The following is a 115343-nucleotide window of genomic DNA, read 5'->3' on the forward strand; positions in this document are numbered from 1 at the left end:
ATCTGCAACCCCAACAACCCCGACGGCGGCTTCCTCCACAAGCACGCGCTGGTCCAGTTCATGGACGCCATGGCCGACCTGGACCTGGTGATCATCGACGAGTCGTTCCTCGAATTCGCCGACGCCGAACAGGAACCCTCGGTGGTCCAGGAGGCGATGCTCCGCCCGAACGTCATCGTCCTGCGCTCCCTCGGCAAGAACTTCGGCCTGCACGGCATCCGCTTCGGCTACCTCGTCGCCAACCCGGCCCTGGCCGGCATGGTCCGCTCGATGCTGCCGAAGTGGAACCTCAACGCCTTCGCCGAGCATGTGGTGTTCATGCTCAAGAACCACGGCGCGGAGTACGCGCAGAGCCTGCACCAGGTGCGCCGGGACCGCCTCGACATGGCCAGCCACCTCGCCCAGCTGCCCGGCCTGACGGTCTACCCGTCGCAGGGCAACTTCCTCTTCGTGCGCCTCCCCGTGGGCGCCGAGGGCACCGTGGTCCGCGACCGGCTGCTCACCGAGCACCGGATCCTGGTCCGCGAGTGCGGCAACAAGATCGGTTCGTCCAGCCGCTTCCTGCGACTCGTGGTGCGCCCCCAGGTGGACGTGCGTCGCCTGGTGTCCGGCCTGGAACAGGTGCTCTACGGGACCAGGAGGGGAGCCGCCGTACCCGAGCTGGGTACAGGGACCAACTACAGCTCGGGTACGGCGGCCGTGGACCGTCTGGTCAGCTCCACGAACGGCGCGGGTGTGGCGGGGCTCGCCGCGCAGGCCATGGCGGCGCCTCAGCCGCAGGCGGTGCCACAGGCGGTGCCACAAGCGGTGCCGCAGGGGGGTGGCATGCCGATGCCGGCGCCGATGCCGGTGGCACCGATGCCGACTCCTGTCCCGGCCCCGGCCCCCATGCCGGCTCCCGCTCCCGTCGCGCCCGCGCCGATGCCGTTCCCGTCGCCCGTGGCGCCGGCCGCGGCGGTGGTGCCGCCGCCGGCTGCCGGGCCCACGCCGCCGGGGGTGCCGGCCCGTGGGGGGCTTACGGCGGCGCAGGTACGGGGGACGACGGGGCCGGGGTTGACTCCGGCGCCGGCGACCGGGTGGCCGAACGCGCAGAGTTGGCCGAATGCGGCGGGGATGCAGGCGGGGTAGCCCTTCAGGTCGGCTTGGTCACGCCGGGTTGAGGCGCCACTGTTGGCAGTTGTTGCCCAGCCAGCTCCACTGCCGTACGTCCGCCCCGTCCGCGGTCCCGCAGTTCGCCACATCCGCCACCTTGCCCGTGGCCTGATTGACGATCCGGACGAAGCCGCCGTCCGTCGCCACGAACCGGAAGCGCTGGCAGGTGTTGTCGAGCCAGGACCACTGGCGCAGGTCGGCGCCGTCGGCGCTGGAGCAGTTCTCGGTGTCGAGGACCTTGCCGGTGGCGACGTTGACGAGCCGGTGGGTGTCGTCGCCGAGGTCTTCCAGGCGCCACTTCTGGTTGTTGCCGCCGCTGCACGACCACTGCTGCACATTGGCGCCGTCGGCGGTCGAACTCCCGGCCACATCAAGGCACTTGCCGCTGTTGCGGTTGGTGATCGTGTAGTTGCTGGAGGAGGAGGAGGGCTCGCCGGAGGGGCCGGTGAGGGCAGCGCCGAGCCGGACCGGGGTGCCGAAGTTCGGCGTGCCGTCGGAGTTCCAGGTGAACTTCTGCGCCCGGGCCGTACGGCCGTTGTCGCAGCCGTCGCTCGCGCTGTCGTTGGCGTGGTAGACGATCCAGTTCTCGGTGCCGTCGGGCGAGGTGAAGAAGCCGTTGTGGCCGGGCCCGTAGACCCCGTTGGCATCACTGCGCTGGAAGACGGGGGTGGACTTCTTGGTCCAGGAGGCGGCGGACAACGGATCCGATCCCGTCAGAGTCAGCTGGCCGAGCTTGTAGTCGGGTGTCCAGCAGCCGCTGCCGGAGTAGATGAGGAAGGTCCTGCCGCCGCGCTGGAGGATCTCCGGGCCCTCGTTGACGGTGCCGTTGCGCTCCCAGTCGTAGGTCGGGGTGGAGATGGTGGAGAAGCCGGTGGCGAGGGTGTAGGGATTCGACATCCTGGCCGCGACGAGGTTCTGCGTACCGCCACTGGCGCTGCCGAAGAGATACAGCTGCCCGTTGATGGTGGCGACGTTCGGGTCCAGCATCCAGGCGGAGTTGAGCTGGTTCTTGTAGGTGTACGGGCCCATGGGATCGGACCCGGCACTCTCCAGCACATGCGTGCGCTGGGTCGGGTTGTAGTCGGAGACGTTCTGCCCGGCGACGTAGTACAGATACCAGCGGCCGTTGAGGAAATGCAGCTCCGGCGCCCAGATGTTGCAGCACCGGTTGGCGGCGTCGCCCTTCCAGACCTGCACGCTGGGTGCGGAGGCGAGCCCGGCGAGGGTCGGGGCCTTCCGCATGGTGATGACATCGGTCCAACTGGTCGTCACCAGGTAGTAGTTGCCGTCGTGGTACGAGATCCAGGGATCGGCGCCTTTCTGCACCTTGACCGGATTGGTGAAGGACGCCGCACTCGCGGACGGCTGTCCGATCGACAGGGCCAGCAGCAGCGCCGCCAGCAGGGTCAGTAGGCGACGGGCCATCCGCTGCTCCAGTTCAGAAGGTTGATGCCCAGCTTGGGCGTGCCGTTGTCGTTGCCGTCGTAGTAGTGGTAGACGATCAGGTCCCCGTCGGCGTCGTTCATGATCGACTGCCCGCCGGGCCCGATGACGCTGCCGTGCGACTCCAGAACCGGCGTCCCGCCGTTGCTCATCATGGAGACGCCGTTCTTGTCGCGGTACGGTCCGGTGATGCTCGTGGCCCGCCCGACCTTCACCTTGTAGGTGCTGCTGGTGCCGGCGCAGCAGGTGTCGTAGGAGGCGAAGAGGTAGTAGTAGCCGCCCCGTTTGACGATGTAGGGCGCCTCGACGGCCTTGGTTCCGGTGGGGCGGGAGGCGAGCGAGTACCGGGTGGTGTTGGAGGACAGCTGCTTCCCGGTGGACGGATTGATCTGGATCATCTTGATCCCGGTCCACCAACTGCCGAAGGACAGCCACCACTTGCCGTCGTCGTCGACGAAGAGGTTCGGGTCGATGGCGTTGTAGTCGCTGGAGGAACTGGACGTGTAGACGGTGCCGTAGTCGGTCCAGCTGCCCGGCTGGCCGGTGGTGGAGCCGGCGAGACCGATGGCGGACGTGTTCGAGCCGAACTTCGAGACGGAGTAGTACATCAAGTACTTACCGCCACGGAACGAAATGTCCGGCGCCCAGGCCTCCGGCACGGAGGAGTACGTCGACCACCAGCCCGGCCGACCGGAGAACGCGTCGGCGCCGTTCCGGAAGGCGGTGCGATCGGCGGAGACCTTGTTGGCGATGCCGCCGCCGGTGGCGTACAGCAGGTACTGGCCGGAGGAGGTACGGATCATCGTCGGGTCGTGGGTGACGATGTCGCCGGTGACGCGGCCGGGGTTGGGGTAGGCCGAGGCGGAGGTGGGGGTGAGGGCGAGGAGTGTGGCGAGGGGGAGAGCGAGGAGGGTGGTGCGCTTGCGGCTCATGCGGTCCTCCTTGCGGTGGGGGGAGTAACGGAGGCGGGTTTTCAGGCTGCTCGACGTCGTCCGACATGCCGAACAACGCTCGCAAGTTCGAACGGACCGTAGAATCGAACCCCTTGCGCGTCAATGGCCCGCGCAGCAACAGCCGCGTCGCCGATCCGAACGCGCTTGCCCGCAGCGGCCGTTCGAAGTTACGTTCCCTCGGGTTCCGTTCGAACGGGGGTTCTCGCCTCACCACGGCGGGACACCCGGATCCGGCCGTTCAGCAGCCGGAACTACGCCGCATCAATGGACAGGGAATGCCTCAGCTCGTCAATCGCGGAATGATGGAATCGGCCTTTCCACCCAAGAAGGTCGTCAGAGTGAGGGAGGACGGGCTCCCTGCCTGTCTCCATGAGTCGGCCCACGTGATCCTGACCGACGTCGGCCTGCCGGACGACCGGGCTTCCTTTTTCGCGATCGACGGAGCGCTCTTCGAGGGCGAGACGCCCAATAGCTTTCGGCGATGTGCGGAGCTCAGCTACTTCTCCGCCTACAAGAACATGCCGAACGGCTGGGAGAACTGGCTCGTCATTGGAGAGATCTTCTACGACTGTGTGGTCCTGGACCCCGTGTCCGGGATCGTGTACTGCCTGCCGGACGGCGAGTACCGGGCAGACCCGCTGAACCAGAGCCTCGACTCCTTCGTCTACTTCGTCTACCTACTCGAACTCGAGCGCCCCAACTACGACTTCACCGTGTCGGACGAGATCCCCGACTCGGAGGGCGTGGCCGTGTTCCTGCGGGAGAGGATGATCCGGGTCGACCCGCTGCCCTTCGAAGGGGTGGAGCCCTCCTGGTCGGAGGTTTTCGACTGGGAGGCCGAGGACGCGCCTCGGATGCCGGCGTGGGATGTTGTTCTCTCGAACGTGTACGAGTCCATTGGTTAGGCTGAGTCATCCATGGCAGTCCCCTACTTCGTCACCGCCGAGTCCGACCCCGTCCCCCTGGAGGACTTCGCGAAGTCCGTGGGGCGGGCGGTCGTGCGGGAGGAGTGTCGGGAGTGGGCGCGTCTCGGTGGTGACCGGGGGTTCGAGATCTGTGCTGATCACGACGGTGTCGTGCGTGCCGTACTCCTCGACTGGGACGAGGACTTGAGGTTCGTGAGCTCGGCGCCGGAGGCATTCGTCGAGTCGCTCGCCGCGCTCGACCGAGCCCTCGCCGTGATCCTCGGCACCGACTCGCCGCAGGAGGCCGCCGCCGCATACGGGGAGCTGGAGCGGCGATTGCAGGTCATCGACCCCCAGGCCTTCGCGGGGCGCGAGAACTGGTGGCCCCTCGTTCTCGACGACATCAGGGACACGGCGGGCGCGGAGTGGTTCACCGCGTTCGAGATCGTCGACGAGCGGGGCGAGAAGCAGATCGTCACGCAGGCCGGCGGGATCGGTGTCCATCCGGAGGAGCGGCTGTGGGGGCGGCTGCGGGCCGCGGGGGTCGCCGCTGAGCAAGTGCTGCGGATCCACACCGAGTTGGAAGCCTGCTTCATGCCGGGGCACTACTGCTCGCTCTGGCTCGGGCAGGTCTTCCCCGATGCGCAGCTGACGCACAACTTCCCCTACGGTGAGACTGCCGAGTCCCGTGCCGAGGGCATCCGGTTGCTGCGTGAGGCGGCGGAGCAGGCGCCGTCCCAGTAGGGCCGCGGGAGTTGAGGGAAGAGGGAGCGCAGCACGCCATGACCGTCGGTGCCGCCGTACCGGACATCTCCTCCTGGCCGCCGTTGGACGACGACAAGCGGGCCTTCGGGCAGCAGTTGCTCGGCTGGGCGGCCGACGGCAGCGGGGCCGGGCACCGGCTGTGTCTGGTGCGGGGTGCCGAGGGCAGCGGGAAGAGTCATCTGCTCGCCTGGTTCCTGGCCGGAGCGGCCGGCAGCCCCCGCACGACCGTCCACGCCACCATCCTGGCCGAGGGGCTGACGGCCGACACCTTCGCCTGGGAACTGGGGCGCCAACTCGGCTACGGCCCCCTCTCCCCCGCACGGCTGCTGGACCGGGTGAGCCAGGACGAGCGGCCGCTGCTCCTCCTCGTGGTCGATCTGCACCGGTCCGGGGCAGGCCCCGCGGATCTGCCGACGGCGGCACCGGCCACGCTGGTCGCCGCCCTCCTGGAGCCCCTGCTGGCCCTCCCCCACGTGCGCGCCGCCGTCGAGATCGGCGACGACGACCACGGGCTGCTGTCCGCAGACGGTGCCGACATCATCGACCTGGGCGGCGACGGTGGCCGTGGGAGCGCCGGGGAGATGTCGTTCGCGGAGCTTGCCGCCACGGTTCCGCGCACGGCCGACGGGCGGCCGGACTGGTCGCGGGCACCCGCCCCCTCCCTCCGCCACATCCTCGACGCTGCCCTGCGAGCCGATGACGAAGGCGCCGCCGTGCGTGGCCTGTTGGCCGACCCGGGCTTCCTGGTGCACGGCTCGGCGAACGCCCTCACGGCCACCCTCGCCGATGAGCGCATCCCCGTACCCGGTCGGCTCCGCGAGGTGTGGCAGCGCGCCGCACCGGAGCTGACGGCACATCACGACGACAGCGCCGAGCGTGCCGCCCTGCTGCACGCCGCCGCCGTGGGCACGGACGCGGCCCTGTCCGAGTTCCTGCGTCCCCTCGCCCGACGCCACTGGTGGTCCGCGGTGTGGGCCAGGCCGGATCTCCCCGTCGCCGCACTGGCACCGGCGCCGGGCGACGAACCACGCCTGTTGACGGCCGACGTCACCGGACGGATCCGGACGTACGACACGGGCACCGGCGCCGCAGCCGGAGCGACCGGCTCACCGCCGTCCACGCGCCCCGTCGCCGTCGCTCCGCGCGACGCCCACGCGATGCTGTTGCTCGACCAGACCGGCGTGCTGCTGCCGCTCGCACCCGAGGACGATCCCATCGCCGGCTTCATGCTCGACCACATCGCCGAGCACCACGGTGCGGCCGCCCTCGCCGACGACGGTGCCCAGGTCATCGCACTCGGCGGCGGCAGCCCGCAGAGCCCGTACGCGATCGTCGGCGACCGCGGCGGCAACCTCCACGCATGGTCCCTGAGCGACTATCAGGACTCCCCGCTCTCCTGCCGCGTACATGAGCTGCCGGTCACCGCCGCCGTCTGCCTCCGTATCCCCGCCGATGATCTGACAATCACCTTCAGCGCGGCACTCGACGGCTCGGTACGCCTGTGGGAGACCTCGGGTGAACCCATGCCGGTCCCCGTGGAGCAGCGCGCGTCCCAGGTCACGGCACTGGCCGCGGCCGACACCTCCGTCGGACCGGTGCTCGCCGTCGCCTGGAGCGACGCGGAGTTGCACCTGTGGCACGTCCTCTCCGGCCGAATGCGCGCCCTTCCCCTGCTGCACGGGTGCGGCTCACTCGCCCTGACACCCGAGGGGCTGGTCCTCGTCGGAGGCCCCGAGGGGTTGTACGCCGCGCGATTGCGGCTGGACGGGCTCTGGCCCTAGATCCGGTGAAGCGGGAGTCGCACGAAGCCCAGGATGCGTGCGCAGGCTCTCTCCCGAAGACCCCGGCATCATCGTCGTCCGTGACTCCAAGGCCCCGGAGAAGCGTCGGCTCGCGGTGTCGCCGGAGGCGTGGGGAGCCTTCGTGTCACATGCCTCAAGGTGAGGTCCTGGCCGGTACGGCCGTCCAGCAGCGCCCTCCCGAGCGGCGTCACCGTATGCACCTTGCATGAACTGACCAGCCCCGCCTTCCGCAGGACCCCGACGTGGTGGCTGGCCGTGGCCAGGGAGACCCCCGTGCCGTGGGCCAGCTCGGTCGTCGTCACTCCCCGGGCTGCCAGGGACTCCAGGATCACGGCGCGGGTGCGGCCGAGGAGGGCGTTCAGGGAGCGCGCCTCGGGTTCCCGGTCGCCCAGGGCCGTCTCGTGGGTCATCGGGTAGACCACCACGCACGGGAGCGCCGGATCCTTCAGCAGGGTCGGCTTGCGCCAGCAGAAGTAGGAGGGGAGGACGAGGAGTCCGCGGCCGTCCAGGTGGACGTCGCGGTCCGCGCCGAGTCCCGTCACTTCCAGTACCGGGCGGTGCCAGAGCAGGCCGGGGTGCAGGGAGCCGAGCAGGGAGCCTAGGCCGCCGTCGACCAAGTAGCGGCCGTGGACGGAGCGTTCGGCGTCGAAGCGGGAGCGGATGCGGGGCCACCAGGGGGCCAGGGCGGTCGCGAAGTAGCGGCGGAGGGTGCCCGCGAGATAGGTCACCGTCTCCTTGTCGCCGTCGGCGAGCTGTCGCGCCCGGAGTGGGAGGGGGCGGCCCGTCCGGGACAGTTCCGCCAGGTCGCCGCGAAGCCTCCGGCGGGGTGTGGACAGCACCGCGTCGATCCCGGCGTCCAGGCCGTCCGCGCCGGCGGCCGGGGTGAGGAAGTCGGCCGAATAGCCGAGCGGGGGTGCCAGGCGTAGCAACTGGCCTACATCCAGGGAGAGTTGGTGGCATACCGTCCTCCGCCAGGCGCCGAAGACCGCCGATCCCGTGGTCGTCTGCAGCATGTGCATGCTGAGCAGCGCCTCCCACATGGGGTCGGGGGCCTGCGCCAGCCTGATGTTCGCGAGGTCGTCGTCGGTGAGGTGAATGCGTACCGGCATATGAGCCATCCCCGTTCGATGCATGTGCAGTCACATGCTCCGGGGGGTGTCGGCTCCTGCCATCCTCAGAAGTCTCAGCGGTCAGGGGGCGCCCGGTGCGCGATGGTGCCCGAACATGACGAACGCGCCGCCCTTGTCGTCGACCGTGTTGGGTACGACCCGGTGCTCCGTGCCGAGCAGATGGCCCAGGTCCTCCCTGAAGAGCAGCGCTTCGATCAGGCCCCGGTCGCGGGCGCGCGCGGTGTCGGCGAACCATAGCCCGACGATCTCGCCGTCCCGTGTGCGCACCCTCGCGTAGTTGCCGTTGTCGTGCTCCACGGGGGCCGGGCCGGGGCGCTGGCCGGGGACCAGGTCGTCCTCCGTGAGGGATGCCGAGAGGAGTACGCAGCCGTCGTTGCCTGCGCTGGCGACCCGGGTGGTGCCGTCGGGGCAGGTGATGCCGATGACGTCGTTGATCGTCGCGCTGCCGAAGGACGCGTCGCCGAATGCCTGGCCGTGGCGGTTGAAGGGCGGGGTGAGGGCGGTCGGGTGGTGCGGGTCCCAGAGCTGGACTCCGCACTCGTCGTAGACGCGGAACGCCGCGGCGATCACCGTACGGCCGCCCAGCGGGACGGGCGCCAGCACCTCGTAGGGGGTGTCCAGCTCGCCCCGGGCGGTGTGCTCTCCGGTCCGCAGGTCCCATACGTCGATGCCGCGGCCGGCCGGGATCGCGAGGTGGCTGCCGTATGCCGTGAAGTCGCCCGGACCGCGCGCCATGAGGGAGAAACGCCCTTGATGCCAGCCGCGCCGGCCCGGCGCCCATACCTCCAGTCCGCCGCCGTACCGGGCCGCCGCGAAGCCCCCCGTGTCGTCGTCCGGGCGGACGCCGACCAGCCGGCGGACCTGGTCGCCGATGTGACCCTTCGGATGCGGCGGCTGACGGAAGCCGAACACCTCCTGCCCGCCCGCAGGGTCGATCACCCTGACCGCCTTGCCGTCGGCGACCACGAGCAGCTGCGGTTCGCCCGGGACGACCGCCACCGCCGAGGCACCGGTGTCGACCAGCCGACGTGGGGTGTACTCCGGGCTGCTCATATCGCGCGGGTCCCACAGCGTGACGCCGTCGGCGCCGGCGCACACCAACGCCCAGCCGTCGGTGCCGAGGTCGACCGCGGCCAGGCCCCTCACGTTGGCGCTGTCGACGGTGACCGGTCCGGCGACGTGCTCACCGGTGGCGGCGTCCCACAGCAGTACGGCGCCCTGGGTGTCGCCGCTGGCCAGCAGCTCGCCGTCGGCGGTGGGGACGGTGGCCAGGTGCATCACGATCGAGCTGTGCCCGCGCAGTTCGTACTCGCCGTTCGGGCGGGCCGTGCTGCCGGGGTCCGGGCGCTTCGGCGGTGCGGTGGGCCGGCGGCGCCGGAACGGGTTGGGTAGCTTCATACCCGTTTCCTAGCAACTCCCCCTCGGGACCCGTCCCCGGCGGCGAGTTCCATGACTCGCATAGAACTTGACGGATCCTCACTTTGCCCAACTGACAGCCCATCAACAGCAAGCCTCCCTACGGTGCCGTGTCCATGACAGACACCTCACGAGGCACCTCGGAAAACACCGAGAAGGAAACCCCGTTCACGATCGGTCGCCGCACCGTACTGATCGCCACCGGCGCCACCGCCGCGGCCCTGACCGTCGGCGCGGCGGCCCCCGAAACCCCCGCCGCCGCTCAGGCCGCCGCAGCCGTCTGCACCCTCACCAAGGAGATGACCGAAGGCCCCTACTACCTCGACGGACAGCTCGTCCGCGCGGACATCAGCGAGGACAAGACCGGCATCCCGCTGGAGCTCACCCTCACCGTCGTCGACGACGACACCTGCGCGCCACTGGACAACGCCCTGGTGGAGATCTGGCACTGCGACGCCCTCGGCGAGTACTCCGGCTTCGTCGGCAACAACGGCCACGACGAACCCGACAACGGCACTTTCCTACGCGGCGGTGTCCTCACCGGCTCGGACGGCGTCGCGCGCATCACCACCGTGTATCCCGGCTGGTACCGCGGCCGCTGCGTCCACATCCACGTCAAGGTGCACACCGACGTCACGCTCACCGACGACGGCTCGTTCACCGGCGGCCAGGAACTCCACACCGGCCAGCTCTTCTTCGACGAGACGATCACGACCCGGGTCGCCGCACTCGCCACCTACGCGGCCAACACCGTCCCGCGCACCACCCTCGCCCAGGACGGCATCTACGACGACGGAGGCGCCGCGTCCGGACTGCTGACGCTGACCGCGCTGGGCAGCACCCCCTCCGCCGGCTACGCGGGGACGCTCACGCTGGGCGTGGAGAGCTGACGTACACCTGGAGGACGGCCGGGCCGCGACGAGCGTGGCCCGGCCGTCGCCGTATCACTACTTGGCGCCGGGGCACTCCTTCCACGCCAGGTGGTAGACGGTGCTGATGTCACCGTCGGTCGAGTCCATGGTCATGAAGCTGACCTTGCTCGCGGACGACGTGCCGAGGTTCACCCGCAGCTCGGTGTTGATGTTGAAGTTGCGCTGCTTCCCGCAGGGCGCCCAGATCAGCTGGGCCCAGTCGGTCTCGTCGGTGGCCTGCCAGTTGTCGTTGAGCGGGCCGCTGAACGCGTGGTTGCGGGACTGGGTGTCCGGTGAACCCTGGAAGTAGTACGACGCCTTCTGCGTGGCCTTCGCGCCGGGCTGGAGGGCGGCGAAGCCGCGGTAGTCGGCGCTGGCGATGGCGTAGGTGAAGCCACCGGGGACATGCACGACCAGGCTGAGCTGGCAGTTCTTGCGGAACGCCGTCGGGTCGGAGTTGCCGCCGACCTGGGCGAGGTAGTCGCTGTAGGTGACGGTGAACGCGGTGTTGTCCTCGGAGACGGCGACGGCGGTGGTGCCCGCGGGGCAGCCGGAGCCGTTGACCGTGGCGACCTTGATGACGATCTTGTCCGGCGGCGGGTCTTCGAACGCGGGGGACGCCTGTGCCGGCAGGGCGGTGGTGAGGAGGGCGGCCAGCGCGCCGCCGCTCAGCAGCACGCGCACAAGGCCACGTGCCATGGGTCTCTGTGCCATGGATCTCTCCTTGGGATGGGGGGTGGCTTCGCCCTCCTCATGAACCTCTTCGTGACCCCTTTGAGGAAACGGTGAGGTTTCTGTGAGGATCGAGGGCGTTCGCATCGTAGGGAGCGGCCAGAACCGCAGCCAGGGTGAACTCCGGCCATTTACAACGCAGTTGGGCCCGATTGAGCGATGCGTTCCCAGGCCATTCACAGCCGCACATCAAGGCGCTCCTCAACTACCCTTCTAATTTCCTTCACATGACGGGAAACCAAGAGCACGACGGTCGCCGTGGCGGGCGGCCTGGCCTCGGCCGACACGACGACAACAGCCACGAGGAGGAGGACAACGGCACCTCCCTGCGCGGCGGCCGGATGACCGACGAGAGCGGACAGTGCGACATCACCTCGATCTGGCCGGGGCACTACGTGTCGCGCGCGGTGCATGTCCATATGCGAGTGCACACGGACGTGACGCTCACCGGCGACTCGTACACAGGCGGCGAGATCATTCACACCGGGCAGCTCTTCTTCGACCCGGACATCAGCACGGAGGTGCAGACGACCTCGCCGTACGCGAAGAACACCACGCCAGAGACCCGGTTGGAGGACGACGGCATCTACGACGACTCAGGCGCGTCCTCCGGTCTGCTGACCCTGGCGGCACTCGGTCACAGCGTGTCCGACGGCTACAAGGCGACCTTGACAGTGGGCGTCACCTCCGACTGAGCCCGTAGGACGGTCAGGAAGCCGGGCCGAGCAGGCGTTTGGCGCGGTGGGGGGAGGTGTCCAGCTTGGCGAGGACGCCGACGCTGGCGACGTTGGGCAGGATCAACTGGTACAGCCGCGCTATCTCCTCGTCCAGGCCCGGGCCCTGTGGCCGCGCCTCCGTCACCAGTTGCACACCGGTCCAGGCACCCACGGCCAGCCGCGCGATCTCGGCGGGGACCGCGTGCGGCAGCAACTCGCCGCGCTGCTCGGCCTCGACGAGCAGGTCCTCGCCCAGGTTGATCCAGTCCGGCCAGCGGGTGCCGAACATGCTGCGCGCCTTGGGGTCGACGGACAGCTGGACGGCGGCGCGCAGCATCGGCTCCTGGGGCATCCGGTGGGCAAGGAGGAGGCCGAGGTCGACCCATTCCTGGAGCTTGTACGTCTGCGGGAGGATCCCCTCGCGGGTCACGGCCCCGTCGAGCACGCCGCGCGCCATCGCTTCCTTGGTCGGGAAGTGGAAGTACAGGGCGCCCCGGGTCAGCCCGGTCCGCTCGACGAGGGCCGCGATGGTGGCGGCCTCGTAGCCGACCTCGATGAAGAGGCCGGCCATGGCTTCCAGGATGGACTCACGCGTACGGATCGCACGCTCCTGACGTGCCACTCGGCCGCCCTCCAGTCTCTTCCCAGGCCCTGCCGGAACGTTGAACCGTCGACCATGGGCTACCGAAGGTTCGGAATGGTACCAAGCCCTTCCGGCCGTCCCGGCAGGGGAGATCAGTGTCCGGACCCGGTCCCCGCCGCGCTCGCCATCAGGCTCTTCAGATCCCGCGCGTACTTGACGACGAGGTCACGGGTGAGGCTCGGGATGTCCCCGTGTCCGTCCGCGCCGTCGGCGCGGACGGCCGCGCGGAACCGCTCGGAGGGGATGACGGATCCGGGCACCGCTTCCTCGGGCTCCTTGAAGCCGTGCAGGATGGGCAGCGCCGTGTACTGCCGCAGTGCCTCGGGCAGGGCGCGCATCGCCGCCTCGAACCGGACGTACCAGTCCGCGTGGTCCGCCACCCGCTCGATGGGGTGGCCCTCCTGGACCAGCCAGTCGACGAAGGTGTCGAGGGAGACGCCGTCGTCGTTCGGGTTCACGAGGCCGAACGTCCGGTACTCGGACGGGTGCCGGGGCGCGCCACGGCCGCCGAGGGCGACCACGGCCGCGGCGGTGAAGTCGACCGGCAGTCCGTCGTAGTGGGCCTTCTCGCCGTCCGCGCGGTAGAAGGTGCGCGGCGCGATGCCGGTGGCGAGCACGCTGAACAGCAGTCGGCTGAACATGTCGGGGACGTTCAGCTGTCCGCCGTACCGGCTGTGCGCGAGGATCATGTTGGAGCGGAACGTGGTGACCGGCAGTCCGCACAGGTCGTGCGCCTCGCGCAGCAGTACCTCGCCGGCCCATTTGCTGGTCGCGTATCCGCCGGCGTAGCCGCCGTCGACGTCCTGGACCGGCATGGCGAGGCGGGGGTCGGTGTCCTCGTCGAGGGCGGGCTGTCCGGGGCGTGCGGTGGCGACCGCGACGCTGGAGATGTAGGTGACCGGCTTCATCCGGCTGGTGAGGGCCAGCTGGACGAGTTCGGCGGTGCCGACGACGTTGGCCTCGAAGAGGTGCGGGTAGGGCAGGACGTGGTTGACCAGCGCGCCGGCGTGGACGATCAGGTCGACCTCGTCGGCCAGCCGGTCCCAGGACGCCTCGTCCAGGCCGAGCCGCGGCTCGGCCATGTCCCCCGCCACGACGTCCAGATGGTCCGCGGCCAGTTCCTGGTACGTCCGCACCAGTTCCGGGTCGCCGCTGTCGAAGGCGGCGTCCAGCCGGCGCCGGGCCGCGGCGTCGTCCTTCCCGCGCACCAGGGCGATCAGCCGGCCGCCGGCCGGTGCCAGCGTGCGCAGCCACTCCAGGGCGAGGAAACGGCCGAGATAGCCGCTCGCGCCGGTGAGCAGCACGGTGCGCGGTTCGCCCTGCGGGCGGGGCAGTGCCTGGGCGTCGGTGAGGAGGCGGGCGTCGATGAACCTGTCGAGGGTGAGGTCCTTGGCGTGGACCTCGGTCGCGCCCTCGCCGTGCACCGAGGCGAACGTGGGCCGCCGCTCGGTGGTGCCGCGCCGGGCCTCGATGTGCTCGGCCAGGTGCCGCAGGTCGTAGGCGGGGCTGATGACCATGTCCACCGGCACCCGGACGCCGAAGGTGTCCTGGAGCAGGTTCGAGAAGGAGACCGCGGACAGCGAGTCGCCGCCCAGGTCCCTGAAGTGCGCGTCCGGGCCGATGTCGGCCATGGATCCGGCGAGCAGCGCACGTGCGGCGCGCTGCACGGTCTCCAGCACCGGCCGGTCCGCGCCGGAGAGGCGGATCGCCGCGAGTTCCTCGTCCTCGCGGGCGGTCGTGTCGGCGTACAGCGCGTCGAGACGTTCGCCGTAACGTTCCGCCAGGCGGGGCCACAGCAGCTTGCGGTGGTCCGAGAGCAGGCCGTTGGCCTGGCTGAACGGTTCGGTCTCGATCAGGAAGTCACGCGGGATCTCGTACGAGTTGAGACCGGTCTCCTTGGCCAGCTCCTGGAGCGTCCCGCTCAGCCGCTGCTTGAGGGCCCGCTCGTCCCCGTCGGACTCCCGCAGCGCGTCGGGGGTGGGCACGACGACGGCTAGGAGGTAGGACCGCTCGCTGTCGCCGTGGACGAAGATCTGCCGCACCAGCGGGCTCGCGGCGAAGACGGCCTCCAGCCGGGAGGGGGCGACGAACTCGCCCTGGGACAGCTTCAGTACGTTGCCGCGGCGGGCCAGGATGGCGATCCGGTCGGGCTCCAGCTCCGCGACGATGTCACCGGTCCGGTAGTAGCCGTCCTCGTCGAACAGCTCCGCGGACAGCTCGGGCTGCCGGTAGTAGCCGGGGACGACGGCGTCGGAACGCAGCAGGAGTTCGCCGCGCGGGTGCGGCAGATCGGTGCGGAAGTAGCCGAGTTCGGGTACGTCGGCGAGCTTGTAGTCGGTGACCGGCGGGCGCAGCAGCACCCCGTCTACCGAGACTCCGGCGGCCTCGGTGGAGCCGTAGACGATGTGCAGGTCGAGGCCCAGCAGGGACTCGATGAACGCGGTCAGTTCGGTCGAGAGCGGGGCGGAGCCGGAGCTGGCCCAGGTGACCCGGCCGCCGAGGACGTTCTCCCGGATGTCCGCGCGCACCTCGGCCTCGGCCTCCGCGCGGTCGGTGCCGGCCGCGGTGCGCCGCTCCACCTCGCTCCGGAAGCGCTGGTGGAGCATCTCGCACACCCGGGGCACCAGGGACAGTTCCGTGGGCCGGGCGAGGGCGATGTCCTCGAAGAACGTCGACAGATCACTGCCGGCCGTGAAGTAACTGGCGCCGCCGCGCACCATGGTGGCCTTCAGCGAGGAGTGTCCCGCCACATGGCTCATCGGCATGTAGTGGAAGGTGACGGCGTACGACTCGTCGAAGAGCTTCGCCCAGGCGCCGCCCCACATGGCGCCGGCCAGCCGCTCGGTGTACATGGCGCCCTTGGGCGTACCGGTGCTTCCCGAGGTGTAGATGAGCATCGCCAGCGGGTCCTCGCCGTCGGCGGCGGTGAACAGCGGGGCCTCGGGCAGGGCGGCGCCCCGCTCGATCAGGTCCCGCAGGATGTCCACGACCACGGCGGGGCGGGCCTCGGTGAGGCGGTCGAGGGCCGCGGCGAGGGTCTCGCGGTGGTCGTCCGCCTCGGGGTGGAAGTCGAAGACCACCAGTCGCCGCACCGAGTCGCTGTCGCGTATCAGGTCGACCGCGGCGTCGAGGCGCTCAAGGCTCGCGGCCACCACGAACGGCTCGGTCTCCGCCATGATCGCCCGCAGCTGCGCGGGGGCTGCGCTGGTCTGGAGCGGGACGGTGACGGCGCCGAGATGGATGCAGGCGAGGTCGACGGTGGCCCAGTCGCGGCTGGTGAAGCCGAGGACGGCGACCCGCTCACCGGGCCTGAGCGGGTGGTCCGGGCGGTGGTGCCATTCGCCGGCGACCGCTCTGACCCGCGTCCACAGTTCGCGGTAGGTGGTCGTCTCGTAGCGGGGCAGCAGCCGGATCGAGACCCGTCCCGTGGCGGAGTCACGCGCGAACTCCTTCGCGCGTTCTCCGACGGCGGGGCGGTCCGCGTGGCGTTCCATGACGGATGCCACCAGTTGCGCAAGTCGCATTCTGAGTCTCCGCGTCGCGTGTTCCAACTCGTCACCCGAAGGTAGACACAGCGGACGGGATCCCTGAGGAATCGGTCGACGATCTGTCAGGTCACCGACCGGCTCCGGCTGCCTCGACATGCCGGGTGCGACATCGCGCCACTGTCAGTAACTCTTCGTACATGGTGCGTTGTCGACGTGGTAAGAGTGGAGGACTCTCGGGGCGGAAGCCCGCTGGTCCGCGCGCCGTCCCCCCTCTTCCTTCTCCCTCTCCGGAGTGCGCATCGTGATGCAGGACCGTGCCGCAAGGACGCGACGAGATTTGATCCGATCCGCGGCCGAGCTCATCGAACAGGGCGGATTCGCCGGAGCCTCCGTCGGGCAGATATGTGCCCTGGCCGGGGTCAGCCGCGGCGCCCTGCACTTCCATTTCGGCAACAAGCAGGCCCTGGGCGAGGCGGTGGAGTCGACCGCCGCCGAGATCCTGCTGTGTGTGACGGGGCAGGTCCCGGAGCGGCACCCCGCACCGCTGCAGTTCCTCGTCGACACCTCGCACACGCTCGCCCAGCGGGTGGTGTGCGACCCGGTGCTCAGAGCGGGATTCACCCTGGCGCACGACGCGGCCTGGCACAGTGACGTGAGCCTGTGGCAGCACTGGCGGCAGTGGGTGCGCGGGCTGCTCGACCTCGCCCGGCGGCAGGGCAGTCTTGCTCGCGACGTCGATCTCGACGGCGCGGTTTCCGCCATCACCGCGCTGATGGCCGGTCTCGAGGGGCTGGAGCGCGATCCGGCCCGCGACCGGATCGCCCGCTCGGTGACGCCGTTCTGGCGTCTGGTGCTGCCTCAGCTGGCCGCGGAGGCGGTGCGGGGCCGGATCGAGGCGGCGGGCAGCTCCGCCGCCATGGCCGACGAACCGCCGCTGGAGCGCTGGCGGTTGGACGACGGGGCCGCCCCGCACGAATGCGCCGCGATGTCCGACGCGGAGCTGTGCTGCGTCCCCTACAGGGAGATGAGCGGCTCCGCCTCGTAGGCCCGGTGCAGCAGGTCCAGGAAAGCCGGTGCCTCGGGCAGGGACGTCGGGCCGATACGGCGGACCTCGACGCCCGGCGTCCATGAGTTCATGACCGCCCCGCCCGCCAGTGCCGGCAGATCCGCGGGGGTGACCTCCCGTACGCGCTGGGGGACGCCGAGGCGGTCCAGTTGCCTGCGGACGACGCCCATCGTGACCCCGGCCAGCATCCCGGCCGCCGGCCACACCACGGCGGTGCCGTCCCAGAAGGCGAGGTTCCAGATCGAGGCCTCGCTCAGCCGGCCCCGGCGGTCGGTGAACGCGACGTCGTCGCAGCCCTGTTGGACGGCCTGGCGCGGGAAGTAGGTCTTGGCGGGTTCGCCGACGTGCTTCACGGACGGCAGGAAACGCTCGTGCTCCACGACCGCGAGGGTGAGCGGGCCCGCGGGGCCGGTGGCCGGTGGTGCGCCGCGGACCAGGAGTTCGGGGTCCTCGTCGGGTCCGGCCACGGTGAACTCGCCGGACGGGGAGTAGACGGTCGCGGTCAGCGAGAGGTCGGCGGGGGCGTCGTCCAGGGCGGCGCGCAGCCAGGTCCGCACCCGGTCGTCGGGCAGTGCCCGGCCGAACAGTTCGAGCGAGGCGTGTCGCAGTCGGGCGAGATGCAGATCGAGGCCGCGCACCCGGCCGGCACGGATCTGCATCGCGGTGAAGTGGGCGTATCCGGCGAAGGCGAGCGGTGCCAGGTCCGCCACGCCGGCCGTGCGGTCGTTGCGCCTGGTGTTCATCGAATGGGCAGTCGTCACGCCCTGCCAACGACCCGGCTCCCGGGCGGACACCTCGGAAACGTCCGGTGGGAGCCGGGAGTTCGCTCAGCGTGGCGCGGTGACCGGAAAGGTCCTCGTGAAGGGCGTGTCGGCGTCGTCCGACCGGTGCCGCGCGGCGCGCTGCTCCATTCCGTCGAGCAGGGTCTCCAGACCCAGGTCGAAGTCGTCCTCGGTCGCCCGCAGCGGGGACTGCTCGGGCTTGTCGCCTCCGGACAGCAACTGCTGGGCCAGGTGCTGAATGCACACGCCCTGCACATACGACCACACGGCGATGGAGAAGGACCGCGCGAGGTCGGGATCGTCGGTGAGGTCCGCGAGGGCGTCCACCATCCAGTCGAGGCAGGAGGTGTCCGAGAAATGCCGGGCGGAACTCGAGGTCACCAGCGCCCAGGGGTGGGTGCAGTACACCTCCCAGTCGAGCCGGGCGGCGAGCCGCATCGCCTCGCGCCAGTCCGGGGGCGCCGGTTCGGGATAGGGGTGTTCGTCGCAGGCCGCCCGGGTGATCGCGGTGAGCAACGTGTCCTTGTTGGCCACATGCCGATAGAGCGACATGACGCCCGAGTCCAACTCGGTCGCCAGGCGCCGCATCGAGAGCGCGGCAATGCCCTCGGCGTCGGCGATACGGACCGCGGCTGCCACGATCGCGCCCCGCGACAGGCCGCGTGAACTCACTTGCCTGCCTTGTGCTTTGAAGGTCATGGGGTAGTATACCCAGCAGCTTGCGTACGCCGTACGCATGAATTTCGCGTACACCGTACGCATGGAATAGCGCGTACACCGTATGCAGGGTTTCGCGTACACCGTATGCAGCTTTCGGAACTTCTTCGCACCTTCTCCTGAAAGGTTGCCCCCGTGACTTCCCTCGACTTAGTCGCGGAGCGTGCCGACCGACGGGCCTGGCTGGGCCTTGTCATCGTGCTCGGCCCGGTCGCACTCGTCGCGATGGACGGCTCCGTGCTCTATCTCGCGATGCCGAGCATCACGTCCGCGATCACGCCCAGTACCGACCAGGCACTGTGGATCCTGGACATCTACGGCTTCGTGGTCTCGTCCCTGCTCATCGCATTCGGCAACCTCGGTGACCGCTACGGCCGGCTCAAGTTCCTGGTGACCGGCGCGGTCGTCTTCGGGGCCGGCTCGGCCGGTGCCGCGTTCGCGCCGAACCCCGAGATCCTCATCGCCTGCCGTGCGTTGATGGGCCTCGGCGGCGCCACGCTGCTGCCCGCCGGACTCGCCATCATCGGCAACCTCTTCCACAACCCGAAGCAACGCTCTCAGGCCATCGGCATCTTCGCGGCGACCTTCGCCGCCGGGTTCGCGGCCGGTCCGGTGATCGGCGGTCTGCTGCTGAGCCGGTTCGACTGGGGTGCGGTCTTCCTCATCAACATTCCCGTCGTGGTGCTGTTCGTGGTCTTCGCGCCGGTGCTGCTGCGCGAGGTGCGCACCTCCAATCCGGGTCGGGTCGACGCGCTCAGCGTGGTGCTGTCCGCGGTCGGCATCCTGCTGGCCGTCTACTCCATCAAGACGGCGGCGGCGGAGGGCTTCTCCCTCTCCCAGATCGCCATCGGGGTCGTCGGTGTCGCCGTCCTGGTGTGGTTCGCACGCCGGCAGCTCACGCTGGAGTACCCGCTGCTCGACCTGCGGCTGTTCAAGGACCACGTCTTCGCCGTCGCGATCCTCACCGGCCTGCTCTCGCTCGTCGCCTGGGCCGCCGCGGGCTATCTCAGCGGCATGTACCTCCAGTCGGTCCTCGGCTACAGCGTCCTTACGGCGGCCCTGCTGGCGCTGCCGGGTGCGGCGGTCCTCACCGCCGCGTGCATCGGGGCGAGCGGTGTGGTGGACCGGATCGGCAAGCGGTCGGCGCTCATCGCCTCGCACTTCTTCATGGGCTTCGGCCTGCTGCTTCTGCTGCTGACCACGACCGAGCACGGCGTGGCGGCGTTCATCGCGTCCTCCGTGGTCACCGGCGTCGGCTACGGCTTCTCCTTCAGCCTGGTCGCGGACACCGCCGTCGCCGCGGTGCCGGCCGAGCGGGCCGGTTCGGCCGCGTCGATCGCCGAGACCAGCAACGAACTGGGCAACGCCCTCGGCATCTCGCTGCTCGGCTCGCTGGCGGCCCTCCTCTTCCGGCTGACCGGCCCCGATGCGGCAGGCACGCTCGACGAGACACTGGACACCCGCGGCCTGTCCCCGGCCACCGCCGAAGAGGCCAAGGAGGCCTTCCTCACCGGTCTGCATGTAGCGGTCGGCGTGGCAAGCGCCCTCTGCCTGGCCCTGGGCATCCTCGCCCTGCGCTGGGTACCCAAGGAGGAGACACCGCCGTCCGAGCCCACCCCGGACCCGGAGTCGATGACGGCAACACACTGACCCACCCCCCCTTACGGCCCTGCGGCCCGGCCCCTGACGACAGGAGCGGGACCGCGGGGCCGAGGCATTTCGAGCGGACCTCACGCGGGGCCGCCTCGGGTGCCGAGTCGGCGACGACGACACGCTCACCCAACCTTCCGGCCCTGCGGTTCAGCTCCAGGAGAGAGGAGCGGGACCGCAGGGCCGAGCGTTTCCAGCGAACCCCGCGCGGGGCCGCCTCGGATGCCGAGTCAGTAACGGCGACACACCACCCAACCCTCCAGCCCTGCGGCCCGACCCCTGGCGACAGGAGCGGGGCCGCAGGGCCGAGGTGTTTCCAGTGGGCCCAGGTGTCGTTCCGGTGTCAGTCGGTCGTGCCGAAGTCGACGCGGAAGGCCGGTTCGCCCTGCTGGGTTCCGGTGACTCGGACCGCGCCGGGGGTCGGTAGTGGCTCGGTTTCGAGCCAGCAGGGCTGGTCGAATTCGACGTAGCGCCAGTAGGTGGCCTCGATCGTGGTCGAGGTGAAGGGGGTCGGGGAGTGCAGGGTGTGGGCCGCCTGGTCGGCGGCCTCCAGTAGGGCCAGGCCCGGGACATGGTCGACGGGGTGGTCGAAGAGGAGGTGGTTGCCGGGGTCGTTGCGCAGGAGGAGGCGGCCTGGGCGGTCTCCGGCGGACAGCGCCACGTCGGACGGTCCGGCTCGCCCTGCCAGCCGGGCGTCCAGGGGCGCGGGTACCGGCCAGGATCCCCAGTGCACGCTGCGCCGGGTCCCGCGGAGGCGGTCGTAGACCCGCTCGGAGATCCAGGTGAACTCGCTCTCGGCGCGGGCCAGCGGCTCCCCGTCCCGCAGCACCTGGAAGGTCATGTGCAGCGCGGATGTCGTACGCCGCCTGCCCCCGGCCTCCGAAACGGTGACATGGACGTCCAGCGCCGAGGTCCGGCCACGGGGTATGCGAAGGCCCGGGGCGATGCGGAAGGAGAGGGTGCTCAGCATGGTCTGGTGGGTCAGCGGAACGCCGTACTCGGCGTGGGCGACGACCAGTCCGGTCTGCCGGATGGTCTGGGCGAGGATCCGCGGGTCGTAGGGCAGGTCGCCCTGGACGGCCGGCCATCTGACACCGAGGGCGAACTCGCCGGCGGCCAGCCGTCGTGAACCGGTGACCAGCAGGTACTCCTCGCGTCTGAGGTGGGCGTACGAGCTGAGTTGAGCGGATGAGGCCGTGCCGGGTCGTGGTGCGAGAGTGGTGTGCTTCAACGTTCCCCCAGAGTCGAAGGTGGTCGGTCCGCGCTCTGTGCTCTGTTAAAGTACCGGACCTCCGTTCGGTTATGACCAAGGGCAAGCGTGAACCCAAGCACAGCTAAAGGGAGTTGCCCGGAAGGTGCTCGCATGGGAAGGCAGCAACGAGCCGTCCGCACCCGGAGGGTCATCCTCGAAGCCGCCGCCGCGATGTTCAACGACTTCGGGTACGACGCCACCACCATCGGCGGCCTCATCGAGCGCACCCGGCTCACCCGCGGCGGCCTGTACTTCCACTTCGCCTCCAAGGAACAGCTGGCGCGCGCCATCCTCGACGAGACATCGGCCCTGCGACCCGTCCCGCCGCAGCCGCTCAAGCTGCAGGAATGGGTCGACATGGCCCTGCTGCTCGGCTACCGCCTGCCCCGCGACCCGCTGCTCGGCGCCACGGTCCGGCTGTCGGTCGACCTCAGGGCGCGCGCGTTGTTCGGCACCCGCTGGCCCCAATGGACGGACGCGGGCGAGGAGTTGCTGTGCGCGGCCCGGGACCGGGGTGAACTGCTCGGCCATGTGGAGCCGGCCGAGGTGGCGCGGCTGCTCACCGCTTCCTGGGCCGGGATCCGGCTGCTCGACGAGGCCCTGCCCGACGGCGAACTCTGCACGCAGTTCGCCGTGTTCCTGGAGCTGGTCCTGCCGAACATCGCCTGCCCAGGGGTACTGGCGAAGCTGGACACCTCGCCGCACCGGGCCGCCGCCCTCGACCGCGCGACCTGAGGAAAATTCGCCGCCGTCTCGTGCATGCTTCATATAGAAACAGGACGACAGTCCTTTTTCATAGACGGGGGAACGGGGGAACGGGATGCGCGACGGCCTGGACGACGGGGCAGCGGCGGGCGAGGGGCCGATACCGGACGTTCTGGATGCGGAGCTGTGCCGACGGCTGTTCGGTTCGCTGCACCGCAGCGGGCAGCGGGTGAAGGCCGAACAGTACGTCCGCGGGCTGCTGTCGGTGCGCGGCCGCAAGACGCTGCGGAGCATCGCGGCACAGTTCGACGGGGCGTCGGCACAGCAGAACGTGCATCACTTCATCGCCTCCTCGCCCTGGGAGTGGGTCCCCGTACGGCACGCCCTGGCCCGGCAGGCGCAGCGGGCCCTGGCACCGCAGGCCTGGGTGATCGACTCGCTGCTGATCCCCAAGGCCGGTCCGCACTCCGTCGGCGCCGACCCGCAGCCCACCCCGCTGGGCACCGTCAACGGCCAGCAGGCGGTGGGCACCTGGCTCACGTCGGAGCGGGCGGCCGTACCGGTCGACTGGCAGCTGCGGCTGTCCGCGCGCTGGACGGTCGAGCCGCTGCGGCACCGGGCGAGCGTCCCGCCGGACGCCGTGCCGGGCACGGTGGAGGAATGCGTACGGCAGGCCGTGGTCGGGCTGATGGGCGTCGGGGAGATGCCCCGGCTGCCGGTGGTGGTGGACGTCGCGGAGGCGGACGGCATCTCGATCGCCCGCTTCCTGGCGTCGACGGGGCTGCCGTTCGCGGTACGGGTGGACGCGGCCGCGCCCGTGCGGATCGACCGGTCGCTGCTGCCGAAGTACGGCGATCTCCTGCACACCGCAGGCGAGTTGAGCGAGTCCCTGCCGCATCTGCGCCAGCAGGTCAACCCCGGTGACGGGCGTACGACGGCCGCGGCGATCCCGGTGTCGGCGTCACCGTCGGGGCGGGAGGCGATGACGCTGCTGGGCGAGTGCCCTCCCGGCCGGCCGGCCGAACCCCGGCTGTGGCTCACCAACTTCACCGCCGACCGTCTCGCCCCTGCCCTGCGGCTCACCCGGCTGCCGGGCGTGGTCGAGCGGGACTGCGCCGAGATCTCCGACGGGGTCGGGCTGCGGGACTTCGCGGGGCGCTCGTTCCCCGGCTGGCACCGGCACATCACGCTGGCCTGTGTCGCCCATCTGGTCAGCGCGGCGGCACGCCGGGGTGATGTCACCCACATCAACAGGACTACCGTTCGGTAACCTGACACTCTCGGCCGGTTGGTGATGACTCACCTCCCCTGATGCCCCTTACTCTCGGGCCGGGCCTCACTCTGGGCTCCCGTTCGATCACAGCGGATGTGCCACAGCACGGGTTGGATCCTCAGATAGGAGATTCATGCTCAGCCTCGACCTGCGTCCCCCGACCGCAGCACGAGGGACGCTCACCACACCCTTCCCGTCCCGCTCCCACGACGACCGCCTCACCGAGATCTCCTCGATGCTCTTCGCCTCGCTGTCCCGGAGCGACCAATGCAGAAAAGGCATGCAGTACTTACGGGGCCTGTTGGAGACACCGGGTCGCAAGTCCATACGCAACATCGCGGCGCTGCTCGGCGAGCAGGCGTCGGAGCAGAACCTCCACCACTTCATCTCGGGCTCCACCTGGGACTGGACGCCCCTTCGCCGAGCACTCGCCGAGCACTGGATCGGTGAACGCCCACCGCGGGCGTGGGTGGTGCAGCCGGTCATCATCCCCAAGACCGGCCGGCATTCCGTCGGCGTGGACAAGCACTTCTTCCCGACCCTGGGCCAGGTGCTCAACGCCCAGCGCGCCATCGGCGTATGGGCCGCCTCGGACACCATCAGCGCCCCCGTCAACTGGCGTCTCCATCTGCCGCAGACCTGGCTCAAGGACGCGCTGCGGCGCAGCCAGGTGTCGATCCCGGACGGCGTTCCGGTGGAGACGCTGAGCGAGTCCGTGGTCGAGGCGTGTCTGGAGGCGGTGAACCGCTGGCGGCTGCCGGTGCGTCCGTTCGTCCTCGATTCGTGCGAGGTGCACGCCGTACCCATCTTCACCAGGCTGCACACGGCCGGCATGCCGCTGCTCGTCAGCGTGTGCGAGGACCAGCCGCTCACGGTCGCGGATCCCGCCCTGCCCGGCGGCGGGCCGGGGCAGCTGACGGCCGAGCAGATCATGCTCATGGCCAGGGACCTGCGGCGGCCGGTCATGGCCGCCGACCACAGGCGGGGTGCGACGCCGTTCACGCACTGGGCCGCGACCGTACGGGTCACCGGGCCGTCCCTGCCCGCACCGTCCGCGGGACAGGGCGAGGTGCGGCTGCTGGGGGTCGGCGAGGAGGACGGGCGTTGGCCGGCCAAGCTGTGGCTGACGAACCTCACCGAAGTGCCGCCGGCTTCGCTGGTGCGGCTGAGCAAGCTGGCCGACCGGGTCGACCTGGACTTCACGGAGATCACCGACCGGGTGGGCATCCGGGACTTCTCCGGGCGGTCCTTCGACGGCTGGCACCGCCATGTGACGCTGGCCTCGGCCGCCCACGCCGTCGTCGCGCTCGCCAAGGGCGCCCAGTGAACCGCGCCTGAACACCCGCCCGCCAGGACCGGCGGGCGGACGGTCCCGCCGACCGCCCGCCCGCCGGTCCATCGGCATGCCCGGAGGAAATACGGGGGTGCGTGGCGGAACACGGGCTTCGAAAACACTGCGGGAATTCAACCGGCGTACCGCGGAGGAACAACGCCCGTGTGTCCGGTCCGACTTGACATATTCGGGACCACTTGACGGATCCCGCCTCACCTGACGGAGTACCGCGCACCTTGTTGGTGACGCGACGAATCCGTTGGACGATCTAGTGCGTCACGGGGATTTCGGCCGTGCCCTTTTCCCGCCATCCCCATTTCCCCCTTCCCTTCCCCTTCCCCTTCTCTTTCCCCTTCCCCGCGCCCCGCATCGGCGTGCGCATCGTCGCGATCGGAGAAACCAGTGGACGACGCTCTGCTCGATATTCGATATGAACAGGCGTTGCAGCAGCCCCCGTGGGAGGACGAGGCCCAGGTGCTCCGGGTGCGGAAGGAACTCGCCGCCCGGCTCCCGCTCGTCGGCGCCGAGGATGTGCGCACCCTGCGGTCGATGCTGGCCCAGGTGGCCGCGGGCGACGCCCATGTGGTGCAGACGGGCGACTGCGCGGAGGACCCGGCGGAGTCGACCGCAGGCCATGTCGCCCGCAAGGCGGGCCTGTTGAACATGCTCGCCGGCCAGCTGGAGATGGACACGTCCCGGCCCGTGGTGCGCGTCGGCCGGATGGCCGGCCAGTTCGGCAAGCCGCGCTCGCGTCCCACCGAGCGGGTCGACGGCCTCGAACTCCCCGTCTACCGGGGCCACATGGTCAACAGCCCGGAGCCCGACCCCGAGCTGCGCCGCCCCGATCCCGGGCGGCTGCTGTCCGGCTACCTGGCCGCCCGCGACGTGATGGGCCACCTCGGCTGGCTCGACGCTCCCGGCCCTGCCCGCATCGGCGCCCCCGTCTGGACCAGCCACGAGGCCCTGCTGCTGGACTACGAGGTGCCGATGCTGCGTCGGCAGCCGGACGGAGAGCTGTTGCTCACCTCCACGCACTGGCCGTGGATCGGCGAGCGGACCCGGCAGCTCGACGGCGCCCATGTCGCCCTGCTCGCCGATGTCGTCAACCCGGTGGCCTGCAAGGTCGGCCCCACGATGACGCCCGGCGAACTGCTGGCGCTGTGCGAACGGCTCGACCCGCGGCGGCAGGAGGGCAGGCTCACCCTGATCGCCCGGATGGGCGCCGGAACCGCGGCCGAGAGGCTGCCGTCGCTGGTGGCGGCCGTGCGCGCCGCCGGCCACCCGGTGATCTGGCTGACCGACCCCATGCACGGCAACACCGTCAGCACCCCCGACGGCCTCAAGTCCCGCTTCCTTCAGACGGTCACGCGCGAGATCGACGAGTTCCAGCACGCCGTCGCCGCGGCGGGCGGGGTCGCGGGCGGACTGCATCTGGAGACCACCCCGGACGACGTCACCGAGTGCGTCCGCGAGCTCTCCGAGGTCGACCGCGTCGGCACCCGGTACACGAGCTTCTGCGACCCGCGGCTCAACCCCGTACAGGCGCTCTCGGTGGTCTCGTCCTGGTGGATGACCGGCCGGAGCCTCCAGCCGACCGCCGCCTAGGGATCGGCCGCGTCGCCGCACCCCACCCGTATCCCACTCGCACCCCACCCACACCCCAGCCAGCCCTTCGCCCGAGGAGAGGACAGTCATGGCGGGCATACCCCCCATCGAGCCGTACCCGCTGCCGTCGGCGGACGACCTGCCCGGCAACACCGCAGGGTGGTCCGCCGATCCGGACCGCGCGGTGCTGCTCGTCCACGACATGCAGCGCTACTTCCTGCGGCCGTTCCCCGCCTCGCTGCGTGAGCCGCTGGTGCGCAACGCCGCCCTGCTGCGCGAGCGTGCCGTCGCGACGGGCATGCCGGTGGCGTACACCGCGCAGCCCGGCGGGATGACGGACGAACAGCGCGGTCTGCTGAAGGACTTCTGGGGGCCGGGCATGCGCGTCGACCCCGTGGACCGCGAGGTGGTCGAGCCGCTCACGCCTGGGCCGGACGACCGGGTGTTCACCAAGTGGCGGTACAGCGCCTTCTTCCGCTCAGGGCTGCTGGAGTGGATGCGGGAGCAGGGCCGCGACCAGCTGGTGCTGTGCGGTGTGTACGCCCATGTCGGGGTGCTGATGACCGCGGTCGAGGCCTTCACCCAGGACATCCGTACGTTTCTCGTCGCCGACGCGATCGCCGACTTCTCCGCCGAGTACCACCGGCTTGCCGTCGAGTACGCCGCCCAGCGCTGCGCCGTCGTCAGCACCACCGGCACCGTCCTCGGGCAGCTGGGCACCGCCACCACCGCCGGAGCCACCGTATGAACGCGCCCGCCGACCTCCTCGCCCGAGTACTGGCCCCGCACCCGCCGGCCTTCGCCCTGCTGCACCGCCCGCAGACCGGCGGAGCGGACACCGTGGACGTCCTGTCGGGTGGGATCTCCACCCCGGCCACGCTCGCGGACCTGCCCCTGCCCGACGGCGCGGCGCCCGCCGACGGCCCGCGTCATGAGCTGCTGACGCTGATCCCGTACCGGCAGATCGCCGAACGCGGCTTCGCCGGCCCCGACGACGGCGAACCGCTGATCGCGATGACCGTCGCCGACCAGGCCCGGCTCCCGCTGGACGAGGTCCTGCGCCGGCTCCCGGACGTGCCGATCGACATGACCGGCGGCGACTTCGACGTGGACGACGACACCTACGCCGAGACCGTCCGCCGGGTCATCACCGACGAGATCGGCACCGGCGAGGGCGCGAACTTCGTCATCAAGCGCTCGTTCGTCGCCGAGATCAGCGACTACGGCACGCACAGCGCGCTGTCGTTCTTCCGCCGGCTGCTGCGCGGCGAGTCGGGCGCCTACTGGACGTTCGTCGTCCACACCGGCGAGCGGACCTTCGTCGGGGCGACGCCCGAGCGGCACCTGAGCCTCCTGGACGGCACCGCCGTGATGAACCCCATCAGCGGCACCTACCGCTATCCGCCGGGCGGTCCGACGCTGCCCGGGGTGCTGGACTTCCTCGCCGACCGCAAGGAAGCCGACGAGCTGTACATGGTCGTCGACGAAGAGCTGAAGATGATGGCCCGGATCTGCGACACCGGTGGCCGGGTCGTGGGCCCGTATCTCAAGGAGATGGCCCGGCTCGCGCACACCGAGTACTTCATCGAGGGCCGCAGCACCCGCGACCCTCGGGACATCCTGCGCGAGTCGCTGTTCGCCCCCACGGTCACCGGCAGCCCGCTGGAGAGCGCCTGCCGGGTCATCAGCCGGTACGAGCCCGAGGGCCGCGGCTACTACAGCGGTGTGGCGGCGCTCATCGGCCGCGACGCGGGCGGCGGCCGCGCGCTGGACTCGTCCATCCTCATCCGCACCGCCGACATCGGCCCCTCGGGCCGGGTGCGGATCGGCGTGGGCGCCACGCTCGTGCGCCACTCCGATCCGGACTCCGAGGTCGCCGAGACCCGCGCGAAGGCGGCGGGGCTGGTCGCCGCGCTCCAGGCGGACCGGCCAGCCGCCGGGCAGGCGTCGGCGGGTGCCGTGCTCCTCGGCGACCATCCGGACGTGCGTGCCTCGCTGGAGCGGCGCAACACCACGCTCGCGGGCTTCTGGCTCGCGGGGGACGGCGGACGGGAACGCCCGCTGCCGGACCTGGCGGGCAGCCGGGTGCTGGTGGTGGACGCCGAGGACACCTTCACCTCGATGATCGACCACCAACTGCGGTCCATGGGCCTAGATGTGACGGTCCGTCGCTTCGACGACCTGTACGGCTTCGACGGTCATGACCTGGTCGTCATGGGCCCCGGCCCGGGTGATCCGCGTGAGACCGGCCACCCCAAGATCGCCCATCTGCGGTCCGCGATCGACACGCTGCTCACCGAGCGGCGGCCCTTCCTCGCCGTCTGCCTCAGCCATCAGGTGCTCAGCATGCGCCTCGGCCTGCCCCTGACGCGCCGGGAGGTGCCGAACCAGGGCGTGCAGCAGGAGATCGCCTTCTTCGGCGCCCGTGAACGGGTCGGCTTCTATAACACGTTCGCCGCCCGCAGCGCCGAGGACAAGGTCGAGGTCGAGGGCGTGGGCCTGGTGGAGGTCAGCCGCGACGCGGAGACCGGTGAGGTGCACGCGCTGCGCGGTCCGCACTTCGCCTCGATGCAGTTCCACGCCGAGTCGGTGCTCACCGAGGACGGTGTGCGCCTCTTCGGCGCCCTGATGACGGACGTCCTGGGCGTCCGGCTCTGACCACACCCCGGCGGCGGGCGCTCGCCGGGCACGACGGCGTGCTCGCGCCGGGCGGCGGCGCCGTCCTCGACGCGGGCACCCGCGCGCTGCTCGCCGGCCGGCCCGTGGTCTGGCGGTCGATGGGCGCCGACGCGGCCGCCCGACGCGCCGGGCTCGACCTGGCCCGCCCGCTGCTCGCGGCCGAACCGCACCCCCGGTGGTGGGAGTTGGCGGAGGCACGGCGGCACCTCTACGCCGAGGCCGCGTCGGCGAGGGTCGCCACGGACGGCCGTACGCCCGACGAGGTCGCCGAAGCGGTCCTGGACGTACTGGAGTTGACGACGAGGCCCAGGTGACATCGCGATGGCCGGTTCTCAACCCCCTTGGCACTGTGCGGACTTGTCGCGCCCAGAGGCATGTGATTAACCTGATGTCAGTTGTCAGACAACTGAGGGGACCGTCCCATGGCTCTGCGTCCGATCGCCCGGCCCTCCACGGCGCGCGAGGTCATCGCGCTGCTCCACCGGGAGCTCGCCGACGGAGCCTGGCCCATCGGCTCCAGGATCCCCTCCGAGACGGAGCTGGCCGCGCAGCTGGGCGTGAGCAGGCCCACCATCCGTGAGGCCGTCAGCGCGCTGGTGCACACCGGCATGCTGGAGGCGCAGCGCGGCAAGGGGGTCTTCGTGCGGTCGGTGTCCGACCCGGCGCCCATGCTGCAGAGCATCGAACTCGCCGATGTGCGCGATGTGTTCGAGGTACAGCTCTGCTTCGACGTGCAGGCGGCGCACTCCGCGGCCCTGCGCCGGACGCCCGAGGACATGGCGCGGCTGCGGGAGTTGCTCCGGGCGCGGGCCGAGGCGGCCGGCCGGGACGACGCCGAGTTCGGCAAGCGGGACGCCGCGCTGCATCTGGCCGTCGTCGAGGCGGCCCGCAATGTGACGCTCACCGAGTGCTACCGCTTCTTCGTGGGGCGGCTCCAGGAGAGCCTGGACCTGTTCGCCGGCGCGGACACCCACCTGGAGTGCGGCGTCGAAGCCCATGAAGCACTCGTCCGGGCCATCGAGGAGCAGGACCCCGAGGCGGCCGCGGCGGCGGCCCGGCATGTCGTCCGCACCAGTCTCGACGCCCTGGAGGGGCTGCTGGCGGTGCGCGCCGCCGAGCCGAAGGGCGGCTGACCGCTCCTGCCATGACGGCGGGCACAGCTGAGGCGGCGCGACAGGGAGGGAACACCCCATGCCGACACCCGGGGACCGGCGTCTCGTCGGGCGCGAGCGGGAACAGGCGGCGTTACGGGCCGCGCTGGACGCGACGGCGGCGGGCAGGGGCTCCCTGCTGCTGTTCCACGGACCGTCCGGGTCCGGCAAGTCCCTGCTGCTGCGGACGGCCGGTGCGCGGGCGGCGCTGCGGGGCATGGCCGTGTCGACCGCCCGACTGGCCCGGCTCGACCAGCACTCCGCGATGGCCCCGCTGCTCGCGGCGCTCAGCACCGGCCCGCATCCGGTGCTCAGTGCCGTGCAGGCGGGCTCGCTGGCCGAGTTCGCCGACCGGCCCACGCACTGGAGCCGGCTGATCGAGCGGCTGCACCGCCTCATCGAGCGGCGGGCCGCACACTCCCCCCTGGTGATCGTCCTGGACGACCTCCAGTGGGCGGACGAGCTGACCCTGGCCGCCTTGGAGACCCTGCTCCCCCGGCTCGCCGACGTACCGGTCCTGTGGCTGGCCGCCTACACCGACTTCCCCGTCGTACGGCCCACCCGGGACGCCCTCGACCGGCTGCCGGCCGCCCATGCCGAGGTCGTGCCGCTGTCCGCGCTGGACGGGCCGGCCGCCGCCGAGCTGGCGGCCCAACTCCTCGGCACGGTAGGGCCCGAGGACATCCGCCGGGTGGTGACCGCGACGGGCGGCATCCCCGCCCTCATCGAGCGCCTGGTCCAACTGCTGCGTGAGGAGGGGCGGATCCGCACGGAGGACGGCACGGTGCGTGTGCTGGGCGGGCATCCACCCGCCGATCTGGCCCGGGCGGCGGCCCCGGTACTGTCCGGACTCGCCCAGCAGACCCGCGAACTGCTGCAGGTGGGCGCGGTGCTGGGGCCGCGCTTCTCACTGCGGGAGGTGTCCGCGCTCACCGGCCGGTCGACGATGGAGCTGGCCACCGCGGCCCAGGAGGCGGCGGCCGCCGGGCTGCTGGAGGACGACGGCGCCGCGTTCCGTTTCCGGGCCCCGCTCGTCCACCAGGCCCTCCACGACAGCCTCCTCGGCCCCGTGCGCCGCGCGCTGCACGCGGAGGCGGCCCGGCTGTGCGCGGCGGAGGGGCGGCCCTGCCCGGAGACCATCGGGCATCTGATCCTCTCCGGCACCGAGGAGGACCTGGAGCAGGGCGCCGCCCACCTGGAATGGCTGAAGCGCAACGAGGACTCCGTACCGTCCCACGAGCGTGAGGAACTGTCCCGGGCGCTGCTCACCCAATTACGCCGGTACGACCCGCTCGCGACCGGGCCCGTGCGGACGGCGGTACGTCTCTTCCTCGCCACCGGTCAGCCCGGCACCGCCCACCGGATGCTCGACGCGGCCCTGGCCGGCGCGGGCTGGGAGACGGACGCCGAGGCCGAGGCGTTCGCCGAACTCGTGGAAGTGCTGCTGCGGTCGGGGCAGGCCCATGACGCGCTGCGGCATCTGCGGCGGGCGGCCGAGGACACCCGTTCCCCCGCCCGCCGCCAGGCGTGGCTCACCGCGCTGGAGGCACGCTGCCTGGCCGCCGCCGGGAACGACCCCGCGCACGCCGCACGGCTGGCCCGGTCCGCGGTGGTGCTGGCCCGGCAGACCGCGGACCACGCCTCGGCGGCCCTCGGCACGGCCCTGCTCGCCGGGTTCGCGCAGCGCGCGGGCGACATCGGCACGGCATCGCGGCTGGCCGGCGAGGCGGTCGCGGGCGGACCGTACGGCGCGGAGCGGAGCTTCGGCTGGGGACTGGCCGTGCCCGCGCTGGTCCTCAGCTCGGCCGGGCGCCCGCTGGACGCGGGCGAGGTGCTGAAGGCGTGGCGGAACGCGACCGGTGAGCAGGCCTGGGGGTGGGCGGCGCCGCGCTGGCATCTCGCCCGGTCCGTGCAGCTGTGGCACTGCGGCCGGCTCGCCGACGCCGAGCAGGAGGCGCAGGCCGGTCTGGAGGCCTGCGGGCGGCTCGACGACCCCGGCAGCCGCAAGGCACTGCGGGCCATGCTGACGCTGCTGGCGACCGTGCGCGGAGACCTGGAGCGGGCCGCCGCGCGGTCGGCCTCGCCGGAAGGCCCGCCGTCCGGGTCCGTCGGTGCCTTCCCGGCACTGGTCGGCGCGCTCCTTCTCGACGCGTCGGGCGACCCGGAGGCGGCCGTGCGGCAGTTGGCGGGGCTGTGGGCCGATCCGGAGCGGCACACCTGGCTGCTGGCCGCGGATCCGCTGGTCCTGCCGCACCTGGTCCGGATCGCGCTGCGGGCCGGCGCCCACGAGCAGGCCGCCGAGGCGGTCGACCTGGCCCGCCGGCTGGCCCGGCAGAGCCCCGGCATCACCCCGGTGACCGGAGCCGCGCTGCACTCCCAGGGGCTGTACCGCGGTCTCGCGGCTCCCCTGCACCGTGCCGTACGGGTCTTCCGCGGCGGATCGCATCCGCTGGCCCTGGCCTCCGCGCTGGAGGACGCGGCGGACGCCACCCGGGCGCAGGGCGAGCCGCTGCGCGCGACCGAGATGCTGCAGGAGGCCCAGCGCATCTATGTGGCCGCCGGAGCGGGGCTCGGCGCGGAGCGGGTGCGGCGCCGGACCCGGTTCTCACCCGGCCGGACCGTCGGGGAACTGCCGGCCGCCCGGCGGGCCCCGGCCGTGCCCTCGGCGCGAGCGGCGGAGGGCACGGCCGACTGGGACAGCCTCACCCCGTCCGAGGTGCGTGTCGTACGGCTGGTCGCGGAGGGTCTGACGAACCGGGAGACCGCCCAGCGGCTCGCGGTCTCCGCGCACACCGTGGACTCCCATCTGCGCCGCGCCTTCGCCAAGCTGGGCGTGTCGCGACGGGTGGAGCTGGCCCGCCATGTGCTGGCGCACACCTCGAAGTAGCCCCACCCGACCGACAGGGAGACGAGCACCCATGCGCGCTGCTGACGCCGCCTCGGCGACGACCCGGACCGAGACGGAGGTGTCGGGCGGCCCTCTGGTCGGCCGGCTGGAGGGGCCGGGCGGGCTGGTGGCGGCGTACCGCGGTGTGCCGTACGCGGCACCGCCCGTCGGCCCGGACCGGTTCGCGCCGCCCCGGCCACATCCCGGCTGGAGCGAGCCGCTGCGGGCGGACGGCGCGGTGGGCACCGTGCCGTTGCAACTGCCGTCCCCCTTCGCCGCGTTGCTCGGCGACCCTCTCGACCCGCCGCACACGGAGGCCTGTCTGACGGTGAACGTGTGGGCGCCCGTCGGCCCCGGCGACGGTCCCCGCCCGGTGCTGGTGTGGCTGCCGGGCGGCAGCTTCCTGACCGGCGGCGCCGACCTGCCCCGGTACGACGGTGCCGAACTGGCCGCTCGGGAGGGGATCGTCGTCGTCCTGGTCAACTACCGGCTGGGCGCGCTGGGTTTCCTCGCCCCGTCCTGGGCGGAGCCGGCCGCCGTCGAGGGCGTGGGCACCTCGCTGTCGTTCCGGATGCCGCAGGGGGCGACCCATGTCACGAACGCGGGGCTCCTCGACCAGATCGCCGCGCTGCGCTGGGTGGGACGCGAGATCCACGCCTTCGGCGGGGACCCCGACCGGGTCACGGTGGTCGGCCAGTCGGCGGGCGGGCAGTCCCTGGCGGCCCTGCTGGCGCTGGAGCAGGTGCGTCCGCTGTTCCGGCGCGCGGTCCTGCACAGCGCGCCGCTGGGCATGGCGCCGCAGACCCGGCAGGAGGCGGCCCTGGTCGCCGACGACTTCCTCGCGGCGCTCGGGGCGGACGCCGGGCGGTTGCGGACGGTGCCCGGCGAGCGCGTGCTGCTCGCCCAGCGGCAGGTCCTCGCCCGGCCCCGCCGACGCGGGGACGTACGGCCGCCGTTCCAGCTGGTCGCCGACGACGCGGTCGTCGCCGCCGATCTGCCGGGCGCCCTGCGCACGGCACCCCCGCCGGACGGGCTCGACCTCCTCGCGGGCGTCACCCGGCACGAGTGCGCCCTGTGGTTCGGCGAGGACCCGGGCCTGGACGGCCTGACGCGCGAGGAGGTGGCGGCGGAGTTCAGCGCGGTGTTCGGCCCCCGAGCCCAGGAAGCCCTCTCGCACTACACCCCCGGCACCGAGTGGCGCGTCGCCTTCGAGGAGTTGAAGACCGACGCGTTCTTCACCGCGCCCACCCAGGAGTTCGCCGACCTCGCCGACTCGTGGGGCGCGACCGTCCGGCTGTTCCGCTTCGACTGGCGGGTACCCGGCCGACACGCGCGTCTACGGGCCTGCCACTGCGCGGAGATCCCGTTCCTCCTGGGCCGCACCGAGGCCCGACACGCCCCGCTCTTCGCCGACGCCGACCAGGAGGAGATGGCCGCGCTGCGGGGGCGGATGCGGCGTCTGTGGGGCGAGTTCGTACGGACCGGGACGATGACCGACCACTGGCCGCCGCACCGCCGCGAGCAGCCCGCGGTGCGGGTCGTCGGCGGCGAGCGGGACGGTGAGGTCCTGGGGGCGCTGCTGGAGTCGGGACGACGGCGGTTGTGGGAGTGACGTACGAAGGTGCCGCCGGAAGGATCCCAGCGGCACCGCGGTGGGGCGGGTTGGTACGGACCGGCACGACAGCCGACAACTGGCCCCCGCACCACCGCGAGCAGCCCGCGGTGCGGGTCGTCGGCGGCGAGCGGGACGGTGAGGTCCTGGGGGCGCTGCTGGAGCCGGGGCGTGGGCGGATGTGGGAGTGACGTACACGGAGGTACCGCTGGAAGGATCCGGGCGGCACCACGGTGGGGCGAGTGCCGTCAGAGCCGCGGGGGTGGCGTCGGTGGCGTGCGTTCATATGGACCGGGCGCTCCGCCGGCCGCCGCACCGCCGTACACGAAGGTGCCGCCGGAAGGATCCGGCGGCACCTCGGGTGGGTGGTGTCAGATGGTCAGCAGGGTGCGGTCCAGGTCGCTCTGGGCGTTGAAGATGGAGCGCTCGGGGTCGGTGATGGCGCGGCGGCCGTGCATCACCCGGGTGTTGTCGATGAGCGCCACATCGCCGTCGGCCCAGGCGAGTTCCTCGGTCAGGTCCTCGGTGACGCTCTCCACCTCCTTGAGGATGCGCACGGGTATGTCCCGGCCGTCGGCGAAGGTGATGCGCGGCTTCTCGTAGTGGTTGGAGGGGCCGAGGATGCTGTTGGCGAAGGCGAGGCGCTCGTCGAAGAGGGTGCCGTGCGCCGCGGAGACCCGGTAGGCGTAGTGGATCGAGCCGTCGCCGAGCAGGTCGATGACGGTCTCGCCGGGGCCCCCGGCCAGCTCGCGCAACTGGTCGACGGTGACCGAGGCGGCGTCGGAGGTGCCGAGGTGGAAGGCGGCGAAGGCCTTCCACTTGGTCTCCTCGACCCGTCGGCTGTAGACGATCTCGTGGGCCCGGAAGAGACCGCGGGCCTCCTCGCTGAGCGCGTCCCACACCCGGTGGCCGTCGCACACGGTGGTCTGGGAGCCGGACGAGGCGGCCTTCTCGCAGTAGAACCAGGTGAGGGTCGGCGCGAACGGGCTGTTGCCGTTCTCCAGGTGCAGGCCGACCGCTTCATGACCGGCGTCCACCTTCTGCGCGGTGGAGCCGCCGTGGAAGGAGCGGGCCGGGTCGAGGGTGACGCGCTCGGAGTGGGCGCCGACGAACGCCGAGAACTGTTCGAGGTCCGGGCGGAAGCCGCGCAGCAGCAGGAACCCCGCCTCGCGGAGCGTCCGGATCACCTGGCCGGGCGCCAGGGTGCCCAGGGTCGTTCCGGGCTCGGCCGGCGTCAGGAGCAGGCCGGTGCCGGAGCCGTAGGAGGTCACACGCGCATGGTCGATCATGGTTTCTCCTCGGAGTATGGATGCGGTCGATACAGCCGATACGGGGGAGCTGCCAGATGTGCCCGCGAGGTGAGGGCGGTCACCCGAAGCGGCCGGCCGTGACGGCCTCGTGGACCGCGGAGCGCCGGGGGCGTCCGGTGACGGTGAAGAACTCGGCGTGCAGGGACTCGTCCGCCGGGACCAGATGGGTGACCTCGACACGCTCCACGTCCGAGAGCCGTTCCCGGCCCAGCGCGTCGAGTTCGGCGCGTACGGAGTCGAGCGGGGCCAGCGGATCCACGAGGAACAGTCCGTGCAGGCCCGGCAGTCCGTCGCCGACGACCGCGACGGCCAGCACGGCCGGGTGGGACCGGTACTGGGCCTCCACCCACTCGGGCGCCACATTGCGGCCCGCGGCGGTGATGATGACGCTCTTCTTACGGCCCCTGATCCAGATGTAGCCGTCCTCGATCTCGGCGAGGTCGCCGGTGTGCAGCCAACCGTCCTCGTCGACCTCGCACCCGGAGGGATCGTCGCCGCCCTTGTACCCGGCGAACAACGACGAGCTCCTGACCAGCAGTTCACCGTCGGGCGCGGTGCGCACCCGGACATGGGCGAGCGGGGCGCCGACGCTGCCGAGCCGGCGTGCGGCGGGCGTGTTCCAGCTGACCACGGAGCTGTTCTCGCTCAGCCCGTATCCCTCGTACACGGCGATACCGTGGGCGTCGAGCCGGCGCAGGGTGTCGGCGTCCACGGGGGCGCCGCCGCAGCACACCAACGGGGCCGCCGCCCGTCCGAACAGGGCGGTCACCGGGTCGCGCCGCTCGGCGCGGGTGCCGTCCGCGGCGGTCAGCAGGGCCTCGGCGAGGGCGGGGGTGACGACGAGCGCGGTGGGATGCGCGGCACGGATGTGCGGCAGCACCGCCTGCGGGGCGAAGGACGAGGTGCCCACGAGCGGGACGTCGGGCGGCAGCAGGGCGACCGTGCCGCCGTCGCACACCACCAGGTAGACGGCGGTGACCTGTTCGATGAGCAGGCTCATCGGCACCAGCGAGAGATAGCGGCGGTAGGCGTCGGCCGGCATCGCCGCCCGCAGCGAGCCGATCAGCTCCTCCAGCGCGGCCTCGCGGATGCAGACGCCCTTGGGTTTTGAGGTGGTGCCCGAGGTGTGGATGATCTTGCAGAGGCGGTCACCCGCGTCGAGGTCCGGGAACAGCGGGTCGGTGCCGGACGGGTCCTGCTCGATGTCGAGCACCCGCGGTTCGACGCCCGGGGGCAGCACCTTCTCCAGGCCCCACTCGGCCAGCCGCCGTGCCCCCGCCTCGTCGACGAGGCAGACGTCGATGTCCGCGAGCATGGCGGCCGTCTGCTCGGCGGTGAAGGCGAGCGGCACCACCACCTCGGCGGCGCCCGCGCCCAGTACGGCGAAGTCGGCGACGAGGAACTCCGGCGCGTTGGCGGTGACCACGCCCACCTGGAGCTGGGCGGGGTCGGTGGGGTCGCCGTCGGCGCGCGGGCCGCGCGGGCGTACGGGGTGGGTGCGCAGGGCAGCGGCGACGGCGGACGCGGCACCGACGATCCGGCGGTAGGAGTAGGAGCGGGCCACGGAACCGTCGGTGGCGAGCACGTCGACGAGCGGGCGCTCGTCCGCGGCCAGGGCCTGAAGGGTCTTCTTAAGCGTGTGCACCGGACACCTCCTGGGCCGTGCCGACGAGGGTCCGCACGGCGAGTTCGACGAAGTTGTAGCGGCCGGTGAGGCTGTCGATCAGGCCGCCGATGCTGTCCAGCGGCACCACACCGGTGTTCGGCGAGCGGTCGTAGTACGTGCCCCAGGCGGCGCGTCGGGCGTCGTCCATCCAGTGCGTGGTGGCCTGCCGCAGGGGCAGGAAGGGCACTCCCGCGGCGGCCATCGACCGCTCGACCTTGTCGGTGACGGTGGCGAGGATGAACCGCTTCCCCTGGCACCAGGCGATGATCGGCAGCAGCCGGATCAGCTCGCCGCCCGCGCCGCCGGAGCCGGCCAGCGGGCCGACCTCCACGACCTCCGAGCGTTCCGGGGCGGTCTCGACCACCGTCGCCAGCACCTGTTCCACGGGGCCCCCGAGGTAGTTCTCGGAGAAGAATCCCCCCGGGCCGGGTCCGGTGAGTCCGGCGCAGGCCGCGATCGGGCCGCCGGCTGCCTCGCGGACGGTGACGAAACGGTCCGGACCGGGCTCGGTCGTCGCGCCGTAGGCCTTGCGATAGCTGTGCTGGGCGAAGGTGCGCGCCTCGTACCACTCGGACGTGCCGGACTGAGCTATGGCTATCTCCATGGCGGGTCCTCCCCCTGTCGCCCGGTCACCAGTTCACTTCGAGGTCGGAGTGCATCAGCTTCAGCACCAGCGGCGGCGGCAGCCGGTACTGGCGGCGCAGCAGCGAGCTGATCCTGCGCATCAGCCAGGCCGGACGCCGGTCCAGCCAGTCGAGGGACTCGTCCAGCGCGGCCAGCACCCGCTCGATGTCGGCGGCGGACACCGTCAGCGGCGGATAGAAGCGCAGGACGGGCTGGTCCATCTGCTCGTTGAGCGAGTGGCCGAGGTGGATGCCACGGGCCGCCATCTGCATCGAGATCAGGTTCTCCACCGACGGGTTGCGGGTGCGCAGCCCGGTCATCAGCCCGATGCCGGGGGCGTCCACGAGATGCCGCGGGTGCTTGCGGACGGCCCACTTGAGTCCCTCGCGCAGCGCCCGGCCGACGGTCTCGGCCCGCTCCGGCAGGTTCCGCTCACGGACCTCGCGGATCGTGGCCGCGGCGGCGGCCATGGACAGGGCGGAGACCGCGGTGCCGTCCAGCACCCCCGGGTACCACTGCGGGGAGCGGCGGGCCCCGGCCAGCACCTCCTCGGTCATGGCGGCCACCGCGACGGGTACGAAGCCGCCGGTCAGTGCCTTGGACAGGAGCATGATGTCCGGCTCAACACCGGAGTGCTCCACGGCGAACATCCGGCCGGTGCGGCCGAACCCGGTCTGGATCTCGTCGGCGACGAGCAGGGTGCCGGTGTCGCGGCAGGCCGCGGCCACCTCCGGCATGAAGTCGGCGGGCGGCACCCTCAAGTAGGCGCCGCCGAGCACCGGTTCGACATAGACGGCGGCCACGTCACCGGCGCGCACGGCCTCGCGTACGGCCCGTGCGTCGCCCGGCGCCACGATCACCAGGTCGTCGTCGGCGGGCGTGAAGTCGTCCCGGTGCTCGTGCTGGCCGAGGACGGTGAGCGCGCCGAGCGTCTTGCCGTGGTAGCCGCCGGCCACGATGACGATCCTGCGGCGCCCGGGGCGGGCCAAGTAGGCGGCGCGCAGGGCGATCTCGGAGATCTCGGCGCCGGAGCAGCCCAGGGAGAACTCGCTGAGCCCGGCGGGCAGGATCTCGGTGAGCTGGGTGAACAGGTCGGCGGTCGCCGGGTGGACGGTCCCGGGCACCAGGGCGGGCGCGGTCTCCAGGGCGTCCAGGACGGCCGAGCGGACGGCGTCGTTCTGGTGGCCGACGAGGAAGACGCCGTAGCTCCCGGCGAAGTCCAGGGCGCGGGAGCCGTCCTCGGCGAACACCTCGCTTCCCCGGGCGTGCGACTCCAGTTGCCGTCCGGTCGCGGCCAGCATCAGCGCGGCGGTGGGGTTCCAGTGGCGGCCCAGCGTGGTGAGGACCTGCTGCCGGTCCAGGGCCGCCACCGCGGTGCCGGTGCTCATCGTGCGGTCTCCTCGGTGTCGAGTGCCTTCAGTGCCTCGGCGAGCCGGTCGAGGATCTGGTCGGTGTCCTCCCGCTCGGCGGTGAGCGGCGGGGCGAGGGTGACCAGGTCGGCGGCCGGCTCACGCACCAGGACGTCTCGGGCGGCCAGTTCGGCGGCGAGCCTGCGCGCGGCGCCCGGGGCGCGGGTGCGGACCCACAGCAGGGAGCCGTCCGCGTGCAGTTCGGCGGACCCGGCCTGCTCCCGGCCGAGCCGGCGGGCGGCCTGCTCGAACTCCCGCTGGCGGGCGGCGAGATCGTCGCTCACGACGGCGTCGAGTACGGCGCTGACGGCGGCCGCGGACAGCGGGTTGGCGCCGAAGGTGGAGCCGTGCAGGCTGGGGTTGCGGCGGCCGTAGACCCGCTCGTAGACGGCCCGGGTCATGACGGAGACGCCCACGGGGACGGCGTCGGCGCCCAGCGTCTCGCCCAGCACCAGGACGTCCGGGAAGATCCCCAGCGCCCCGGTGCCGAGGGGGCGGCCCAGGCGGGCGGGGCCGGTGCGGCGCTCGTCGACGACGAGCAGGGTGCCGGTGCGATGGCAGCGTTCCCGCAGCGCCACCCACCAGTCGAGGGGCAACCGGCCCAGCGGGCGGCCGGGCGCGGCCGGGGCGATCAGCACCGCCGCCACCGACTCGTCGACCCGCGCCAGGAGTTCCTCCGGCGCCTCGGCGGGAACCGTGCGCGGCCGCAGCGGCGCCCCGGGCAGTACGGCGCTCCCCCGGCCGAGCGACCTGCCGTGGCTGAGGGCGCCGAAGTCCTCGCCGCGGATACCGAGCGCGTACGGGCGGTCCGGATGGGTGCCCTTGGCCAGCTTGAACGCCGAGTCCAGCGCCTCGTCACCGCTGTTGCACAGGTACGACACCGACAGCGGGCCGGGGCAGAACTCCGCGAGCGCCGCCACCGCCCCGGCCAGCGGCCGGCTGACGAGGATGCGGCTGGAGAGCGCGACCCGCCGGGCCTGGTCGGCGATGGCGGCCCGGACCCGGGGGTGGGCCCCTCCGAACCCGCCACTCGCGGCGTCCAGCAGCACCCTGCCGTCCCGGGTCTCGACGCGGGCGCCCCGCTGCCGGGCCACCACGGGCACCGGCCGGCCGGAGGGTTCCCGGTCCCGGATCAGATGCCGGCGGACGACGGCCGCGGGATCGGCGGGGCCGGCGGCCACGCCGGTGCCGGGGAGAACAACTTCGGAGGCAACGGCTTCGGAGGCAACGGCTTCGGAGGCAACGGCTTCGGACAGCCCTGTTTCGGACAGACCTGAAGGTTTCATCTTCCCTTTCCCATCGGACGGACGCCGGCGGTCGCGGGCAGCACGAACTCCCCGGTCGGGCAGGCGTGTGGGGACGGCCGGAGCAGGTGGGTGTGAAAAGACGTGCGGGTGGGGCGGGTTCGGACGTGCCGGGTCAGCGTTCGAGGGTGAGGGTCGCGTCGCGGCCCGCGCCGAGGCCGATCACGGCCATCAGGACACAGAGCCCGACGAGCACCGCCAGGGGTACGCCCCAACCGCCGGACAGCTGGTGCAGCGCGCCCACCCCGAAGGGTCCGGCCGCGGCCAGCGCGTAGCCGACGCCCTGCGACATGCTCGACAGTCCCGCGGCGCTGTCACCGTCGCCCGCGCGCAGGCCGATGAGGGTCAGCGCGAGGCTGAACGCGGCTCCGCCGATGATGCCGAGGATGAGCGCCCACAGCCAGATGGTCCACATCGGGGCGACGACCACACCGATCAGCCCCACGGCGGTGCCCAGCGCGACGACCACGCAGAAGCCCCGCTGTCCCCGGCCGCCCCGGTCGACGAAGAAGGGGACGACCATGGAGCCGGCGGCCTGGAGGAAGGTGATCGCCGACATCATGTAGCCGGCCGCCTCCTCGCTCAGCCCGCGGTCGACGCAGATCGCGGGCAGCCAGCCGAAGATCACATAGGCCAGCAGCGCCTCTAGGCCGACGAAGGCGGTGACGAGCCAGGCCAGCCGGTCGCGCAGCAGCGGTCCGACGGTGGCGCGCCCGCCCTCGCTGGTGCGCACCCCGCGCCTGCCGAACGGCAGCCAGGCGACGATGCCCACGACCACGGGCACGGCGAGCAGGCCCAGCGAGCCGCGCCAGTCGGTGTCCGCGACGCTCTCCAGCGGAATGACCGCACCGGCCGCGGCGGCGCCGCCGAAGGTGAGGGCCATGGTGTAGGTGGCCATCATCAGCGGGACCCGGTCGGGGAACTCCCGCTTGATCAGGCTGGGCAGCACCACATTGGCCACCGCGATCGCACCGCCGATCACCACGGTGCCGACGTACAGCAGGGCCGTCGGGTCGAGCAGCCGCAGCAGGATGCCGGCGAGCAGCACGGGCAGACAGCCCAGCAGCACCCGGTCCTCGCCGAACCGGTGCCGCAGCGCGGGTCCCAGTCCCGCGAACACGCCCAGGCAGAGCACCGGCAGCATGGTGAGCAGTCCCGCGCCGGTGCCGGAGAGCGCCAGGTCCTTCTCGATCTGCGGGAGCAGCGGACCGAGGCTGGTGATGGCGGGCCGGAGGTTGAGGGAGACGAGGATGATCCCGGCGATCAGACCGGCCTTGCGCGCGGTGTGCGGCGCGGGAGCCGGGAGGGGCTGCGCGAGACCCGGTACGGAGCTGGTTTGTCGATTCACCGAACTTCTTCCTTCTCCCGCTGGCGAGGGCGTGACGGCACTCCTTCACCGCCGCCTCGACGATCATGGCGGGAGACCGGGACCTGCCCATCCCGTGAACGCGTATACGGTGCCCGGCATCACGTAAGTACGTGACCCCGGGCACCGGACGCCCGGCTCAGGCCAGCCGGATCACGTTCCAGGACATCGGTTCCAGTACGGCGGTGAGGCGGCCGTCCGTCAGCGCGGTGCCCTCGGCCCGGTGCGGGGTGACGCGCTCGGGGTCGTCGAGGGTGTTGCGGGCGTCCGGGTCGGCGTCCGCGAGGACGCTGTGCTCGACGACGTCCGTCAGGTCAAGCCCGTTCAGGGCGACTTCGAGCGGGAGGGCCTCGGTGCGGCCGCGGTTGACGGCGAAGACGGTGACCGTGCCGTCGTCGGCGCGTACGGCGGTGGCGTGCAGCAGGTCGGCCTCGCCGTACTTCTTCGTCTCGTACGTCGGGGAGTCCACGCGCACGTCCAGGACCTGGCCGCGGCCGTACCGCGACGCCTGGGCGAAGGGGAAGAACGTCGTCTGGCGCCAGGCCGGGCCGCCCGGTTCGGTCATGATCGGGGCGATGACGTTCACGAGCTGCGCGAGGCAGGCGACGGTGACGCGGTCGGCGTGCCGGAGCAGCGCGATCAGCAGCGAGCCGAAGACGACGGCATCCATGACGCTGTAGTTGTCCTCGAGCAGGCGCGGGGCCTCCGGCCAGTCGGTGACCGACTGCGCGTGCTCCTCCCACTCGGGCAGGTACCAGACGTTCCACTCGTCGAAGGAGAGGTTGATCTTCTTCTTGGACTTGAGGCGGGCGCCGACGTGGTCCGCGGTCGCGACGACGTTCTCGATGAAGGACTCCATGTCCACGGCCGAGGCCAGGAAGGAGTCGATGTCGCCGTTCTCCGGCCAGTAGTACGCGTGGAGAGAGACGTAGTCGACCAGGTCGTACGTCTCCTTCAGGACCGTCGCCTCCCATTCGGCGAACGTCGGCATCGACTGGCTGGAGGAACCGCAGGCGACGAGTTCCACCTTCGGGTCGATCTGGCGCATCGCGCGGGCCGTCTCGGCGGCGACCCTGCCGTATTCCTCGGCCGTCTTGTGGCCGGTCTGCCAGGGGCCGTCCATCTCGTTGCCGAGGCACCAGAGTTTGATGCCGAAGGGGTCCTTGTCGCCGTGCGAGACGCGCTTGTCGGAGAGGGTCGTGCCTTCGGGGTGGTTGGCGTATTCCTGGAGTTCCAGGGCTTCCGCCACGCCGCGTGTGCCGAGGTTCACGGCCATCATGGGTTCGGCCTGAGGGCCGACCTTGCGGAGGAAGTCGATGTATTCGGAGAGGCCGAAACGGTTGGACTCCGTCGAGTGCCAAGCGAGGTCGAGGCGACGGGGGCGCTCCGCCGCGGGGCCGACCGAGTCCTCCCACTTGTAGCCCGACACGAAGTTGCCGCCCGGGTAGCGGATCGCGGTGACGCCGAGTTCGCGGACCAGGTCGAGGACGTCCTGGCGTAGGCCCTTGTCGTCCGCGGTGGGGTGGTCGGGTTCGAAGATGCCGGTGTAGACGCAGCGGCCCAGGTGTTCCACGAAGCTGCCGAAGAGTCGGGGGTTGACCTCGGCGATGGTGAAGGCCGGGTCGAGGGTGAAGCGGGCGGTGTGCATGTGCGCCTTTCGGGGTGGGTGGTACTTGTTTCGCTGGCGGGTGCGGGTTTGTGGGGGCTGAGCGCGCCCACGCGGCGGAGCCGCAAATTGACACAGCCCCGCGCCCCTGAAAGACAAAGCAGGGCGCTGCCCTGACAAGGGTCTATTGGCCGGCCAAGCCCGTATGGGCCACTCCCGCCACTATCTGCCTCTGGAAGAACACGAAGACCACGATCAGCGGCAAGCCCGCCATCAATCCCCCGGCCATCAACTGAGCCCACTGGATGCCGTAGGAATTCATCACCGTCGCGATGCCGTTCGGCATGGTCATCAGGTCCGGGTTGTTCGTCACCATGTACGGCCACAGGAAGTTGTTCCACGACGCGATGAAGGTGAAGATGCCCACCGCCGCCAGCGAAGGGCGGGCGAGTGGCACGACGATCGTGAAGAAGACCCGCCAGCGGCCCGCGCCGTCGATGAACGCGGCCTCCTCCAGTTCGCGTGGGACGCCCTGGAAGAACTTGTAGAGGATGTAGACCATCGCGGCGGGCGCGCACTGGGGGAGGATCATGCCCCAGTAGGTGTCGACCATCCCCATCTGCTGGACCGTGGTGAACAGCGGTACACCGAGCACCGCCGGGGAGATCATCAGGCCCGCCATGACCACGCCCATCAGCACGCCCTTGCCGCGGAACTCGGTGCGGGCGAAGCCGTATCCGGCGAGGGCGCTCACCAGCAGGACCACGGACGTCACGCACACCGAGACGACGAGGGAGTTCACGAACCAGTTCGTGATGTTGCCCGTCTCGAACAGGGCCGTCCACGCCTGGCCCGTCCAGTTCTCCGGCAGCCAGTGCGGGGGCACCTCGACCGCCTCGGTCTCCGACTTCAGGGAGGTGAACAGGGCCCAGGCGAAGGGGGAGAGGAAGACGAGCGAGACGGCCGTGGCGAGGAGGGTGAGGATGATCTGGCTGGGGGTCCATGCCTTGGTCGTCATCGGGCGGCGCCCTCCTCACGGTTGCGCAGCAGCCACATCCGGGCGAGGGCGACGGCCGCGATGAGCACGAAGAAGATGATGGAGATCGCGGAGGCGTAGCCCACGCGGTAGCTGGTGAAGCCCTCTTCGAGGGTGTACTGCACGAAGGTGCGGGTCGCGTTCTCCGGTCCTGGTCCGAAGTCCAGCATCACGACCGCCTGGTCGAAGACCTGGAGCGAGGCGAGGATCTGCAGGGCGATGACGAGGCCGGTGATGTTGCGGAGCATCGGCAGGGTGATGTGGACCATGCGGTGCCAGGCGTTCGCGCCGTCGAGCTTGGCAGCCTCGTAGAGGTGGTCGGGGATGGACTGGAGCGCGGCGAGGTAGAGCAGGAAGCTGAAGCCGACCGTCCACCACAGGGTCGTGATGACGATGGCGAGCATCGCGTAGGACTTGTCGGTCAGCCACGGGGTCTCGATGCCGAAGACGTGGTTGATCATTCCCGTGCCGGGGTTGAACAGCCACTGCCACAGGTTGCCCGCGACGGTGGAGGGGAGCAGGAAGGGGGCGAAGAAACACAGCCGCCACAGCCACTTCCCGCGCTCTATGTGGTGGGCCAGCATCGCGAGGAGGAAGGCGAGGACCGTGATGCAGGGGACGACGAGGAGCGTGAAGTAGGCGCTGTGGCCCAGCGCGTCCCACATCAGGGGGTCGTCGAGGGCCTCGCGGTAGTTGTCGAGGCCTACGAAGCTCGCGCCGTCGCCCGAGATGTTGGCGTCGGTGAAGCTGAGGTAGACGCCGCGCAGCAGGGGCCAGATCACGAACAGGGTGAACAGGACCAGGAAGGGCGCCACGAACCAGCCGCCGTGCTGGAAGCCCTGTTTGCGGCGGAGGGTGGCACTGTCGGCGGCGGTGGTGGCGCGGGCCGGTGCGAAGACCGTCTGGGCACTGGTGGTCATGCGGCCGTACCTCCCTGTGCGGCGGTCCTGCCGTCCATGGGGTTCTTCATCGCGAGCAGCGTGGCCAGCTCGCTCTTCATCCGGCGGGCCACCGTGTCCGGCTTGGCGGAGCCCAGCGTGGAGGAGACGACGATCGGGCCGATCCGCTGGGCGAGGATGCCGGTGGAGCCCGCGAACCACACCTTCGGCTCGGTGGCCTGGTGGGTCATCGCGGAGACGTACTCGCTCTGCGGGTCGAGCTTCTTGTACGCCGGTGTGGACAGGGTCGGCGTGTAGGCGGGGATGTGGCCGCCGGCCGCCCACTGCTGGGCGTGGGTGACGACGTAGGCGGCGAGCCGGTGGGCCGCCTCGTTCGTGCCGCCGCCGCGGTCGGACTGGTGGGGCAGGACGAAGGAGTGGGACTCGGCGTGGGTGGCCTGCTCGCCGAAGACGGGCGGCAGCGGGATCGCGCCGTAGTCCAGCTTCGCGCCGGAGTAGACCGGCACCGACCAGTTGCCCTCCCAGGCGAAGGGGGCGCCGTTGACGAACTGTTCGGCGTTGACGGAGCCCAGGGCCGGGTCGGCGTATCCGTCGGTGATGTGCCGGCGCAGGAACTCCAGGACCTGGACGGCCTTGTCGGTGTCGAAGGTGACCCGGCGCTGGGCGGCGTCGAACCAGGTGCCGCCGAGCTGGGTGTAGAAGGCGACGAAGAACCACCACTGGAAGTTCTGGTCGTTGACCCACAGGCCGATGGTCTGCAGGCCCTTCTTGGTGGCCTTCTTCGCCTCCTTCAGCACGGCGAACCAGTCGTCGGTGGAGGTGACCGGCACGATCCGGCCGTCCGAGCCCAGCAGACCCGCCTTCTTCAGCACGTCCTTGCGGTAGAAGCAGAGCTGGACGTGGATGTCGAGCGGGAGGGCGTAGAGCTGGCCGTCGATGACGCCGCGCTGCCAGAGGGCGGGGTCGAAGTCGGCTTCCCGTACGCCGTACCGGGCGAGCAGGCCGACGTCCCAGGGGTCCAGGAGGCGGCCGGGTGAGAAGCCGGGGACCCGGCCGAGGTGCATGACGCCGAGGTCCGGGGCGCGGTTGCCGGCGGCGGCCATGGCGAGCTTGGTGTAGAAGGGGTTGCCCCACTGGAGGGTGGAGTCCTTCACGTCGATGTCGGGGTTCGCGGCGCGGAAGGCGTCCAGCATCGCGATCATGTTGGAGCCGTCGCCGCCGCTGAACAGGTTCCAGTAGCGCACCCGGGTGTCGGCGCTGGAGGCCAGCGCGTCGGCGCCGGTGCCGAGTGCGGCGAAGCCGAAGCTGCCGGCGACCGTGATGCCGCCCGCGGTGGCCAGAAGTTGCCTGCGATTCAGGCCAGGTCGTCCCATTGCCTGCCCTTACGATTCGAGACGGGTTCGAGGCTTACCAAGCTGTTCGAGATATCGAATTGTGCACGTAACTTCGGACGGGACCGTAGGATGGAAGCGCTTTCTAGTCAATGCCTTGTGCATGAATCCGGGCGGTGGAGGTCGTTCACGCGTAGGCTCGAACGGCTCGCCGAACGGCGGGGGAACAGGGGGTGCGATGGACATGGCGGGCGCGCGCGAGAAGGCGGCCCGGGTCGCTTCGGCATTGCGGCTACGGCGCTCGCACGCCGCTTCCGGGATGCGCGACCTGGCCTCCGATCTGAGCGCGGCCGTACGTGCCAGACCCCACCCCCCGGCCGATGTGGGCGAGTTGTGCCGGGCGCTGTGCGCGGAGATGAGCGCGCGGCGCGACGGGCGGCCCGTGGAGCTGCGGTTCGAGCGGTTCCCCGACGAGATCGAAGTGACCGGACTGTGGGTGGAGTTCCAGGACTTCGATCTGGTCATCGTCGAGGAACGCGCCGAGGCCGTGCAGCAACTGGTCGTCCTCGGCCATGAGCTGTGGCACATGCACGCCGGGCACCGCCATGACCACACGGACGGCTCGGCGGTCGCCCACGCGCATGCGCTCGCGGGCAGTTCCGGCTGGCGCGACACGGCCCTCGCGGTGGCCGCGCGCAACGGCTCACGGCAGCGGGACGAGGCCGAGGCCGACGACTTCGGGCACCGGCTGGCGACGGCGTTCCGGCCGCTGCTGACGGGCCGGGGCCGTGCGGAGCCGCCCCTGGACCCCGTACAGCGCTCGCTCGGCTACCGCGGCCGGAGGAGGAGTACGGCACCATGACGGCGCTCGCGTTGACGCCCGTCGAGTTCGTCAACGAGTTCTACCCGAACTTCTGGTGGATCCCCGCCGGGATCCTGGCCGCCGCCCTGGGCATCAAGCTGCCCAGCATCATCCGGCTGTGGAACGACCCGCTGCTGCGCGCGGTCGGCGGGCTGCTGCTGCTCGCCTGCTCGGTGTTCGTGTTCGTGGCGCCGTCGACGATCGCCCGGGTCAACCGGCTCACCGGGATCTCGAACTTCTCGGGACCGTGGGTGTACTCCCTGCTCACCGCGTTCTGCGCGTCCTGCCTCCTGCTGATCATCACCTGGCGCAACGGCCTGTCCGACCGCTCCCTGCGCACCCGCCGTGCCATGCGCGGGGTCATCGCCGTCTACTGCGGTGTGATCGCCGCGATCTGGGTGCTGTTCGCGCTGGCGGACGTGCCCGTGGAGCGGCTGCGGGACATGGACACGTACTACGCCAACACCCCGTACATGCGCGAGATGATCGTGCTCTATCTCCTCGCGCACACCACGGCCGCGCTGATCACCAACTGGCTGATCTGGAACTGGATCCGCACCGACGGACTCGACGCCTGGCTGCGCTGGGGCCTGAAGTGCCTCGGCGTCGGCTACACCCTCCAGCTCGCCTTCGACGCCGCCAAGCTCACCGCCATCGCGGCCCGCTGGTCCGGCCGGAACCTGGACTGGCTGAGCACGGCCGTGGCACCGCCGCTGGCCTGTCTGTCCGCCGTGCTGGTCGCGGTGGGCTTCATCCTTCCGCACGCCGGCCAGTATCTGCACGACCGCTGGCGCCTGCGGCTCGCCCACCGCGAACTGCGGCCGCTGTACCAGCTGATGAAGAGCGTCAACGGCGATGGCGTGCCCCTCGTGCTGCGCGCCGCCCCGGAGCTGCGGCTGATCCGGCGGGAGACGTTCATCCGCGACGTCCTGCTGCCGCTGGCCCGGTTCGTCGACGAGGAGCGGCGCGCCCGCTCCTACGACGCGGCCCTCGCCCTCGGTCTTCCGCCGGACCGCGCGAAGGCGCTCGCCGGCGCGGTGGCGGTGCTGGACGCCGTCGACGCCAGGGACGCGGCGCGGGAGGGCGACGGCACGGGCGACACCGACACCACGGATCTGCTGCGGGACATCGGCGCCATGTCGCGGGCGCTGCGCGACGCCGAGGACATCCGGGCCGTACGGGAGCGGGCGGCGGGGGTCCGGCCGGACGGCGTGCCGGTCCCCAACTGACCGGGGCGGGCCCCGGGCGCCACTCCCCCAAGGCAGCGCCCGGAACACCCCCGTGTCTGGCCGGGGCTCGCCCCGCAGACGGCGAGCAGGCGGTGCTCGCGTCCCCCGTCGAGGCAGGCCCCGGCCTCATCCGACCGCGACAAGAGGCGGGCGCGCGGCCGGAAGTCCTACGCCGGAACAACGCATTCGGAGCGGATACGGAATGCGTCTTTCCGTGACGTGATCATTGCTCGGGGTGAGCTGCACTGTCAACCATCCCTGCGAAACAGGGCAGTTATTCCTGCCACCCACGGCTGGCCGCCACCCGGGCGACCCGATACGCTCCGCTCAGCCCAGCCACGACCGGGAGAACGGGGAGACCTCGGTGAGAGACGCCCACACTTCCCTCGCCGAACTGCGCGAGCGTCTTGAGGAGTTGACCGGACAGCCGGGCCGGCTGGCCGATGTGCTGGACGTGGCCGGGCTGTCGTACACCACCGGCGTCCCCGTGCAGACCGTCACCGCCCTGCTCGCCGGGCGCGAGGTGCCGGAGACGAACCTGGAGGACCGCGTCCGGCAGCGGCTGGACTTCCTGCGCGAGACCCGGCGCCGCCCCGACGGCAAGCGCTACTCCCTCGACGAACTGGCCAAAATCGCGGGCACCAGCAGACAGTGGCTGAGCGAGTGGCGCAGAAGCGGACTGCCCAGCCTGGAGCACGCCGACCGGATCCGCCGCCACTTCGCCCTGCCCGCGGGCTTCTTCACCGCCGACGAGGCGGAGGCGCTGCACACCGCGCTCCAGCCGGTGCTGGGAGACCTGGAGGCCAAGGCCGACCCCTTGGCGCCGCTGCGCACCCCCGGCTTCTACCGGCTGGCCAGACGCGCGCCGCATATGTCGCCGCGCAAGCTCCAGGCGCTGGCCGAATGGGCGGAGATGATCACGGAACGGAACTCGTCGGAGGACGACGACCTTTGAGTACTCTCTGAGAGCTCCGCGCGGCCGTCTGCGGCTCGGTTTCGGCCAACCCTGGCCGACGGCGGGGGCAGGAGGTGGCTGAGGCGACGGACGGCTTGGCATATTGCTCAGGGTCGAACGTCCAGCGGCCACGGGGAGAACCGTGCGTACGAACAGGGAGATGCGTCGCCTCGCCGACGCCCTCATCGACCCCATCCGTGTGCCCGTTCCCGCGGAACCCGAGGCCCTGTTCCAGGCGGTCGTCGACTCGGCGATCCAGTGGCGCGGACGTCCCATCGTCGTGCACCGCGAGGTGTTTCCGCCGCACACGGCCAGCGGGCTGTGGCTGGAGCGCGAGTCCCACGACGATGTCATCGTCGACAAGCGGGCCGCCGTATGGCACCAGATCGTGATCTTCTGCCATGAGGTGTGGCACATGCACGAGCGGGGCGCCCCCGGCGCGGGCCCGCAGGCCGCCGCCGCGCGCACCGACTTCACCCTCGCCGACGAGCAGGAGGCGGACCGCTTCGGCATGCTGATGGGCCGCCGGCTGCGCACCTGGCTGGAGGCCTCGGCGGACTCGGTGTTCGCGGCCGGCGGCGACACCGAGGATCTCGCCGGACGGATCGGGGCCGCGCTCAACCACCGCGGGACCCGCAGATGAACGGCCTGATCGCCTACGTCAGTTGCGCGGCGCTGTGGCTCGGTCTGCTGGTGCGGGCCCCGGACCTGCTCCGCCACCGCCACGACCCGTATCTGCGCGCCCTGTGTGCGGTGCTGGGCCTGGCCGGTCTCTGCTTCTTCCTCGGCTCCCCGCCCACGGTCGGCGCGGTCAACCGCCTCAGCGGCGTCCCCAACCTCGCCGCCCCGCTGACGTACGCGGCGATCACCGCCTACGGCGCCGCCTCCCAGATCCTGGTCGCCCTGTGGCGCGGCGGGCCGGGCGCGCGCCGCACCGCCCGCCGCTGGGTAGTCGCCTACGCCGGGGTGGTGCTGTGCATCGTGGTGCTGTTCGTGCTGGGCGAGGCCTCGGTGGAGCGCCGTGAGGACCTGGACACCTACTACGCGACGACGCCGTATCTGCGCGAGATGATCCTGCTCTATCTCGCCGGGCATCTCACCGCGGTCACCGTCACCGCCCGCTCGGCGCTGCGCTGGGCCCGCGAGGTGCGCGGCTCGCTGCGCGCGGGGCTGATCACGCTGGGCGCCGGGGCGGTGTGCGGCGCCGGGTACAGCGTGTCCAAGCTCGTGGCGGTGGTCGCCCGCTGGACCGGGCGCGACTGGGCGACGCTGGGCACGGCGGGCGCCCAGGCCGCCGCGGGCTCCGCCGCCCTGCTGACGGTGGCAGGCGTGCTGATACCGCTGGCCGGACCCCGGTCGGCCGAGTGGCGCCGGGCCCGCCGGACATACCTGCGCCTCGCACCCCTGGAACAGGAACTGGACGACATCCTCGCCCGCCGCCGGCTGCGCCTGCCCCGCCCGCGCTGGTCCTCCCCCGTGACCCGCCTGATCTGGCGCCAGACCAGCATCCACAACGCCCTCAGCCACCTGGACGCCCATCTCGACCGGGAGTTGTACGACGCGACGCACGACGCCGCCCTGCTCTCGACGGGCGATCCGGAGCGGGCGTCGGCGACGGCCTGGGCGGCGGTGATCGCGGCGGCGGCCAGGGAGTGCCGTTCGGACCGGACCGGACCGCCCCCGGGCCACCACTTCTCGGCCGAGGGCGAGTCGGCGTGGTTCCAGCAGCGGGCGCCCGAGCCCGACGCCCTCGTACGGATCGCGGACGCGCTCGTCACCTCGCCGCTCGTGCACCGGGCGGCGGCACCGGCGGAACGGAGCTCCCCCGTATGAGTCTCGTCGTCTATCTCGCGGCCGCCGTCCTCGCGCTGTCCGCCGCCGTACTGTTCCGCCGCCCCCGCACGACCCCCGTCAGACCTTCCGCCCTGCGCAACGCGCTCACCGTGTCCACCTGCGTGGCGATCACGCTCGGCGCCGTGGTGTTCCTGTGCTCGGCGCCGATGACCCTGGCCGCCGTCAACGACCTCACCGGCGTCCCGAACTTCGGCGCGCCGCTGACGTACGGACTGCTCTCGGCGTACAGCTGCTCGCTGCTGATCCTGCTGATCAACTGGCGGGGCGGGCCCCGCGAACAGGTACGGCGGCTGGTGCTGCGCAGCATCGCCGTGTACGCCCCGCTGATCGTCGCCATCGTGGTGCTGTTCACGCTGGCGGACGCGCGGGTGGAGCGGCTGACCGACCTGGACACCTACTACGCGAACACCCCCGGCATGCGCGAGATGATCGTGCTGTATCTGCTCGGGCACAGCGCGGCCATCGTGGCGATGGCGGTGGTGTGCGTGCGGTGGGGCCGGGAGGTCACCGGGCTGCTCAGGGCGGGGCTGTGGCTGATCTTCGTGGGCGCCGTGCTGGACCTGGTGGGGTTCCAGTTCGCCAAGTACACGGCCGTGGTGGCCCGTTGGACCGGCCATGACCTGGATTTCCTCTCCACCCAGGTGGCCCCGCCGATGGCCGCGCTGGCCGCGCTGATCTGTTCCGTCGGGTTCGTGCTGCCGCGCCTGCTGCCGGCCGCCGTGGCGCACTGGCGCGGGCTGCGGGACCACCGGCGCCTTGACCCGCTGTGGCTGCGGGTGGGGTTCGTCTCCACGGCACCCAAGCCGCCGTCCTCCTGGTGGCAGTCGCCCGCGGAGCGTCTTCACTACCGTGAAGTGGCCATCCATGACGCCCTGTTGGCGCTGGCTCCCTACTTCGACGACCGGGTGCGGGAGCGGGCGCGGGGCGCCGCGCTGGCCGAGGGCCGGTCGACGCACGAGGCCCGGCTGCTCGCCGAGGCGGCCATGGTGGGCGCGGCCGTGCGGCGGGCCGCGGCCCGGGAGGAGCCGCTGGAGACGGTCAGCGCGTATCGGCTGCATGCCACGGAGGTGTCCGGGGCGGGTGGACTGGTGGAGTTGGCGCAGGCGTTGGGGGGTACGGATATTCCGGCCACGATGCGTGAAGGTACGGTTAGGGCCTTCTGAAGTGCCGCGAAGTCCTGCTAGGAGCCCCATGTCGCGTAGAGCTGTCGTCATAGGTGCGGGGCTTGCCGGCATGCTGGCCGCGGCGGCGCTGTCCTCCGTCGCCGACTCGGTCGTCGTACTCGACCGGGACGACCTTCCCGACGGGCCGGAGCATCGCAAGGGGCTGCCCCAGGGGCGGCACGCGCATCTCCTCATGGCCGGTGGGCTTGCCGCGATGGAGGATCTGGTGCCGGGCGTGAGCATGCGCGGGCATCTGCTGGCGGCCGGCGCGCAGGAGATTCCGCTCGGGATGGGCATGTTGGCGCTCACCCCCGAGGGCTGGTTCCGGCGCTGGCGGCATCCCGGGCCGCGGATGATGACGTGCACGCGGGCGCTGCTGGACTGGGCGATACGGGTCGCGGTGCTGGCCAACACCGATGTGGAGATCCGTAAGGCGAAGGCGCTGGAGCTGATGGGCTCGCGGGAGCGGGTCACCGGGGTGCGGGTGGCGACCGCGGCCGGCGAGGAGGAGCTGGCGGCCGATTTCGTGGTGGACGCGAGCGGGCGCGGCTCACGGGTCGTCAAGTGGCTGGCGGGACTGGGCATTTCGGATGTCCGCGAGAGGTCGGTCGACGCGGGCCTCGTGAACGCCACCCGCCTCTACCGCACCCCTGAGGGCGCCGGGCGCTTCCCGCTCACCCTGGTGCAGGCCGATCCGTACAGCGGCGGGCCCGGCCGCAGCGGGATGATGCTGCCCATCGAGGGCGACCGCTGGATGGTGAGCCTCGCGGGCACCCGCGGCGGCGGTGAGCCACCTTCGGACCCGGACGCCTTCCTGCGCTACGCCCTGGAACTGCCCGACCCGATCGTCGGCAGGCTGGTCTCCGGTGCCGAGCCGCTCACCGACGTCCATGTCAGCCACAGCACCAGCAACCACCGGCGGTACCTGGAGAAGACCCGTGAATGGCCCGAGCGCTTCATCGTCCTCGGTGACGCGCTGGCCACCTTCAACCCGACGTACGGCCAGGGCATGTCGGTGGCGGCGATGGGCGCGCAGGTGCTCAGCCGGGAGCTGGGGCGGACGGGGCTGACCGGGACCGGTCTGGCGCGGCGGGTGCAGCGGGCGGCGGCGCGGTCGGTGGAGGGGGCGTGGACGATGGCGGTGAGCCAGGACGTCTGGTACCCCGGGACCCGGGGCGGCTCGCCCGGCGTCGCGGACCGCCTGGTCACGGCGTACACGCGCCGCATGATCCGTACGGCGACCGGCTCCTACACGGCGGCGTCGGCGGTCTGGGACGTGACGAGCATGACGACGGGCCCGGCGCGGCTGCTGCGCCCGTCGACGGTCCTGGCGACGCTGAGCGGACCGCCGCTGCCACCGGCGGTGGGGGCGCCGCTGACGAAGGAGGAGCGGGAGATCCTGCGGGGGCTGGACCGGACGGGGGCGTGAAGGCCCCCGCCCTCCTCAGCCCGCGAAGGCCGGCTGGACCAGGCCCTGCCCCGCGCCGGGTACGACGAGCAGGGAGCCCGACAGCGGGGGCGGCGAGTCCAGTCCGACCCGGGCCGTGGTGATGTACAGGTCGCTCAGTCCGGGCCCGGCGAAGGCGCACGCGGTCACCCGGGGCACGGGAAGTTCGATCACCCGGTCCAGCTTCCCGTCCGGTGTGTAGCGACGTACGGCCGCACCGTCCCACAGGGCGACCCACACGCACCCGTCGGCGTCCACAGTCAACCCGTCGGGGAACCCGGCACCGTCCTCGATCTCGACGAAGGCCCGCCGACCACTGACGCCACCCTCCGAGTAGTCGAAGACATCGACGCGCCGGGTGGGTGAGTCGATGTAGTACATGAGGCCGCCGTCCGGGCTCCACCCGGTGCCGTTGCTCACCGCCACGTCGTCGAGGACGACGTCGACCGAGCCGTCGCCGGTGAGCCGGGACAGCGTGCCCCCGCCCGGGGCCTCGTCGTAGCGCATGGTGCCCGCCCACAGGGCGCCGTCAGGGGCGACGGCGGCGTCGTTGGCGCGGCGGCCCGGGACGGGTTCGTGGTGCAGCCAGCGGAAGGTGTCGTCGGGGTCGAGCAGCGCCACGCCGTCCCGGAGGTTCAGGACGAGGCCACCGCCGACGCGGGGCTTGACGGCGCCGACGTGCTGGGGCGTCGTACGGGAGGTCCGCCGCCCGGAGACGGGATCGAAGGTATGAACCCGCTCCCCCAGAATGTCGATCCAGAGGAGATGCTTCCGCTCGGCATCCCAGGTGGGCCCCTCACCGAGCTGCGCCTCCGCCGCGACGGCGACCTCGTACTCGTACTTGTGCTGGGCCTTCATGCCACGCTCCGGTGTCCGAGACGCTCCGACAGTTCGGCGGCCCCCTTGGCGGCCAGCTGCTCCAATTCTGCGCGCCGCTCGTCGCTCCAGCGAATCATGGGGACGGAGATCGAGAGCGCGGCGACGACCTGCCCGGCCCGGTCCCGCACCGGCGCGGCGACGCAGGACACGTCCGGGTTGGACTCCCGGCTCTCGACGGCGATCCCGCGCTGCCGGATCGAGGTGAGGGCCTCGCGCAGGGCGCCGGGGTCGGTGATGCTGTTCGGTGTCATGGCGACGAGGTCGGCGTCGTCGGGGATCCGGGAGCCGAGCTCGTGCTCCGGGAGGGAGGCCAGCAGCATCTTGCCGACGGATGTGCAGTGGGCGGGCAGCCTGCGCCCCGCGGCCGACACCATGCGCACCGCGTGCGTGGAGTCGACCTTGGCGATGTAGATGACGTCGGTGCCCTCGAGGATCGCCACGTGCACGGTCTCGTCACAGGTCTCCGCGACCGACCGCGCCACCTGCTGCCCCTCGGCCGCGAGGTCGAGCTGCTCGGCATACCGGCTCCCGAGCTGGTACGGCCGTACGCCCAGCCGGTACCGTCCCGGCTGACCCGGGACCTGGACGATGTACGACCGAGCTGCGAGCGTGGTGACCAGCTCGTGCACGGTCGTCCGCGGCAGCTGCAGCTTGCGGACGATGTCGGGCGCGGAGAGCGTGCCGTCCCCGTCGAGGAAGAGCTCGAGAATGTCGAGAGCCCGGGTCACTGCTGGTACGAGGCGTCCCACGTCCGGCCCCCTCCCTTGGGTGTCAGGCTGCGTTCGAGATTTCAACAGCCGATCGGAATAACGAACATAGGCTACTCAAAGTCCGTTTACCCCGGCAATGGTCATGCCGTCCTGACATACGTCAGATCAAAGTCCGTCCGCCACTCCTCCCCGTCCGGCGACTGCTCCCAGCGGCCCTCGACCGTGTTGCCGTCGGGGCTGAAGGTGGCGGTGAGGCGTTGGTGGAAGGCGGGGGCCGCGCGCCACTGGTGCCAGGTGCGGTCGGTCATGGTGGCCCGGTAGACGCGGGACACGGCGCGGCCGTCGGCGTAGAGGACGGTGTATTCGGCGGTCGTGTCGTCGTAGCCGATCAGGGCGACGGTGGGGAAGGGGGCGTTCGGGCCCCAGTCGCCGGGGAGGGACGCGTCGGGGCCGAGATCGGTGTGCTGGGCGAGGAAGGCGCCGCCCTCCAGCCAGGAGAATTCGGTGTGGAAGGGGCCGACGGTCCGGCCGACGGCCCACATCTCCCAGGTGCCGATGAACGGGTCCAGTCGGCGGAGGGCGGGGTGGGGTGTGGGTTGGCGCATCGGGGGCTCCTTCTCCCGTCGGGTGCCTGGTGCCTCAGTGGTGACCGGGGGCGGGTGACAAAGTCATCGGCGACGTCGGAGCAGTCGTAGCCGTCGCCGGTACGCCGACCTCAGTACGCGCGGTTACTCCCGCCGTCAGACGTGCTCGCCGGCCATGCCCGGCACGGTGTTGTCCATGTCGTCCACTCCTGCTTCCGCATCCTCCAAGAAGCTGAGCCGTCCCGCCCGCCGGGCGGCCCTCGTCGTTCATGTCATCGCCTCGGCCGGCTGGCTCGGGCTGACGCTCGGGCTGCTCGCGCTCGCGATCACCGCGGCCACGACCGGGTCCGCCGTGACCGTGGAGGCGTCCGTGCGGGCCATGAAGCTGTTCGCCGACTGGCTGCTGCTGCCGCTCGCGTTCCTCACGCTGGTCAGCGGGCTCGTACTGTCCCTGGGCACGCAGTGGGGGCTGGCCCGGCACCGGTGGGTGTACATCAAATTCTGGCTGACCCTCGCCACGACCACCGCCACGACCTTCGCCCTGCGCCCCGGCCTGGACACCACCGTCGCGGCCGTCGCCGCGGGTGAGCCGCTGCCCGATGCCACCGGTCTCATGATGGGGCCGATCGTGTCGCTGTCCGCGTATCTGTTCATGACGGTGATCTCGGTCCTCAAGCCCTGGGGGCTGACGAGGCGGGGCCGCCGACTGCGGGACGCCTCCGCCCGTTCCCGTCGGCGGGTCGGCAGTGCCAGTGAGTCCGCCCGTCAGGCGGCGTGACGGCAACCTCCGGCCGTCCAGCGGCGACATCAAGGCGAAGTCCCGTCCCCCACCAAGGGAGTTCGCCATGCGCACACGCTTGGCCCGGCTCGGTGCCGTGCTCGCCGCGATCGTCGCGCTGATCGGCGCACCGGCCGTCACCGCCACCCCGGCGCAGGCCGCCGAGCAGTGGAATCCGCCCGCGCACCTCGTCCAGCCCCTGGGCGAGGTCTGGAACCACGTCGAGTCGACCTACCCCGACCTCTACGGCTTCCGCAACTACGGCTGGGACCAGATCATGGCCAACCGCGGCAGCGTCAACTACTGCGTCCGCTGGGAGTCCGACGCCCCCGTCAGCGCCGCCCTGCGCGACCGGATCCACGCGGATCTGAAGAAGCAGTTCGGGAAGTGGATGGCCGCCATGGTCGAGAGCAATGGCACCGGCACCAACGCCTGGCCGTACCCGAACGTACCGGTCAACATCGTGGGCTGGGCCGTGAAGAACCGGTCCACCCTGCAGTGGAGCGACAACTCCGTCGACATCTACGCCGGGATGCTGGACAGCGAGGGCGCCCCGCAGTGCGCACCCGACTGCGGACGCTTCTTCCACCAGGACGGCAACTACTCCAGGTGCCCCGGCGGCGCGGCCCGGCACTACGACCAGTCGCTCTGGCTGACCAAGGGCTTCCAGGGCGGGGCCGGCGGCGACTGGGGGCAGCGGGTCGGGCAGGAGTACTTCACGTCCGCGCTCGGCCAGGAGAACATCCATATCTATCTGCACGAGGTCGGGCACACCTTCGGACTCGACGACTTCTACGACTGGACCCCTACCGGCCAGTGCTGCTTCCTCATGAAGGCCGGTTCCGCCGCCCAGATCACCGAGTTCGACAAGTGGATGTTCCGGGACTTCTGGCGCCATCTGAAGAGCCGTTACGGCCTCTGAGGCCCCAGCGCGCCCCTCAACCGCTGGGCCCGCAGCACCAGTTCCAGCTCGAACCGCCGGTCCGGGTCGTCCATCTCCTCGCCCCACAGCTCCCGGATCTGGCGCAGCCGATAGCGGACCGTCTGGGGATGGACCCCCAGGCGGGCCGCGACCTCCGGTGCCCCTCCCCTGGTCTCCAGCCACGCCAGTAACGTCTCCGCGAGCCGCCGCCCGTGGGTGGGTCCGCACTGTTCCAGTGGGGCCAGGCACCGTAGCGCCAGGTCGTCGATCAGTTCCTCGGGTTGCAGCAGGACCAGCGCCTCGGTGTGCTCGGTGCAGTACAGGACCTCACCGGCGGGCAGCAGCCGCCGTTCCATGAGGCGTACGGCGGCCTCGGCCCAGCGCAGTGACTTCGCCGCGTCGGAGAGGGGGACCGGGGGCCCGATCGCGCCGGACCAGCCGCACAGGGCCCGGTGCAGCAGCTCGGGGCGGCCGGCGGCGTCCGGCTCGGGGACGACCATGCGGGGCTGCTCGTACTCCAGGTCCAGCAGCACGCCCTGCCCCACGGCCGGGGCCAGCGCCTCCCGCGCCGGGCGCAGCAGCACGCCCACGGCGACCTTCTCGGGCAGCGGCCAGCCGATCCGGGCCGCCCGCTCGGAGAGGGCGTCGGCCGGGTCGCCCCGGTGGTGTTCGGCCAACAGCAGTTCCATCAGGCGGCGTTGGAGGCGCAGCCGTTCGCCGGCCTGGCGTGCCGCCGCCTCGGCGTAGCCGCGTACCGACTGGTCCACCAAGCCGTCCAGGTACTCGTACCCGGCATCCACCAGCTCGTACATCGCCGGCGGCGGGATCTCGACGCGCTGGCCGATCTCGGCGAAACGGCGCCAGGCCAGCCGTACGCCCATCCGGTAGATCGCCTGGAGGGAGTCGAGCGAGCGGCCGTTGAGGCCCTCGCCGCGGCCGAACTCCTGGAAGACGCCCGGTGGGACGCTGGGGCGGCCCTCCGATTTCTCCAGGTGCTGCACGAACACCTCGATGGCCCGCCGGATCCCGACCAGGGCCATCGGCTCACCCGACTCGTCGAGGACGACCGGCAGATGCGGGTACTCGCGCTGGATCTCGCGCAGGATCTCCTCGGCGAGGTTCGGCGCGTCCGCCATGGCCAGCTCGGCGAAGCGGCGGACCTGGTAGCGGGGTACGTCGTGCCACGCCGAGCGCGTCATGGCGGGCGAGCGCGTGGTGGCCACGGTCAGTTCCCCTGACCCGCTCGATCCGCTTGACCCGCTTGCTCGTAGGTGATCAGGGGGGTGTTGGGCTGGTCGGGAGTCGCTTCCAGCAGCGCGACGACGCCGAACGCGGCACCCACCGCGAGTACGGCGGCGAGCGCGACGGTCAGTGTGGCGGCGAGCAGTCTGGACATCGCAGGGTCAGCCTCTCTGTCCGGAGTCGTCCCCACCCCGGTCGCCTGCCCGACCCCTGCCTGTGGGCCCAGTCTCGACAAGGCGGGTCGGCGCGTCAAGACATTGACACTCCGTCAATGGACGCCTACGGTTCCCGGCCCAAGAACGGCCAGGCATCGAACGAGCATCGACCATGCGTCAACCCCCCAGGAGTGCCGGATGCGCCGTACAGCCTCTCCCCTGTCCCTGATTCTGCTGGGCCTCGGCACATTTCTGCTGGTACTGGCGCCCTTGCTGGCCTGGTACGTGACCCCGCGTGCCGCCGTGAACCCGATCGACATCGACACCACGGCCGTTTACAAAGGCACCGGAAGTGTCTTCGACACCGACAAGATCGAGACCGTGCCGGACCAGACGATCACCGTGACCCAGCGGGTGCGCGGCGATGTCGCGGCGAGCGAGCGCAGCGGTGACGCCGTCTGGGACGTGATCACGACCGTCGACACCGACAAGTCGCTGCCGGCCGCCGATCCGCATGACGCGCTGGACTTCGCCCCGCACCGCTGGGTGATGGACCGGAAGACCACCCGGCCCGTGCACTGCTGTGGCGAGAAGCCGTACATCGAGGGCGAGGCATATCTGAAGTTCCCGTTCGATGTGCAGAAGCGCTCCTACCAGTGGTGGGACAACACCGGCGGGACCACGGTCACCATGCGCTACGACGGCACCGAGAAGATCCAGGGCTACACCGGCTACCGGTTCACCGCCACGGTCGCGCCCCGCAAGACCGGCACCCGGCTGGTCCCCGGCAGCATCATCGGCGAGCCGGACCGCCCGCAGGTACTGGCCGAGGAGTGGTACTCCAACCACGGTTTCAAGCTGGTCGTGGACCAGGCCACGGGCCGTGTCATCTACGCCCAGACCGGCCCGCGCCGCACCCTGCGGGCGCCCGGCGGCGACAAGGACGCGGCGGTGCTGCTGGACAGCGAGAAGATCGCGTTCACCACGGCCACCCAGAAGGACGCCGTACGGCAGGCCGAGCGGGACAGCGGACAGCTGCGCATGGTGGGCGAGATCCTGCCCATCGGGACGGCCGGTGCGGGATTCGTGCTTGCGGTGGTGGGTGTCGTTTTGGTGGTACGAGGCCGAAAGCGCCCGGAAGCTCCCGGTACGGTCGAGATGCCCCAGCCCTCACTCACAATGTGACGTGACGTCAGCTCTAACAAAGCCGGAAATTGTCACGCCGGTGAGTAGCCGTGGCGAACGGCTGGGCGAAAACTGTCCCACCCCACCCGGACACAGCCTGTCCACAGCCCCCGCAACATGACCGTAAGCAGGCGCAGGATAACCGTAAATGAGCCAAGATCCTTCCAATCCCCCCACAGGAACCCAAACCCTCCCTCCCCCACGCTGAGTTCCGCACCCTGAGACGAGTTGGAGCACCCATGCCCCAGCACGTGCCCTCCCCGCTGCATGCCACGCTCCCCTGGGCATCGCAGCACCACCCTCCGGCGCACCCCCCACATCCGCGCCGAATCGTTTTTCTCGCCCATCGTGACCTGAGCAACCGTTCCGCTGGCGGCTCCGAGCTGCTGGTCGACCGCCTCGCCGACGGCCTCACCCGGCTCGGCCACCAGGTCACCCTGCTGTGCGGTGGCCCCGCGGCCTACCGCGACTACCGGGTCGTCTCGGCGGGCGGCTCCTACGGCCACTATCTGCGCGCCAGATCCGCCTTCGCCCGTCAGGTCGGTGACTGCGATCTGCTGGTCGAGGTCTGCAACGGGATGCCGTACTTCGCCCCCGTCTGGCATCGCGGGCCGACCTTGTGCCTGGTCAACCATGTGCACACCGATCTCTGGCAGATGCGGTTCGGTGGCGCGATGGCCCCGGCCGCCCGGCTCGGCCGAAGACTGGAGCACTGGGCGCTGACCGGGGTGCAGCGGCAGGGTCTGCTGGTCGCCGTGTCGCCGTCCACCGCGCACGCGCTGCGCGGGATCGGGGTCGAACGGGACCGTATCCGTGTCGTGCACAACGGAGTCGAGGAGCCCGGGCCCCTCGGTGACCGTTCCCCCGAGCCGCTGTTCGTGGCCGTCGGGCGGCTCGTCGAGTACAAGCGGATCGATCTGCTGCTGCGGCTGTGGGAACGGGTGCGGCCGGTGACCGGCGGGCGGCTCGTCATCGTCGGGGACGGACCCGAGCGCGGGCGGCTGGAACGGCTCGCCGGGCACGGCGTCGAGTTCGCCGGGCATGTCTCGGAGGCGGAGAAGCACCGGCTGTTGTGTGCGGCGTGGCTGCTGGTGCATCCGTCCGCGATCGAGGGGTGGGGGCTCGTCGTCACCGAGGCCGCGGCCCGGGAGACGCCGACGGTCGCCTTTGATGTGCCTGGGCTTCGGGACTCTGTCGTGGACGGGGAGACGGGGGTTTTGGCGCACGGGGAGTCTTCGTTCGCCGCTGCGTGGTGCACGCTCGCGTTGTCCTCACATCGGCGGGAGTTGATGGGGAAGGCGGCGCGGGATCGGGCCGCGCGCTATCGCTGGGATCGGACGGTTCGGCAGTTTCTGGCGGTTGCCGGTGAGGCGGTGAGGGGTGCGGGTGCCTAAGGGGTGGGGTGGTGAGGACCGCTCGCGGCTGCCGGTTCGTCGTGGCTGGTCGGGCAGTTCCCCGCGCCCCTATACGGCATCGCCCTACCGGAGTTTCAACGATCCGTCTCTCCGCCGCTCTGTCACCCTCTTCCGTGCTTTCATGCATGAGCAGGACGATCCCGAAGGCTGCTATTCGCTCCTCGCCCGTGATGCCGCCGACCAAGTCGAGGCGTACGGCGGGCCCGTCGCCGGGCGAACCGTCGTGGACGTCGGTGGTGGCAGCGGGTACTTCACTGAGGAGTTTCGGCGTCGGGGTGCGGATGCCTACCTCTTCGAACCGGATCCGGCGGAACTCGGCGAGAAGCCTTCCGAGGCCACCATCGTCGCCGACGGCTATCTGCTGCCCCTGCGCGACGGTGTCGCCGACGTCGCCTTCTCCTCCAATGTGCTGGAGCATGTGGCCGATCCGCAGACCTTCGTCAGTGAGCTGGCGCGGGTGACGCGGCCCGGTGGGCTGATCTATGTGTCGTTCACCAACTGGCTGTCCCCGTGGGGCGGTCATGAGTGGGCCCCCTGGCACTACCTCGGTGCCGAGCGGGCCCGTGCACGTTATCGGCGGCGTACCGGACGGGACGCCAAGCACACCCTCGGCGAGAACCTCTTCGCCGTGCACATCGGCAGCACCCTGCGGCAGGTGCGGGCCCGTGACGACGTGGCGATCGTCTCGGCGCGCTCCCGCTACTGGCCGTTTCTCGCGGAGACAGTCGTAAAAGTGCCCGGCATCCGCGAGTTCGCCACCTGGAACCTCCTCCTCATCCTCAGGCGGTGTCCACCATGACGACGACCACGGTCCAGGCTCCTCCCCCGGCAGCCGTGCCCACCTCCGTGCCCGCCTCGGGGCCCCCGGAGGGGCCGCGGTCGCGGCGATGGCTGCTGGGGTTCTGGGCCGTGGTGTTCGTGCTGTTCCTCGCGGTGCAGCCGGGGCGGCAGACCTTCGACACCAAGCTGGGTGTGACGGTCGATCCGGGACGATTCCTCGCCGATCTCGGGCAGTTGTGGCACGACCAGGGCAGTTTCGGCGGGATCCAGGACCAGTACGCGGGCTATCTGTGGCCGATGCTGCCGTTCTACTGGCTGGCGGATGTCGTACGGCTGCCGGTGTGGCTGGCGGAACGGCTGTGGCTGTCGCTGATCGTGTCGGTCGCCTTCTGGGGTGCGCTGCGGCTGGCGGAGCGGTTGCGGTTGGGGAGTGGCGGGTCTCGGCTCCTCGGTGCCGTTGTGTACGCGCTCTGGCCTGTCTTCACGATCGTCGTGGGGTCCACGTCCGCTGCCGCGCTGCCGGGTGCGTTTCTGCCGTGGGTGCTGCTGCCGTTGACGAACGAGCGGTACGCGGCGCGGGTCGCTGCGCTGCGGTCGGCGCTGATCATTCCGTTCATGGGCGGGGTGAACGCCGCCTCGACGCTGGCCTCGCTCCTTCCCGTCGGGCTGTATCTGCTGTCCCGTCCGGCCGGGCCCCGGCAGCGCAAGCTGATCGCGTGGTGGGTGCCGGGGGTGATCCTGGCGACCGCCTGGTGGGTGATACCGCTTCTGCTGCTCGGCACGTACGGCGAGAACTTCCTTCCCTATGTGGAGAGTTCGCAGACCACGACCGAGACCATGTCGGCGACGGAGGCGCTGCGCGGCGGCGGGAACTGGGTCGCCTATCTGCACTTCGGGGAGGCCTGGCTGCCGGCCGGATGGACCGTGGCCTCGGCGGTCGTCGTGATCGTCTGCTCGGCGCTCGCGGCCGGGCTCGGTCTCGCGGGGCTGGCACGGCGGGACATGCCGGAGCGGCGGTGGCTGGTGCTGACCGTGGTGACGGTCGCGCTGATCCTGCTCGCCGGGTACGGCGGGAGGTTCGGGGCGCCCTTCCACGGGGTGGTGCAGGACTGGCTGAACGGCGGTCTCGTCCCCTTCCGGAACATCTACAAGTTCCAGACGGGGCTGGCCCTGGCGCTGATGCTGGGCCTCGTCCATCTGGTGGGCGTGGCGGCCGAGGCGCGCGGGGCGCGGCCGGTGCCGGGGCGGCGGTTCGCTCCGCTGATCGCGGCCGTACTGGTACTGCCGGGACTGATGTGGCCGTATCTCAACGGCTCGATCCTCAACCCGGGTTCCTTCAAGGAGATCCCCCAGTACTGGCAGAGCACGGCCGACTGGATGAAGAAGTACTCCCCCGACGCCCGTGCCCTCGTCGTCCCGGCCACCGCGCACGGCATCTACACCTGGGGCTCCACCATCGACCAGCCCCTCGACGTCCTCGCCGACTCCCGCTGGGCCCAACGGGACTACGTCCCCTTCGGCACGCCCGGCAACCGGCGGGCGATGGACGCCGTGGAGCAGGCGCTGGTGAGCGGGGGCCAGGTGCCGGGGCTGGCCGACTTCCTCAGCCGGGCGGGGATCTACTACGTCGTCGTCCGCAATGACCTCGATCCCGACCAGATCGGGGCCACCCCGACCACCACCGTGAAGCGGAGCCTCGAACAGTCCGGGTACGAGCGCGTGACCGGCATCGGGCCGGTGATGACCGGCGGACGGATAGCCGAGGGCACCCCGCTCCAGGTGGAGGGGCTGTATCCACGGCAGCGGGCGGTGGAGATCTATCAGCCGGCGAGCGAGGACGTGCCGCGTCCGCATCAGGCCGGGGTGCGGCCGATCGCCGATACGGCCGTCGTGTCCGGCGGGCCGGAGGCGCTGCTGCCGCTGGCGTCCGAACTGCGGGGCCGGGCAAGCGTGTTGACCGGCGACAATCACCCCGGGCTCGGCTCACCGCAGGTGCAGGTGGTGGGCGATGGGCTGCGGCGGGCGGACACGCGCTTCGGCCTGGTCAACGCCAACACGTCGTACACGTACACCCGCGACGAGCGCAACGCGCCGGACGCCGCGCAGGACGCGGGCGAGAAACCGCATCAGATCCTGCCCGGCACCGGCCTCGGCCATCAGACCGTCGCCGAGCTGCGCGGGGCGCGGTCGGTGACGGCGTCCTCGTACGGCAGCTGGCTCTTCCATCTTCCGCAGTTCGACCCGGTGAACGCCTTCGACGGCAATCCGGACACCGCGTGGACGGAGGGTTCCGAGGGTTCGCCGGACGGTGAGTGGCTGCGGATCGCCTTCGCGGGCGGGTCCGGGGGGTCGTATGACATGCCGTCGTCGTTCAAGGTGACTCCGCTGCCGCAGGAAGGTGTGCGGGAGGCGCCGACGCGGGTGCGGGTGGAGACCGAGAAGGGGGCGGTGAGTTCCTTCCTGCGGCCGGACGGTACGGCTCAGTCGGTCAAGGCGCCTGCGGGTGCGACGAGTTGGATGAAGCTGACGATCACGGAGTCGGTGTCCCGGCGGGCCGGGCTGACCGGGGCGGGCTTCTCCGAGATCGCCCTGCCCGACGTCCAGGTGACGCGGCTGCTGCGGCTGCCCACCGACGCCGGGAAGTCCGGGGCCGCCGCCGAGATCGTGTCCCTGTCCCGCGCGGCCGACCCGACGGGTCTGTCGCCGACGGGCACGGAGGCCGGTCTGCACCGCCGGTTCACCACCTCCACCGCCGGGACGTACGAGGTACGGGCGAATGCGGTGCCGGTGGCGGGTGAGGAGCTGGACAAGCTGCTGTACGAGGTGGCGCCGGAGCAGCGGAACCGGATCGTCGCGACCGCCGACTCCACGGCACGGCTGGGCGCGGGGCTCTCCCCGCGCAACCTCACCGACGGCGACCTGACCACGGCGTGGATCGCGGGCGACCGTCCGACGATCCATCTGAGCTGGCCGGGGAAGCAGGCGGTCGGAGAGATCGTCCTGGCCCCTGCCGGGGGGCTCGCGACCCGCCCGACCGAGGTGCACATCAGCTCCCCTGACGGTGCGGTGATCGCCGGGGTCGACGAGAACGGCTGGGTCCGCTTCCCGCCCATCACCACCGACCGCCTCGACATCACGATCACCGAGACGGCCCCGCTGACCCTCTACAACCCGATGGTGGGCGAGGATCTGCGACTGCCGGTGGGGCTCACGGAGGCGTACGTCCCGGCCCTCGACCAGTACCGGACCCCGCAGCCCGGCGGTTCACGGCCGTTCTCACTGCCGTGCGGGAAGGGGCCGGTGGTCTCGGTCGACGGGGAGCTGTACCCGACGAGCGTGAAGGGGACGGTACGGGACCTGACGGAGCGTCGACAGGTGGACGTCACGCTCTGCCAGCGGGGCCGGGAGGACGCCGGGCTGCAACTGCCGGCCGGGAACCACTCGGTGGAGGCCGGTGACGCCGGCCCGCTCACCCTCACCGACCTGACGCTCACCCGCGGCACGGTCACCGAGGCCACGACCGCGACACGTGACCTCGCCGTACGGGACTGGCTCGGCGACCTGCGCACAGTGACCGTCGGGTCGGGCGCGGCGAGCTATCTGACGACGTACGAGAACTTCAACGACGGCTGGCACGCCACCCTGAACGGCAAGGAACTGACCCCGGTCCGGCTCGACGGCTGGCAACAGGGCTGGCGCGTCCCCGCGGGCGCGGGCGGCACGGTCAAGCTGTCCTACGAGCCCGCGGTGACCTACGAGGGCGGCCTGATCGGCAGCGCGGTCGCGCTGGCTCTCTTGATCGGCCTGGTGCTGTGGCGCCGCCGGGCCCCGAACCCCGACGAACCCCAGCCCACCCCACCCCTGCCGGGCCTCTGGCTGGGCACGCTGACCGTGACGGTGGTGGCCGTGTTCATCGCCGGGTGGTTCGCCCTCCTGGTCCCGGCCCTGGCCCTCCTGGCATGGCGCAGGCACACCCTCCTGGTACCGCTCGCATTCGCAGCCCTCGCAGGAGCGGGGATCGCCGCGGCGGTGGGCGCCGGGGAGCCGGTGGGGGCCGGGGAGGGCGCGTTCGGGCCGGTGGCTCAACTGCTGGCGCTGGTGGGGTTGTTCGCCGCGGTGGTGGGGGTTCGGGAGCCGGTGGGGGCGGTTGAGGGGACGGGGGGTCCTGGCCCCGGAACCGTCGCGCCGGAGCCTCCGACGCAGCCGTTGCCGCATCGGGAGCGGGGCGCCAGTCCCCTGGGTGAGCAGCCCGCTTCCGGGCCGACCGTGTCCGCGCGCGGGCCCGGCGGGCCGGACCCCGATCCGCCGACGGCGCGTATCGCACCACGTAAGCCGCGGTTCCGGCCGACGCCTCCCGAAGACGCACCCGACAACCCCGGGAAGGGCCAGCCCACATGACCGCACTCCAACACCCCGCCCGCGCCGAAGGCCCGCTCCCACAGCCCGCGCGCATCCCCTTCCCCGTCGTGGACGAAGTCGCCCGGCACTGTCTTCAGGAGGAGGAGCCGGAGACGGTGCACATCGAGGTTCATCTGGCGGGGCGGCTGGATGCGGGGCGGCTGAGGGCGGCGTTCGGGGAGGCGTTGCGTCGGCATCCTCGGATTCTGATGCGGGAGGCGCCGGGGCGGTGGTACCGGCGTCGGTACGAGTGGGAGCTGACGGCGGAGCCGGACGTGGAGGTGGTGAGTTTTCCGGCGCCGGGGAGGGACGCGTTGCGGGACGCCCGGACCCGGGCGCTCACCCAGGCGCCGCCGTTGTCCCTGTCGCCGCCGATCAGGCTGGAGGTGGTGGAGGGGGCGGGGACCGTCGAGGGCAGCGAGGCGAGCGATGCCGTGGGGGTGCGGTCACGTGGAGCCGAGGAGCCGCAGGCGCGTGCCGTACAGACGACCGTCCTCTTCCTCACCATCAACCACACCGCCCTAGACGGCCCCGCCTGCCTCCGCGTCCTGGCCACCGCCGCCGAGCTCTACGGCGGCAGGGACAACTCCCCCGCGTCCGCCCCCGTCCGTACGACGGAGGCATCGCCACCCCTCGAAGAGACCCCCTCCAACTGGTCTCCCCCCGCACGCGTGGCGCAGGGCACCCCCGAGCCGTCCCCGGGCAACGGCATGCTCGTCACCGAACTCCCCCTCCCCCACCGCCCCAAGGGCTCCCCCTACACAGTCAACGACCAGCTCATGATCACCACCGCCCTGACCATCGCCCACTGGAACAGGGAACACGGCGCCCGCCCCCGCCCCCTGCGCATCACCATGCCCGTGGACGACCGCCCCCGGGACGCCACCATGCCCATCGGCAACGGCACCCGACTGGTCGAAGTCCCCTTCACACCCGAGGAGTTGGCGAACCACGGCCCCGCCGACATGCCGGCCCTCCTCCACCGCACGGGCACCCGCACCCGCGCCCTCAAGTCCGTCCCCCGCCCCCAGCTCGGCCACGGCGCCGCCCTCCTCACCGCCCCGATCACCCCGGTCCCCTGGCGCGCCGCCCTCACCCGAGGTCTGCGCAGAGCCGCCGCGCCCTGGACCTCCACGACCCTCCTCAGCAACATCGGCCGTATCCCGTACCCCCTGGACTTCGGCGAGGAGGCCGGCCGCGCGCACGCCGTGTGGTTCTCGGCGCCCGCCCGGATGCCACGCGGCCTCACCGTCACCACCGCCTCCACAGCCGGCCGCCTCCACCTCGCGCTGCGCTGGTCGCGGACCCTGCTCGGCCACGGCGACGGCGCCCATCTGCGGGACCTGTTCGAGCACTACCTGCACTCCACGGAGGTGACCGAGTGACGACGACCGCCCCACCCCCGAAGGACCTCCGCGACTTCTACGAGAACCCCGCCGTCCCCGTCGCCTCCGGCACCCCCCGCAGCCGCCGCCAGGCCCGCATGCTCGCCGAGGCCCTGGGACCGGCCGCAGCCGGGGGCGCTCGCACCATCCTCGACATCGGCTGCGGCGACGGCACCGCCGCGGCCACCGCAGCCCCCTACCTCACCGGCCACCGCATCGTCGGCATCGACTGGTCCCAGGACGCCCTGCGCAGGGCCCGCACCCGGATCCCGTACGCCGTGCGCGGCGAACTCACCGACGGCGGGCTGCCGTTGCGCGAGGGCTCCGCCGATGCCGTGCTGTTCAGCGAGGTGATCGAGCATCTCGTCGACCCGGACGCCGCCCTGGACGAGATCCGGCGGGTGCTGTGCCCCGGCGGCCATCTGATGCTGTCCACGCCGAATCTGGCCGCCTGGTACAACCGCGCCCTGCTGCTGGCGGGTGTGCAACCGGTGTTCTCGGAGGTCAGTCTGCGGGGGATCCACGGGCGCCCGGGGCGGGAGGTCGTAGGGCATCTGCGGCTGTACACGGCGCGGGCGCTGCGGGAGTTCGTGGCCGCGTCCGGCTTCGAGGTGGTACGGCTCGCGGGTGCGCCCTTCCATGGTGTGCCGCGTCCGCTCCGGCCCCTGGACCGGCTGGCCTGTGCCCGGCCGTCGCTCGCGTCGATCCTGTTGCTGCACGCCAGGAAGAAGTAGGCCATGTGGTGGGGAGTGGGCGCGGCCCTGTTGGCGAACACCCTGTACAGCCTCGGTTTCGTGCTGGAGAAGCGGGCGCTCACCGCGTTGCCTCAGGTGAGCATCCGGCAGCCCGCCCGGCTGCTGCGGCTGGTGCTCGGCAGCCCGCTGTGGATCGGCGGCTCCCTCTCCCTGGCGGCCGGTTTCGCCGCCCAGCTCGTCGTCTACCGCACCCTGCCGATCGCCGCCGCGCAGGGCATCTTCGTCTCCGGGCTCGTCCTCCTCGTGCTGCTGTCCGCGCGGCTGCTGGGCGAGGAGACCAGCGGGCGGGAGCGGTACGCGCTCGGTGCGATCCTCGCCGCGCTGCTGATGGTTGTGCTGTCGCTACGGGAGGGCGCCGATTCTGTCAGCCAGGCGGCCCCCTACCCCCTCATCCTCCTCGTGTGCGTGCCGTCGCTCGCGGCGGGCGTCTGGCTGTACAACTCCGCCGAGCGCAGGACCCGGCACCGGCACCGGCTGCCGACGACCGGCGTCGAGTACGGCGTGGCGGTGGGGCTGCTGTACGGGGTGAGCTCGCTGGCGATCAAGGGGGTGTCGAGCCATCTGACGACGAGCGGAGTCGGCGGCGCCGTACTGGACCTGCTCCGCTCCCCGTACCCGTATCTCCTCCTCTTCACCGGCGCGTTCGGGCTGGTCATGTCGCAGGCGGCGCTGCAGCGCTGCCGGGCCTCGCTGATCGTGCCGGTGTGCACGACGGTGACCTGCGTGTACACGGCGGTGCTCGGGACGCTGTCGTTCGGCGAGGCGCTGCCCGAGGATCCGCTGCGGCTGGCGCTGCGGGTCGCGGGTACGACGCTCTCCCTCGCCGTACTGATGTCGATGCCGCGGCACGACCGCCGCCCCGAGGAGCCATCGTCCCCTCAACCACCCGTGGGAGCCAAGGAGTTGACACCACCATGACCATGAAGTCCGACGACCCGCTCCTGCGGATCCTGGCCTGTCCCCTGGACAAGGGGCCGCTGCATCTCATCGCGCAGGACGACGCGCTGTACAACCCCCGGCTGCGCCGCCGCTACCCGATCGTCGACGGCATCCCGCAACTGCTGCCCGCCTCCGGGGAGCAGGTCTCCGACGACGAACACGAGGAACTCCTCAAACGGATGGCCCCATGACCCTCGCCGCGCACATCGCCCCTCTGCTGCCCACCCGTCTGGTCGCGGCGGTCGCCCGCGCCGTGTACCCGCGCTTCGAGCCGGAGCTGGCCCGGCTGGCGGAGCTGTGCCCCGCCGGGTGCGGGACGGCCGTGGACGTCGGCGGATGGTACGGCCCGTGGACGCGCCGGCTGTCACGGCGGGCCCGCCGGGTGGTGACCGTGGAGCCGGTCCCGCATCTCGCGCGGCTCCTCGCGGCGACGGCCCCGCCCAATGTCCGGGTCGTCCAGGCCGCGGCGGCCGAGCGCCCCGGCACGGCCCGGCTCTGGCTGCCGCCGCACGACGCGGGCGACCGTGGGGTGTCCTCGCTGGTCCGCCGGAGCATCCATGCCACGGCCCTGCACGTCGGCTGTGTCACCCTCGACGAACTGGGCCTGAAGGAAGTCGACTTCATCAAGGTCGACGTGGACGGCAGCGAGCTCGCGGTGCTGCGCGGCGCGACCGGCACCCTGGCCCGCGACCGGCCCGCCCTGTTCATCGAGCTGGAGTCCCGTATCCAGCCGATAGCGCCGGTGCTGACGTACCTCTCGCTCCTCGGCTACGACGGCTGGGTCCTGCCCAGCCGCGACTGGGTCCCCCTGTCGTCCTTCCCGCTGGAGGCCCACCAGGCCGAGGCCGCGCACGTCGTCACCCGGGGTCTGCTGCGCCGGGTGCTCCCCTTCCGGGGCCCGCGCTACGTCAATTCGGTCCTCTTCCTGCCCGACGGCCGCCGCCCGATCGACGACCATGGAACACATGCCCTCAGGAAAGCCCGCCGCTAGCCCCTTCACTCCGCGCGACTTCCAGCTGGTGCTGCTGCGCCGCATGGCCGACCACAACCCCGGCCTGGTGGAGGACGCCCGCCGCGAACTGGACGCGTCCCTCGCCGAGATGCGCGAGGCGAACAAACGCTGGCAGGCGATGCTCCACTCCCCCCGGTCCCGCCCCGCCGCCGCCCGCTACCGCTCGGTCCTGGGCCCACCCGAGTCGACCGTCCCCCGCAGGATCGGCGACCTGGACTGCGAGGCCTGGCTGTTCCCGCTCCCCCTCTGGCCCGACCTGCGCTTCGAGGTGCTGTTGGCCCCCAACGGCACGGTGTGGAACGAGTGGCTGATCCGCACCCCGGGAGCGAAGGGTCCAGCCCTCCACACCCTCTCCGACCTCACCCCCTGGTCCTGCACGGTGGACGAGGCGGCCCGAGCCTTCGCCCCTGCCCGCCCCCTGGAGGGCACGGCACCGACGAGGTGGGGCTTGGCCTTCATGGCGCCGGACGAGGAGGGGGTGCGGCGGGAGGTGGTGGCCGAGTTCACGTGGGGGTTGCTGCAGCGGGTGGCGGTCAACGGCTAGCGGCTAGGGGTTGGCGGCCGCCGCCAGGATCGCCTCCGCCACGCGTGGAACCGACGCCGGGTGCAGGGACAGGAAGAGGTTCGGTTCGACCAGTTCCAGTTCCATGACGCGGGGTTGGCCGTCTTCGCCGTCGACGAGGTCCACGCGGGCGTAGAGGAGTCCTGTGGGGTTCGGTACGGCGGTCAGGGCCTGTTCGGCGGTGGTGAGTTCGGCCGGGGTGGGGGTCCAGGGCCGTAGGTCGGGGTGGGCGGTCTTGCGGTCGTCGTAGGGCGTGCCGGGGGTGAGGACGGCGCCCTTGCGGCTGGCGTGCAGGAGGTGGCCGCCGTAGAACTGGAGGGCCCGTTCGCCGGTGGTGTCGATGCTGTTGAGGTAGGGCTGCACCATCGCGGTGAAGCCTTCCTTGTGCATCCGCGTGAGGTGGCGTACGGCCGTCTCGTGCTCGTCGGGGGTGTAGCGGGCGGCGAAGCGGGCGCCCGCGCCGGAGGTGGGCTTGATGACGTACTCGTGGTCGACCGGGAGGCCGTCGACTCCGTCGCCGGGCGGGAAGTAGCGGGTGGGGACCACGGGCACCCCGGCTTCGGCGAGGTCGCCGAGATACCGCTTGTCGGCGTTCCAGCGCACCACGCCCACCGGATTGGCCAGCCGGGTCAGCTTGCCGCACCGCTCCGCCCACGCCAGGAATTCGGCCGCCCGCCAGCTGTAGTCCCAGGTGGAGCGGATCACGGCGAGGCCGTAGCCGCCCCAGTCGACCGTCTCGTCGTCCCAGTACACGGAGTCCGCCTCGGCCCCCGCCGCCCTGAGCGCCGCCACCAGCACGGGGAGGTCGCGGTCGACGGAGATCTCGGGGCCGGGACGGCAGGTCACGAGGGCTATGCGGGGCACGGGGGCTCCTCCGAGTGGGGCGGGTCGGCGCTTCGCAGGCTAACAAGCGCCTCCGGAACCGGGGCGGGCCGCTTGACCTTCACCTTTGGTGAAGCCACAGCATCGGTGGCGGGAACCGAAAGGGGTGCGCGACGACATGCTGACCATCGGCGCCTTCGCCAAAGCCTGCCGGCTGTCTCCGAAGGCCCTGCGGCTGTACGACGAACTGGACCTGCTGCGTCCTGCGCGGGTCGACCCCGACACGGGGTACTGGTACTACGCGCCGGCCCAGCTCGAGGCGGCCCGTCTGGTGGCGTGGCTGCGCCGGCTGGGCATGCCGCTGGCCCGGATCCGCGAGGTGTGCGCGCTGGAGCCGGAGGCCGCGGCCCGGGCGGTCCGCGCGTACTGGACGCGGGTCGAGGCCGAGACGGCCGTACGGCGTGACCTGGCCGGGTTCCTCATCGACCACCTGACAACACCACCGACGAGGAAGGACACCACCATGCTGGAACTCCGCTACTGCGCCCACTCCGACCGGGGCCGGGTCCGCCCCGCCAACCAGGACACCGCCTACGCGGGCCCCCGACTGCTCGCCGTGGCCGACGGCTGCGGCCCGGCGGGCGCGCCCGCGAGCAGCGCGGCGGTGGAGGCGCTGCGCTTCCTGGAGACGGCGGAGCCCGGGGCGGGGGACGTGCTGAATCTGCTGGAGGACGCGGTACGGGGCGCGAGCGAGGCGGTCCGGGACGCGGCGGACGGACAGCCCGAGGTGGGCACCACCCTGACCGCCCTCCTGCTGACCGGGGGCTCCCGGCTGGCCCTGGTGCACATCGGGGACTCGCGTGCCTATCTGCTGCGCGACGGCGCCCTGTTCCGCATCACGGACGATCACACGGTGGTCCAGTCGATGATCGACGAGGGCCGGCTGACACCGGAGGAGGCCGTCACCCATCCGCAGCGCGCCCTGCTCCTGAAATGCCTGACCCCGGTCACCCCCACGTCCCCGGACCTCCGCCTCCAGGACACCGAACCCGGCGACCGCTACCTCCTCTGCTCCGACGGCCTCACCTCCGTCGTCCCCGACGCCCGCATCCGCCACGTCCTCAGCACGGCCCCGTCCCCCGACGCCGCCGTCCACACCCTGATCGACGCGGCGAACGAGGCCGGCGGCCCGGACAACGTCAGTTGTGTGGTGGCGGACGTGACGGAGGGGGTGGCCTGACCGATCCGCCTGTGCGACGGCCGAGTACGGCGGGATCGAAGCTTCGCCGAGGGCGTCGTGGGTTGGTGCACCGCGACGCCCTCGCCGACCTGGCCGTCCACCAGCGGCACCCTGAAGCAACTGCCCTGAAGCCCACGTCGTCGCCCCGCCAGTGCCAGACAGTCACCGCATCGCCGACTCCGGCTCCGGCGTCGGCTCCGGATAGAACTCCCTCGGCCTGCCCTTCTTGTCCCGCAACCCCGCCAGCAGACTCCCCGGATACTCCACCGCCCAGTAGCTCACCGTCGCGACCAGCACCCCGGCCGCGACCACGAATAGTGCCGCCATCGGGAAGGCCGCCTGGGAGCGGGGTAGGGCGCCGGCGTCGTACAGGGCCAGCATCAGGGGTTCGTGCCAGATGTAGAGGCTGTAGCTGACCAGGCCCGCGCCCGTGAGCCAGCGGGAGCGGAGCAGGGCGTGCCAGCGGGGGCGGGACGTCGTACGGACGTGGAGTGTGCCGTAGAGGAGGGCGAACCAGAGGAGGGCGGCCAGGGGGTGGTAGTAGGTGTGCCAGGTGTTCTCCGGGTCGGAGTGGTACGACAGGGCGTACAGGCCGGCCGCCGCGGTCAGTGCCGTCGCTGTCGCCCAGCGCCTGCCCATCCGGCCCCGTTCGCCCAGTGCCACCAGTAGCACCGCCAGCAGCATTCCCGCCGCGAAGCCGCCCAGGCGGGCCTGCGGGCCGAAGTACACCGGCCAGTTGGTGTGCGGGACGCCTACGGCGTGGTGGGCTACGGCGATCCAGGCCACCGGCGCCAGGTACAGCGCCGCGCAGCCCGACGCGCACAGCAGGACCCGGGCTCGGCGGGTGCACAGGTGGCGGCAGGCTCGGATCGCCGCCGGGCCTACGGCGATCAAGGTGACGTAGAACGCGATCTCCAGTGAGAGCGACCACGTCGGGCCCAGCGTGTAGAAGATGCGCTTCTGGTCGAAGACGTGTGTGAACGTGAGGTGTTCCAGCAGGTCGCGCCAGTCGCCTGGGAGGGACGGGTTACGCAGGGACCAGACCAGGAGCACCGCCAGGACGTAGAGCGGGAGGATGCGTGTTGCCCTGCGGAAGAGGAAGTCTCTCCTCGGGCGGGTGCGGTCTTCGCCGTCTATCGCGGCTCGGGCGTAAGACAGAGTCAGCAGGTACGCCGACATGACGAAGAACAGGTCGATGACCTCCAGGGAGATCAGTGCGCCCAGGTACGGGCTGTCGATCGGTGGGTGGGCGCCCTGGGCGTCGTAGATGTAGTACTGCTGCCAGACGTGGAAGATGACCGTGCTGAGGGCGGCCAGGCCTCGGTAGCCCTGGAGTTCGGTGCTGCGCATCGAGGGCTTGGGCGTGTTCGTCACTCGCCGCCCACCGCCCCCGAAGCAGCCGCAGCCGCCGCCCGTGGCGTCACTCGCCAACGCCTGTCCCCCAGCAGCTCCTTGAGATGCGACTGCCTGGCCACCACGTTCTTGAAGTGGGTGTAGAAGACCGTCGAGATCAGCGCGTGCCGCCAGAACCAGCCGCGCCTGCGGCGTAGTTCGGGTACGGCGAGACGGCCCGCGAACGCCGTCTGGACCAACCCCGCCGACAGGGTGAACGCGAAGGCGACCAGGCAGGCGGGGGTGGCCCAGTTGATGCGGTCCGCGCCGCCCGCGCGCAGGGCCGAGTGGAGGAGGATCGGGAGGATCTGGAGGGAGAGCCAGGGCTGTACCTCGCGCCAGCCCAGCAGGACCACGAGTCCCGTCTTCTGACGGAGTGTGAAGGCGGGGTTGCGCAGGGCCTGGCGGAGGTGGCGGAGGGAGACCTGGAGCCAGCCCTGGGCCCAGCGGGAGCGCTGGTTCCACAGCGGCTTGAGGCGGGTGGGTGCCAGCTCGCGGGAGATCAGGGTCCGGTCGGTGGCGATGCGGGCGCCCTCCGTCAACGCGCGTAGCGTCGAGTCGATGTCCTCCGTCAGCATCGAGCCGTGCATCCGGGTGCGGGCCAGCAGGTCGGTGCGCCAGAAGCCGTTGGAGCCGCCGAAGATGCCGAAGCCGTACAGGCGTGTGCGGCCCGGGTGGCTGACGGAGTAGATCGCCTCGAATTCGGCGGCCACCTGCCGGGCCACCCAGGAGCTGTCGCCGTTGCGGACGACGCAGTGGCCCTGGACGACGTCGTAGCCGTGGGACAGCCAGTCCCAGGCGTGCCGGAACGCGTCCGGCGCCGGGTGGTGATCGGCGTCGAAGATGCCGACGAACTCGCCGCGCACCCGGCTGACGGCGGCGTTGACGTTCTGCGCCTTGGAGGTGCTGCCGGCGACCGGGAGCAGGACCAGGCGCGGGTCGCGGCGGGCGATGTCGCGCAGGGTGTCCTCGACGGGCAGGGCCTCGGGTGTGTTGTAGGCGAGGACGATCTCGAGGTCGTTCGGGTAGTCGAGGCGCAGGAAGGACTCGACGGTGTCGACGATGGTCGCGGCCTCGTTCGGGAGGTAGGCGGCGATGACGGCGCTCGCGGGCGGGTACGGCTGTGCGGGCGCCGTGGGCCGGGTGGGCGCGTCGAGGGAGAAGAGGCATTCGAGGAGGATGAGGGAGGCGGAGAGGACCAGTCCGGCGACCACCACCCAGTAGACCGGCGAGGCGATGTCCCAGCCCAGCACCGCGTACGTCTGCTCGTACAGCGCGAACGGCACGCCCACGCCGATGAGCAGCGCGAGCAGGGGGGACAGGGCGAGGAGGAGGGGGCGTACGAACTTCCGGGTGCCGCCGCGCGGGGCGGCCGCCCGCATCCAGGGCTCGTAGCGCACGGGGCGCAGGTCGCGGTGGCGCAGCGCCTCGGCGACGGCGTCGCCCGCCCGGTCCACGGCACGGTCGTCGGCGTCGGTGAGCGGGAGCCAGCCGACGGCCGGGGTCAGCCGTACGTTCTCGTCGGCGACCACGAACCGGGTGCCGGCCACGGCGTTGGCGAACTCCTGCAGCGCACGGCGGGCGGCCTCCTCGTCCACGCCGGGCAGGAGGACGAGGAGGCGCCCCTCCTCGTCGCGGCCGAGCCGGTCGCTGCCGTTGCCGAGCCGCTCGGCGACGGCAGCGAGGCGTTCGGCGACCTCGCGGCGCACCCGCGGCCCGAACCGTTCCTCCAGCGCTTCCGCCTCGGCCACGCCGACCACCGCGAGGACACCGGCGCGGCGTCCGGGACGGTTGCCGGGGCGGCACAGTTCGCGGTCGAGTTCGGCGCGGAAATGGGGTGCGGAGTACAGGCCTGTGCGGGGGTCGAGGGCCAGCCGCTCCACGGGGACCGGGACGCGGTGCAGCTTCGCGGCGATACGCGCCGACAGCTCGACGGGTTCGGCGGCCTCGGGGAGACAGTCGTCGGCGCCGCCGTGCAACAGCCGTGCTACACCGTCGGGTTCACGGTCGGCGGTGACCATGACGAGCGGCAGCACCTGGCCCTGGGGTGCGGTGCGTATCTCCCGTACGACGGCCAGCGCCTGCTCGACACCGCCCTGGCCGTCGAGGGCGACGATCGCGTCGGGCGGGGTCTGCCGGACGCTGCGGCCGATGTCGCCGGGGACCGCGTGGGTGACGGTGTAGCCGGTGGATTCGAGGGTGCGGGTGAGCTTTTCGCGTCGGGGGCCGGGGGTGCCGACCGCGAGGACGTGACTCTGCGGCGGCCCGTCGGTCGGCGGGCAGCCGGGAGTGTTCCGGGGCGCCGGCGCGCGCCTCAGTTCGGTGGTCATGTATGTGGGTCCAATCCTGTTCGGATGTGGGGGGAGGACCTTTTGTCGCTACCTAGCCTCGCCGGGAGCCGTGACGCCACACCTGCGCCGGTGTAAAAGCTTGATTGCCTTTACGTGCCCATGCCAAGGAGGTGAAGGGAAACGTGTGACGGAGTGTGAGAACAGCGGGCGGCGTGGAACCTACGGCTGGCGTTCCTCGTCCGGCTCCCAGTCCAGCAACCGCACCTTCGCCACCGTACGGACATGCCGGCGCATGGCCGTGGCCGCGCGGGCGGGGTGGCCGTCGGCAATCGCGTCGAGAATGGCCTGGTGCTGGGCGAGGGAGCGGGCGGGGCGGTGGGGCTGGCGCAGGGACTCGGTGCGGCTCTCGGCGATCTGGTCGGCGATGGAGCGCATGAACTCGGCGAGGATGCTGCTGTGCGCGGCGGCGGTGACCGCGGCGTGGAAGAGGCGGTCGCCCTCCACGCCGTGGGCGTCGTCGGCGATCTCCTGCGCCATGTGCGCGAGGGCCGAGCGCATCGCCGCGAGGTCGTCCTCCGTGCGGCGCTCGGCGGCCAGTTCGGCGAGTTTCGTCTCCAGGGCCTCGCGGGCCTCCAGGACGTCAGGGAGGCGTCGGCGGCGCTCGACCATGCGGTCCACCGGTTCGACGTCGAGGCTGTCCCGGACCAGGTAGGTGCCGCCGCCGTGGCGTACCTCCACCAGGCCCTGCACCTCAAGGACCACGATCGCCTGCTTCACGGAGGCGCGGCTCACCCCGAGCCGCTGGGCCAGGTCACGCTCGGTCGGGAGCCGGTCCCCGGCGCCGAGGCCGCCCTCGGCGACGTAGGCACGCAACCGGTCCAGCACCTGCTCGTACAGGCGCTGTTTGGTCATGGGGCGCAGGGCGTCGGTCACGGGGTCCCCCTCTCGCCGGGAGCGTAACACCGGGACCGGTGACTGGACCGGTGGCTGAGCCAATTTCCGCGCACCCCCTTGACGTGCCCCCGTCGTGCGCCCACGCTATCCAGCCATCACCCCGAATTGGCTGAGCCACTTGGCCACTACGGCGGTGTGGACCCCGCAACCGCTACGGGACCCAAAGACGGGAGCCCGCATGTCCCCCGAACTCATCTCGATCCTCGTCCTCGTCGTGGTGTTCGTCATCGCCACGACCCGCTCGATCAACATGGGCGCGCTCGCCTTCGCCGCCGCCTTCGGAGTCGGCACGCTCGTGGCCGACCTCGACGCGGACGGCATCTTCGCCGGCTTCCCCGGCGATCTGTTCGTCGTCCTCGTCGGCGTCACGTACCTCTTCGCCATCGCCCGTTCCAACGGCACCACCGACTGGCTCGTGCACGCCTCCATCCGGCTCGTGCGCGGGCGGGTGGCGCTCATCCCCTGGGTCATGTTCGCCATCACCGGCGCACTCACCGCGATCGGCGCCGTGAGCCCGGCCGCGGTCGCGATCGTCGCGCCGATCGCGCTGAGCTTCGCGGCGCGATACGGCATCAGTCCGCTGCTGATGGGCGCGATGGTGGTGCACGGCGCGCAGGGCGGCGGCTTCTCGCCGATCAGCATCTACGGCTCGATCGTCAACGGCATCGTGGAGCGGGAGAAGCTGCCGGGGAACGAGGTCTCCCTGTTCCTGGCGTCCCTGATCGTCAACCTCGTCATCGCGGCGATCGTGTTCGTCCTCTTCGGCGGGTTGAAGCTGTGGGCTCAGGGAGCGGTGGAGACGGACGGAAAGGGCGGTGCCGAGCAGACCGACGGCTCGGGTGGATCCGGCGGCGGTGCCACCCGCGAGCCCGGCACCACGGTCACCCGCCCCGCCCCCACCCCCACCCAGCTCGCCGCCACCCACCTCACCCCCGCCCGTATCGCCACCCTCATCTCCCTGGTCGCCCTCGTCATCGCCGTCCTCGTCCTCGACCTGGACGCGGGCCTCACCGCGATCACCCTCGCCGTCGTCCTGAGCACCGCCTGGCCGGACGACAGCCGCAAGGCGGTCGGCGAGATCGCCTGGCCGACCGTGCTGCTGATCTGCGGTGTGCTGACCTACGTCGGCGTCCTGGACGAGATGGGCACCATCACCTGGGCCGGCGAGGGCGTCGGCGGCATCGGCGTACCGCTCCTCGCCGCCGTACTGCTCTGCTACATCGGCGCGATCGTCTCGGCGTTCGCCTCGTCCGTCGGCATCATGGGCGCGCTCATCCCGCTGGCCGTGCCGTTCCTGGCGCAGGGCGAGATCGGGGCGGTCGGCATGGTGGCCGCGCTCGCGGTGTCGGCGACGGTGGTGGACGTGAGCCCCTTCTCGACGAACGGCGCGCTGGTGCTGGCCGCGGCACCGGACGTGGACCGTGAGCGTTTCTTCCGGCAGTTGATGGTGTACGGAGGGATCGTGGTGGCCGTGGTGCCCGCCGTGGTGTGGCTGGCGCTGGTCGTGCCGGGCTGGGGATAGGCCCGGACGGTCACAACACGACGGTCACGGCCACAACACTCGGTGTCCGTAGCAACAGTTAGGAGTACGACGCGTGTCCTCTCTCTTCCCGGCCCTCACGGGTGCTCCGGCCGACCGGCCCGCCCTGCGGTTCGGCGACCGTTCCCTGACGTACGGCGAGCTCGGCGCCGCCGCCGGTGCCCTCGCGGCACGGATCGGCGGGACCGGCAGAGTGGCCGTATGGGCGACCCCGGCGCTGGAGACGGCCGTGGCGGTGGTGGCGGCGCTGGAGGCCGGTGTCGCGGCCGTACCGCTCAACCCGAAGTCCGGGGAGAAGGAGCTCGGGCACATCCTGTCGGACAGCGCGCCGAGTGCGGTGCTGGCGGCGCCGGGTGAGGAACTGCCTTCGGTTGTACGGGACTTGGAGCGGATCGACGTCGATGTGCACGGCACCGGCCCCCTCCCCTTCGGCACCGCGGATGGCGAGGACCCCGCCCTGGTCGTCTACACCTCCGGCACCACCGGCCCGCCCAAGGGCGCCGTGATCCCCCGCCGTGCCGTCACCCACACCCTGGACGCGCTGGCCGACGCCTGGCAGTGGACGGCGGACGACGTACTGGTGCATGGCCTCCCCCTGTTCCACGTGCACGGCCTGGTCCTCGGCGTCCTCGGCCCGCTGCGGCGCGGTGGATCGGTGCGCCACCTGGGCCGTTTCGGCACGGAGGGTGTGACGCGCGAGCTGAACGAGGGCGCGACGATGATGTTCGGCGTGCCGACGATGTACCACCGGGTCGCCCAGGCACTCTCCGAGGACCCGGGGTTGGCGCAGGCACTCGGCAAGGCCCGGCTGCTCGTCTCGGGTTCGGCGGCGCTCCCCGTCCATGACCACGAGCGCATCACCGCCGCGACCGGTCAGCGGGTCGTCGAGCGGTACGGCATGACGGAGACGCTGATGAACACCAGCGTGCGCGCGGACGGCGAGGCCAGGGCGGGCACCGTCGGTGTGCCGCTGCCGGGCGTGGAGCTGCGGCTGGTGGAGGAGGACGGGACGCCGATCACGTCGTACGACGGCGAGACGGTGGGCGAGATCCAGGTGCGCGGCCCGAACCTGTTCACGGAGTACCTCAACCGCCCCGACGCCACCGCCGCCGCCTTCACTCCGGACGGCTGGTTCCGCACCGGCGACATGGCGGTGCGCGAATCCGACGGGTACGTCCGGATCGTGGGCCGCAAGGCCACCGACCTGATCAAGAGCGGGGGTTACAAGATCGGGGCGGGCGAGATCGAGAACGCGCTCCTGGAACACCCCGGGGTGCGGGAGGCCGCGGTCACCGGGGAACCGGACGCCGACCTGGGCGAGCGGATCGTGGCGTGGATCGTCCCGGCGGACCCCGAATCACCGCCCGTCGCCGAGGAGTTGGCGAACCATGTCGCCGCCCGACTGGCCCCGCACAAGCGCCCGCGCAGGGTGCATTACCTGGATGCCCTCCCCCGCAACGACATGGGGAAGATCATGAAGCGGGCGCTGACGGCGTCATGACGGAACGCCTCGCGGCACGGCAGGTCATCGCCCTGCTGACCGACCCCGACACGTTCGTTGAACTCCCCCACCCGGAGAAGCCGTCCAGCCCCGACGGCCCCCTCGCCTGGCAGAGCTACGACGCCTCCCGCGCCCGTGCCGCCGCACGCACCGGCGAGGAGGAGTCGGTGATCTGCGGCACCGGCGCGATCGAGGGCACCCGCGCGGTGGTGATCGCCTTCGAGTTCGGCTTCCTCGGCGGTTCCCTGGGCGAGCGCACCGGCGACCGGCTCGAAGCGGCGTACATCTACGCCCGCGCCCACCGGCTGCCGGTCGTCCCTCTGGTGGCGACGGGCGGCAGCCGTATGCAGGAGGGCATGCTCGCCCTGACCCAACTCCAGTGCGTGGCACGGCAGTCGGCGCTCACCCGGGAGGCCGGGCTGCCCCAGATCGCGGTGCTCCGGGACCCGACGACCGGCGGCGGCTGGGCCACCCTCGGCGCCGGTGCCGACGTCACCCTCGCCCTGCCCGGCGCCCAGATCGGCTTCGCGGGCTCCAGGGTCCGCCCGCCGGACGCGGACCCGGCGGCGTACACGGCCGAGGCGCAGGTGGCGGCGGGGGCGGTGGATGGGGTGGTGCGGCCGGGGGAGTTGCGGAAGGTGCTGGGGCAGTGGCTACGGCTGCTGTCGGCGCCCTCCGGGGATGCCGCCCCGCCGCCGCGCCCACTCGGCGACACCGAGCCGCCCGCCACCGGCTGGGACGCCGTCCAGCGTGCCCGTTCGCCTCGGCGTCCGCGCGCGGAGGCCTATCTGGCCGCCTACTTCACCCACCGCGTCGAGATCAGCGGCGATCGCTGCGGCGGCACCGACCCCGACGGCATGCGCTGCGGGTTCGGTGCGCACGAGGGCCGTACGGTCGCCTACGCCGCGCAGACCGGCACCGCCACCCGCCCCGCCGGCTACCGCACCGCCGCGCGGCTGATCCGTCTCGCGGACCGGCTCGGCATCCCGGTGCTGACGCTGGTGGACACGCCGGGCGCCGCCAATGACGCGGAGGCGGAGCGGCAGGGCGTGGGGGCGGCCATCGCGGACCTGTTCGGGGTGGTGGCGTCCGCGCGTACGCCGATCACGACCCTCCTCATCGGCGAGGGCGGCTCGGGCGGTGCCCTGGCCCTCGCCGCGCCCGGCGACACCTGGGCCACACCGGACAGCTACTTCTCGGTGATCGCACCGGAGTTGGCGGCGGCGATCCTGAAGCGGGGGGCGAGTGAGGTGGAAGCGACGGCGGATCAACTCCGGATCAGGCCACAGGACTTGGTGGAGCTGGGGGTGATCCGGGGCGTGATCTGAGGCGGTCGTCCCAGACGTCAGCCGAGGAGTTGTCCGAGGCATGATCCCGGAGTACGAGGGTACGGAGGGGAAACCCGGGACAACTTCCGCGGCCGTCCTGGACAATGGGCGTGCGCAGAAGACGACGGCTGACGGGGGCGTCATGACAGGTCTGAGGGGCGCGGAGTGGCATGCCCGGGTCGAGTGCGGGGGCACGGTGTGCGGGGCCGGGTTCCTGGTGACCGGGAACACCGTGCTGACCTGCGCCCATGTCGTCGACAACGGTGACCTGGGCCCGGTGACCGTGACCTTCCCGCAGCGCCCCGGCGAGCCCCCGGTGACCGCGCGGGTCGTGGCGGACGGCGGCTGGGACGTCGGACACGGCACCGACTTCGGAGACCTGGCCGTCCTGGAACTGGACCGGGACATGCCGATCACCCCCGCGGTGCTGGCCCCCGCCGACACCGCGCACAGCGACCGCGAGCTTTTCGCGTACGGCTTCCCGACCGGCCACACCGGCTTCGGCACCCAGGCCGCGCTGCACGCCGTGGGTCCGATGCTGGTCGGCGGCGAGTGGATCGAGCTGGAGGCCCGGAGCGCCCACGGACAGCCACTCGCCCGCGGCTTCAGCGGCGGCGCGGTCACCTTCGTCGACACCGGCGAGGTCGTCGGCATGGTCACGGCGGCGGCGGGCGCGAACTCGGTGCACACCGGGCGGATGATGCCGACCCATGTGATGGCCCGTTACTGGCCGGCGCTCAGCGCGCTGGTGCCGGTGCGGGACGGGTGGCACGGGCGGCACGGGCGGGGCATGGCGCGTGCGGGAGCCGCGTACGTCGCCGGTGCGCCGACGTGGGACCTCGGCAGAGCACCGGGCCGGAACTTCGGCGGGGCACCGGACAGCCCCGCCCCCATCCACTTACCCGGCCATCCCGACGGCCCCCGGCTGCGTGCCCTGGTCGAGAAGGCTGCTCGTGCCCGGCTCGACTGCGACCCCGTCCGGCTCTACACGGCCGCGGCCGGGCCGTTCGACCCGCTGCCGCCGCCCGAGGGCTTCGGGTCGTTGTGGTCGGCGGCGTGGTTCGTGCTGTGCGAGGTGGACGACCCGGACACCGTGTCCCGGTTCGCCGACCGGCTCGACGGGCTGCTCACCGCCCCGCCCGTCGCCGAGACCGGCGCCATCCTCGTCGAGCTGGGGCACAGCGGCGCCGGTGACGATCTGGTGCGGGTCGAGGTGTCGGCGTACAGCGGCGGTCGCCGGCATCCGGTCCCGGCCGAGACCATCCCGAGGGCACGGCTGAAGGCGTGTGTGCAGGACCGTATCGAGGACGCCTTCTGCCATCTGACCCCCGGCGCCGACGAGTTGATCGCCTTCGTGCTGCCCCGCGACTGGCTGGACTGGCCGGTCGACCGCTGGGAGAAGGGCCCCGACGACGACACGCCCCTCGGCTGTGTCCACCCGGTGGTGGTCACCGACCACGCCCGGCGCAGATCCAGCACCCGGCACGTCCTGACGAGCGCCTGGCAGCACCTCGACACCCGGGACGGCACCCGGGTACGCCGCGTCGCCTGCTCGGGCACCGAGGACCCCAAGCAGCTCTGGCTGGCGCTGGTGCAGTCCGAGGCCGGCCTCACGGGCTTCGCCGCGACGCCCCGTTCTTCCCGCACCCGCCCGCACTTCGAGACGTCGCTGACCGCGCCGGCGCCGGTGATGGTGTGGTCGCGCCGGGGCTGCGACCCGGACCGGGCCGACTGCGCGGGCGCCGCCGACTGTCCCGGTACGGCGTTCCTGGACGCCCTCGACAAGCTCGCCTCCGGGGTGCCGCCCGCGCGGCTGCCGCGCCGGGTCCTCGGCCTGCGCCAACTCGCCGTCGCGGACGACGGCCACTGGGCGCGGGACATCCAGCTCCTGTGGGACGACCCCCGCCGCTTCACCGACCCGCACGCCACGGCCGTACACACCCGGTCACCCGTCGCTTGAGCCCGTCGCCCAATGGGGAGCACCATGCCGCACTGGTCCGTCTACACCGGCACCAACACCCAGCACGACGGCATCGCCGCGCTGCCCGAACCGCCGCCCTGGCGCGCCTTCGACGGCGGCCCGCCGCTGCCGCCGCCCGCCGACACCGACGACGAGGCGGCGGTCTCCCCCGACCGCGTGCACCGGGCGAAAACCTACGTGCCGACCCCGGAGAGCGTCCAGCTCGTCAACGCGGCCCTGTGTCTGCGCCGCCCGCTGCTGGTCACCGGACCGCCCGGCACGGGCAAGTCGTCCCTCGCCTACGCCGTCGCCCGCGAGCTGCGCCTCGGCCCCGTGCTGCGCTGGAACATCACCAGCCGCAGCGCCCTCGCGGACGGCCTCTACCAGTACGACCCGCTGTCCCGGCTGTACGCGGCCCGCCGCGACGACGGCCAGGCCGCCACCCGCGACGGCGTCGAGGACCATCTGCGCCTCGGCCCGCTGGGCACGGCCATGCTCCCCTACGACCGTCCGCGCGCGCTCCTCGTCGACGAGATCGACAAGAGCGACCTGGATCTGCCCAATGACCTCCTCAACATCCTGGAGGAGGGCCAGTACGAGATCCCGGAGCTGGTCCGCGCGGCCCGTCACTCCGCCGACGGCACCGCGCAGGTGCTGACCGACGGCACGGACACCCCGGTGACGATCTCCCGCGGCCGGGTCCGCTGCCGTGCCTTCCCCTTCGTCGTCCTGACCAGCAACGGCGAACGCGAGTTCCCGCCCGCCTTCCTGCGCCGCTGCGTCCGGCTGCGCCTGCGCCGCCCCGACCGGGCCCAGCTCACCGACATCGTCCGCGCCCACCTGGGCGAGCCCGACACCCGGGCGCAGGCCCTGATCTCCGAGTTCCTGACCCGCGCCGGCACCGGCGAACTGGCCACCGACCAGCTCCTCAACGCCATCTACCTCACCGGCGTCGCGGGCCTCGAAGCCGACTCCCGCGAGAAGCTGGCCGAGCGGTTGATGCCGTACCTGAGCACGACGGCCGACGGCGATGGCTTCTGAGGGGCGGGAGCGGGCGGGGGCGGTCGGGGGTTCAGACGTCGCCCGGCTGGCCGCCGTGCTGGCCGCGGGCGCGGGCACGGGTGCGGGCGGGGAGGCCGGGCCGACGTCGCGGGAGATCGCGGAACTCCTCTGGTTCGCAGGGAAGTTGGGCGAGGGGAGCGGGGGTGAGGGTGGGGCGGGGGCACCGGCTCCGCCGACTCCCCCCGGCCACACCCACCACGACACGGGCACCGCTACTGACTTCACCCCCGACCCCATCGCCGCACCCCCGCCCACCCCACCCCATGACCCGCCGCCCGACGACCGCGTCCCCCTCCACCTCCCCGCGCCGAACCCGCGCGGAACACGACCCCCGCTGCTCGCCCCCGCGCCCGCGATGCTCCCCCACCCCCTCGCCCTCCAACGCGCCCTGCGCCCCCTCAAACGCAAGGTCCCCTCCCCCCGCGTCCGGCTCCTCGACGAGCACGCCACCGCCGACCGCATCGCCCGCCTCGGCGGACGCCCCGACGTCTGGCTCCCGGTGCTGCGCCCGGCGCCGGACCGCTGGCTGCGGCTGAACCTGGTGTACGACACGGGACCGACGATGCCCGTGTGGCGCCCCCTGGTGCGCGAACTGCACACCACGCTCGCCCAGTCGGGCGTCTTCCGCACCGTCACCGTGCACCGGGCCACTCCGGACGGCCGTGCCCACCACGTCCCCGCGCTCGCGGACGGCCGTACGGTGACCCTGATCGTCAGCGACTGCATGGGCCCGCAGTGGCGCCCCGGCCCGGCGGGCGACCGCTGGCACCGCACCCTGCGCCGCTGGGCGGGGCGCATGCCCCTGGCCGTCGTCCAGCCCCTGCCGGAACACCTCTGGCACACCACGGCCCTGCCCGCCGCACCGGGCCTGCTCACGGCACCGGCCGCGGCGGCACCGTCGGCCGCGCTCACCTTCCTTCCCTACGAGGACGAGGCACAGAAGCCGCCCGCCGGGGCCGTCCCCCTCCCCGTCCTGGAACCGGCCCCGGCCTGGCTCGCCAACTGGGCCGCCCTGGTCGCCGCGCCGGGCGGCGGCCGAGCACCGGGTGCCCTGGCCTGGCTGCCACCCACGCCGGTCCCGCCCGCCGAACCGGCCCCCGACATCGCCGAGTTGCCGGTGTCGGACCTGGTGCTCCGCTTCCGGGCGACCGCGTCCCCGGAGGCCTTCCGCATCGCCGGCCATCTCGCCCTGGCCAACCCCTCCCTGCCGGTGATGCGCCTCGTCCAACGCGCCCTGGACGGCAGCCCACGCCCCCAGCACCTCGCCGAGATCATCCTCAGCGGCCTGCTGACGGCGGTGGCGGGACCGCCAGGGTCGTACGAGTTCCGACCAGGCGTACGGCAGTTGCTCCTACGGTCACTGCCACGCACGGCACGGACCCGGACCCGGGAGTTCCTGGCCCGCGTCGGCGGCCTGATCGACGAGCGGGCCGGGCTCGCGGCGGGCGAGTTCGGGGCGGAGCCGGGACGGGACGCGGAGAGGGCGTTCGCGACTGTGCGGGCGGAGACGGTGCGGCGGTTGGGCGGGGAGGCGGTTGGAGGGCTGGTCGACGGGACGGAGGAGAGGCCCGCCGGCGAGACAGCGCAGCCTCCGGCCGGCGAGACGAAAGGCAGGCCCTCCGGCGAGACCGCGGACGGGCCCGTCCACGTCACGACGCGCGAGCCCGGCCGCGGCACCGAGCCTCCGCGCGCCACCGGCGAGCGGCGAGGCCGACTCGGTGATGACGCGGCGGAGTGGCAGGACCACGAGCTGGTCGGGGGGCGGTATCGGCTGGTGCGGCAGCGCGGGGCCAATCAGCGGGTGTGGGCCGCCGTGGACGTACGGTCCGACCGGCGGGTGGCGGTTCACCTCTATGGGCCGCAGGCGGCGCCGCAGGACCGGTTCCTGCGGGAGGCGGGGACGCTGGCCGGGTTGGCCCATCCGAATCTGGCCTCCGTGATCGACTTCGGTGTGCAGGACTCGCGGCCCTATCTGGTCGCGGAGTTCGTGGACGGCGTGACGCTGGCCGAGTTGATGCAGGGCAGTGGCCGTGGGATCTCGTTCCGGGTGTTCGCGCGGCTGGTGCGGGATGTGACACGGGGGCTGGACGCCCTGCACGAACGAGGGCTGGTGCGGGGGCAGTTGGGCTGGGACGGGCTGCTGCTGCGGCCGGACGGCCAGGTCGTGCTCAGCCGGTTCGAGTTGGGTGAGCTGTCCGAGGCGCACAGCCCTTACTCGGACTTCACGCAGTTCAGGTTGCTGCTCCAGGACCTGACGGTGGACGCCACGGACGACTTACCGTTCCGTCCGGCCCTCGCCCGGCTGGCGGACTACCACAGTCCGGCCTCTGCCGTACGGCAGCTCGCGCTGTCGGACGACTCCGACCCCGCGAAGGGCGACGCGGAGCGCCTGAGCATCACCCTGCTGGGCCCGCCGCGCATCAGGCTCGCGGGCAGCTCCGCCGACGCCCCGTCCCCGGAGGCCCAGGCCCTGCTGTGCATGCTCCTGCTCCACCAGGGCCGCCGCGTCGGCTTCGCCGCGCTGGCCGAGGGGCTGTGGGAGGACCCTCCGTCGACGACGGAGGCATTGCGCCGCTGTCACGACCTGGCCGGCGAGCTACGCCGGTTCCTCGGCCCCTGCACTCTCGCCGAACTCGCCGACGGCGGCTACGCCCTCCATCTGCCGGACGACTACGTCGACGTACACCACTGCGAGCAACTCCTGGGCGGCCGCACGGACGACATGACCCCGCGCACCCGGTACTCCCTCATCCAGGAGGCCCTGAGCCTGTTCTACGGCGATCCCCTGGACGGCATCCCCGGCCCCGCCGCGCAGGCCACCCGCGCCCGCCTGCGCACCCTGCGCCTCACCCTCTGCGCCACCCGGGCCGAACTCGACCTGGAACTCGGCGACTTCGAACGGGCGGCGACCGACCTCGCGGCCCTGGTCCGGGAACACCCGGAGCGCGAGGAATTCCGCCGGCTGCACATCCTGGCATTGAAGGGGACGGGGCGGGTCGCGGAGGCGGTGGAGGCGTACGAGTCCTACTCCGAGGTCCATGGCAGCCCGGTCGACGCGGCCCTGCACCAGCTGTACCTCGAACTGCGCGCGACGCGCGAACGGGGGCGGCTGACCATCCTCTTCGAGGCTCCCGCCCTGGACCAGCGGCCCGACGCCCGGGACACCCTGGGCCGCGCGGTGACGCAGTTGCTGTCCCGTGGGGATCTGGCCTCGCACCAGTTCGAGGTGCTGACCCGCGACAACGGCTACGCCGTACTGACCGAGCCGGACGCCTTTGTGCTGCCCGCGCTGCTGCGCAATCTGCCCGCGGCTCTCATGGAGGTCGCGGACCCGCCACCGCTTCGGGTGGCGTTCTGGCACACGCCCTGGTTCACCGACTCCAACCGGCGCGTGGTGCCGGACGAGGTTCAGGCCGCCCTGGACACCGCCGACACGGACCTTCTGGTCGTTGTCTCCTCCTACCTGTACGAGCAGTACGCGGACAGCAGCGCCACCATCGGTACGGCCCACTTCCAACCCTTGCGCACGGGAGAGCGGCCCGGCGCTCCTCTCGCCTGGTACAGCACCCCGGACCTGCCGCGCCGGGTCCCGGACGAGGAGGCCCAGGACCTGGTCCGGGGCCCGTTCACCACCCCCGACACCGGCCGGCTCGCCGCCCCGGACCCCGGCCGCACCGCCGTCGTGCTCGCACCGAGCGACGGCTCGATGACCGTCCTGTTCCCGAACCACCCACTGGCCCAGCGCCCGCCGCTACGCACGACGTACTACGAGGTCGACCTCACGGTGCACCGCAGCGGCACCGTCGTCTCCCTCCCCGCCTCCGCGGGCGGCAGCTTCGCCGCCACGGTCGAGCTGTCCTGGCATGTGGAGGACCCGGTGGCCTTCCTGCGCGGCGAGGCCACGGACATCCCCGACCTCCTCCTCCGGCACGTCGCCACGGAGGCGAGCCGTATCACCCGCCGCTACCCGCTGCGCCGGGTCGGGGCTGCCCAGCAGGCCCTGCGCACCCGGCTGCGCCACGGGCCGGTGCCGGGGCTGTCGGTGACGTACTCGATCCAGCTGACGGGGGAGGCACCACCCGTTCCCGGAATCCAGCACCTGCCCCCGGTCCAGCAACAGCCCTCCACCCCACCCCCGGCCACCGCCCTACTGCACAACGCCGAAGTCGTCCTCCTCGGCTTCGACGGCCCACTGACCAGGCCGTTCTCCAGGAAGACCGCCCGTGACGCCGCGCTCGACCTGCTGTCCCTGGTGGTCGAGAACCGCGACCCGGAGGACGCGCTGGCGGGACGGCCCCTGACGAGCACCGCGGTCTCGGGCGAACCCGTGCACCCGCTGGAGGTGCTGCGGGCCTTCGCCGACAGCGGCCTCGCCCCGCTGCTGCGCGAACGCCTGGACCAGCTGGAGCTGCGGGCCGCGGCGGAGTCCCGCTCGACGCAGGGCGCCGCCGAACTGGTGCAGGCCCTGCGCGTCGCCGGTCGTCCCATGGCCGTCGTCTCGAACTTCTCCGCGGAGGCGGTCCGCCGCCATCTGGAACACGTGGGGCTCCCCTTGAGGGCGATCTTCGGCCGCGGCACGCTGCTGATGCCCGATCCGCAGTGCCTCCGCCTCGCCCAGGGCCACTTCATGCAGCCTGCCCGGAGCGTCCTGATCACCTCGACCGCGGCCGAGGTCACCGCCGCCCTGCGCCTCGACCTCCCCGTCATCGGCTACGCCGACTCCCCCCTCACCCGAACGGACCTCCTCGAGGCCGGCTGCGACCTGATCGTCGACTCGCTCCAGCCCCTACTCGACGCCGCCCGCTCTCTCTGACCGCGACACGCCGCCTGACACCCCATCACTTGCAGAATCCCCCGTTCAGCCGCACCCCACCCGGCCCCCTCCAGAAGGCGACCCCCTCCCTCCCGCGCGCACGATGGCGAAGGAGAGGCCGCCACCCGCCGGCCCCGCACATTCGACCCACACCCCAATGCGAGGCCCGCCACCCACCCGGCGGACCCATGGTCTGCGCTATCGGGAGGACATCCCATGCCCGCCACACTGGAGCAGCTGCGCCGCTGCCACTTCGCCGTCGACCTGGGGGCGGCCAGGACCCGCGTCTATGTGAAGGGCTCGGGACTCGTCGTCGACCAGCCCTCCGTCGCCGCGGTCAACACCCGCACCGGCGCCCTGATCGCGGTCGGTGAGTTCGCGGAGCGGATGACGGGGCGCACCCCGGACTACATTCGTGTCGTACGGCCCGTGTCCGGCGGCACCGTCGTCGACATCGAGATGGCGCAGCGCATGCTGCGGCATCTGCTCGGCGACAAGATGCGCCGTGCGCTGCGCCGCAAGCCGTTCCTGAGGGGCGCCGCCTGCACCCCGCACGCCCCGGACCCGCTGGCCCGGCGCGCGGCCATCGAGACGCTGGTCGGACTGGGGGCGCGGCATGTGGAGCTGGTGGACACGCTCATCGCCGCCGCGGTGGGCTGCGGGCTGCCCGTGGAGCAGCCCGAGGCCAGCATGATCATGGTGTGCGGGGCCGCGACGACGGAGGTCGCGGTGCTGTCGCTCGGCAACATCGTCACCGCCGAACGCGTCCGGGTCGGCGGCGAGGCCGTGGACCACGCGATCGTGCAGCACCTGCGGCACGAGCACGAGCTGATGCTGCCCAGCCAGAACGTACGGCCGCTGCAGCTGGCCCTGTCCGGCAACGGGCTCAGCCCGCACGGCCCGACCTCCACCGAGATCCACGGCCGCGATGTCTGCACGGGCCTCGCCCGCTCCGTCCAGGTCGACACCGCCGCCGTACGGGACGCCATCCAGACGCCGCTGACCGCCGTGCTCGACAGCATCGGCAAGGTGCTGCGGGACTGCCCGCCCGATCTGGTGGCGGACCTCGCGGACCGCGGCATCATGATGGTCGGCGGCAGCGCGCTTCTCCCCGGCTTCGACGAGATGCTGCGCCGGGCGACGAGCATGCCGGTGCACATCGCCGAGCGCCCCGACGTGTGCGCGGTCCAGGGCCTCGGCACCATGCTGGAGGGCAAGGTCGAGCCGCTGGAGCTGAACCCGGCCACGTGAGCGGTCAGTACGGCAGGATCCGCCCCGAGGGCGTACGGCGGTCGATCTCGCCCCTGGTGTCGCGGGGAGCGGCCGGCCTGCGGGTGACACGAACGCGAACGTGGGTCTGGCGGTTCATGGCGCCCTCCTCGTATCTCGGTCCGTTGCGACCAGCCTTCTCTACGCAACCTTTCGGCACATCGTGCCCACGGAGACACTTGTCATGCCTCCGCAGGAGGAGCGGACGGGGGCACGGCTACTTCCCAGGGAGGAAAACGCCCTTAAGGGACGCGGCACCCCCTGTAGGCGATCAGTCCTCCGCCCACCGATACCGCCGCTCCGGCCTCCCCGCCTGCCCATACCGCAGCGCCACCTCGGCCCGCCCCGTGACACTGAAGTGCTCCAGATACCGCCGCGCACTCACCCGCGACACCCCCGACCGCGCCGCACACTCCGCCGCGGACAGACTCCCCCCGGCCCCCCGCAGCTCCCGCTCGATCAGCTCGGCCGTCTCCACGCTCATGCCCTTCGGCAGCGGAGCCACCGCCGCGGCCGGGCCCGCACCTCGCGCCAGTGCCCGGTCGACGTCGGACTGGCCGCTGACCACGGCCGAGTAGAGGTTGCTGCGCCGGGCCGCGTACCGCTCCAGACGAGCCCGCAGATCCCCCGCGTCGAAGGGCTTCAGCAGATAGTCGACGACTCCCTGCCGTACGGCACCGCGCACCGCCTCGGACTCACGTGCCGCGCTGATCACCATGACGTCGCAGTCGTGTCCGGCGGTGCGCAGCCGGGGGATGATCTCCAGGCCGAACATGTCGGGGAGGTAGAGGTCGAGCAGCACCAGGTCGGGTTGCAGCTCGGCCACCGCGGTGAGCGCCTGCTCTCCGCAGTCGGCCGTGCCGATCACCCGGAACCCGGCGACGTCGTTGACGAAACCGCGGTGGATCCGCGCCACCATGAAGTCGTCCTCCACGATCAGCACATCGATCATCGGACTCCCTCCGTCGCTCGGTCGGCCGGTCGGCCGACGGACATCCGGGCGGTGAACATGGCGCCCGCCGACGTGTTGGCCACCGACACCTCACCACCCCGCCGTTTGCACACCAGCCGGGTCAGGGCCAGTCCGATCCCCCGGTCGCCGCCCTGTGCGGCCTTGGTGGTGAACCCGTGCGAGAACACCTCCTGCGCCAGCTCGGGGGCCACCCCCGGCCCCGAGTCGCGTACGACGATCTCCACGCTGGAGGCGTCCTGGCGCAGTTCGACCTCCACCCAGGCGCCTTCGTCCCCGGTGCCGGATCCGCTCGCGGCCGCGTCGACGGCATTGTCCACGAGGTTGCCCAGCACGGTCGCCACATCGGCGGAGTCGGTCGGCTCCAGCCGTTCCAGCGAGGTCTGCTCGGAGATCTTCAGGCGTACCTTGCGCTCCGAGGCGAGCGCCGACTTGGCCATGAGGAGCGCGGCGACGGCCCGGTCGCGGACCCGGCTGGTGAGGTGCAGATCGAGTGACTCGCGGTGTTTGCGCAGGGCGCGGACGTACCGTACGACCTCGTCGTGCTCGCCGATCTGGATGAGTCCGGAGATGGTGTGGAGCTGGTTGGAGAACTCGTGGGCCTGGGCGCGCAGCAGCTCGGTGGTGCTGCGGAAGGAGCCCAACTCCCGTTCCATGCGGGCGAGTTCGGTGCGGTCGCGCAGGGTCGTCACGGAGCCGAGGCGGCGGCCGTCCTTGGTGACGTCCATGCGGTTCATCACCAGGACGCGGCCCCGGCGTACGACCACCTCGTCGCGCCGGTCGAGGTCCCCCGGTTCCGTCCCGGCCAGGACGTCGTACAGCCGCCCCTCGATCCCGAGGTCGGCCAGGCTCATGCCGACGCAGTTCTCGGGCAGGTCGAGCAGTCCGCGGCCGACCTCGTTCACCAGGGTCAGGCGCTGCTGCGGGTCGAGGGCGACGACTCCCTCGGCGATGCCGAACAGCATCGCCTCCCGGTGTTCGGCCAGCCCCGCGATCTCGCGCGGCTCCATGCCGAAGGTCTGGCGTTTGATGCGCCGGGCCAGCAGCCATGAGCCGGCGAGGCCGAGGACGCTGGCGACGCCGAGGTAGACCAGGAGGTAGGAGGAGGCGCCCACCAGGCGCTGTCCGACCGACGGTGTGGCCCGGCCGACCATCACCGTGCCCAGGTGGGCCCCGGTGTTGCCGAGCACCGGTGCCTGCGCCGCCAGCTGGGTGACGCCCTCCACCGGCAGCTCCCCGGACCAGCCGCGCACCGCGGCGACTCCCGGTTCCCCGGTCGGCAGCCGGGTCCCTACCAGGGTGGGGTTGGTCGCGGCGACGATCTTCCCTTTCCTGTCGGCGACCATGGCGGAGGTGACGCCGGCCCGGGTGACCGTGGACTGGAGCAGCGGGGCGAGCATCTCGGCGGGGGCGGGGCGGACGAGTTGGGTGCGTACGAGGGGATTGCTCGCCGTTTCCTCCGCGAGCGCGGTGACGCGGCGGCCCTCGACCCGGTCGAAGGTCGCCGTGGACTGCGACAGCGAAACGGCGGCCACGGCGACCAACACGATCAGGACAATGGCGAGCTGCCATACAAGCAGCTCACCTGCGAGGGTCTGGCGCCTGTGTGGCCGGGACGTAATGACCACTATGAACTCAACCTTCAATGGTCACACAACTGAGACAGGTCGTCTCGGGAACCGCACAATCATGGCGCCGGATCGGGCCGAGCGAAAGGGATGAGCCATGAGAACCAGACGAGCCGCACTTGTCGGCGCTCTTGCCACCGTGTCGATGATCGCGGTCAGCGCCTGTGGCGCGACCGCCGACAAGGACTCGGGGAGCGGAGGCGGATCCGGCGATCCCGTCACCGGTCTCCGGCTGATGGTCCCCAACACCCCGGGCAGTGGTTACGACCTCACCGCCCGCACCGTCACCCAGGTCATGGAGGACACCAAGGTCGCCTCGGGTGTCCAGGTCTTCAATCTGCCCGGCGCCAGCGGCACCGTGGGGCTGCAGCGCCTGGTGAACGAGAAGGGCAACGGCAAGATGGCCATGCAGATGGGCCTGGGTGTCGTCGGAGCCTCGTACACCTCCAAGTCGAAGGCGACGCTGACCGACACCACGCCGCTCGCCAAGCTGATAGAGGAGGCCGGCGCGATCGTCGTGCCGAAGGACTCCCCTTACAAGTCGATGGACGACCTCGTCACCGCGTGGAAGGCGAACCCGAAGAAGATCGCCGTGGGCGGCGGTTCGACGGCGGGCGGGCCCGACCATCTGCTGCCGATGCAGCTGGCGAAGGCGGTCGGCATCAAGCCGAAGGACGTCAACTACGTGTCGTACGACGGCGGTGGGGAACTGCTTCCGGCCATTCTCGGCAACAAGATCGCCTTCGGTGCGAGCGGTTTCAGTGAGTTCCTCGACCAGATCGAGGCCGGGCAGGTCCGTGTCCTCGCGGTGACGAGCGAGAAGCCGATCGACGCGCTGAAGGACGCCCCCACGCTCAAGGACTCCGGCATCGACCTGGTCTTCACCAACTGGCGCGGCATCGTGGCCCCTCCCGGGATCACCGATGAGCAGAAGAAGACCTGGATCGACTCGCTGACGACGATGCACGACTCCAAGGAGTGGCAGGCGCAGCTGAAGAAGAACGGCTGGGTCGACGCCTTCGCCACCGGTGACGAGTTCGGCACCTTCCTGACCGAGCAGGACAAGGCCGTCGCCGACCTGCTGGCCGAGCTCGGGCTGGCATGAGTTCGCAAGTGGAGGAGCGGACCGTGGAGGACTCCCCTCCGCCGAGCCGGGGCGGGGACCGCGCGCAGTACGGCGTGTGCGTGTTCCTCGCCCTGCTGGGCACCGCGGTGATCGTGGACGCCCTCGGCATCGCGCACATCACCAGCGGCACCGACCCGGTCGGCCCGCGCGCGGTCCCGCTGATCCTGGGCACGCTGCTGGTGGTGCTCGCGGTGCTGTACGCCGTCGACGTGGCCCGGGGCGGCCGCGGTGAGATGGAGGCCGGCGAGGACGTCGATCTGTCGGACGGCACCGACTGGCGCACGGTGGCGCTGCTGATCGCGGTGTTCGTGGCGAACGCGCTGCTCATCGAGCGGCTCGGCTGGGTGATCAGCGGCGGCCTGCTGTTCTGGGGCACCGCGTTCGCGCTCGGCAACCGGCACTACATCCGCAATCTGCTGATCGCCGCGACGCTCTCCCTGACGACGTTCTACGCGTTCGCGATCGGCCTCGGCGTGAATCTCCCCGCCGGCGTGCTGCAAGGAATCCTGTGAGGCCCGCGCCATGGACAACCTGAACAACCTGATGCAGGGCTTCGCGGACGTGATGGCCCCGCTGAACCTGCTGCTCGCTCTGGTCGGCGTGGTCATCGGCACCGCGGTGGGCGTGCTGCCGGGCATCGGCCCGGCGATGACGGTGGCCCTGCTGCTGCCGATCACCTACGGCATGGAGCCGGTGCAGGCGTTCATCATGTTCGCCGGCATCTTCTACGGCGGCATGTACGGCGGTTCGACGACGTCGATCCTGCTCAACACTCCGGGCGAGTCCTCGTCCGTGGTCACCGCCATCGAGGGCAACAAGATGGCGAAGGCGGGCCGCGCGGCCCAGGCCCTGGCCACGGCCGCCATCGGCTCGTTCGTGGCGGGCACCATCGGCACCCTGCTGCTGGTCCTGATCACTCCGTTCGTGGTCGACTTCGCGGTCAGCCTGGGCTCGCCCGACTACTTCGCACTCATGCTGCTGTCGTTCATAGCCGTGACGTCGGTGCTCGGCTCGTCCCGTATCCGCGGCTTCATATCCCTGCTGCTGGGTCTGACGATCGGCCTGGTCGGCATCGACACCGTGTCCGGGCAGCAGCGCCTGACGCTCGGTGTTCCGCAACTGGCGGACGGCATCGACGTCGTCGTGGTCGCCGTCGGCATCTTCGCGGTCGGCGAGGCGCTGTGGGTGGCCGCGCATCTGCGCCGCAAGCCCGCCGAGGTGATCCCGGTCGGCCGCCCGTGGATGGGCAGGCAGGACTGGAAGCGGTCCTGGAAGCCCTGGCTGCGCGGGACGGCGTTCGGCTTCCCGTTCGGCGCGCTGCCGGCCGGTGGCGCGGAGATCCCGACCTTCCTGTCGTACGCCACCGAGAAGCGGCTGACCAAGCACCCCGAGCAGTTCGGCAAGGGCGCCATCGAGGGCGTGGCCGGTCCCGAGGCCGCGAACAACGCGTCCGCCGCGGGCACCCTGGTCCCGATGCTGGCGATCGGCCTGCCGACCAACGCCACGGCGGCCGTGATGCTGGCGGCCTTCCAGTCGTACGGCATCCAGCCGGGCCCCCTGCTCTTCGAGCGGGAGGCGAGCCTGGTCTGGGTCCTGATCGCCAGCCTCTTCATCGGCAACCTGCTGCTGTTGCTGCTGAACCTCCCGCTGGCCCCGGCCTGGGCGAAGCTGCTCCAGATCCCGCGGCCGTACCTCTACGCAGGCATCCTCTTCTTCGCCACGATGGGGGCCTACGCCGTCAACGCCCAGCCCCTCGACCTGTTCATCCTGCTCACCCTGGGCCTCCTCGGCTTCGCCATGCGGCGTTTCGGGCTTCCGGTGCTGCCGCTGATCGTCGGTGTGATCCTGGGCCCGCGCGCGGAGCTCCAGGGCCGGCGCTCCCTCCAGCTGTCCGGGGGTGAGCTGTCGGGGCTGCTGGGCGGGCCGGTGTCGTACACGGTCTACACGGTGGTCGCGGTGGTCCTGCTGTGGCCGCTGATCCGCAGGTTCGTCGTACGTCCGCTGCGCGCCCGTAGCGCCGCCTGATACCGCTGGAGACCTGACATGACCATCCTGGTCGGCTACGTCCCCTCCCCCGAGGGGGAGGCGGCGCTGCGCGCGGCGATCGACGAGGCCCGCCGCCGCGAGGAGAAACTGCTGGTGGTGAACACCACCCGGGGCGATGCACTCGCGGACCCGCGCTTCGCCCAGGAACCCGATCTGAGCCATGTCCGCGAGGACCTCGCGGCGCTGGGCATCGACTTCGACATCCGTCAGGTCCTCGGCGCCCGTGATGCCGCCGAGGAGATCATCGATCTAGCGGAGACCAAGGGTGCCTCCCTGGTGGTGATCGGGCTGCGGCGGCGCAGCGCGGTCGGCAAGCTGATCATGGGCTCGGCGGCGCAGCAGATCCTGCTGAGCGTGGGCTGCCCGGTGCTCGCCGTGAAGGCGGAGGGCTGACGGTGCTGCTGCGAACCTTCGGCTGGTCGTTCGCCGTGACGGTGCTCGGCCTCGCCTTCGCCGCGTGGCAGTGGGGCTGGGAGGCCTTCGGGATCGTGCTGATCCTCTCGGTCCTGGAGATCTCGCTGTCGTTCGACAACGCGGTGGTCAACGCCGGGGTCCTGAAGAAGATGAACGCCTTCTGGCAGCGGATCTTCCTCACCGTCGGCATCCTGATCGCCGTCTTCGGCATGCGGCTGGTGTTCCCGGTCGTGATCGTCGCCATCAGCGCCAAGGTGGGGCCGATCGAGGCGGTCCAGCTGGCCCTGGACGACCCCGACCGCTATCAGGACCTGGTCACCGACGCCCATCCGGCGATCGCGGCCTTCGGCGGCATGTTCCTGCTGATGATCTTCCTGGACTTCATCATGGAGGACCGCGAGATCAAGTGGCTGGCCTGGCTGGAGCGCCCGCTCGCGAAGCTCGGGAAGATCGACATGCTGGCGGTCTGCCTGGCCCTGATCGCCCTGCTGGCGGCCGCGCTGACGTTCGCCGCGCACGCCCATGTCAGCACGGGCCACGCGGACAAGACGACCACCGTGCTGCTGGCGGGGGTGGCGGGGCTGATCACGTATCTCGTGGTCGGCGGCCTCTCCGCCCACTTCGAGAACCGGCTCGAAGAGGAGGAGGAACACGAGCACGAGGAGGAGGAGAAGGCCAGGGCCGAGGGCAGACCGGTCTCGGCGGTCGCGCTCGCCGGAAAGGCCGCGTTCTTCATGTTCCTGTACCTGGAGGTCCTGGACGCGTCCTTCTCCTTCGACGGGGTGATCGGCGCCTTCGCCATCACCAACCACATCTTCTGGATGGCGCTGGGTCTCGGGATCGGCGCGATGTACGTCCGGTCGCTGACCGTGTACCTGGTCCGCCAGGGCACCCTCGACGACTACGTGTACCTGGAGCACGGCGCCCACTACGCGATCGGCGCCCTCGCCGCGATCCTGCTGATCACCATCCAGCACCAGATCAGCGAGATCATCACGGGCCTGATCGGTGTGGTCCTGATCGCGGCTTCGTTCCTGGCCTCGGTGCGGCGTAATAGGGCGCTGGCGTGACGTGAAACATACGTGGCGTGCGACATAGGCGTTTTCGTCCGGTTATGGCTAGCTGGATGTGCTTGCCTCGCGCTCAGCGTCGCGTGATCCACGCGCCGTCCCCGTCTATCGCCCGTCCGGGAGACCCATGCGCCTCCGCGTCCCCGCCGTCACGGCCCGCCGCGTCAACGTCCGCTCGCTTCCGCCTCTCGCCCTGGCCGGCGGCGCCCTCACCCTGGGCGTCGGCGGCCTGTATCTCGCCGGGCTGCTGCTCGCGGGCGGCGACATAGAGGACGGTACGACGGTGCGCGGCGTGGACATCGGCGGCCTGACCCGTGCGGAGGCCGTGCGGAAGCTGGAGGACCGGCTGGGTCCGGCCGCGGACCGCGATCTACGCGTGACCGTCGGTGACCGCAAGGGTCCCGTCGATCCCCGGCAGGTCGGCATCACCTTCGACTACGAGAAGACGGTGGACCGCGCCTCGCGCACCGAGGACGCCGACCCCTTCAGCGTGATCGGCGGCCTCTTCAGCTCGGGCGGCCGGGTCGAGCCGGTCGTCCACGTCGACGAGGACCAGGCCCGCAAAGGGCTGACGAAGCTGGCGAAGGCGGCCGACCAGAAGGTCCGCGAGGGCGCCGTCACCTTCGAGAACGGCCAGGTCCGCACCACCGCCCCGCACGGCGGCTACGCCCTGGACACGGCCGCCGCCGTCGAGCCCCTGCGCGCCGCCTTCCTCAAGGGCGACGCCCACTCCGTCACCGCGCTGCCCACCCGCGCGACCGAGCCGAAGGTCACCGAGCGGGAGGTGCAGCGGGCGGTGCGCACGTTCGCCGAGCCCGCGATGTCGGCGCCGGTCACCCTCACCGCGGCCGACCGGCGCTTCACGATCGAGCAGGCGGTCCTGAGCGAGTACCTGACGATGCGCCCCGACAGCGCCGGCCGGCTCACCCCGAGACTGAACGCCGAGGGCCTGCGCCATGACCCCGACGTGGCGTACCCGCTGTCCAGGCTGCCCGCCAGGGCCCGTAACGCCGAGCTGCGGCTGGTCGGCAACCGGGTCGGGGTGGCCGAGGACGGCCGGGCCGGCCATGTCGTGACCGACAAGGCGCTGGGCAAGGCCGTAATGCCGCTGCTCACCAAGCGGGGCGCCGCCCGCAGCGGTGAGATCGCCACCCTCGTCGCCGAGCCGCAGGTGACCCGCGAGAACGTCGACCGGCTGGGGCTGCGCGAGCAGATGTCATCCTTCACGGTCAACTTCGAACCGGCGCCGTACCGCTCGAAGAACATCGGCCGTGCCGTGGAGCTGATCAACGGCTCCGTCGTCATGCCGGACAAGATCTGGAGCTTCAACCGCACGGTCGGCGAGCGGACCGAGTCCAACGGCTTCGTCGAGGGCGTGATGATCCTCAACGACGAGTTCACGAAGGCTCCGGGCGGCGGTGTCTCCGCCGTGGCCACGACCACCTTCAACGCGATGTTCTTCGCCGGCGTCAAGCCCGTGGAGTACGGCGCCCATTCCTTCTACATCGAGCGCTACCCGGAGGGCCGTGAGGCGACGGTCGCCTGGGGCAGCCTGGACCTCCAGTTCAAGAACGACTCCGGTCACGCGATCTACATCAAGGCCGAGTCCACCGACTCATCGGTCACGGTCACCTTCCTCGGCACCCGCAAGTACGACGAGATCGGCTCGATCAAGGGCGACCGCACCAATGTGAAGCAGCCGCAGCGGAAGGTGAACACCGACAAGCGGTGCGTCCCGCAGACCCCGCTGGTGGGCTTCGACGTCATCGTGCAGCGGGTGTTCGTCCAGCAGGGCGAAGTGGTGAAACGGGAGCCGTTCCGGACCCACTACAAGCCTCGGGACGAGGTGGCGTGCGAGTGACCCTCTAACACACCTGAAGCGGTCAGACCGCACGAAGGAATAAATCTCCCCGAAAATCGCACGTTCCGGGCGCGAAGTCCCCCCGCCTTCCGTACAGTCGAACGCCGAAGGCAACCACTGTTCGGGGGAGACACGTGGGAGGCACTGCGTGATCGGTTGCATCGACTTCGGCGCTTCGCAGACCAAGGTGACCTATCGTCAACTCACCGCAGCGGCAGGTGAGTTGGTGATGTTCGGGAGGTACTCTCAGTTTCCGACCGCCGTCTTCCTGCGGCCCGATGGCACCTTGCTGGTCGGGCACGACGCGGACGCGTACCAAGGCCGTAATCCGTCCCGCTACTTCAGGTGGCTGAAGCAGCACGTCCACCGGGCGGACGGCGTCGCACCCGCCAAGCGGACCATCCGCCAGGGCCCGGACGTCTCGCTGTCCCTCCTGGACGGCGTGGCCACGGTCCTCTCGCACGCGTACACGGCGCTGGTCGAGGCGATCGGTGCGCATCCCGCCGCCCTCGTCCTCACCCATCCCGCCGAATGGCAGAGCGACGACCGGGATCTGCTGCGCCGGGCCGGACAGAAGGCCGGCATCGCGTGCCGTGTCGAGCTGGCCGCCGAGCCGGTCGCCGCGGCGACACATCATCTGCGCCGCGGCGCACTGCCCGCCGGCGCGGGGGACGCCGCGCTCGCGGTCTTCGATCTGGGGGCCTCGACCTTCGACGCCGCCGTCCTGGACAGGGTCGACAAGACCGTTCCGGCGCCCCGGTTCTGCCGTGGGCTGCTCGTCGGCGGGGACGACTTCGACGCCGCCGTACTGGATCTGGTCGCCACGCTGCTGCCAGAGCGGGCAGGAGAGGACTTCGAGCGTCTGCGGACGGAGGCGGCCTACGAGATGTGGTCGGCGGCCCGGAGCGCGAAGGAGCGGCTGTCCACGGAGGACGAGATCGTCTTCGCCCACCAGGATCTGCCCGACGTCGTGCTGTACCGAAGCGATTTCGAGGACGCGATCGAGCCACTCGTGGAGTCCTGCGTGTCCCTGCTCCGGCAGGGCATCGACGCCCTGCCCCGTACGACGAAGGTCGGCGCCGTCGCCCTGTCCGGCGGATCCAGCCGGATCCCGCTCGTCCAGGCGCTGGTCGGGGACCTCGCGCAGGACATCGGCGCGGAATTGGCGACCGGGGACGGCACGGAGGAGACCGACTGGGAGCACAGCGTCGCGCTCGGCGCCGTCCATCTGCCGGCTTCGGTACGGGGACAGCTGCGGCGCACCGGACAGCTGCCGACCGAGCGGCGGGTGGAGGTCGCCGGCCACGGCAATCTCGCCTCCGTGACCACGAATTCGACACTCCGGCTCACCGACCGCACCGGGACGGATCGCGGCTCGGCCACACCGGGCAGATTCCTCACGACCAAGGTCGTGCTGGCCACAGACCCCGGCGCGGGGCGGATCCTCACCGGCACGGACACCGGCCTGGTGCAGGAATGGTCCGTGAACGGCTCCGGAGCCCTCGCTCCGCTCGGGTATCTCGGTGCGGACTTCCGTTGGATGGCCACGTTCACCGGCTGGAGCGTGACCTCGGTGGCCATCCGGGGTGACCGGGCGGCCTGCGCAAGAGAGGAGCAGCCGGGGGCGGTGTTCCGGCGCAACAGTCGCCGCTGGCGGCAGACCGCCGTCCTGCGCCGTCACTCGGGGACCTCGGCCCTGGCCTTCCTCGACTCCCCCGAGGCCGTGCTTCAGTTCACCTCGTCCCACATGCACGTGCACTGCCTCGCCGACGGCGGCCAGGAGACGAGTGTCCCCTTCGCTCTGGCGGAAGCGACGGAGGCAGCCGTCTTGCCGAAACCCGCGATGGTGTTCCTCTCCCGGCCCGACGGGTTGGAGGCCCTGCGGGTCAGGACCCGTACCGTCACGTCACTTTGGCGGCTTCCCTTCGAGGGCGGTGCGATCGAGTGCGCGCTGCTGCGGCGCCGTCCGGTGCTGCTGGCCTTCAGCAAGCCCCACAAGGCCATCACGGTCCTGGACGGACTGACCGGCTCCGAGCTGTGCCAGGTGCCCATGAAGAAGGGCGCGGTGCATCAGATCTGCGCGACGGGCAACGCCGGGGAGTTCGTCGTACGGCAGGGCAGACAACTGTCCGCGCTTGTTCTGGAACAGGCCTGAGGCACGCCATGGACACCGTGAGCGGTGGGCGGCCGGCCCCGCCGCGGACGCCGGGCCCGGCCGCCGGCTGTCTGGCCGTGCTGTGCGAACTCCTCCGCTCCCGCAACGAGTTCGCCGGTCCCGCCTGTGCCGTACTGGACGACATGGCGGCCCATTGCAGGGAGCCGTTGCGGGTGGCGGTGACGGGAGATGTCTCCTGCGGCAAGTCCACGCTGGTCAACGCGCTGCTCGGCGGGCGGCACGCGGCCGTGCGGTGGGAGGAGACGACCGCCGAGGTCACCTGGTACCGCCATCCGTCGCTGCCCCCGGGACTGCCTCCCGGACCGGAGCACCGGATGGCCGTGGTGCCGTTCCCCCTGGCCGACCGGATCGTGCTGGCCGACACACCCGGGGTCAACACCGCCTCCGGGCGCGGGCGGGTGACCGAGGACATGCTGTCCGCCGCGTCGGACGCGGCGGCGTCGGCCACGGTGCTGCTCTATCTGAGCGGCGCCGAGCTGATGGGCGGATCGCGCGAACGGCTCAGGCGGTTCGTGGAACTCACCCGCGGCGAGTACGGCAGCGGCTTCAACATCGTCCTGGTCGCGGCCAAGGCGGACACCTGCACGGCCCCTTGGCCGAGCATCGAGGAGAACCTGATCGCCAAGTCCCGGATCCCCGGCGTCCGCGCGGTCGCGGTGTCGCAGCAGCTGGCGATGACGGTCAGGGCGGAGCTGCTGCGCCCCGGCCATCTGGCCACGCTGCGGACGCTCGCCGGGAACAGCGAGTTGGCGGCTGCCGTGCCCGGCGGCTGGCACGCCCTCGAGCTGACCGCCCGGCGCACCGGCGTGGCCATGGACGCGCTGGCCGCGCTCGCCGAGGTGGCCCCACTGCCCTGCGTCACACCCGCTCTGCCGCTGGTGGCGGACGGCACCATCGGGACGCTCCGCCAACTCTCCGGGTTCTGGGAGGAGTTGTCCGGCCTGCGAGCCGTGGAGGCGGCGCTGGAATCGCTGGCGGAGGACAGCGAAGTACTCACCGTCAACGCCGTCACGGGGCGGCTGCACCGGCTGGCCGCACGGCTCGGCGCCGCGCGCGCGGACCGGATCCAGCGAGGACTCGCTCAGCTGCGCCGCTGCCCTCACTTCGTCGCCTTGGACCGCCGCGGGGCGGCCCTGCACCTACGCGGCCCGGCCCTGCGCTCCGTTCCGGACGGCGACCGGGCCGCGACGGCCGCCCTGCTGCGCGGCGAGAGCGACGGCCCGCTCCCCCCGTCGGCCCTCGCCCACTGGCAGCGACTCGCCTTCCAGCCAGGCCGGTCGACCGAGGTCGGCCGGGTCGCCCGGCTGGTGATCGAAGCGGCCTCCGCACCGCCACCCGTTCAAGCGCACTGTTCGTGCGCCGAGACCCTGCGTAAGGAGCCGAGGGGATGAAAGGTCTACTGGCCTGGCTGTGGAAGCGGTTCAGCGTACGAGCGTCTGAGGCGCAGGAGCCGATCGCGACCCCACCGCCGGTCCCCCGGCCTCCGGGCAGCGGTGCGGGGCAGGACAACGGGCAGCCACGACCGCCCACCAAGGGGACGCCACCGCCACCACCCGCGCCCAGGTCCCCATCGGTTGACCTGCGGGTCGTCGAGGCCGTCCTCGACGTGTCGCTCCGCCTGAGCAGCGCCGAGCTGCGGCGGCTACTGACGGAGGCAGTCGGACTGCTGCCCGGTGCGCAGGTCATCGCTCCGGCACGCGGCGTGCGCTTCGACCCCGCCCTGCACAAGTGGGCGCGAAGCGTCCCCGCGGCCACACCGGATGACGTCGAGACCGTCGCCGAGACCATCCACGCGGGCTTCGCCGACCAGCACGGCGCCATACAGCGCCGGGCCTTGGTCACCGTATTCGACAGGACGGAAGACGAGACATGACCAGCTCCGCACACAAGCCGCCCGACGCACCTCCCCGACCCGCAGGCGACATCCGCGGAACCGACGAACGCCTCGCGCGACTCGCGCAGACCACCGCCACGTTCGGACGCGAGTACGGCGCCGACGCCTCCGCCTGTGACGCACTGGCGCGACTGCGGGGGCGCTGGGAGGCGCGGCTGCTGCCCGTCGTGGTGGTCGGTGAGGTGTCCGCCGGCAAGTCCTTGCTGATCAACGCCCTTCTCGGCCGCCGCTTACTGCCCACCCACTTCGCCACGTCCACGGCTACCTGGACCCATCTGCACCACGGACACGGCTTCGGCGCCCGGGCATGGCTGCGCTCCGCGACCGGCGGAACAGTCGCGGCCGAGATAGCCGAGGCGGACCTGGGTGCCTATCTGTCGGTCGACGGCGAGCGGCTCGTCGCCGACCGGCACGGCCGGGGCACCGGCGTGGAGTACGTCGACATCACACTGCCCGCGCCCATCCTCCGCGACGGACTCCAGCTTCTGGACACCCCGGGAGTGGGCGGGCTACGGGCGGCGCACCGCAGGGCGGCCCTTGCCGCACTCGTCGAGGCCGACGCGGTGATGTTCGTGACCAAGCCCGGCGCGCCGCTGACCCGCAGCGAACGGCTGTTTCTCGCCGAGGCCGTGGAGCGGGTGACCGCCTGCATCGTCGTCCAGCCCCATCGCGACGAGACCCGGGACGCGGACCGGACGCTGGAGCAGGAGATGGCGACGCTGCGGGACCCGGAGCAGTGGAGCGCCCTGCTGGGCGATGCCGAGCAGGGCCGGCGCCTCGCCGAACGGTTCGCGTCCGTCCCGGGCGTGTCGGTGTCCGCCCGCAATGCCCTGGACGCCCTGGACCCGGAGGACGGCGCCGTCCCTTCCGGAGCCGAGGAGTTGCTGGCCGTCTCCCAGCTGTCCTTGTTGCGCGAACTGCTCGATACCGAGGTCGTCGACCGCGGGAACAGTCTGCACCGGGCCAACATCCGCCGGCTGGTGACGATCCTGCTGACCGACCTGCGGAGCAGGGCCGAACAGCGCATCGCGGTCCTCCGAGGGGCCGAGGAGGCCAGTGCCGTCATCTCCGAGCGGGAGACCAGGATCGCCCGGTGGGTGGCTCACGACGGGGACTACTGGCGCAAGCAGTACGAGGCCGTGTGCCAGAGCATGTCCAGCGCCATCAAGGCTCGCGCCAGGGACCATGCCGCCGAACTCGACCGGGAATACCGGGCCAGGCTGACCGGGCTCAAGCCGGCGGAGGTGCACGATCAGGTCCAGCAGCTGCTCGGCGAGCCGGAGCTGGCGTTCACCGAACTGGTGCGATTCGGCGAGGAGCAGTTGAACGCCGCCGTCGCCCGGGTGCGGGCGCTCATGGCCGACGAGGGGATCGACGAGACGTTCGCACAGAAAGCGCAGGCGGAGAAGGTGTTCCAACGGCTGCCCGCGCCGAAGGACACCGGCTGGGAGATGGACGTGACCGATGTGCCGGCCGCCATGGGCGGCGGTATCACCGCGGTCGGCGTCACCGCCGTGGGAGCCGTCGTCCTTCAGAACGCGGGACTGATCGGAGTCGGGGCCGCGATACCCGTGTTCTGGCCCTTCGTCATCGGCGCGACGGTCTTCGGCGGCATCAGCACGTACCGCAAGTACCGCGCCCGCACCGCGAACCAAGCGGCCGACGTACTGGCGTCGGTCTGTTGGCAGGTGCGGGAGACGGCTGCGGCCGAGGCCCTCAAGGTGCTGGCGCGGCGCAGGGACGAACTGGCCGAGGGCATCAGGAACGCGCTCGCCGACCTCGAGAAACGGGTCCGCGAGGACCGGCGCTATCTGTCCGAGCGCGCCGGGCTGACCCCCGAGCAGCGTGCCGCCCGGGTCGCGGAGCACCGGGAAGCCATCGCCCGGGCGGACACCCTGCTCGGCGATCTGGCCGAGCTGACCGGGACATCCACGGTGTGACGCCGGGCCCCTGGCGCGGGCTACGCATACTCGCCGCCATAGCCGGAGTCGTCCCATCCGCCGTCCACGTCACCCGGGTGACCGTCGAGGTCACCCGGCCGGCCGTCGGGGTCCACCTCGTCGGCAACGGACCGGTCGGCCGACCAGTCAGGGGGCACGGCGTCCGGCCCTGTGACCTCATCGATGGCGAATTCCAAGGCTTTCTCCCCGGCGAAGTAGGGGACCAGCCCGGCGCCCCGTCGACCGCTCGCTCTGCCTCCCTCCCCTGTCGCACCGCCCCCGCCGTCGCCCCTCCCAGGGAGACGGAGCCCCGGTGTGCTGACCAGCGCCTGGAAGAGCCCCACGGCATTGCGCGTGGCGTACTGCCGCCAGGCGCCGCGGGCGATCCGCGTTCCGGCGGCACGGTCCAGCGTGCGCTTGCGTTCATCGGCGAAGTCGCTGATCCCACGGATGATCAGCAGCTCGACCCCGCCCCTGCTGTTGTAGAACGTGCGGGCGACGCCGCCGCCCTCCATCTCCACCGCGGCCAGTCGCCGATTGCGGCTCTTGAGCCACCGGGCGAAAGGCTCGGCGGCGACCACCACATCGCCGGACGCTATGGGCAGCACGTGATACCTCGGTGCGTCCGAGACCAGCCCGCCGGGCAGCCCGGCCTGCTGCCTGCGCTCGTCCGCCTCCCGCTGCCACGACTGGTGGAGCACCTGCCCCTCCGACCTGAAACGGAACTCCCTGACGTACGCGAGCATGTCGGCGCTGATGTTCCAGGGGGTGCCGGCGTGGGCGAACTCGTACACGTCTGCCGCGCCCGGTACGGGTTCGGCCTTCACACCGGTGAGGTACTCCTCCACGCCCTGGGCGATCACCACGTCTCCCAGCTTCAGGTCGTCGTCGAGCGCCCCGGCGATGCCGATCAGGGCGAGCATCCGCACCTTGAACCTGTTGAGCAGGTCCGCGGCGACGAGAGTCGCCGAAGCAAGCCCCATGTCGTGCTGCACGGCCGCCACACCACGCAGTCGCGTACCCGGGATGTCGAAGGGGTGGAAGTACCGCCCCTCCTCGATGACCGGCTCATCGAACGACATGGCCTCGCGGGCGTACTCGAACTCCTCAGCGAGCGGAAAGATCAAACCGATGTCGTAAGGGCTGTGTCCCATCGCGGCCTCCTATCGACCGAAGAATCCGATTCTCCTCCTCAACTCCCGCTTTTCACCCCATACTTGACAGAAAGAGTGCCGCCTCCCCGGACCCGAAGGCGACCAGCTGCCGGGAGCACGGCAGGGCCGAACGGCCCAGGCGCATGCGACCCTACGTCCTCCCCCTGGGACCCACTCGCCCCTCCTGCGGCCCGCCCACGGATGCGACGGTGGGATGTGGGAAGGCGGTGAGTGAGATGAGACCGCTGACACTCCCCCTGGTGGTGGGCGTCGACGGATCGGATCCGAGTCTGCGGGCGGTCGACCGGGCGGTGGACGAAGCCGCGCGCACCGGTCTGCCGCTGCCGAGCACATCATCGCCTCGGCGGCCGAGCGTGCCGTACGGCGCGATCCGAAGGTGAAGGTGACGACCGGCATCGTCCCCGAGGAGCCGATCCGTGCCCTGCTGCACGAGGCCCACAACGCCGGAGCCCTGGTGACGGGCGGTCTGGGCCGCGGCGAGCTGAAGGGGCTGCTCCTCGGGTCGGTCGGCCTGGGTGTCGCCGCCCGCGCGCACTGCCCGGTGATCGTGGTCCGCGGCGACGACGCCGCCCTGGCGGGGCCTGCACCGGCGGGTCCTGCTCGGCGCGGGGAATCCGACGAGCGCCGGCCGCGGCGTGCACTTCGCCTTCCGCTCGGCCGAGGCACGCGGGTGCGCACTCGATGCCGTACGCGCCTGGAGCTGGTCCGCGCAGGAGGGCGCAGGCACACACGAGAAGCGAGCGGCGGCGCGGCTCGATGACCTCCTAGGGGAGGCCGAAGCCGAACATCCCACCGTCCCCGTACGCCGTACGACCATCGAGGGCCCGCCCGGCCACATCCTCGTGGCCCGCTCGTCCACGGCCGACCTCGTGGTCATCGGCGCCCGCCACAGGCACGGCCACTTCGGTCTGCAGCTGGGCCGGACCAGCCACACGCTGCTGCATCATGCGCGGTGCCCGGTCGCGGTGGTGCCGCAACTGGCATGACCGCGAGCCAGGTCAGGTCGGGTCCTCCCCCGCTTCCGCCGCCGCCATCAGCGCCGTCTCGTACACGTCGACGACCTGCTCCACGGTGCGGTCGGTGCACTTCGCCAGGTCGGCGACCGCGGCGACCGCCCAGTTCGCCAACGACAGTGCGAAGGCGAGCAGTTCGTCCTCGCCGCGGGCGCGCTTGACCCCCAGCAGATAGGCGAGGTTGAGATAGGGCACGAGGTCGGGTTCGGCGACCTGTGCCCCGCTCTTCCGCACCATTTCGATCGTGGTCTGCGTCGCCTCCGCCCGCAGCGGCAGCAACCGCTCCCGTTCGGCCTGGACCTCGGCGATGACCCATTGGCGCTCGTGCTTGTCCACGCTGTTCCTCCCGGACGTCGTCCCACCCAATGTGGCCGACCGGAAGCGTTCTGACATCCCGACCGAGTCCAACTGCGCCATCGGTTAGGCCTTTTACGGACGGACGGCCCATGCCCGGCCGTACGTTCGTACGGCCTTCTCAAGGCTCCCGGCGATGCCCCAGCCGACCGCCGCCGAACATGCCGGACCCGTCCGCCCGCTTCCACCAGACCTCCAGTGCCGACTGGTCCAGCGAGTGCCAGTCCGGGGTCTGTTGGACCAGTGCGCGTCCCAGTCGGCGGCCGAGGTCGACGATGCCGTGGCCGGCCGCGGCGCGGGCGTTGTCGTAGGCGTCGAGGGCGTCGGGCCAGGCCGTGGCGGTGGTCAGGGCGGACTCCAGGGCCGTGGCGTCCTGGAGCGCCTTGACCGCGCCCGCCCCGGTGTGCGGTCGGGCGACGGTCGCCGCGTCACCCAGCAGCGCGAGCGCGCCCGCGGTGTAGCGGGGTGCCGTGAAGTCGTACATCGGCTGGACGAAGAGTTCATCCGGCGTCGTCAGACGGACCAACGCGCCCCAGTACGGCGGCAGCAGGTGCTCGGCGATGTGCGCCAGTCGCGTGTGCAGGCACTCCGTCACCTGGCCGGGCGGGAGGCTTGTCGGGGCGTCGACGGGCAGTTCGAGGTCCGGGGGCGGGGTGGCGTACAGGACCCAGTTGACGCGGTGGCCGCCGGCGCCGTCCGGGATGCGGTAGATGATGACGTGGCCGCCGGGGAAGACGACGTACACGCCGTCCTCGGCCGCCCACCGGTCCGGGTCGGTGAGCCGGGCGGCCGGGAAGGCACCGCGCCAGGCGAGATAGCCCGCGTACTGGGGCCGTACGTCGGGGAACGCCGCCGCACGCACCACCGAGCGATAGCCGTCCGCCCCCACGACCAGGTCATGGCGGTCGGAGCCGTGCTCCGTCTCCACCACCGCCCCACCACCACCCGGCACCGGTGCCACCCGCCGCACCCGCTCACTCGTCCGGAACTCCACCGTCGCCGGCAGCCGGCGGCGCAGCTCCCGCCAGAGCGGCCCCCAGGTGTACATGCGGAAGGGGAAGGGCATGACGCCGATCTCCCGCCCGAGCGGCCCCGCACCGTCATCGCTGTCGTCACGTACGTACCAACGCCGACGCACGACCTGCACCCACGGCACACCCGCGTCCAGATAACCGGCCGACTCCAGCTCCGCGTACCGTCCGTCGTGCACCGCGACCCCGACGCCCCGGTCCGCGAGCCGGCCCGCCGCCTGCTCGTACACCGTGATCTCACCGGCACCGCCACGGTGCGCCGCGAGCGCCGCGGCACATCCCCCGACACTGCCCCCGACGATGGCAACCCTGCCTCCGCGCATCATTCCTCCAGGAAAGACGATCGGCAGCGGCGATGCCCCGGGGAGGGGCAAGATCCAGACAGACGGGTGACAGTCGTCCGACGGCAGTGCGAGTGGCGGTCGGCGCGGCCTCAGCGCTGTTGAAGAGGTGCGGTCCCGTCCCTGTTCGTGGGCGCGTTCAACGGGGCGATAGCCCTGGGCGCCTTCGCGGGCGGCCGCGCGACGGACGGCTCCTGCACCCGGTCGGTGCTGTGGCTGGGCGGCACGCCGGCGCTGGGCGCCCTCCTGGTGACGCTGCTCGGACGGGTGCCGTCGGGGGACGGTGGCGGGTCCGAGGCGTGACAATGGGACGCTGCTCACGGGGACGGCGGCGAGCGCCCGCTGCCCATACCGTTCGACGGCGTTCGAGATCGTGGCACGATGTAGGCCATGACGACCAACCGAAAGGTCCATGCCGCGTAGACGGCCAGGACACCTCCGCGCCGCCCTTCCCCTGCGGCACCGGACACGGGATGCGAGACCGGTCATCAACGGCCTCTCCCGGCACGCCCTGTCCGAGATCATCCGCCTGGAGCGCACGCGGAACTACCTGGAGCCGGGGGACATCTCCACGGCCGTACGTCTGTGGAAGGACTACGTCGGCCGCCCCGAGCGGCAACTGTGGCATGACTACGAGTGGGGCGACACACACTGGTACTGCTGCGGCAACCCCCTGGAAGCCCGCGCCCTCCTCGACACCGTGACGCAGGCCTTGTCGCCTCGAAGCGCCCGGGAACTCAAGGCCGTCGTAAGGAGATACGACGCCGTTTGGCACAGGCCCGCTGCGCCATGAAGGCGTCCGCCCCCCACCCTGAGACCTCATCCGCCACACCCCTTCCCGGCATCGGCGATTCGGCCACCCTCCGCCGCCCGACGAGGGCCCCAGCGCCGCGCCCCCACCCTCGCGCCCTTGCCGGGACTGGGATCGCACTCGTCCGGAATCGAGCGCGTTCGATTCCCGTGTCGCGTCGTTATGCCCTGCACGCCGAGCCATCCAGGTGCGGCCAGGCCCCCGAGGAGGGATGCAGGTGACCGTGACCGACACCTCGACCGAAAGCGCTGGGACACCTCCCCCACCGCCCCCGGCCACCATCGCCTTCGAGGGCAAGTTCGGCAAGAACCCGCTGGCGGGCGCCAGTTTCACGGCCATGTGCCGGCGTCTGCCCGCGGTGCTCGCGCACACGGCGCGGATGGCATGGGCCGTCGACAGGGCCGGCGTGGCACTGCTGCTCGTCTGCCAGTTGCTGACCGGGGTCGCGGCCGCCGTCGTGCTGGCGTCCACCGCACGGGCGATGACCCACATCCTCGGCACCGGCACCGTGTCCGAACGCCTGCACGCCGCGCTGCCCGCGCTGGTCGTCGTGACGGCGGCCGCGGCCGTCGCCCGAATCAGCGGCGCCGTGTCCTCGTACGCCGACGGCCGGATCACCCCGCGGCTGACGACCGAGGCGGACATCGCCCTCGTGTCGGCCGTGTGCCGGGTGGAGTCGAGCGCGTACGGCGAGGACGGGTTCGCCGACCGGCAGGAGGCCGCCGAGATCGGCGTCACCCGCACCCGGCTGATGGTGCAGGACGCCCAGCGGTTCATGTCCGCCCTGATCCGTATGCTCGCCGCGAGCGGCGTCATCACCACCCTGCACCCGCTGATGCTGCCCCTGCTCCTCCTCGCCGTACTCCCGGCCGGCGCCGGAGCCGTACTGTCCGCGCGCGTCGACTACGAGACCCACTACCTCAACCTCGGCGACCGCAACGTCCGCTCCATGATGCGCTGGTGGGCCACCTACTCCGGCTTCGGCGACGAGGTCCGCGCCAACGGCATGACCGGCTACCTCACCTACTGGTACCGCGCCCTGTCCGACCGCATCGACCAGCGCACGCTGACCGCGGCCCCGCGCATGCTCCGCATCAACGTGTCCACGAGCGCCCTCGGCGGGATCTTCCTGCTCTGCACCTGGGCCACCCTCGCCTGGCTGGCCACCACGGGCCGCGTCGCCCTGCCCCTCGCGGCCACCGCGGTGGTCGCCGTCCAGACCACCCTGGCCGCGCTCTCCCAGTTCGTGATCTACGGCGCCGCGATGTTCCACACCTCGCTCTATCTGGCCGACATGCGCGCGTTCCTCGACCTGGCCGGTGAACGCGCCCCCGACCGAGCGAAATCGACCATCCGTGAGCGCGTGGACGAGATCCGCCTCGACGAGGTCGTCTACCACTACCCCGGCAAGGCGGAACCGGCCGTCGCGGGCGTCTCCCTCACCCTCCGCCGCGGCGAGATCCTGGCCGTCGTCGGGGAGAACGGCTCCGGCAAGTCCACCCTGGCCAAACTCGTCACCGGCATCCTCCTCGCCGACAAGGGCCGCGTCCTGTGGGACGACACCGACCTCGCCCGGGCCGACCCCGACGCCGTATGGAAACGCACCGCACTCGTCCCGCAGAGCTTCGCCCGCTGGCCGCTGCGCACCCGCGAGAACATCACGCTCGGCCAGCCGCGCACCCACGACGACAGGGCGGTGTGGGACGTCGTCGACGCCGTGGGCATGCGCGACACCATCGAGAAGCTCCCCCGGCAGCTCGACACCCTCCTCGCCAAGGAACTCTGGGGCGGAGCCGAACTCTCCGGCGGCCAATGGCAACGCCTGGTGTGCGGCCGCGCCCTCTACCGGCAGACCCCCCTCCTCATCCTGGACGAACCGACCTCCCAGATGGACACCCGCGGCGAACACGCCATCTTCCTGGAGATCAAGCGCATCGCGGCCGAGCGCATGACGATCGTCGTCACCCACCAACTCCAGAACACCCGCCTCGCCGACCGCATCGTCGTCATGGACAAGGGCCGCATCATCGAACAGGGCACCTACGACGACCTCACCCACGCCGGCGGCCTGTTCGCGGAACTCGTCGCCCTGGCACAGGACCGATGACGCAACCTGAACAGTTCCAGGTGCCCCAAGTACCCACGCCCGGGAGACAGTCCTGTGTGCCGGACCGGCACACACCCACCGCGACACGAACCAGGAGGCTCCCATGGGCGTTCGAGTGCTGCCCAGACAGATGGCCGTACTCGCGACGGCGTCCGCCGCACTCGCCCACCACCGCCGACTGGGACAACGGCGATCCGAGCGCCGCGTACCAGGACGTCACTACATCGACCGGTCCGGCGTGGCCTACTACTCGTGCGTACCCCCGAACACCACGCACGGCTTCGGCCCCGGCCTCACAGTGACCGGCATCCGCATCGAGACCCAGCCCAACTGCTAGCACGTCGACCTGGGGGAAACATGAAAAGAATCGTCGCACTCACGTCTGCCGGCGTCCTGCTGGCGTCCGGACTCACACTCGCGACAGCGGCGTCGGCCAACGCGGTCACGTGCTACGGCGGAGCCGCGAGCTACACCAAGAAGGCCAACAAGTACATCCAGCCGCCGGATCTGCGCGGCTACTACGTCACCACGAACCGCTGCTCCGACATCAACATCAAGACCAATTCCGCGGTGGACGTGAAGGTATGCATGAGGACCGGTCACATGACGTATGCCTGCCCGGATCGCTACACCCGGACCACAGCGGGCCAGTGGAAAGTGATCGCCTACGACATGAAGGACGGG

Annotated in this window: 94 protein-coding genes and 3 pseudogenes (2 of these 97 running past the window's edge); 63 read left to right on the forward strand and 34 right to left on the reverse strand. The window is 71.5% G+C overall.

Going from position 1 to position 115343, the window contains the following annotated elements:
- Window positions 1–1128: the 3' portion of a pyridoxal phosphate-dependent aminotransferase gene (locus IE325_RS05780; RefSeq protein ID WP_190068622.1), read on the forward strand. It extends 477 nt beyond the left edge of the window; only the last 1128 of its 1605 coding nucleotides appear in the window; its start codon lies beyond the left edge, outside the window; it ends in the stop codon at window positions 1126–1128.
- An 18-nt stretch (window positions 1129–1146) separates the two neighbouring features.
- Here IE325_RS05780 and IE325_RS05785 read toward each other — a convergent pair whose 3' ends face one another.
- Window positions 1147–2577, reverse strand: coding sequence for a family 43 glycosylhydrolase (locus IE325_RS05785; RefSeq protein ID WP_190068623.1), 1431 nt, complete (start codon window positions 2575–2577; stop codon window positions 1147–1149).
- Window positions 2559–3527: an arabinan endo-1,5-alpha-L-arabinosidase gene (locus IE325_RS05790; protein WP_190068624.1), complete on the reverse strand. Its 969-nt coding sequence runs from the start codon at window positions 3525–3527 to the stop codon at window positions 2559–2561. Before IE325_RS05790 ends, IE325_RS05785 begins: the two co-directional genes overlap by 19 nt.
- A 296-nt stretch (window positions 3528–3823) precedes the next feature.
- Between IE325_RS05790 and IE325_RS05795 the strand changes: the two genes are divergently transcribed.
- Genes IE325_RS05795 through IE325_RS45975 form a run of 4 tightly spaced genes read left to right on the forward strand, consistent with a single transcriptional unit; the run spans window position 3824 to window position 7162 of the window.
- Window positions 3824–4453 (forward strand): SUKH-4 family immunity protein, encoded by a 630-nt coding sequence (locus tag IE325_RS05795; protein WP_190068625.1) that lies wholly within the window; start codon window positions 3824–3826, stop codon window positions 4451–4453.
- Window positions 4454–4465: 12 nt separating this feature from the next.
- Window positions 4466–5197, forward strand: coding sequence for a nucleic acid/nucleotide deaminase domain-containing protein (locus IE325_RS05800; RefSeq protein ID WP_190068626.1), 732 nt, complete (start codon window positions 4466–4468; stop codon window positions 5195–5197).
- 38 nt (window positions 5198–5235) lie between these two features.
- Complete coding sequence (locus IE325_RS05805; RefSeq protein WP_190068627.1) at window positions 5236–6999, forward strand: hypothetical protein; 1764 nt, start codon at window positions 5236–5238, stop codon at window positions 6997–6999.
- A gap of 37 nt (window positions 7000–7036) precedes the next feature.
- Window positions 7037–7162, forward strand: a complete 126-nt coding sequence (locus IE325_RS45975) for a DUF397 domain-containing protein (RefSeq protein WP_229911674.1) — start codon at window positions 7037–7039, stop codon at window positions 7160–7162.
- Window positions 7163–7238: 76 nt separating this feature from the next.
- Here the strand turns inward: IE325_RS45975 and IE325_RS46825 are convergent.
- Window positions 7239–8153, reverse strand: a pseudogene (locus IE325_RS46825) (winged helix-turn-helix domain-containing protein); the annotation flags it as partial.
- A gap of 57 nt (window positions 8154–8210) precedes the next feature.
- Window positions 8211–9548, reverse strand: coding sequence for a WD40 repeat domain-containing protein (locus tag IE325_RS05815; protein ID WP_190068629.1), 1338 nt, complete (start codon window positions 9546–9548; stop codon window positions 8211–8213).
- A 134-nt stretch (window positions 9549–9682) separates the two neighbouring features.
- On the opposite strand from IE325_RS05815, the gene IE325_RS05820 reads away from it, so the two are divergent.
- Window positions 9683–10456 (forward strand): intradiol ring-cleavage dioxygenase, encoded by a 774-nt coding sequence (locus tag IE325_RS05820; protein WP_190068630.1) that lies wholly within the window; start codon window positions 9683–9685, stop codon window positions 10454–10456.
- Between the two features lie 57 nt (window positions 10457–10513).
- Here IE325_RS05820 and IE325_RS05825 read toward each other — a convergent pair whose 3' ends face one another.
- The gene (locus IE325_RS05825) at window positions 10514–11176 is read right to left on the reverse strand and encodes a DUF4360 domain-containing protein (RefSeq protein WP_190069197.1); all 663 of its coding nucleotides are present in this window, start codon (window positions 11174–11176) and stop codon (window positions 10514–10516) included.
- A 260-nt stretch (window positions 11177–11436) separates the two neighbouring features.
- On the opposite strand from IE325_RS05825, the gene IE325_RS05830 reads away from it, so the two are divergent.
- Window positions 11437–11904, forward strand: coding sequence for a peptidase associated/transthyretin-like domain-containing protein (locus IE325_RS05830; RefSeq protein WP_229911675.1), 468 nt, complete (start codon window positions 11437–11439; stop codon window positions 11902–11904).
- A 13-nt stretch (window positions 11905–11917) separates the two neighbouring features.
- Here IE325_RS05830 and IE325_RS05835 read toward each other — a convergent pair whose 3' ends face one another.
- Window positions 11918–12547 carry a ScbR family autoregulator-binding transcription factor gene (locus IE325_RS05835; RefSeq protein WP_190068631.1) on the reverse strand — a complete coding sequence of 210 codons (630 nt, stop codon included), beginning with the start codon at window positions 12545–12547 and terminating at the stop codon, window positions 11918–11920.
- Window positions 12548–12660: 113 nt separating this feature from the next.
- A complete protein-coding gene (car, locus tag IE325_RS05840; RefSeq protein ID WP_308437626.1) occupies window positions 12661–16212 on the reverse strand; it encodes a carboxylic acid reductase in 3552 nt (1183 codons plus the stop codon).
- A gap of 148 nt (window positions 16213–16360) precedes the next feature.
- On the opposite strand from car, the gene IE325_RS05845 reads away from it, so the two are divergent.
- On the forward strand, window positions 16361–17101 hold the full coding sequence (locus IE325_RS05845; protein ID WP_190069200.1) for a ScbR family autoregulator-binding transcription factor: 741 nt from the start codon (window positions 16361–16363) through the stop codon (window positions 17099–17101).
- On the opposite strand, the gene IE325_RS05850 is transcribed toward IE325_RS05845, so the two are convergent.
- Both IE325_RS05850 and IE325_RS05855 read right to left on the reverse strand, forming a co-directional pair.
- Complete coding sequence (locus tag IE325_RS05850) at window positions 17071–17865, reverse strand: aminotransferase class IV family protein (protein WP_190069199.1); 795 nt, start codon at window positions 17863–17865, stop codon at window positions 17071–17073. The two genes, IE325_RS05845 and IE325_RS05850, sit on opposite strands and share 31 nt — an antisense overlap.
- Before the next feature lie 84 nt (window positions 17866–17949).
- Window positions 17950–18576 (reverse strand): TetR/AcrR family transcriptional regulator, encoded by a 627-nt coding sequence (locus IE325_RS05855; RefSeq protein ID WP_190068632.1) that lies wholly within the window; start codon window positions 18574–18576, stop codon window positions 17950–17952.
- Window positions 18577–18756: 180 nt separating this feature from the next.
- On the opposite strand from IE325_RS05855, the gene IE325_RS05860 reads away from it, so the two are divergent.
- On the forward strand, window positions 18757–20271 hold the full coding sequence (locus IE325_RS05860; protein ID WP_190068633.1) for an MFS transporter: 1515 nt from the start codon (window positions 18757–18759) through the stop codon (window positions 20269–20271).
- A gap of 343 nt (window positions 20272–20614) precedes the next feature.
- Here IE325_RS05860 and IE325_RS05865 read toward each other — a convergent pair whose 3' ends face one another.
- Window positions 20615–21502 carry a ScbA/BarX family gamma-butyrolactone biosynthesis protein gene (locus tag IE325_RS05865; protein WP_229911678.1) on the reverse strand — a complete coding sequence of 296 codons (888 nt, stop codon included), beginning with the start codon at window positions 21500–21502 and terminating at the stop codon, window positions 20615–20617.
- 132 nt (window positions 21503–21634) lie between these two features.
- On the opposite strand from IE325_RS05865, the gene IE325_RS05870 reads away from it, so the two are divergent.
- The 11 genes and pseudogenes from IE325_RS05870 to IE325_RS05920 all read left to right on the forward strand — a co-directional run bounded on the left by IE325_RS05870 (window position 21635) and on the right by IE325_RS05920 (window position 34959).
- Window positions 21635–22258 (forward strand): ScbR family autoregulator-binding transcription factor, encoded by a 624-nt coding sequence (locus tag IE325_RS05870; RefSeq protein ID WP_190068634.1) that lies wholly within the window; start codon window positions 21635–21637, stop codon window positions 22256–22258.
- Window positions 22259–22343: 85 nt separating this feature from the next.
- A complete protein-coding gene (locus IE325_RS05875) occupies window positions 22344–23498 on the forward strand; it encodes an IS701 family transposase (RefSeq protein WP_190068635.1) in 1155 nt (384 codons plus the stop codon).
- Window positions 23499–23634: 136 nt separating this feature from the next.
- On the forward strand, window positions 23635–24828 hold the full coding sequence (locus IE325_RS05880) for an IS701 family transposase (RefSeq protein WP_229911679.1): 1194 nt from the start codon (window positions 23635–23637) through the stop codon (window positions 24826–24828).
- 408 nt (window positions 24829–25236) lie between these two features.
- On the forward strand, window positions 25237–26439 hold the full coding sequence (locus IE325_RS05885; protein WP_190068636.1) for a 3-deoxy-7-phosphoheptulonate synthase: 1203 nt from the start codon (window positions 25237–25239) through the stop codon (window positions 26437–26439).
- 88 nt (window positions 26440–26527) lie between these two features.
- Window positions 26528–27187 (forward strand): isochorismatase family protein, encoded by a 660-nt coding sequence (locus tag IE325_RS05890; RefSeq protein WP_190068637.1) that lies wholly within the window; start codon window positions 26528–26530, stop codon window positions 27185–27187.
- Complete coding sequence (locus tag IE325_RS05895; protein ID WP_190068638.1) at window positions 27184–29097, forward strand: anthranilate synthase family protein; 1914 nt, start codon at window positions 27184–27186, stop codon at window positions 29095–29097. Before IE325_RS05890 ends, IE325_RS05895 begins: the two co-directional genes overlap by 4 nt.
- A pseudogene (locus IE325_RS05900) lies at window positions 29067–29432 on the forward strand (shikimate kinase); the annotation flags it as partial. The gene IE325_RS05895 and the pseudogene IE325_RS05900, both read left to right, overlap by 31 nt.
- Before the next feature lie 108 nt (window positions 29433–29540).
- Window positions 29541–30251 carry a FadR/GntR family transcriptional regulator gene (locus IE325_RS05905; RefSeq protein ID WP_229911680.1) on the forward strand — a complete coding sequence of 237 codons (711 nt, stop codon included), beginning with the start codon at window positions 29541–29543 and terminating at the stop codon, window positions 30249–30251.
- Between the two features lie 58 nt (window positions 30252–30309).
- A complete protein-coding gene (locus tag IE325_RS05910; RefSeq protein ID WP_190068639.1) occupies window positions 30310–33156 on the forward strand; it encodes an ATP-binding protein in 2847 nt (948 codons plus the stop codon).
- Window positions 33157–33187: 31 nt separating this feature from the next.
- Complete coding sequence (locus IE325_RS05915; RefSeq protein ID WP_190068640.1) at window positions 33188–34768, forward strand: carboxylesterase/lipase family protein; 1581 nt, start codon at window positions 33188–33190, stop codon at window positions 34766–34768.
- Window positions 34769–34818: 50 nt separating this feature from the next.
- A complete protein-coding gene (locus IE325_RS05920; protein ID WP_190068641.1) occupies window positions 34819–34959 on the forward strand; it encodes a hypothetical protein in 141 nt (46 codons plus the stop codon).
- Between the two features lie 180 nt (window positions 34960–35139).
- Here the strand turns inward: IE325_RS05920 and IE325_RS05925 are convergent, their stop codons facing one another.
- The 10 genes from IE325_RS05925 to IE325_RS05970 all read right to left on the reverse strand — a co-directional run bounded on the left by IE325_RS05925 (window position 35140) and on the right by IE325_RS05970 (window position 47361).
- Window positions 35140–36057 (reverse strand): TauD/TfdA family dioxygenase, encoded by a 918-nt coding sequence (locus IE325_RS05925; protein WP_190068642.1) that lies wholly within the window; start codon window positions 36055–36057, stop codon window positions 35140–35142.
- A gap of 79 nt (window positions 36058–36136) precedes the next feature.
- Window positions 36137–37723, reverse strand: a complete 1587-nt coding sequence (locus IE325_RS05930) for an AMP-binding protein (RefSeq protein ID WP_190068643.1) — start codon at window positions 37721–37723, stop codon at window positions 36137–36139.
- Window positions 37710–38348 (reverse strand): thermostable hemolysin, encoded by a 639-nt coding sequence (locus IE325_RS05935; RefSeq protein WP_190068644.1) that lies wholly within the window; start codon window positions 38346–38348, stop codon window positions 37710–37712. The genes IE325_RS05930 and IE325_RS05935 overlap by 14 nt, the downstream gene beginning before the upstream one ends.
- A gap of 25 nt (window positions 38349–38373) precedes the next feature.
- On the reverse strand, window positions 38374–39756 hold the full coding sequence (locus tag IE325_RS05940) for an aspartate aminotransferase family protein (RefSeq protein ID WP_190068645.1): 1383 nt from the start codon (window positions 39754–39756) through the stop codon (window positions 38374–38376).
- Window positions 39753–40958: an aminotransferase class III-fold pyridoxal phosphate-dependent enzyme gene (locus IE325_RS05945; protein WP_190068646.1), complete on the reverse strand. Its 1206-nt coding sequence runs from the start codon at window positions 40956–40958 to the stop codon at window positions 39753–39755. The genes IE325_RS05940 and IE325_RS05945 overlap by 4 nt, the downstream gene beginning before the upstream one ends.
- A gap of 238 nt (window positions 40959–41196) precedes the next feature.
- Window positions 41197–42429 carry a CynX/NimT family MFS transporter gene (locus IE325_RS05950; protein WP_190068647.1) on the reverse strand — a complete coding sequence of 411 codons (1233 nt, stop codon included), beginning with the start codon at window positions 42427–42429 and terminating at the stop codon, window positions 41197–41199.
- Window positions 42430–42586: 157 nt separating this feature from the next.
- Complete coding sequence (gene arfA, locus IE325_RS05955; protein ID WP_190068648.1) at window positions 42587–44095, reverse strand: arabinosylfuranosidase ArfA; 1509 nt, start codon at window positions 44093–44095, stop codon at window positions 42587–42589.
- A 142-nt stretch (window positions 44096–44237) separates the two neighbouring features.
- Window positions 44238–45071, reverse strand: a complete 834-nt coding sequence (locus tag IE325_RS05960; protein ID WP_190068649.1) for a carbohydrate ABC transporter permease — start codon at window positions 45069–45071, stop codon at window positions 44238–44240.
- The gene (locus IE325_RS05965; RefSeq protein ID WP_190068650.1) at window positions 45068–46009 is read right to left on the reverse strand and encodes a carbohydrate ABC transporter permease; all 942 of its coding nucleotides are present in this window, start codon (window positions 46007–46009) and stop codon (window positions 45068–45070) included. Before IE325_RS05965 ends, IE325_RS05960 begins: the two co-directional genes overlap by 4 nt.
- Complete coding sequence (locus IE325_RS05970; RefSeq protein ID WP_190068651.1) at window positions 46006–47361, reverse strand: extracellular solute-binding protein; 1356 nt, start codon at window positions 47359–47361, stop codon at window positions 46006–46008. The genes IE325_RS05965 and IE325_RS05970 overlap by 4 nt, the downstream gene beginning before the upstream one ends.
- A gap of 196 nt (window positions 47362–47557) precedes the next feature.
- On the opposite strand from IE325_RS05970, the gene IE325_RS05975 reads away from it, so the two are divergent.
- The 7 genes from IE325_RS05975 to IE325_RS06005 all read left to right on the forward strand — a co-directional run bounded on the left by IE325_RS05975 (window position 47558) and on the right by IE325_RS06005 (window position 54811).
- Window positions 47558–48181, forward strand: coding sequence for a toxin-antitoxin system, toxin component family protein (locus IE325_RS05975; protein ID WP_190068652.1), 624 nt, complete (start codon window positions 47558–47560; stop codon window positions 48179–48181).
- Complete coding sequence (locus tag IE325_RS05980) at window positions 48178–49410, forward strand: DUF6545 domain-containing protein (protein ID WP_190068653.1); 1233 nt, start codon at window positions 48178–48180, stop codon at window positions 49408–49410. Before IE325_RS05975 ends, IE325_RS05980 begins: the two co-directional genes overlap by 4 nt.
- A gap of 364 nt (window positions 49411–49774) precedes the next feature.
- A complete protein-coding gene (locus tag IE325_RS05985) occupies window positions 49775–50365 on the forward strand; it encodes an XRE family transcriptional regulator (RefSeq protein WP_190068654.1) in 591 nt (196 codons plus the stop codon).
- 142 nt (window positions 50366–50507) lie between these two features.
- Window positions 50508–51008 (forward strand): toxin, encoded by a 501-nt coding sequence (locus IE325_RS05990; protein ID WP_190068655.1) that lies wholly within the window; start codon window positions 50508–50510, stop codon window positions 51006–51008.
- Window positions 51005–52198, forward strand: coding sequence for an MAB_1171c family putative transporter (locus IE325_RS05995; protein ID WP_190068656.1), 1194 nt, complete (start codon window positions 51005–51007; stop codon window positions 52196–52198). The genes IE325_RS05990 and IE325_RS05995 overlap by 4 nt, the downstream gene beginning before the upstream one ends.
- Window positions 52195–53382 carry an MAB_1171c family putative transporter gene (locus IE325_RS06000; protein ID WP_190068657.1) on the forward strand — a complete coding sequence of 396 codons (1188 nt, stop codon included), beginning with the start codon at window positions 52195–52197 and terminating at the stop codon, window positions 53380–53382. Before IE325_RS05995 ends, IE325_RS06000 begins: the two co-directional genes overlap by 4 nt.
- 28 nt (window positions 53383–53410) lie before the next feature.
- A complete protein-coding gene (locus IE325_RS06005) occupies window positions 53411–54811 on the forward strand; it encodes an NAD(P)/FAD-dependent oxidoreductase (protein WP_190068658.1) in 1401 nt (466 codons plus the stop codon).
- A 15-nt stretch (window positions 54812–54826) separates the two neighbouring features.
- Here IE325_RS06005 and IE325_RS06010 read toward each other — a convergent pair whose 3' ends face one another.
- From IE325_RS06010 to IE325_RS06020, 3 genes are all read right to left on the reverse strand, one after another.
- Window positions 54827–55687, reverse strand: coding sequence for an SMP-30/gluconolactonase/LRE family protein (locus IE325_RS06010; protein ID WP_190068659.1), 861 nt, complete (start codon window positions 55685–55687; stop codon window positions 54827–54829).
- Window positions 55684–56457 (reverse strand): IclR family transcriptional regulator, encoded by a 774-nt coding sequence (locus IE325_RS06015; protein ID WP_190068660.1) that lies wholly within the window; start codon window positions 56455–56457, stop codon window positions 55684–55686. Before IE325_RS06015 ends, IE325_RS06010 begins: the two co-directional genes overlap by 4 nt.
- Before the next feature lie 101 nt (window positions 56458–56558).
- Window positions 56559–57023 carry a hypothetical protein gene (locus tag IE325_RS06020; protein ID WP_190068661.1) on the reverse strand — a complete coding sequence of 155 codons (465 nt, stop codon included), beginning with the start codon at window positions 57021–57023 and terminating at the stop codon, window positions 56559–56561.
- A gap of 175 nt (window positions 57024–57198) precedes the next feature.
- Between IE325_RS06020 and IE325_RS06025 the strand changes: the two genes are divergently transcribed.
- Both IE325_RS06025 and IE325_RS06030 read left to right on the forward strand, forming a co-directional pair.
- Window positions 57199–57780 carry a DUF2269 domain-containing protein gene (locus tag IE325_RS06025; protein ID WP_190068662.1) on the forward strand — a complete coding sequence of 194 codons (582 nt, stop codon included), beginning with the start codon at window positions 57199–57201 and terminating at the stop codon, window positions 57778–57780.
- Window positions 57781–57847: 67 nt separating this feature from the next.
- Window positions 57848–58702, forward strand: coding sequence for a hypothetical protein (locus IE325_RS06030; protein ID WP_190068663.1), 855 nt, complete (start codon window positions 57848–57850; stop codon window positions 58700–58702).
- Here IE325_RS06030 and IE325_RS06035 read toward each other — a convergent pair.
- Both IE325_RS06035 and IE325_RS06040 read right to left on the reverse strand, forming a co-directional pair.
- Window positions 58690–59901, reverse strand: coding sequence for a PucR family transcriptional regulator (locus tag IE325_RS06035; protein ID WP_190069205.1), 1212 nt, complete (start codon window positions 59899–59901; stop codon window positions 58690–58692). The genes IE325_RS06030 and IE325_RS06035 overlap by 13 nt on opposite strands.
- 26 nt (window positions 59902–59927) lie before the next feature.
- Window positions 59928–60098, reverse strand: a complete 171-nt coding sequence (locus IE325_RS06040) for a hypothetical protein (protein ID WP_190068664.1) — start codon at window positions 60096–60098, stop codon at window positions 59928–59930.
- A gap of 199 nt (window positions 60099–60297) precedes the next feature.
- On the opposite strand from IE325_RS06040, the gene pgfA reads away from it, so the two are divergent.
- The 10 genes from pgfA (at window position 60298) to IE325_RS06090 (ending at window position 72512) form a co-directional block, all read left to right on the forward strand.
- Window positions 60298–61284, forward strand: coding sequence for a cell envelope lipid trafficking protein PgfA (pgfA, locus tag IE325_RS06045; protein ID WP_190068665.1), 987 nt, complete (start codon window positions 60298–60300; stop codon window positions 61282–61284).
- A 239-nt stretch (window positions 61285–61523) separates the two neighbouring features.
- A complete protein-coding gene (locus IE325_RS06050) occupies window positions 61524–62678 on the forward strand; it encodes a glycosyltransferase family 4 protein (protein ID WP_190068666.1) in 1155 nt (384 codons plus the stop codon).
- A gap of 142 nt (window positions 62679–62820) precedes the next feature.
- The gene (locus IE325_RS06055; RefSeq protein ID WP_190068667.1) at window positions 62821–63498 is read left to right on the forward strand and encodes a class I SAM-dependent methyltransferase; all 678 of its coding nucleotides are present in this window, start codon (window positions 62821–62823) and stop codon (window positions 63496–63498) included.
- Complete coding sequence (locus IE325_RS06060; RefSeq protein ID WP_190068668.1) at window positions 63495–67877, forward strand: alpha-(1->3)-arabinofuranosyltransferase; 4383 nt, start codon at window positions 63495–63497, stop codon at window positions 67875–67877. The genes IE325_RS06055 and IE325_RS06060 overlap by 4 nt, the downstream gene beginning before the upstream one ends.
- Complete coding sequence (locus IE325_RS06065) at window positions 67874–69262, forward strand: condensation protein (RefSeq protein WP_190068669.1); 1389 nt, start codon at window positions 67874–67876, stop codon at window positions 69260–69262. Before IE325_RS06060 ends, IE325_RS06065 begins: the two co-directional genes overlap by 4 nt.
- Window positions 69259–69996, forward strand: a complete 738-nt coding sequence (locus tag IE325_RS06070; protein ID WP_190068670.1) for a class I SAM-dependent methyltransferase — start codon at window positions 69259–69261, stop codon at window positions 69994–69996. Before IE325_RS06065 ends, IE325_RS06070 begins: the two co-directional genes overlap by 4 nt.
- 15 nt (window positions 69997–70011) lie before the next feature.
- Window positions 70012–70935 carry a hypothetical protein gene (locus tag IE325_RS06075; RefSeq protein WP_190069206.1) on the forward strand — a complete coding sequence of 308 codons (924 nt, stop codon included), beginning with the start codon at window positions 70012–70014 and terminating at the stop codon, window positions 70933–70935.
- A gap of 2 nt (window positions 70936–70937) precedes the next feature.
- Window positions 70938–71147, forward strand: coding sequence for a Trm112 family protein (locus IE325_RS06080; RefSeq protein ID WP_190069207.1), 210 nt, complete (start codon window positions 70938–70940; stop codon window positions 71145–71147).
- Window positions 71144–71947, forward strand: a complete 804-nt coding sequence (locus tag IE325_RS06085) for an FkbM family methyltransferase (RefSeq protein ID WP_190068671.1) — start codon at window positions 71144–71146, stop codon at window positions 71945–71947. Before IE325_RS06080 ends, IE325_RS06085 begins: the two co-directional genes overlap by 4 nt.
- Window positions 71913–72512 carry a hypothetical protein gene (locus IE325_RS06090; protein WP_190068672.1) on the forward strand — a complete coding sequence of 200 codons (600 nt, stop codon included), beginning with the start codon at window positions 71913–71915 and terminating at the stop codon, window positions 72510–72512. Before IE325_RS06085 ends, IE325_RS06090 begins: the two co-directional genes overlap by 35 nt.
- A 3-nt stretch (window positions 72513–72515) precedes the next feature.
- Here IE325_RS06090 and IE325_RS06095 read toward each other — a convergent pair whose 3' ends face one another.
- Window positions 72516–73394, reverse strand: a complete 879-nt coding sequence (locus IE325_RS06095; protein WP_190068673.1) for an ATP-grasp domain-containing protein — start codon at window positions 73392–73394, stop codon at window positions 72516–72518.
- A gap of 136 nt (window positions 73395–73530) precedes the next feature.
- Between IE325_RS06095 and IE325_RS06100 the strand changes: the two genes are divergently transcribed.
- The gene (locus IE325_RS06100) at window positions 73531–74592 is read left to right on the forward strand and encodes a MerR family transcriptional regulator (RefSeq protein WP_190068674.1); all 1062 of its coding nucleotides are present in this window, start codon (window positions 73531–73533) and stop codon (window positions 74590–74592) included.
- A gap of 162 nt (window positions 74593–74754) precedes the next feature.
- Here the strand turns inward: IE325_RS06100 and IE325_RS06105 are convergent, their stop codons facing one another.
- From IE325_RS06105 to IE325_RS06115, 3 genes are all read right to left on the reverse strand, one after another.
- A complete protein-coding gene (locus IE325_RS06105; RefSeq protein WP_229911682.1) occupies window positions 74755–75966 on the reverse strand; it encodes an acyltransferase family protein in 1212 nt (403 codons plus the stop codon).
- Entirely contained in the window at window positions 75963–78314 is a 2352-nt protein-coding gene (locus IE325_RS06110; protein WP_190068675.1) for a glycosyltransferase, read from the reverse strand. Before IE325_RS06110 ends, IE325_RS06105 begins: the two co-directional genes overlap by 4 nt.
- A 180-nt stretch (window positions 78315–78494) precedes the next feature.
- Window positions 78495–79208, reverse strand: a complete 714-nt coding sequence (locus IE325_RS06115; protein ID WP_190068676.1) for a FadR/GntR family transcriptional regulator — start codon at window positions 79206–79208, stop codon at window positions 78495–78497.
- Window positions 79209–79407: 199 nt separating this feature from the next.
- Between IE325_RS06115 and IE325_RS06120 the strand changes: the two genes are divergently transcribed.
- The 7 genes from IE325_RS06120 to IE325_RS06150 all read left to right on the forward strand — a co-directional run bounded on the left by IE325_RS06120 (window position 79408) and on the right by IE325_RS06150 (window position 92684).
- The gene (locus IE325_RS06120; protein ID WP_190068677.1) at window positions 79408–80751 is read left to right on the forward strand and encodes an SLC13 family permease; all 1344 of its coding nucleotides are present in this window, start codon (window positions 79408–79410) and stop codon (window positions 80749–80751) included.
- A 73-nt stretch (window positions 80752–80824) separates the two neighbouring features.
- On the forward strand, window positions 80825–82270 hold the full coding sequence (locus IE325_RS06125; protein WP_190068678.1) for an acyl-CoA synthetase: 1446 nt from the start codon (window positions 80825–80827) through the stop codon (window positions 82268–82270).
- Window positions 82267–83598, forward strand: a complete 1332-nt coding sequence (locus IE325_RS06130; RefSeq protein ID WP_190068679.1) for a carboxyl transferase domain-containing protein — start codon at window positions 82267–82269, stop codon at window positions 83596–83598. Before IE325_RS06125 ends, IE325_RS06130 begins: the two co-directional genes overlap by 4 nt.
- 142 nt (window positions 83599–83740) lie before the next feature.
- Window positions 83741–85558: a VMAP-C domain-containing protein gene (locus IE325_RS06135; protein WP_190068680.1), complete on the forward strand. Its 1818-nt coding sequence runs from the start codon at window positions 83741–83743 to the stop codon at window positions 85556–85558.
- Between the two features lie 24 nt (window positions 85559–85582).
- Window positions 85583–86599: an AAA family ATPase gene (locus IE325_RS06140; protein ID WP_190068681.1), complete on the forward strand. Its 1017-nt coding sequence runs from the start codon at window positions 85583–85585 to the stop codon at window positions 86597–86599.
- Entirely contained in the window at window positions 86589–91433 is a 4845-nt protein-coding gene (locus IE325_RS06145; protein ID WP_190068682.1) for an SAV_2336 N-terminal domain-related protein, read from the forward strand. Before IE325_RS06140 ends, IE325_RS06145 begins: the two co-directional genes overlap by 11 nt.
- Before the next feature lie 216 nt (window positions 91434–91649).
- Window positions 91650–92684 (forward strand): rod shape-determining protein, encoded by a 1035-nt coding sequence (locus IE325_RS06150; protein ID WP_190068683.1) that lies wholly within the window; start codon window positions 91650–91652, stop codon window positions 92682–92684.
- A gap of 289 nt (window positions 92685–92973) precedes the next feature.
- Here IE325_RS06150 and IE325_RS06155 read toward each other — a convergent pair whose 3' ends face one another.
- The gene (locus tag IE325_RS06155; RefSeq protein WP_190068684.1) at window positions 92974–93654 is read right to left on the reverse strand and encodes a response regulator; all 681 of its coding nucleotides are present in this window, start codon (window positions 93652–93654) and stop codon (window positions 92974–92976) included.
- Complete coding sequence (locus IE325_RS06160) at window positions 93651–95300, reverse strand: sensor histidine kinase (protein WP_190068685.1); 1650 nt, start codon at window positions 95298–95300, stop codon at window positions 93651–93653. The genes IE325_RS06155 and IE325_RS06160 overlap by 4 nt, the downstream gene beginning before the upstream one ends.
- 145 nt (window positions 95301–95445) lie before the next feature.
- Between IE325_RS06160 and IE325_RS06165 the strand changes: the two genes are divergently transcribed.
- The 10 genes from IE325_RS06165 to IE325_RS06210 all read left to right on the forward strand — a co-directional run bounded on the left by IE325_RS06165 (window position 95446) and on the right by IE325_RS06210 (window position 107827).
- Window positions 95446–96405, forward strand: coding sequence for a Bug family tripartite tricarboxylate transporter substrate binding protein (locus IE325_RS06165; RefSeq protein WP_373315131.1), 960 nt, complete (start codon window positions 95446–95448; stop codon window positions 96403–96405).
- A gap of 23 nt (window positions 96406–96428) precedes the next feature.
- Window positions 96429–96938: a tripartite tricarboxylate transporter TctB family protein gene (locus tag IE325_RS06170; protein ID WP_229911683.1), complete on the forward strand. Its 510-nt coding sequence runs from the start codon at window positions 96429–96431 to the stop codon at window positions 96936–96938.
- A gap of 10 nt (window positions 96939–96948) precedes the next feature.
- Entirely contained in the window at window positions 96949–98451 is a 1503-nt protein-coding gene (locus IE325_RS06175; RefSeq protein ID WP_190068688.1) for a tripartite tricarboxylate transporter permease, read from the forward strand.
- Between the two features lie 18 nt (window positions 98452–98469).
- A complete protein-coding gene (locus tag IE325_RS06180; protein WP_190068689.1) occupies window positions 98470–98865 on the forward strand; it encodes a universal stress protein in 396 nt (131 codons plus the stop codon).
- Between the two features lie 2 nt (window positions 98866–98867).
- Window positions 98868–99956: a DUF475 domain-containing protein gene (locus IE325_RS06185; protein ID WP_190068690.1), complete on the forward strand. Its 1089-nt coding sequence runs from the start codon at window positions 98868–98870 to the stop codon at window positions 99954–99956.
- Between the two features lie 127 nt (window positions 99957–100083).
- Window positions 100084–101817, forward strand: a complete 1734-nt coding sequence (locus IE325_RS06190; protein WP_190068691.1) for a VanW family protein — start codon at window positions 100084–100086, stop codon at window positions 101815–101817.
- 148 nt (window positions 101818–101965) lie between these two features.
- Window positions 101966–103972 (forward strand): Hsp70 family protein, encoded by a 2007-nt coding sequence (locus IE325_RS06195; protein WP_190068692.1) that lies wholly within the window; start codon window positions 101966–101968, stop codon window positions 103970–103972.
- A gap of 8 nt (window positions 103973–103980) precedes the next feature.
- Window positions 103981–105384: a GTPase domain-containing protein gene (locus tag IE325_RS06200; RefSeq protein ID WP_190068693.1), complete on the forward strand. Its 1404-nt coding sequence runs from the start codon at window positions 103981–103983 to the stop codon at window positions 105382–105384.
- Window positions 105381–105866 (forward strand): nucleotide exchange factor GrpE, encoded by a 486-nt coding sequence (locus IE325_RS06205; RefSeq protein WP_190068694.1) that lies wholly within the window; start codon window positions 105381–105383, stop codon window positions 105864–105866. Before IE325_RS06200 ends, IE325_RS06205 begins: the two co-directional genes overlap by 4 nt.
- Entirely contained in the window at window positions 105863–107827 is a 1965-nt protein-coding gene (locus IE325_RS06210; protein WP_190068695.1) for a dynamin family protein, read from the forward strand. Before IE325_RS06205 ends, IE325_RS06210 begins: the two co-directional genes overlap by 4 nt.
- A 20-nt stretch (window positions 107828–107847) precedes the next feature.
- Here IE325_RS06210 and IE325_RS06215 read toward each other — a convergent pair whose 3' ends face one another.
- A complete protein-coding gene (locus IE325_RS06215) occupies window positions 107848–108981 on the reverse strand; it encodes a 5'-methylthioadenosine/S-adenosylhomocysteine nucleosidase family protein (RefSeq protein WP_190068696.1) in 1134 nt (377 codons plus the stop codon).
- Window positions 108982–109217: 236 nt separating this feature from the next.
- On the opposite strand from IE325_RS06215, the pseudogene IE325_RS06220 reads away from it, so the two are divergent.
- Window positions 109218–109988: pseudogene (locus IE325_RS06220) on the forward strand (universal stress protein).
- 12 nt (window positions 109989–110000) lie between these two features.
- Here IE325_RS06220 and IE325_RS06225 read toward each other — a convergent pair.
- Window positions 110001–110351 (reverse strand): hypothetical protein, encoded by a 351-nt coding sequence (locus tag IE325_RS06225; protein ID WP_190068697.1) that lies wholly within the window; start codon window positions 110349–110351, stop codon window positions 110001–110003.
- Window positions 110352–110490: 139 nt separating this feature from the next.
- Window positions 110491–111723, reverse strand: coding sequence for an FAD binding domain-containing protein (locus IE325_RS06230; RefSeq protein WP_190068698.1), 1233 nt, complete (start codon window positions 111721–111723; stop codon window positions 110491–110493).
- 147 nt (window positions 111724–111870) lie between these two features.
- Here IE325_RS06230 and IE325_RS06235 point away from each other — a divergent pair, with 147 nt between their 5' ends.
- From IE325_RS06235 to IE325_RS06255, 5 genes are all read left to right on the forward strand, one after another.
- Window positions 111871–112044, forward strand: coding sequence for a hypothetical protein (locus tag IE325_RS06235; protein ID WP_229911684.1), 174 nt, complete (start codon window positions 111871–111873; stop codon window positions 112042–112044).
- Between the two features lie 109 nt (window positions 112045–112153).
- Window positions 112154–112534 carry a hypothetical protein gene (locus tag IE325_RS06240; RefSeq protein ID WP_229911685.1) on the forward strand — a complete coding sequence of 127 codons (381 nt, stop codon included), beginning with the start codon at window positions 112154–112156 and terminating at the stop codon, window positions 112532–112534.
- A gap of 229 nt (window positions 112535–112763) precedes the next feature.
- Window positions 112764–114659 carry an ATP-binding cassette domain-containing protein gene (locus IE325_RS06245; protein WP_190068699.1) on the forward strand — a complete coding sequence of 632 codons (1896 nt, stop codon included), beginning with the start codon at window positions 112764–112766 and terminating at the stop codon, window positions 114657–114659.
- Window positions 114660–114762: 103 nt separating this feature from the next.
- Window positions 114763–114996, forward strand: a complete 234-nt coding sequence (locus IE325_RS06250; RefSeq protein ID WP_190068700.1) for a hypothetical protein — start codon at window positions 114763–114765, stop codon at window positions 114994–114996.
- A gap of 20 nt (window positions 114997–115016) precedes the next feature.
- Window positions 115017–115343, forward strand: the 5' portion of a protein-coding gene (locus IE325_RS06255) for a hypothetical protein (protein WP_190068701.1). Its footprint extends 60 nt past the window's final position; 327 of the gene's 387 nt are visible here — the first part of the coding sequence; the start codon lies at window positions 115017–115019; its stop codon lies off the right edge, out of view.

Origin of the sequence: Streptomyces lanatus (genome assembly GCF_014655715.1) — a bacterium.
GTDB classification, from domain to species: domain Bacteria; phylum Actinomycetota; class Actinomycetes; order Streptomycetales; family Streptomycetaceae; genus Streptomyces; species Streptomyces lanatus.

Coding starts and splice junctions, on each gene's coding strand:
- IE325_RS05785 (WP_190068623.1), bottom strand. CDS start 2,577: ATGGCCCGTCGCCTACTGACCCTGCTGGCGGCGCTGCTGCTGGCCCTG.
- IE325_RS05790 (WP_190068624.1), bottom strand. CDS start 3,527: ATGAGCCGCAAGCGCACCACCCTCCTCGCTCTCCCCCTCGCCACACTC.
- IE325_RS05795 (WP_190068625.1), top strand. CDS start 3,824: ATGCCTCAGCTCGTCAATCGCGGAATGATGGAATCGGCCTTTCCACCC.
- IE325_RS05800 (WP_190068626.1), top strand. CDS start 4,466: ATGGCAGTCCCCTACTTCGTCACCGCCGAGTCCGACCCCGTCCCCCTG.
- IE325_RS05805 (WP_190068627.1), top strand. CDS start 5,236: ATGACCGTCGGTGCCGCCGTACCGGACATCTCCTCCTGGCCGCCGTTG.
- IE325_RS05815 (WP_190068629.1), bottom strand. CDS start 9,548: ATGAAGCTACCCAACCCGTTCCGGCGCCGCCGGCCCACCGCACCGCCG.
- IE325_RS05820 (WP_190068630.1), top strand. CDS start 9,683: ATGACAGACACCTCACGAGGCACCTCGGAAAACACCGAGAAGGAAACC.
- IE325_RS05825 (WP_190069197.1), bottom strand. CDS start 11,176: ATGGCACGTGGCCTTGTGCGCGTGCTGCTGAGCGGCGGCGCGCTGGCC.
- IE325_RS05830 (WP_229911675.1), top strand. CDS start 11,437: ATGACGGGAAACCAAGAGCACGACGGTCGCCGTGGCGGGCGGCCTGGC.
- car (WP_308437626.1), bottom strand. CDS start 16,212: ATGTCGAGGCAGCCGGAGCCGGTCGGTGACCTGACAGATCGTCGACCG.
- IE325_RS05845 (WP_190069200.1), top strand. CDS start 16,361: ATGCAGGACCGTGCCGCAAGGACGCGACGAGATTTGATCCGATCCGCG.
- IE325_RS05850 (WP_190069199.1), bottom strand. CDS start 17,865: ATGAACACCAGGCGCAACGACCGCACGGCCGGCGTGGCGGACCTGGCA.
- IE325_RS05870 (WP_190068634.1), top strand. CDS start 21,635: ATGGGAAGGCAGCAACGAGCCGTCCGCACCCGGAGGGTCATCCTCGAA.
- IE325_RS05875 (WP_190068635.1), top strand. CDS start 22,344: ATGCGCGACGGCCTGGACGACGGGGCAGCGGCGGGCGAGGGGCCGATA.
- IE325_RS05880 (WP_229911679.1), top strand. CDS start 23,635: ATGCTCAGCCTCGACCTGCGTCCCCCGACCGCAGCACGAGGGACGCTC.
- IE325_RS05890 (WP_190068637.1), top strand. CDS start 26,528: ATGGCGGGCATACCCCCCATCGAGCCGTACCCGCTGCCGTCGGCGGAC.
- IE325_RS05895 (WP_190068638.1), top strand. CDS start 27,184: ATGAACGCGCCCGCCGACCTCCTCGCCCGAGTACTGGCCCCGCACCCG.
- IE325_RS05905 (WP_229911680.1), top strand. CDS start 29,541: ATGGCTCTGCGTCCGATCGCCCGGCCCTCCACGGCGCGCGAGGTCATC.
- IE325_RS05910 (WP_190068639.1), top strand. CDS start 30,310: ATGCCGACACCCGGGGACCGGCGTCTCGTCGGGCGCGAGCGGGAACAG.
- IE325_RS05915 (WP_190068640.1), top strand. CDS start 33,188: ATGCGCGCTGCTGACGCCGCCTCGGCGACGACCCGGACCGAGACGGAG.
- IE325_RS05925 (WP_190068642.1), bottom strand. CDS start 36,057: ATGATCGACCATGCGCGTGTGACCTCCTACGGCTCCGGCACCGGCCTG.
- IE325_RS05935 (WP_190068644.1), bottom strand. CDS start 38,348: ATGGAGATAGCCATAGCTCAGTCCGGCACGTCCGAGTGGTACGAGGCG.
- IE325_RS05940 (WP_190068645.1), bottom strand. CDS start 39,756: ATGAGCACCGGCACCGCGGTGGCGGCCCTGGACCGGCAGCAGGTCCTC.
- arfA (WP_190068648.1), bottom strand. CDS start 44,095: ATGCACACCGCCCGCTTCACCCTCGACCCGGCCTTCACCATCGCCGAG.
- IE325_RS05960 (WP_190068649.1), bottom strand. CDS start 45,071: ATGACGACCAAGGCATGGACCCCCAGCCAGATCATCCTCACCCTCCTC.
- IE325_RS05965 (WP_190068650.1), bottom strand. CDS start 46,009: ATGACCACCAGTGCCCAGACGGTCTTCGCACCGGCCCGCGCCACCACC.
- IE325_RS05970 (WP_190068651.1), bottom strand. CDS start 47,361: ATGGGACGACCTGGCCTGAATCGCAGGCAACTTCTGGCCACCGCGGGC.
- IE325_RS05975 (WP_190068652.1), top strand. CDS start 47,558: ATGGACATGGCGGGCGCGCGCGAGAAGGCGGCCCGGGTCGCTTCGGCA.
- IE325_RS05980 (WP_190068653.1), top strand. CDS start 48,178: ATGACGGCGCTCGCGTTGACGCCCGTCGAGTTCGTCAACGAGTTCTAC.
- IE325_RS05995 (WP_190068656.1), top strand. CDS start 51,005: ATGAACGGCCTGATCGCCTACGTCAGTTGCGCGGCGCTGTGGCTCGGT.
- IE325_RS06000 (WP_190068657.1), top strand. CDS start 52,195: ATGAGTCTCGTCGTCTATCTCGCGGCCGCCGTCCTCGCGCTGTCCGCC.
- IE325_RS06005 (WP_190068658.1), top strand. CDS start 53,411: ATGTCGCGTAGAGCTGTCGTCATAGGTGCGGGGCTTGCCGGCATGCTG.
- IE325_RS06010 (WP_190068659.1), bottom strand. CDS start 55,687: ATGAAGGCCCAGCACAAGTACGAGTACGAGGTCGCCGTCGCGGCGGAG.
- IE325_RS06020 (WP_190068661.1), bottom strand. CDS start 57,023: ATGCGCCAACCCACACCCCACCCCGCCCTCCGCCGACTGGACCCGTTC.
- IE325_RS06025 (WP_190068662.1), top strand. CDS start 57,199: ATGTCGTCCACTCCTGCTTCCGCATCCTCCAAGAAGCTGAGCCGTCCC.
- IE325_RS06030 (WP_190068663.1), top strand. CDS start 57,848: ATGCGCACACGCTTGGCCCGGCTCGGTGCCGTGCTCGCCGCGATCGTC.
- IE325_RS06035 (WP_190069205.1), bottom strand. CDS start 59,901: ATGACGCGCTCGGCGTGGCACGACGTACCCCGCTACCAGGTCCGCCGC.
- IE325_RS06040 (WP_190068664.1), bottom strand. CDS start 60,098: ATGTCCAGACTGCTCGCCGCCACACTGACCGTCGCGCTCGCCGCCGTA.
- pgfA (WP_190068665.1), top strand. CDS start 60,298: ATGCGCCGTACAGCCTCTCCCCTGTCCCTGATTCTGCTGGGCCTCGGC.
- IE325_RS06050 (WP_190068666.1), top strand. CDS start 61,524: ATGCCCCAGCACGTGCCCTCCCCGCTGCATGCCACGCTCCCCTGGGCA.
- IE325_RS06055 (WP_190068667.1), top strand. CDS start 62,821: ATGCATGAGCAGGACGATCCCGAAGGCTGCTATTCGCTCCTCGCCCGT.
- IE325_RS06060 (WP_190068668.1), top strand. CDS start 63,495: ATGACGACGACCACGGTCCAGGCTCCTCCCCCGGCAGCCGTGCCCACC.
- IE325_RS06065 (WP_190068669.1), top strand. CDS start 67,874: ATGACCGCACTCCAACACCCCGCCCGCGCCGAAGGCCCGCTCCCACAG.
- IE325_RS06080 (WP_190069207.1), top strand. CDS start 70,938: ATGAAGTCCGACGACCCGCTCCTGCGGATCCTGGCCTGTCCCCTGGAC.
- IE325_RS06085 (WP_190068671.1), top strand. CDS start 71,144: ATGACCCTCGCCGCGCACATCGCCCCTCTGCTGCCCACCCGTCTGGTC.
- IE325_RS06090 (WP_190068672.1), top strand. CDS start 71,913: ATGGAACACATGCCCTCAGGAAAGCCCGCCGCTAGCCCCTTCACTCCG.
- IE325_RS06100 (WP_190068674.1), top strand. CDS start 73,531: ATGCTGACCATCGGCGCCTTCGCCAAAGCCTGCCGGCTGTCTCCGAAG.
- IE325_RS06110 (WP_190068675.1), bottom strand. CDS start 78,314: ATGACCACCGAACTGAGGCGCGCGCCGGCGCCCCGGAACACTCCCGGC.
- IE325_RS06120 (WP_190068677.1), top strand. CDS start 79,408: ATGTCCCCCGAACTCATCTCGATCCTCGTCCTCGTCGTGGTGTTCGTC.
- IE325_RS06130 (WP_190068679.1), top strand. CDS start 82,267: ATGACGGAACGCCTCGCGGCACGGCAGGTCATCGCCCTGCTGACCGAC.
- IE325_RS06135 (WP_190068680.1), top strand. CDS start 83,741: ATGACAGGTCTGAGGGGCGCGGAGTGGCATGCCCGGGTCGAGTGCGGG.
- IE325_RS06140 (WP_190068681.1), top strand. CDS start 85,583: ATGCCGCACTGGTCCGTCTACACCGGCACCAACACCCAGCACGACGGC.
- IE325_RS06145 (WP_190068682.1), top strand. CDS start 86,589: ATGGCTTCTGAGGGGCGGGAGCGGGCGGGGGCGGTCGGGGGTTCAGAC.
- IE325_RS06150 (WP_190068683.1), top strand. CDS start 91,650: ATGCCCGCCACACTGGAGCAGCTGCGCCGCTGCCACTTCGCCGTCGAC.
- IE325_RS06155 (WP_190068684.1), bottom strand. CDS start 93,654: ATGATCGATGTGCTGATCGTGGAGGACGACTTCATGGTGGCGCGGATC.
- IE325_RS06165 (WP_373315131.1), top strand. CDS start 95,446: ATGATCGCGGTCAGCGCCTGTGGCGCGACCGCCGACAAGGACTCGGGG.
- IE325_RS06175 (WP_190068688.1), top strand. CDS start 96,949: ATGGACAACCTGAACAACCTGATGCAGGGCTTCGCGGACGTGATGGCC.
- IE325_RS06180 (WP_190068689.1), top strand. CDS start 98,470: ATGACCATCCTGGTCGGCTACGTCCCCTCCCCCGAGGGGGAGGCGGCG.
- IE325_RS06190 (WP_190068691.1), top strand. CDS start 100,084: ATGCGCCTCCGCGTCCCCGCCGTCACGGCCCGCCGCGTCAACGTCCGC.
- IE325_RS06200 (WP_190068693.1), top strand. CDS start 103,981: ATGGACACCGTGAGCGGTGGGCGGCCGGCCCCGCCGCGGACGCCGGGC.
- IE325_RS06205 (WP_190068694.1), top strand. CDS start 105,381: ATGAAAGGTCTACTGGCCTGGCTGTGGAAGCGGTTCAGCGTACGAGCG.
- IE325_RS06210 (WP_190068695.1), top strand. CDS start 105,863: ATGACCAGCTCCGCACACAAGCCGCCCGACGCACCTCCCCGACCCGCA.
- IE325_RS06215 (WP_190068696.1), bottom strand. CDS start 108,981: ATGGGACACAGCCCTTACGACATCGGTTTGATCTTTCCGCTCGCTGAG.
- IE325_RS06230 (WP_190068698.1), bottom strand. CDS start 111,723: ATGCGCGGAGGCAGGGTTGCCATCGTCGGGGGCAGTGTCGGGGGATGT.
- IE325_RS06240 (WP_229911685.1), top strand. CDS start 112,154: ATGCCGCGTAGACGGCCAGGACACCTCCGCGCCGCCCTTCCCCTGCGG.
- IE325_RS06245 (WP_190068699.1), top strand. CDS start 112,764: ATGCAGGTGACCGTGACCGACACCTCGACCGAAAGCGCTGGGACACCT.
- IE325_RS06250 (WP_190068700.1), top strand. CDS start 114,763: ATGGGCGTTCGAGTGCTGCCCAGACAGATGGCCGTACTCGCGACGGCG.